Below are 113193 nucleotides of genomic sequence, written 5' to 3'. Positions count from 1 at the left end.
AACTGCACCTGGTCGACCGGCACCGGGTCGGTGCGGTCGAGCGCGTCGTGCCCCAGCACCGTGCCCAACGCGGGCGGCGGCTCGGCCGCCGGCGCCACGGGCGCGCCCGCGGACGGCGAGGGCATGCCGCCGGGCGGGTTGCACTTGATCGCCGCGTCGACGTCACCCGCCTCCGACAGCACGCGGTTCCACACGACTACCGCCGTCACGGCGAGCACCAGGAACAGGACGAGCGCCGGCAGCGGCCGCCGCTTCCGGTACCGCGACGACCCGCTGCTCCCCGAACCGGGTCCCACGTCCGTCGACCTCCCCTGGCCTGGTGCTGACAGTGATCAGGCTATGCCGCGCCCCGCGGGCCCGCGTCCCGGGCCGTGGTGTAGCGCGGCGCAATCACCCGGTAGCGGACGGTCAACGGCCTGGTCGGGCGGTGGAGCACGGGAGCACCGGGTGCGTGGTGCGCGTCCAAGCCTATCTGGCCTGCGTGTGAAGGGCCTGTCACCCGTCTGCTCAATTAGGGGGAACCCGCTGCGCGCCCCCTCGATCAATGAGCTACCCTCTCGGCGCTCCGCGCACCGCCGGACACCGGAAAGCGTCGATGAACAGGGGGTTGGCGCCCGGCCGCGGGAGCGAGACCTCCGTCACTGGGGACGGGGGGCACAAAAAGGGGCGCTGGTGCGTTAACCAGCGACACGAACAGTCTCCGTTGACCGCAGGGGTGAAAGAAGTATGGCGACCGACTACGACGCACCGCGTCGCAGCGAGGCGGACGAACTCGCTGAGGACTCCCTTGAGGAGCTGAAGGCGCGGCGCAACGAAACGCAGTCCGGGGTCGTCGACATCGACGAGGACGCGACCGCCGAGAACTTCGAGCTGCCGGGCGCCGACCTGTCCGGTGAGGAGCTGACGTTCAAGGTCCTGCCGAAGCAGGCGGACGAGTTCACGTGCTCGAAGTGCTTCCTGGTGCACCACCGCAGCAGGTTGGCCGAGGAAGTCAACGGCCAGTACATCTGCCGCGACTGCGCCTGAGGCACGTCCACCGGGCACGAACCCGCACGACCCGCTCCACCGACCAGCACCTACGACCAGACCTGGGCGCTCACCCCCACCGCCGGGGTGGCGCCCAGTCCCCGTTGGCACCGCCACCGGTGACGCCGCACCGCCGCCGGCTCACCGGTCCCGCAGCACCGCCGCCAGCTTCTCCGCCGAACGCACGCTGAACAGCCAGTACGGCGTCGGGTCCGCGGGGTCGCGCAGCTCGACCCGCACCATCGGACCGACCCACCCGCGGTGGGTCACGAACGCCATCGGGTCCAGGTTGGGCCCCATCGCCTGGCGCTTGTGCTTCGCGTCGAACACCTCGACCTCGCCGAGCAGCTCCAGCGGCACGTGCGCCGACCCGACCCGCAGCTCGCCGCCGGACACCTCGACCTTCGCCGAGCCCATCCGCACGATCAGCAGCGCCACCAGCGGCACCGTGATCAGGTAGGGCAGCCACGACCGCACCCCGGGGAAGCCCATGTGGATCTCGGCGGCCAGCAGCACGGCCGCGCCCAGCGGCAGCGGCCAACCCCACCAGGGCACGTACAACCGCTCGCGGAACGCGATCGGGGCGGTCACAGCAGTCTCGCTCACGCCACCAGGGTAGTCTCGCGCGCCGTGCCCAGCGTCGAGGTCCTGCTGTCCCGGCTCGATCCTGCCGTCCCACCCCCGGCCTACGCCCGACCGGGTGATGCCGGCGCCGACCTGGTGACGACCACCGACGTGGTGATCGAACCGGGGGAGCGCGCGGTGGTAGGCACGGGTATCGCGATCGCGTTGCCGGAGGGGTATGCCGGGTTCGTGCACCCGCGGTCCGGTCTGGCCGCGCGCGTCGGCCTGAGCGTGGTCAACACCCCGGGCACGATCGACGCGGGCTACCGGGGCGAGATCAAGGTGTGCCTGGTGAACCACGACCTGCGCGAGCCCGTAGTGCTCACGCGCGGTGACCGGATCGCCCAGCTGGTGGTGCAGAAGGTGGAGCACGCGGTGTTCCGCGAAGTCGACGAGCTGCCCGGGTCCGTGCGGGGCGCGGGCGGCTACGGCTCTACAGGCGGGCACGACGTGCTCGCCCGGACGGAGGGGTGAAGGCGATGTTCGGAAAGCGCCGCAAGCGCGGTAGGCACTCCGCGAACCGGGGGACGGCGCAACCCGAGGTCGAGTTCGACGGCGCCGAGGGCGCCGATGAGGTCGAGGACGGGCCGTTCGACTCCACGTGGGCCCCGAACGACGGCCTGAACCGGCTGGACCTGGGCTCGATCCGGCTGCCCGTGCCCGAGGGCGCGCAGTTGCAGGTGGAGATGGACCCGGCGGGCGCGGTCCGGGCGGTGCACCTGCTCACCACGGTCGGCCAGCTCACCGTCAGCGCGTTCGCCGCGCCGAAGTCCGACCGGCTGTGGCCGGAGGTCAGCGGCGAGATGATCGCCCAGTTCAAGTCCGAGGGCTTCCGCATCCTGCGGGAGAACGGCGAGTGGGGCGAAGAGATCACCGCCCGCAACAATGAAGTACACCTTCGTGTGGTGGGCGTGGACGGGCCCCGCTGGATGCTGCGCGGCATCGCGGCGGCGCCGACGGAGGAGCAGAGCGTCAAGGCGACCGATGCCCTCTACGTGCTGATGAGGGACACGATCGTGGTGCGGGGCGAGCAGGCCATGCCGGTCCGCACGCCGCTGCCGATCGAGCTGCCCGAGGCCATCGCCCGGCACATCCAGGCACAGGCCCAGCAGCAGGGCTAGGTCCGCAGCGACAGGTAGGCGGCCAGCGCGGCGCGGCCCAGGGACTCCCGGTCCGCGCCCAGCGCCGCCAACGTCGTCGTGCGCAGGGCGGCACGGGGCAGCGCGTCGACCCACGTCCGGGCGACGTCCACCGGGTGAACGGGGTCGTCGGTGCAGGCCGCGACCCCCACCGGCACGGTGAGCCCGCGCAGTTCCGCCACCGTCGGGGCCGACGACCCGGCGGCCTCCCGCAGCACGTCCGCGAGCCGCGCGCCGTACCGGGGCCACGCCCGCCGCAGCTCGTCGCCCAGCCACCCGTCCACGCCGGTCAGCGCCGCCCCGACGCCCGCCGACTCCACCACCGACGCGCTGGCCAGCGCCGCCAGCGCCGCGGGCGCGCCGTCCGCCCGACCGTGCCACGCCGGCAACGCCACCAGCAGCCCCGCGCACCGCTCGGGGTGCCGCACCGCCCACGTCGCCGCCACGTGCGCCCCCAGCGACACCCCGCCCACGAGCAGCGGCGCGCCGGTCCAGGCCGCGTCCAGCGCCGCGAAGTGCTCCGCGACGCCCCGTGAGGCGGGCGCGACCAGCGAGATCCCGGCGTCGGCCAGCGGGCGGGCGAACACCGAGGAGATGAACACCTCGTCCGACGCGGTGCCCGGCAGCAGAACGGCGCGTGACGACCCCATGACGCCAGATCCTCCCCCAGTCGGATACCCGGTCGGGTGTACCCGGTTACGCTGGCTGTTGGACGGGCTTCGTCGACGAGGCCCCGCGCAATCCAGGAGTCGGGGATGACTGGTACTGGGGGTGGCTACTGGCGCCGCCTCGTGCGTCGGCTGACCACCGACGTGAGCGAGTTGGACGCCGACGACCTGTCCCGAAAAGCCGAGGCCGTCGGTGCCATCCGCGCGTGTGACTGCAAGTCCGGTCAGGAGGTCACGGTGCTGGGCCGGCTGCGCAGCGTCGAGCTGTGCCCCCGCGACGCCGCGGCCACGCTGGAGGCGGAGCTGTACGACGGCACCGAGGGCGTGACGCTGGTCTGGCTGGGTCGCCGCCGGATCGCGGGCATCGAGCCGGGCCGCACCATCAAGGCCAGAGGCCGGATCGCCGTGCGCGACGGGCGCAAGGTGCTCTACAACCCCTACTACGAGTTGCAGAACGCTTCATGACATCAGTGAACGAGTCCGAGAAGCAGCCCACCCTCCTCGAGCAGATGGGCGGCGTGAGCGGCCTGCTGTTCTCCTCGTTGCCGGTCGTGGTGTTCGTGCTGGTCAACGCGTTCGCCGGGCTCATGCCCGCGATCTGGAGCGCGCTGGGCTTCTCGGTGGTGATCGGCATCGTCCTGGCCATGCGCAAGGGCTCCGTGCAGCCCGCCGTCTCCGCCGTCTTCGGCGTCGGCATCGCCGCCTTCATCGCCTACCGGACCGGTGACGCCAAGGGCTTCTTCCTGTTCGGCATCTGGCAGAGCCTGGTCTACGGCGGCGTGTTCGTCGCGTCGATCCTGGTCAGGTGGCCGCTGGCCGGCGTGATCTGGTCGTTCCTCAACGGTCAGGGCACGGCGTGGCGCAAGGACAAGGCCAACGTCCGCGACTACGACATCGCCACCCTCGTGTGGGCGCTGGTGTTCATCTCGCGGTTCGTGGTGCAGCGGTGGCTGTACGACGAGGCGTCGGTGGGCTGGCTGGCCGCCGCGCGCCTGGCCATGGGCTACCCGCTGATGGCGGTGGCCCTGGTCGCCACGGTGTGGGCGGTGCGCCGCTCCGACAAGCGCCTGAAGGCCGCCCTGGCCCGCGAGGAGGAGGAGAACCGGGAAGCGGAGGAACGCCTCCGCGCCCAAGGCGAGCCGAACATCTACGACAGGATGCTCGACGCGTCCACGGACCAGGACCGGGCCGGGGACGCCACCACCTCCCGCCCCTCGCCCGCCCGCGCCGACGAGCGCTAGCAACCCGCGTCCCACGCCGCCGGTCCCGCCGCGGGGGTGCCACTCCCGCCGGACCGGCGGTTCGACGGCGGGTCCCCGCGTGCCCGCCGGCCGTCAGTACCCCAGCGCCGAGCGGATCTCCCGCTCCACGTCCGCCGCCGCCACGAACAGCAGCTCGTCCCCGCCCTCCAGCGTGTCGTCGGGCGTCGGCACGATCACCCGCCCCCCGCGCAGGATGGTCACCAGGGCCGCGTCCCGGGGCAGGGCCAGACCGTTCACCGGCGACCCCGCCAGCGGAGTGTCACCCGGCAGTGTGATCTCCACGAGGTTGGCCTGGCCCTGGCGCAACGTCATCAGCCGCACCACGTCGCCGACCGTCACGGCCTCCTCGACCAGCGCGGACAGGATGCGCGGCGTCGAGACCGCCACGTCGACGCCCCACGACTCGGTGAACAGCCACTCGTTGGCCGGGTCGTTCACCCGCGCCACGACGCGCCGCACCGCGAACTCGGTCTTGGCCAGCAACGACACCACCAGGTTGACCTTGTCGTCACCGGTCGCGGCGATGACGACGTCGCACAGCTGCATCCCGGCGTCTTCCAACGACGACAGCTCGCACGCGTCGGCCTGCACCCACTCCGCCTGCTCCACGGTGTGCGGCTCGAAGTGCGCCCGGTCACGCTCGATCAGCATCACCTGGTGCCCGTCGGACACCAGCTCGGCCGCGATGGAACGACCCACCGCGCCGGCACCCGCAATCGCGATACGCACGGTCAGCTCTCCTCGGGCGCGTGAGCCGCCGCGGCGGCCACGTCGGTCACGGTGCCGGACAGGGCGGCCACGTACACCTGGTCGTCGGCTTGCAGCACGGTCTTCGAGTCGGGCAGCACGCCCGTCCCGAACCGCATCACGAACGCCACCCGGCAGCCGGTCGCCTCCTGCAGGTCGCGCACGGTGCGCCCGACCCAGTCCTCGTGCAGCTCCAGGGGCAGCACGGCGACCGTGCCGGACGGGTCGCGCCACGCCGTGGCGGTGCCCTCGGGCAGCAGCATCCGCAGGAAGCGGTCGGTGGACCACGGCACGGTGGCGACGGTCGGGATGCCCAGCCGCTCGTACACCGCGGCGCGCTTCTCGTCGTAGATCCGCGCGACCACCGCCTCCACCCCGAACGTCTCCCGCGCCACCCGCGCCGAGATGATGTTGGAGTTGTCGCCGCTGCTCACGGCCGCGAACGCGCCCGCGCGCTCGATGCCCGCCTCGATCAGCACCCGCTGGTCGAAGCCGTTGCCGACGACCTGCTGGCCGTGGAAGTCGTGGCCGAGCCGGCGGAACGCCTGCCCGTCCTTGTCGATCACCGAGACCTGGTGGTCCAGGCGCTCCAGCGCCTTGGCCAGGGACGAGCCCACCCGGCCGCAGCCCATGATCACCACGTGCACGAAAGCCTCCTGAACGACGCCTACGGAGAACCTACCCACGATTACTCCGACCAGGGGAGGAGACCCCTTACGCTTTCGACCCGTGTCCAAGCTCGCAACCGCGGCCAAGCGCCTCCTCGTCGGCAGGCCCTTCCGCAGCGATCGCCTAGCCCACACGCTGCTGCCCAAGCGCATCGCGCTGCCGGTGTTCGCCTCCGACGCGATGTCGAGCGTGGCCTACGCGCCCGAGGAGATCTTCCTCGTGCTGTCGGTGGCGGGGCTGTCGGCCTACGCGCTGGCGCCGTGGGTGGGAGCGGCCGTCGTCGTCGTGATGCTCACGGTCGTGGCGAGCTACCGGCAGAACGTGCACGCCTACCCCTCCGGGGGCGGTGACTACGAGGTCGCCACGGTCAACCTGGGGCGCAGAGCGGGCCTGACGGTGGCGAGCGCCCTGCTCGTCGACTACATCCTCACGGTCGCCGTCTCCATCTCGTCGGCGGCGGCGAACATCGGCTCGGCCATCCCGTTCGTCGCCACCCACAAGGCCGAGTTCGCGGTCGCCGCGATCGTCGTCCTCACCGCCATCAACCTGCGGGGCATCCGCGAGTCGGGCAGCGCGTTCGCCGTGCCGACCTACGCGTTCATGGTCGGCGTGCTGTTCATGATCGGCTACGGCCTGTTCCGCGGGTTCTTCCTGGGCGACGAGATGCGCGCCGAGAGCGCCGGGCTGGAGCTGCGCGCCGAGGACGACCACCTGATGGGCCTGGCGTTCGTGTTCCTCGTGCTGCGCGCCTTCTCGTCGGGCAGCGCGGCCCTCACGGGCGTGGAGGCCATCAGCAACGGCGTGCCGGCGTTCCGCAAGCCGAAGTCGCGCAACGCGGCGACCACGCTGCTCCTGATGGGCCTGATCGCGGTCACGATGCTGATGGGCCTGATCGTGCTCGCCCAGCTCACCGGCGTGAAGATGGCCGAGGACCCGGCGCACCAGCTGGTCGACGCGCCGCCGGGCTACGAGCAGAAGACGATGGTCGCCCAGATCGCCCACGCGGTGTTCGACGGCTTCCCGGCCGGGTTCTTCTTCATCACCACCGTCACCGCGCTGATCCTGGTCCTGGCCGCGAACACCGCGTTCAACGGCTTCCCGGTGCTCGGCTCGATCCTCGCCCAGGACCGCTACCTGCCGCGCCAGCTGCACACCCGCGGCGACCGGCTCGCGTTCAGCAACGGCATCGTGTTCCTCGCCGGTGCGGCGATCGTGCTGGTCATCGCGTTCGACGCGGAGGTGACCAAGCTCATCCAGCTCTACATCGTGGGCGTGTTCGTGTCGTTCACGATGAGCCAGACCGGCATGGTCCGGCACTGGAACAAGCTGCTCGCCACCGAGACCGACCCGATCGCGCGCCGCCGCATGCGCCGGTCGCAGGCGATCAACGCGTTCGGCCTGGCGCTCACCGCGTCGGTGCTGGTCGTGGTGCTGATCACGAAGTTCACCAAGGGCGCGTGGATCGCGATCGCCGCGATGGCCGCCCTCTACGCCCTGATGACGGCGATCCGCCGGCACTACGACCGGGTCGCCGAAGAGCTGCGGCAGCAGGAGCGGCAGAAGCTGCTGCCCGCCCGCAACCACGCCATGGTGCTCGTCTCCAAGCTGCACATGCCGACCCTGCGCGCCCTGGCGTACGCCAAGGCGACCCGGCCCGACATCCTGGAGGCGGTCACCGTCAACGTGGACGACGGCGACACCCGCCGCCTCGTGCGGGAGTGGGAGAAGGAGAACTTCAAGGTGCCGCTGAAGGTGATCGAGTCGCCCTACCGCGAGATCACCAAACCCGTCCTGGACTACGTCAAGCGCGTCCGCACGGACAACCCCCGCGACGTGGTCACGGTGTTCATCCCGGAGTACGTCGTCGGCCACTGGTGGGAGCAGTTCCTGCACAACCAGAGCGCGCTGCGGCTCAAGGGCAGGCTGCTGTTCCAGCCGGGCGTGATGGTGACCAGCGTGCCCTGGCAGCTGGCCTCATCCTCGAAGGTGACCTACAAGGACGACGTGGTCGCGCCCGGCGCGATCCGCCGCGGTCTCGACAACCGCGGCCAGGAGGACGGCAAGTGACGGCGACCTGGAAGCAGCGGCTGATCGAGGTCGAGGTCGGCGCGGTCGCCCACGGCGGGCACTGCGTGGCCCGGCACGAGGGCCGCGTCGTGTTCGTCCGGCACGCGCTGCCCGGCGAACGGGTGGTCGTGCGGATCACCGAGGACACCGGCGGCTCGTTCTGCCGCGGCGACGCCGTCGAGGTGCTGGAGGCGTCACCGGACCGCGTGCAGGCGCCGTGCCGGTTCGCCGGTCCCGGCCTGTGCGGCGGCTGCGACTGGCAGCACGCCTCCTGGCAGGCCCAGCGCGAGCTGAAGGCCGCCGTGGTCAGCGAGCAGCTGCACCGCCTGGCCAAGCTCGACTGGGAGGTCATCGTCGAGGACCTGCCCGGCGGCCCGGAGGACTGGCGCACCCGGATGCGCATGGCCGTCGGCCCGGACGGCCGCCCCGGCTTCCGCGCCCACCGCAGCCACGAGGTCATCCCCGTGGACCACTGCGTGATCGCCGTCCCCGACGCCCTCGACGACGTGGTCGACCGCACCTGGCCGCCCAAGTCCGAGCTGGTCGTCACCCGTGACGCGGGCGGCCGGACCCACCTCACCGAGATCGGGCCGCCGGTCGTGCGCCGGGGCCGCCCCGTCCCCGGCCCGTCCCGCCTGCGGCAAGGCAGCGGCACGGCCACCGAACTGGCCGCGGGCCGCACCTGGAACCTGCGCTCGGACGGCTTCTGGCAGGTCCACCCGGCCGCCGCGGACACGTTCGCCAAGGTCGTCGGCGACTGGGCCGACTGCCGCCCCGGCGACCGCGCCTGGGACCTCTACGGCGGCGTCGGCCTGTTCGCCTCCGTGCTCGCCGACCAGGTCGGCCCGGACGGCTCGGTCGCCGTGGTCGAGTCGTCGCACGGCGCCGTCGCCGACGGCAGGCTCAACCTCTCCGACCACCCGCAGATCAGCTGGCACGCGGGCCGCACCGAAGCCGTCCTCGACACCCCCGACTTCACCGACCTGCCGCCCGACGTCGTCGTCCTCGACCCGCCCCGCAAGGGCGCGGGCCGCCAAGTCGTGACCGCGATCGCCCGCAGCCGCCCCGCTCGTGTGGTCTACGTCGCGTGCGACCCGGCCGCCCTGGCCCGCGACATCGCCTCGTTCGCCCAGCACGGCTACGAGTTGGCGCAGCTCAGGGCATTCGACGCGTTCCCGATGACCCACCACGTCGAGTGCATCGCCCTCCTGGAGCCCGCTCGCTGACAGGCGTCTCAGCCCGTGGTCCGTAGACTGACCGGACGAATCGGGGAGCCGAACCACAGGGCGAGGTGGAGCGAGTGACGCTGCTGGAATCCGTGCACGGACCGGCGGATCTGAAACGGTTGGGGCCCGACGAGCTGGTCGTGCTCGCCGAGGAGATCAGGCGTTTCCTGGTCGACAAGGTCGCCCGGACCGGCGGGCACCTCGGGCCCAACCTCGGTGTCGTCGAGCTGACCATGGCGGTGCACCGGGTCTTCGACTCGCCGCACGACTCGGTCGTGTTCGACACCGGGCACCAGAGCTACGTGCACAAGATCCTCACGGGCCGCCGCGAGAACTTCGACACGCTGCGCCAGAAGGGCGGCCTGTCCGGCTACCCCTCCCGCTCGGAGAGCGAGCACGACGTCGAGGAGAACAGCCACGCCTCGACCGCCCTGTCCTACGCCGACGGCCTGGCCAAGGCCTACCAGCTCACCGGCCAGCGCCGGCACGTCGTCGCGGTCGTCGGCGACGGCGCCCTCACCGGCGGCATGTGCTGGGAAGCGCTCAACAACATCGCCTCCGGCACCGACCGCCCCGTCGTCATCGTCGTCAACGACAACGGCCGCTCCTACTCGCCGACCATCGGCGGCCTGGCCGACCACCTCTCCTCGCTGCGCCTGCAGCCCGGCTACGAGCGCGCCCTCGAACGCGGCAAGAACGCCCTCCAGGGCACCCCGTTCGTCGGCAAGCCCCTCTACGCGGCCCTGCACGCGGCCAAGCGCGGCATCAAGGACGCCCTCAGCCCGCAGGCCATGTTCGAGGACCTCGGCCTGAAGTACATCGGCCCCGTCGACGGCCACGACCACCTCGCCCTCGAATCCGCCCTGCGCCGCGCCAAGTCGTTCGGCGGCCCGGTGATCGTGCACACCGTCACCCGCAAGGGCAACGGCTTCGCGCCCGCCGAGAACCATGAAGCCGACCAGATGCACGCCACCGGCGTCATCGACCCGATCACCGGCGAGAACATCGGCCCGTCCAAGCGCACCTGGACCCACGTCTTCGCCGACGAGCTGGCCACCCTCGGCGGTGAGCGCCCCGACCTGGTCGCCATCACCGCCGCCATGCGCGGCCCGACCGGCCTGGACAAGTTCGCCGGCCTCTACCCGGACCGCTGCTTCGACGTCGGCATCGCCGAACAGCACGCCATGACCTCCGCCGCCGGCCTCGCCATGGGCGGCCTGCACCCGGTCGTCGCGATCTACGCCACCTTCCTCAACCGCGCGTTCGACCAGCTCCTGCTGGACGTCGCCATGCACAAGCAGGGCGTCACCGTCGTCCTGGACCGCGCGGGCATCACCGGCCCGGACGGCGCCTCCCACCACGGCATGTGGGACCTGTCCATCTGCGGCGTCATCCCCGGCATCCACGTGGCCGCCCCCCGCGACGCCGCCTCGCTGCGCGAAGAGCTCCGCGAGGCCGTCCGCATCCCCGACGCCCCCTCCGTCATCCGCTACCCGAAGGCCTCGGTCGGTCCCGACCTGCCCGCCCTCGAACGCAACGGCACGGTCGACGTCCTGCACCGCTCGGGCTCCGACGTCCTCCTCGTCACCGTCGGCGCCTTCGCGGAACTGGGCCTCGCCGCCGCCCAACGCCTCGCCGACCAGGGCATCGGCGTCACCGTCGTCGACCCCCGCTGGGTCTTCCCGGTGTCCTCGGACCTGGTCACCATGGCCGCCGACCACCGCCTCGTCGTCACCGTCGAGGACAACGGCCGGCACGGCGGCTTCGGCTGGACCTTGGCCGCCGCCCTCCGCGACGCCTCCGTCGACACCCCGCTCCGCGACCTGGGCATCCCCCAGACCTTCCACGAGCACGGCGAACGCCCCGAGGTCCTCGCCGACATCGGCCTGACCGCCCAGGACGTCTCCCGCCGCATCACCGAGTGGATCGCGGCCGCCGAACCCGCGGAGATGGGCGCGACGGTCGAGAAGTAACCCCAAGGGCCGGCACTGACCCCCCTCCCGCATCACCGCCGGACCACCAGTCACGTGCGACACCCCTCCCGCGACCCCGGTCGACCACCGGGCGCAGGCTCCCCCTGCGCCCCCGCGACCGGGGTCGCGTGGCAGGACAAGGGAGACGGGTGAAGCACACCCGGCAGAACACCCCCACGCCCGTCGGAGCAGGCGGGGGTGATCTTCGGCAAGACGGGCAGCGCGGGCCTCGGAGCGGTCGAGGAGCTCGCGCGGTCCGGGCGGCATGACGCAAAACCCGACCCACGCTGGTTCGGGACTTACCGCATCACCAGGGGTCATCCTGATCTGCCCGTCCGGCGAGGACGCTTCTGATCTTTTGGCCCCACCGGCGGCGTCACGCTAAGCGCCTTCTCAGGGAGTTGTGGCACCTTGTTGGTGTGCGGATCCTGGTAGTCGAGGACGAGGTGCCGCTGGCCGACGCGATCGCGCGCGGCCTGCGGCGCGCAGGTATGGCTGTAGATGTCGCCTACGACGGCGAGACCGGCCACGAGAAGTCGACCGTGACGAGGTACGACGTGGTCGTGCTCGACCGCGACCTGCCCGGCATGTCCGGCGACGAGCTGTGCAAGGAGATCCTCAGCTCGGGTGCCCTGACCAGGGTCATGATGCTCACCGCGAGCGCCGGCGTGGACGACCGCGTCGCGGGTCTGTCCCTCGGTGCCGACGACTACCTGGCCAAGCCGTTCGCGTTCCCCGAGCTGGTCGCCCGCGTCCGCGCCCTGGCCCGCCGCGCCACCCCGGCGACCCCGCCGCTGCTCACCGCCCGTGACGTCGAGCTCGACCCGGCCCGGCGCACGGTGCGCCGCGCCGGCCAGCCGATCGAGCTGACCCGCAAGGAGTTCGGCGTCCTGGAGGTGCTGCTGGCGGCCAAGGGCTCGGTCGTCTCCAGCGAGGAGCTGCTGGAACGCGTGTGGGACGAGAACGCCGACCCGTTCACCACGACCGTTCGCGTCACCGTGATGACGCTGCGCAAGAAGCTCGGCGAACCCGGCATCATCGACACGGTGGTCGGCTCCGGCTACCGCGTGCCCACGGCAGGTTCCGCTGAACTCTGAGCTGGCCCGCAGGCGCGGACCCGGGCTGCGGACGCGGCTCACCCTCCTCGCGACCGGCCTGGTCGCGTTCGTGAGCGGTCTGCTGCTCCTGCTCGGCTGGCTGCTCGTCGGTCGGGTCATCGCCTCCTCGCCCCGCTTCGCCGACGGCAGCACCGTCATCGTGGACGGCCGCGAGGTGGACGCCGGCGCGTTGATGGACCTGCTCGGCGAACAGGCACGGGACGACGTGCTCCGCTCCGGCTCCATCGCGTTCCTCTGCGTGGTGGCCGCGGCGGCGCTGCTCGCGTGGACCATCACCGGCCGGGTCCTCCAGCCCGTGCACGACGTGACCGACGCGGCCCGCCGGCTCTCCGCCGAGTCCCTCGGCGAACGGCTGCGCCTGGACGGTCCTCGGGACGAGGTCGCCGAGCTGGCCGACACGTTCGACGAGATGCTCGACCGACTCCAGGCCGCGTTCGAGTCGCAGCGGCGGTTCGTCGCGAACGCATCCCACGAACTGCGCACCCCCCTGGCCGTGATCCGGACCGAGCTGGACGTCACGCTGGCCGACCCCGATGCCGACGTGGCCGAGCTGCGTCGCATGGCCGGCGTCGTGCGGGCCGCGACGGAACGGGCCGAGCAGCTGGTCAGCGCTCTGCTCCTGCTCGCCCGCACCGATGGGCTCGGGTTGGCCGTGCGGGAGCCGGTCGACCTGAACGCCGTGGTGGAGTCGGCCTGGCGGGCGGCCCGGCCCGAAGCGGAGGAGCGCCAGCTCCGGGTCTCGTTCCTGACCGCGCCCGCGCCCGCCGTGGGCGACCCCGCCTTGTTGGAGCGGATCGCGGGGAACCTGCTGGAGAACGCCGTGCGGCACAACGTGCCCGGTGGGTGGATCGAGGTGCGCACCGAGGGCGGCCCGGAGTGGACGTCGCTGCGGGTGTCGTCGTCCGGGCAGCTCATCGCTCCCGACCGGGTGGAGGAGCTGTTCGAGCCGTTCCGCCGGGGTGGCACCGACCGGACCGCGCGCACGGGGACGGGGCTCGGGTTGTCCATCGTCCGGGCCGCCGTCGCAGCTCACGAGGGTCAGGTGCACGCCACGGCCGTGCCCGGCGGCGGGCTCTCGGTGGCCGTGCACCTGCCGTCCGCGCCGCACGGAAAACTCGTCTGAGTGGTCCCAGTCACACATGATCCGGTTTGAGGGTGCTCGCAGGGGGTACTACCTGCGGAGATGTGCCTCCGGACCCCCGATTTGTCTCCGCGTTGGGCGGGGTGTAACTTTCTCTCTGCCAGCGCGGAACGGGCCGGAGAGAGACCGGAACGGAGCGCGGCGGACATCAGCCCCGGATCGAATCACTCACAGTGATCAGTGACGGTGAGCGCGTGTTCTTTGAGAACTCAACAGCGTGCCGAATAGCCAGTAAATTTATGAACCTCGTCAAGAGGTTTCCTTTGAGATTGTTACTGGACAACTGACATTACTTGTCAGTGTTGTTCGGAGCGATCGAACTCATTCCTTATTGGAGAGTTTGATCCTGGCTCAGGACGAACGCTGGCGGCGTGCTTAACACATGCAAGTCGAGCGGTAAGGCCCTTCGGGGTACACGAGCGGCGAACGGGTGAGTAACACGTGGGTAACCTGCCCTGTACTCTGGGATAAGCCTGGGAAACTAGGTCTAATACCGGATATGACCTGCCTCCGCATGGTGGTGGGTGGAAAGTTCCGGCGGTACAGGATGGACCCGCGGCCTATCAGCTTGTTGGTGGGGTAATGGCCTACCAAGGCGACGACGGGTAGCCGGCCTGAGAGGGTGACCGGCCACACTGGGACTGAGACACGGCCCAGACTCCTACGGGAGGCAGCAGTGGGGAATATTGCACAATGGGCGAAAGCCTGATGCAGCGACGCCGCGTGAGGGATGACGGCCTTCGGGTTGTAAACCTCTTTCAGCAGGGACGAAGCGCAAGTGACGGTACCTGCAGAAGAAGCACCGGCTAACTACGTGCCAGCAGCCGCGGTAATACGTAGGGTGCGAGCGTTGTCCGGAATTATTGGGCGTAAAGAGCTCGTAGGCGGTTTGTTGCGTCGGCTGTGAAAACTTCACGCTTAACGTGGAGCCTGCAGTCGATACGGGCAGACTTGAGTTCGGCAGGGGAGACTGGAATTCCTGGTGTAGCGGTGAAATGCGCAGATATCAGGAGGAACACCGGTGGCGAAGGCGGGTCTCTGGGCCGATACTGACGCTGAGGAGCGAAAGCGTGGGGAGCGAACAGGATTAGATACCCTGGTAGTCCACGCCGTAAACGGTGGGTGCTAGGTGTGGGGGACTTCCACGTCCTCCGTGCCGCAGCTAACGCATTAAGCACCCCGCCTGGGGAGTACGGCCGCAAGGCTAAAACTCAAAGGAATTGACGGGGGCCCGCACAAGCGGCGGAGCATGTGGATTAATTCGATGCAACGCGAAGAACCTTACCTGGGCTTGACATGCACCGGAAACCTGCAGAGATGTAGGCCTCTTCGGACTGGTGTACAGGTGGTGCATGGCTGTCGTCAGCTCGTGTCGTGAGATGTTGGGTTAAGTCCCGCAACGAGCGCAACCCTCGTTCCATGTTGCCAGCGCGTAATGGCGGGGACTCATGGGAGACTGCCGGGGTCAACTCGGAGGAAGGTGGGGATGACGTCAAGTCATCATGCCCCTTATGTCCAGGGCTTCACACATGCTACAATGGCCGGTACAGAGGGCTGCTAAGCCGTGAGGTGGAGCGAATCCCACAAAGCCGGTCTCAGTTCGGATCGGGGTCTGCAACTCGACCCCGTGAAGTCGGAGTCGCTAGTAATCGCAGATCAGCAACGCTGCGGTGAATACGTTCCCGGGCCTTGTACACACCGCCCGTCACGTCACGAAAGTCGGTAACACCCGAAGCCCGTGGCCCAACCAGCTTGCTGGGGGGAGCGGTCGAAGGTGGGACTGGCGATTGGGACGAAGTCGTAACAAGGTAGCCGTACCGGAAGGTGCGGCTGGATCACCTCCTTTCTAAGGAGCATCTCTCATCCTGGCTTGCCAGGGTGGAGGGCCATGCCGACGGCGAACGATCGTCGGGTGGAGCTCAATATTGTGGATGCTGGCTAATGCAGAACCTCGGGTTGTTCGCGGAGTTAGTACTGTTCCTTCGGGAGCGTGGAAGGGTCCGTGGAGGGTTCAGGGTTTCTGTTCGGTACGCTGTTGGGTCCTGAGGGAACACGTGAGTGTCTCTTTCAGCGAGAAACGACAGGGCGACCTCCGCCTTCGAACCGCTCAGGTGACTGGGTAGGCGTTGGCAGTAGCGGGGTGGTGTCTGGTTGTTCTTTGAGAACTGCACAGTGGATGCGAGCATCTTTGTGGCAAGTTATTAAGGGCACACGGTGGATGCCTTGGCACCAGGAGCCGATGAAGGACGTAGGAGACTGCGATAAGTCTTGGGGAGCTGTCAACCGAGCTGAGATCCAAGAATTTCCGAATGGGGAAACCCGGCCCCAGTCATGTGGGGTCACCCATACCTGAACACATAGGGTATGTGGAGGGAACGCGGGGAAGTGAAACATCTCAGTACCCGCAGGAAGAGAAAACAACCGTGATTCCGTGAGTAGTGGCGAGCGAAAGCGGAAGAGGCTAAACCGTATTCGTGTGATACCCGGCAGGGGTTGCGTGTACGGGGTCGTGGGACTTACTGGCTAGTTCTGCCGGACTGGCAAGGAGTCATAAAATGTCGTGGTTAGCGGAACGCGTCTGGAAAGCGTGGCCGTAGAGGGTGAAAGTCCCGTACGTGAAAACCCGACATCTCCTAGTGATGTTCCCAAGTAGCAGCGAGCTCGTGGAATTTGCTGTGAATCTGGCGGGACCACCCGCTAAGCCTGAATACTCCCTGGTGACCGATAGCGGACTAGTACCGTGAGGGAAAGGTGAAAAGTACCCCGGGAGGGGAGTGAAATAGTACCTGAAACCGTGTGCCTACAATCCGTCGGAGCCTTTAGGGGTGACGGCGTGCCTTTTGAAGAATGAGCCTGCGAGTTAGTGCTGCGTGGCGAGGTTAACCCGTGTGGGGTAGCCGTAGCGAAAGCGAGTCCGAATAGGGCGACAGAGTCGCGTGGTCTAGACCCGAAGCGGAGTGATCTAGCCATGGCCAGGGTGAAGCGTGGGTAAGACCGCGTGGAGGCCCGAACCCACCAGGGTTGAAAACCTGGGGGATGAGCTGTGGTTAGGGGTGAAAGGCCAATCAAACTCCGTGATAGCTGGTTCTCCCCGAAATGCATTTAGGTGCAGCGTCGTGTGTTTCGTGCCGGAGGTAGAGCACTGGATGGTCTAGGGGGCCCACAAGCTTACCGAAATCAACCAAACTCCGAATGCCGGTACGTGAGAGCGCGGCAGTGAGACTGCGGGGGATAAGCTTCGTAGTCGAGAGGGAAACAGCCCAGAACGCCGGCTAAGGCCCCTAAGTGTGTGCTAAGTGGGAAAGGATGTGGGGTCGCCCAGACAACCAGGAGGTTGGCTTAGAAGCAGCCACCCTTTAAAGAGTGCGTAATAGCTCACTGGTCAAGTGGTCCTGCGCCGACAATGTAGCGGGGCTTAAGCACACCGCCGAAGCCGTGTCATTCAGAGTTTGTCTCTGGATGGGTAGGGGAGCGTCGTTCAGCCACTGAAGCTGCAGGGGAACCTAGTGGTGGAGGCTGGACGAGTGAGAATGCAGGCATGAGTAGCGAAAGCAGAGTGAGAAACTCTGCCGCCGGATGACCAAGGGTTCCTGGGCCAGGCTAATCCGCCCAGGGTAAGTCGGGACCTAAGGCGAGGCCGACAGGCGTAGTCGATGGACAACGGGTTGATATTCCCGTACCCGTGTGAACGCGCCCATGGCGAACCTTGTGATACTAACCGCCCGAAGCCCGCTTCGTTCCTTCGGGAACGTGGTGACGTGGAGCGCGGGACCTGAACTTGTAGTAGTCAAGCGATGGGGTGACGCAGGAGGGTAGCTCCGCCAGTGAGTGGTAGTACTGGTGTAAGCGTGTAGGCCGTAGCATAGGCAAATCCGTGCTGCATATAGGCTGAGACGTGATGCATAGCCGATTGAGGCGAAGTAGGGTGATCCCATGCTGCCGAGAAAAGCCTCTAGTGAGTGTTCATGCGGCCCGTACCCCAAACCGACACAGGTGGTCAGGTAGAGAATACCGAGGCGATCGGGCGAACTGTGGTTAAGGAACTCGGCAAAATGCCCCCGTAACTTCGGGAGAAGGGGGGCCGAGGGATTTGAAGCCCCTTGCGGGCTAGGATTTTTCGGCCGCAGAGACCAGCGAGAAGCGACTGTTTACTAAAAACACAGGTCCGTGCGAAGTCGCAAGACGATGTATACGGACTGACGCCTGCCCGGTGCTGGAACGTTAAGGGGACCGGTTAGCTCTTCGGGGCGAAGCTGAGAACTTAAGCGCCAGTAAACGGCGGTGGTAACTATAACCATCCTAAGGTAGCGAAATTCCTTGTCGGGTAAGTTCCGACCTGCACGAATGGCGTAACGACTTCTCGACTGTCTCAACCACAGGCCCGGCGAAATTGCATTACGAGTAAAGATGCTCGTTACGCGCGGCAGGACGGAAAGACCCCGGGACCTTTACTATAGCTTGGTATTGGTGTTCGGTTCGGCTTGTGTAGGATAGGTGGGAGACTGTGAAGCTGTGACGCCAGTCATGGTGGAGTCGTCGTTGAAATACCACTCTGGTCGTACTGGATGTCTAACCTCGGTCCGTGATCCGGATCAGGGACAGTGCCTGGTGGGTAGTTTAACTGGGGCGGTTGCCTCCCAAAGGGTAACGGAGGCGCTCAAAGGTTCCCTCAGCCTGGTTGGCAATCAGGTGTCGAGTGCAAGTGCACAAGGGGGCTTGACTGTGAGACCGACGGGTCGAGCAGGGACGAAAGTCGGAACTAGTGATCCGGCCATGGCTTGTGGAAGCGTGGTCGCTCAACGGATAAAAGGTACCCCGGGGATAACAGGCTGATCTTGCCCAAGAGTCCATATCGACGGCATGGTTTGGCACCTCGATGTCGGCTCGTCGCATCCTGGGGCTGGAGTAGGTCCCAAGGGTTGGGCTGTTCGCCCATTAAAGCGGTACGCGAGCTGGGTTTAGAACGTCGTGAGACAGTTCGGTCCCTATCCGCCGCGCGCGTAGGATACTTGCGGAAGGCTGTCCCTAGTACGAGAGGACCGGGACGGACGGACCTCTGGTGTGCCAGTTGTCCTGCCAAGGGCATTGCTGGTTGGCTACGTTCGGAAGGGATAACCGCTGAAAGCATCTAAGCGGGAAGCCTGTTCCTAGATGAGGTATCCCACCCTTTGTGGGTTAAGGCCCCCAAGAGACTATTGGGTTGATAGGCCGGAGATGGAAGGTCGGTAACGGCTGGAGTTGACCGGTACTAATAGGCCGAGGACTTGTCACGAAGACGCTACGCATCCACTGTGCGGTTCTGAAAGAACCGAACCGGACCATCTGGTCGGGCACGAGAGTGTCTGGTCGGGTGCCTACGGGTTGGTAATTTCATAGTGTTTCGGTGGTCATAGCGGTTGGGGAACACCCGGTCCCATTCCGAACCCGGTAGTTAAGCCTTCCAGCGCCGATGGTACTGCACTCGTGAGGGTGTGGGAGAGTAGGACGCCGCCGAACATAACTTCGCCTTCAGGGGCACTCGTTCACCCGAGTGCCCCTGAAGGCTTTTTCGCGTTCCGTCGGAATCTTCCACGTCACTGCGAACCGTCACTATCCGGCGGCTTCCACCGCTATTCGGGCGACGTGTCACTCGCGAGCGGGTGACGCACCGTTGACCACTCTTGATCGTCCATACGGTAGCCGGCATGAGCACCACTGGATGGACGAGGGAGGCGCCAGTGCCGTGGCGCATGCGCAGACGGTCCGGCAGACGGTCCGGCAGACGATCCGGCGGACGGTTCAAGCGGACGGGCAGGCATTCGCGTACCCACCCGTCCGCTCAGGACACACCGATGTGGGCCTCTGTGGTACTGGGCCTGGTGGTCCTGATCTCCTTGATCCTGCTCTTGCTGACCTACGTGTAGCGCCCAGCCCGGATCACTCGACCGGCTTCAGATCACCGGTCGGAAACCGCCGCTCGTTGCGCTCGATCTTCGCGAACGCCGCCTCGATCAGGTCCACGTCCAGCTTGTCGGCCAACCGCACGAGGTAGTGCACCACATCGGCCAGCTCGTCACGCACGTTCCACGCGAGTTCCGGGTCTTCCATCGCGTGCGCGGCCTGCTCGGGCGTGAGCCACTGGAACAGGTCGGTCAGCTCCCCGACCTCCCCGGACAACGCCATCACGAGGTTCTTCGGGGTGTGGTACTCGTCCCAGTTCCGCGCCGCGGCGAAGCGGCGCAGCGCGTCCCGCAGGTCCACCAGGCCCCTGCGGCTCTCATCGGGTGCGTTCATGCCCGCACAGCTACCACACGGTGGTCACTGGGACGCACCCCGCGCACCCGTTTGAACGCCGTGCTGAACGTGAACCCGTCCGCATACCCCACCGCCCGGGCCACGGACCCGACCGTGGCGTCCGGCTGCCGCAGCATGTCCGCGGCGACGTCCATGCGCCACTGGGTCAGGTAGGTCAGCGGCGGCACGCCGACCAACGCGGTGAACCGCCGTGCCATCGCCGCCCGTGACACCCCAGCGCGCGCTGCGAGGTCCGCGACCGTCCACGCGCGCTCCGGCTCGTCGTGGATCGCCCGCAGAGCCGGTCCCACGACGTCGTCACCCAACGCCCGGTACCACGCGGGAGTGTTCGCCTCGGGCCGGTCGAACCACTCGCGCAACGCGTACACCAGCAGCAGCTCCAGGAGCCGTTCCAGCACGATGTCCTGACCGGCCTGGTCCTTCGCCACCTCCGCGGCCAGGACGTCCAACGTCGGGCAGTGCTCGTCGTCGCACGGCACCACCACCGCCGCGGGCAACGAGTTGAGCAACCGCGTCGCCGCGCCGCCGTCGACGGAGTAGCCGGCGGTGACCACCAGCGTCTCCCCCTCGGCGTCGAGCCCGTACGTCCGGGTCCCCACCCGCCACCGCTCGCAGTCCGGCGCGCCCACCTCGACCTGCGGTTGCGTGGCCGGGTCGTCCGCCAGCACGAACCGCAACGATCCGCGGATCAGCCCGACCGAACCCGGTCTGAGCAGGACCCGGGAACCGTCCTCGGCCAGCAGCCACGTCTCGCCCCGCACCGCCATCACGAGCGTGAAGGGCGTCGTCATCGTGTACGCCAACGACCACGGCGGCGACGCGAACGAGCGGCAGATGTCGGCACGTTGCGCGCGCACGCCGCGCAGCAGGTCGGTGAGAGCTTCCGCGGTGGCCACGTAGACGATTGAACATGCATCCGGGACGGTGAGCCATGTTCCGTCCAGCACGATCTTGATTGTCTGGTGGCATGACAATCCTGGTTCTCGGAGCCACCGGCAAGACCGGTCGCCGCGTCACTTCCGCTCTCGACGCCCTCGGCGTCGACCACCGTGCCGTGTCCCGCCGCACGGACGTCCGCTTCGACTGGGCCGACCAGTCCACTTGGGCCGCCGCGCTCGAAGGCGCCACCGCGGTGTACCTCGTGCCGCTCGCGATGAACCTGGACGACGCCGAGGTGGCGGCGTTCGTGCCGCGGGCCGTCGAGGCGGGCGTGCGGCGCATCGTCCTGCTGTCGGCGCGTGGCATCCCGGAGGACGACGGCCGGGAGCGCGCCGTGCGGGAGTCCGGTGTGGACTGGACGATCCTGCGGCCGACGTGGTTCTCGCAGAACTTCAGCGAGGACTACTTCCTCCCGGAGGTCCTGTCCGGCGAGGTCACCCTCCCCGGCAGCGGTGACGGCGCGCACCCGTTCATCGACGCACAGGACATCGCCGACGTGGCGGTGGCGGCGTTGACCCAGGAGGGGCACGCGGGCGTCGCTTACGAGCTCTCGGGCCCGGAGGCGTTGCCGTTCGGCGAGGCGCTGGCTCGGATCGGCGACGTGTCGGGCCGCAAGATCCGCATCAACGACGTTCCCGCGGCCGACTACACCGCGATGATGGTGCAGGGCGGCATCGAGCCCGCCTACGCCGAGATCCTGACGATGGCCCTGACCGCGATCCGCGCCGGCCACGACGCGGCGCTGTCCGATGGCGTGCCGTCCGTGCTCGGGCACGAGGGGCGGCTCTTCGACGACTACGTCAAGGCAGCGTCCGCCGCCTGGTCCTAGGCCACGCGGTCCGGTCCTAGGCCTGGGCGAGCACGAACAGGTGCTCTTCGTCGGGTTGGCCCTCCCGGTCGGGGGAGAAGACGGTGCTGCGGGTGTCCAGCACCGTCAGGCCGGCCCGTTCGACTCGGCTGATCAGATCGGGTGCGGCGAAGCTGGTCAGCCGCACGGTGTGGCCGAGGAACGGCACCACCAGTCCCTCGACGTCCATCGGCACGGTGATCAGAGCCAGCACGCCGCCCGGCTTCAGCCAGCGGGCGATCCCGGCCAGCACGGCGACGACCTCGTCCCGGGTCATCTGGAGGAACGGGAAGAACGCGCACACCGCGTCCCAGCTCGCGTCCTCCGAGTCCCACTCGCGGATGTCGGCGTGCACGAACCGGGCGTCCGGCACCTGCTGCCGGGCGATCTCGACCATGGTGGCCGACACGTCGATCCCGACCACGTCGTGCCCTGCCGCCGCGAGGTCTTCCGCCACCGGACGGCCGGTGCCGCTGCCGATGTCGAGCACCTTGGCGTGCGGCGGGAGGCGGTCGAGCAGCAACCGCACCGCCTCGTCCACGGCCGGCGTCCGACCGAACGCCTCCTCGTAGCCGTGGCCGACGGCGTCGAACAACTCGGCGGCGGTAGCGGGCTGGTCGGGGTTGGGCTGGTGGTCCACGGTTACCTCCGGACGAGGGTGAGGTTCGGTCGGCCGGACCGGCCGGGCTCGCCCCGACCGGGCAGAGCGGTGAGCACCAGCCCGAACACCAGCCCGTTGAGCTCCTCCACGTCCAGCAGGAGCTCCCGGGCGATGCCGTGCGGTGTGGTGCCCTGGGCGCGCAGGGCCCGGAAGACCTTGGTGAGCAGCTGGGACGTCTCCCGCTGGACCATCCCCGCGGTCCGGCGGGCCAGGTGCGCGCACACGGTCGCGTGCTGGGTGCGGCTGAGCAGCCCCAGGTCGAGCAAGCGGTGGGCCAGCAACGACGGCGACACGTGCCACGTGCCGCTGTGCGCGACGACCTGCTCGGTGACCGGCCCGCGCGCGACACCCGCCAACAGCCCCGCCCGGGGCAGCAGGAACGCGGTCGCGAACGTTTGCGGGTCGGTCACGCCGGTCAGCCGCCCCAGCTCGCGGGCCGCGTCGAACCTTGCCTGGTCGGGTGACGCGGTCGGGTCCAGGAAGACGTACGGGGTGCCCGCGTGACGGCACGAGAACGGGCCCGCGCCCGCGCAGTCGGGCGGCAACGAGAAGACCCGGACGCCGTGCGCCTCCAGCAGGTGGACCAGGTTCGGCGCCGGCCGGTGCGGGATGCCCCACCGGGCGCGCACCACCTCCGCCGCCGTCTCCGGGTCGTCGTGCTCCCACGCCGGCAGGTCCGGTTCCGGGAAGGTGAACGCCCTGGTCAGCCACCCGTCGAAGCCGATGGCCAGCCGGGCCGCGCCGATCGCCGCGTCCTGCTGCCGCTTCGCCGCGGGTGTGGCGAACTCCACCTCGACCTCGGGCACGTCGTCGGCTTCCAGGAACCCGGGCGGGAAGCCGAGGGCTTCGGTCAGCCTCGCCGTCGTGGCCGGTCGTGGCCGGCGGCGGCCGTGCTCGTAGTCGCCGATGCTGGCCGGGCTGGTGCCCGCCTTGCGCGCCAGCTCCACCGCGGTGAGGCCGCGACGGGTCCGGGCGAGCACGAGGCGGGAGGGCGTGAGCATGATCGCGCCATTCTCGCACTCGCCTACCGGCGCGGCGTGACGGTGACGTCGACGTTCTCGGGGCCGTGCTCGCCGCGCGGCGCGGGCAGCGGGCCGAACACCAAGGGTGGCAACGTGATCCGGTGCGCCCACCGGTCCACGACCTGGCCCTGCGGCGTGGGCTCCGGCTGCGCCACCTCGCGCAGCACGACCAGCCGCTCGCCTTCCTGCCGCGGGTAGGTGACCAGGAACCACAGCTTCCACTCGTGGGCGTGCAGCGAGTCGAAGAGGGTGAACTGGTCGCGGTCGTTGCCGCGCATCAGGGCGGCGATGGCCGGGCCCTTGGCGTAGTCGCTGCGCAGGGGCGCGCCGGGCGTGCCGGTGTGGCGGTTGCCCTGGAGGGTGCCCAGCACCACCGGTCTGGAGGGGTGCTGGACGAGGCCCGCGTTCCACTTGTCGACCCGCGTCCACCCCTCGGCGACGAGGACCTCGCGGAGCCTGCCGACCCGGTGGATCCAGTCGAGCAGACCGGCTCCGTTGGTCGGCCCGAGCGGCGGCGCGGACGCCCGCGCGTCGACCCCCGCCCAGATCGCCTCGTCCAGGTGGTCGACGCGCAGGCCCAACTCGGCGAGCTGCGCGTGGTGCTCGGCGGTCAGCTCGGTGGCGTTCGACATCCTCATGCCCGGCACGGTAGCCGCGACCACCGACAGTTCCGCCGACTCGTGCGCCGGCGCAAAGGTGACACGATGGGGGCGTGGACGTGCGGATCAGGAACAACGTGGTCGTGACCGGCAACCCGGACGGCCCGGTCGTCGTGCTCGCGCACGGGTTCGGGTGCGACCAGGCGATGTGGCGGCTGGTCGTGCCCACGCTCGCCGAGACCTGCCGCGTGGTGCTGTTCGACCACGTGGGCGCGGGCCGGTCCGACCTGTCCGCGTGGAGCGAGCGGCGTTATTCGACGCTCGACGGGTACACGCGGGACGTGCTGGACATCTGTCACGAGCTGGACCTGCGGGACGTGGTGTTCGTGGGCCACTCCGTGTCGGCGATGGTGGGTGTGCTGGCCGCGGTCGCGGAGCCGGCCACGTTCGCCAAGTTGGTGCTGGTCACGCCGTCACCCCGGTACGTCGACGACGTCGATGCCGACGGCGGCGGGTACCGCGGTGGGTTCAGCGCCGCCGACATCGACGAGCTGCTGGACTCGCTGGAGAGCAACTACCTGGGCTGGTCGGCCGCGATGGCCCCGGTGATCATGGGCAACCCGGACCGGCCGGAGCTGGGGGAGGAGCTGACCAACAGCTTCTGCCGCACGGACCCGGAGATGGCCCGCGTGTTCGCCCGCACGACGTTCCTGTCCGACAACCGGGCGGACCTGGCGGAGGTGACCGTGCCGACGCTCGTGCTGCAGTGCCGGCACGACGCGATCGCGCCGCCCGAGGTGGGCGCGTACGTCCACGCCCACATCCCCGGCAGCACCCTCGTCACGCTGGAGGCCACCGGCCACTGCCCGCAGCTCAGCGCCCCGGAGGCCACCGCCGCCGCGATAGCCGGGTTCGTGGCGGGGTCGCCGTGACGGGTGACCGCGAGGCGTTCTCGGCGTTGTTGGAGGACAGCGCGGACGACCTGTACGAGAACGCGCCGTGCGGCTACCTGTCGACCATGCTGGACGGGCACATCGCGAAGGTGAACGGGACCCTGCTGCGGTGGCTGGGGTACGCGCGCGAGCAGCTGGTGGGGCGCAAGCGGTTCGCCGACCTGCTCAGCGTCGGCGGGAGGCTGTACCACGAGACGCACTTCGCGCCGTTGCTGCGGATGCAGGGCGAGGTCGGCGGGGTGGCGCTGGAGCTGGTCGCCGCCGACGGCACGCGGCTGCCGGTGCTGGTCAACTCGACCGTGAAGACCGGCGGTGACGGCGAGCCGCTGCTGATCCGCACCACGGTGTTCGACGCGAGCGACCGGCGTGCGTACGAGCGGGAGCTGCTGCGCGCCCGGCAGCAGGCCGAGCGGGAGCGCGACGAGATCGGGCGGCTGGCCACCACGTTGCAGCGCACCCTGCTGCCGCCGGTGCTGCCCGTCGTGCCGGGCGTGCAGACCGCGACCCACTACCACCACGCGTCGCCGTTCGAGGTGGGCGGTGACTTCTACGACCTGTTCCCGCTGGCGGACGGCCGGTGGGGGTTGTTCCTCGGTGACGTGTGCGGGAAGGGCGCCAACGCCGCGGCGGTGACGTCGCTGACCCGGTACACGCTGCGTTCGGCGGCCGTGTACGACCCCGACCCGGCCACCGTGCTGACCAACCTGAACAGCGTGCTCATCCAGGAGCGGGACGGCGAGTACTCGCGGTTCTGCACCGTGACGTTCGGCGTGCTGGCCGTCCACCCGGACCGCTGCACCCTCACCCTGGCCGCCGGCGGCCACCCACCGGGCCTGCTGCTGCGCGCGGACGGCACCGCGTCGTACGTGACGATCCCGGGCGGCCAGCTGATCGGCCTCCTGCCGGACGCCCACGTGGCCACCACCACCGTCCACCTCGGGCCCGGCGACACGTTCGTGCTCTACACCGACGGCCTGATCGAAGCCCGGACCGGCCCGGACACCCGGTACAGCGAGGAGGACCTGCTGGACTTCGCCTCCACCCTGCCGCCGACCACCCCCACCTCCGCCGTCACCGCCCTCGTGGACCTGCTGGACCGCCTCGGCAACGGCGTCGAAGACGACACCGCCATCCTGGCGATCGGCGTTCCGGCCCGTTAGGGCTGCCCGCGGTGCTCCGGTGGTGCGAGCAGCGCCCGGCCCATGACCAGGGCGACGCTGGTGAGCGCGAACGGCGTGGCCATCAGCAGCATGAGCGTCCACGTGGCGGGCCAGGAGATGGTGCGGGCGTGCGCGGCGAGCGGTGCCGACGACACCCCGAGCGACAGGCCGCCGAAGGCGAACACGGTCATGAACAGCGACGACGTCCACGCGACGACGATCCCCGAGCGCAGCTTCCCGACTTCGTGGAGGTCGAGGTGTTCGACGGACACGTGACGTCGGACGGCGAGGAGGAAGGCGCCCGCCAGGACCACCATGACCACGCTCGTGCCGACCAGCGTCCAGCTGAGGAAGCCGAGCGCCGGGTACACGGGCGGCAGGTGACCGCCGAACAGCACGAGGAGCGGGACCAGCACCGGGCAGGTGGCGAGCAGCAGCAGGGCCACGTGTCGGCACCTCGTGCGGATCCGGCGCGCGTGCGGTGCCGGGACCCACAGGTACCGCGGCGGTAGGGGTGGTGGCGGGTAGTTCACGGTTCCCAGACCTGGATGGCACGCACGACGAACGGGGCGTCCGGCACGTACGTGCCCTTGCCCGGGTAGGTGGTGAACTCCGCCTCGGTCGAGCACGTCTCCCGCTGGTAGACCGACGTGTCCCTGGTCAGGTTGTTCACGAAGGACCGCGCCACGAAGCCGTCCGGCAGCGGGATGCACTCGCGGGGGTTCGCGGATTCCAGGTCCAGGCGGTGGGCCTCGCCGGCGTACCTCGTGCCCGACCACACGCAGAACTCGCCGCGGTCGCACGGGGGATCGGGCTCGGCCGTCGCCGTGCCGCTCGACGCCAGGGCGCCAGCGGTGAGTGCCAGCGCGGTCACGAGGCTGCGGGTCGTCATTCGGGACACCTCCACCGCTCCAGAGTGCTGTGGACGGCGGCGGTGCGCGGGCGGGGCGGCCGCCGTTCACCTGATTGTGTGGGCGGTTCCGGGTTTCGGCGCGGTGAGCCGGGCGGCGAGGCGGAGGGCGTCGTGCGGTGCGACGGCGTCCGTGTCGTTGTCGAAGTACACGTACACGTCGCGGTCGGTGGCCCAGTCGCGGATCTTGGCCGACCAGGCGTCCAGCTCGTCGTCGGTGTAGCTGCCGACGTACAGCGCCTGGTTGCCGTGCAGCCGCACGTACGCGAAGTCCGCCGTGACGTCTTCGAGGTAGGGGAACCGGCCGGCGGAGTGGGAGACGACCAACGCGATCCCGTGCGCGCGGAGCAGGTCGTGGAACTCGGGGACGAGGAACGTCGGGTGCCGGACCTCCAGCGCGTGCCGCAGCGGCCGGTCGGCGTCGGTCGTGGTCCAGGCGCGGTCCGGGGACAGGCGTTCGTCGTGCCGTTCGGCGAGCTCGGCCGCGGCGGTCGTGGTGCGGGGGAGGAGGTCGAAGAACGTGGTCAGGCGCTCGGGGTCGTAGGCCGTCGTCGGGGGCAACTGCCACAGCACCGGCCCGAGCTTCGGGCCGAGGGCGAGCACGCCGGAGGCGAAGAAGTTGGCCAACGGGACCTCCACGTCCCGCAACTGCTTGAGGTGCGTGATGAACCGACCGCCCTTGACCGCGAACCGGAAGTCGTCCGGTGTCTGCCGCGCCCACGCGCGGTAGCTGGACGGCCGCTGCAACGAGTAGAACGAACCGTTCAGCTCGACCGACGTGAGCAACCCGGAGATGTGCTCCAACTCCCGCCGCTGCACGAGGCCCTTCGGGTAGAACGCACCCCGCCACGTCGGGTACACCCAACCCGACGTCCCGATCCGCACATCACCCGTCACCTCCTCGAGGTACCCGGATGATCCCCGGCGTACCCCGTGCTTGACCTCCACCGCACTCGAAGGTGCAAGTTGGGCGCATGGACGACCGCACACTTGACGCCTACCTGGCCAGGATCGGCGCGACGCGCGCCGACACCCTCGTCGAGCTGCACGAACGGCACGTCGCCGCGGTGCCGTTCGAGAACCTCGACATCCACCTCGGCGAGGAGATCGTGCTCGACGAGGACCTGCTGGTGGACAAGATCGTCAACCGGGGGCGCGGCGGGTTCTGCTACGAGCTCAACGGCGCGTTCGCCGCGTTGTTGAGGGCGCTGGGGCATGACGTGCAGTTGTTGTCGGCCAAGGTGTTCAACGACGGCGCGTACGGGCCGCCGTTCGACCACCTGGCGCTGCGGGTCGGCGACGCCCTGGTCGACGTCGGGTTCGGGCGGTTCAGCTTGCGACCGTTGGACCTGGTCAGCCGGGCGGAACAGCACGACCCCGCCGGTGTGTTCCGGGTGGTCGACACACCGGACAAGGACGTGGACGTGCTGTTCGACGGCGAGCCGCAGTACCGCCTCGAACTGCGCCCGCGCACGCTCGACGAGTTCCGCGCCACCTGCTGGTACCAGCAGACGTGGCCGCGGTCGCCGTTCCGGCGGGGCGCGACGTGCTCGTTGCCCACGCCGACCGGGCGGATCACCATCGCCGGGAACAGGCTGATCACCACGAACGGCGACGAGAAGGTGGTCGAGGAGTTGGACGACGACGCGTTGCTGGACGCCTACGCCAAGCACTTCGGCGTCGTGCTGGACCGCGTGCCGCGGCTCAGCTGAGCCGTTCCGCGAGGGCCAGGGCGTCGAACGGCGCGGCCCCGCGCATGGTGTTGTCGAAGTAGACGACCACGTCGCGCTCGGCCGACCACGCCCGCACCCGGGACGCCCAGCGGTCCAGGGCCGGGTCGGAGTACGCGCTGACGTACAGCTCCTCGTCGCCGTGCAGCCGGACGTAGACGAAGTCCGCGGTCAGCTCCCGCGGCTCCGGGAAACGACCCGCCGACTCGGCGACGACGAGCGCGACGTTGTGCCGTGCCAACAACTCCAGCAGCTCCGGGGTCTCCCAGCTCGGGTGCCGGACCTCCAGCGCGTGCCGGACGGGCGGGCCGGGCAGCAGGTCCAGGAACGCTGCCAGCCGCTCGGGCCGCCACGGCAGCATCGGGGGCAGTTGCCACAGGACCGGCCCGAGCTTCGGCCCCAGGTCGAGCACCCCGGAGTCGAAGAACTCCGCCACGTCGGCGCCGACGTCGCGTAAACGCTTGTGGTGGGTGATCTCGCGATGTCCCTTCACGGCGAACACGAAGTCCTCCGGGGTGCGCTCGAACCACGACTTGTAGTCGGTCGGCTTGCGCAGCCCGTAGAACGAGCCGTTGATCTCCACCGTGTTCAGCCGTCGTGACAGGAACTGGAGTTCCAGCCGCTGCTGCAACCCGCGCGGGTAGAAGTCGCCACGCCACTCGGGATAACGCCAGCCGGACGTCCCGATTCGGATTTCACCCACGGTGACGATGTTGCCCATTGGAGTGACCACCCAAACGTGCCGATCTAGAAACCCGCGCCGTCCAGCGCCCCGCTCACCACTCGGTCGACCCTGGCCTGCTGCGGATCACGGGCCAACGCCTCCGTGCACGGGCACCCGGCGAGGTCGCTGCCGCACAGGTACACGCCGAGCACGCGCAGGCTGCGCGCCGTCTGCCGCAACCGCGCCGCACCCCGCAACCGCACCTGCCCGTACACCGCCTTGGCCAACTGGTACGGCACGCCGGGCCCGAGGTCGACGCACGCCTGGCTGTCCAACTCCTCCGCCACGTGCGCGATGGGCCGACACCCGTACGCCCGCGCCGACCGCACGAGCCTCTGGTCCAACCTCGCCACCAACCGCTTGGCCACCTCGTCCCGCCACCCCCGGTCGGCGCGCAGGTAGGCGACCAACTCCTCCACCCGGACCGGGTCGGGCCGAGGGCGGCGGGCGCGCGCTCTTCGTCTCTGCGACGTCATGACACTCAAGATCGTGTGTCCTCAACCGTCGTGAGCACCCCTCACCCGGCTGCGCGGCCAGAGCACTCGCGCGCACTAGTACCTCGGACACCGAGAGGTACCGCGGCCCGCCGTCAGCGCGCCATCTTCTCCAGGTACTCCTGCGTCTCCGGGTCGGTCGAACAGACGCACACCCCGCGCATCCCCCTGGTGAGCAGCACGCGGTACGTGTTCCTGATCAGCTCGTGGAAGTTCGCGCCCTCGGCCTTCCTGACCGCCGGGTCACGGGACTGCTCGGGGCGCGCCACCCACCGCCCGTCCCGCCGGACGAAGTCCGGACCGAAGACCACGCCCGCCCAGTCGTACTCGAAACCCTGGGCCGTGTACACGCAGCCGACCTGGCCGAAGCCGCGTTCATCGCTCGCCCAGTAGTGCGATTCGGGCGCGTCGGCGACCCTCTTGCCAGGCTTGGCGTTCCACGGGCGCTGCCAGTCGCCGATCCGCACGTCCGGCACCAGCACCTTCGTGCCGTTCACCGTCACCGGGTCGCTCCACCGCCAGCAGTAGCCGGCCGCGAGGCGCGCCGTGCCGCCGAACCGCTCCCGCTGGGCGAGCAGCCACTCCTCGACCTCACCCGGTGCGCGGGCGGCACGCACCACGAAATCCTCGTCGTCGCGGGTCACGAGGTCCGACCACGCGGTCGCGCGACGACGGCCGATGTCCAGCAGCCCGGCGCTCCAGGCGTCGAAGAACTCCGACCCGCCGCACCGGTACTGCCCCGCCAGGTGCACGACCTCCACCTCGCAGCCGAGTGATCGAGCGGCGGCCTCGATCTGCTGACGGGAGCCCATCTCACCCGGCCGCACTATCTGGTGCTCGTCGAGCAGGAAGACCGGCACCCACGCCGCGTCGATCAACTCGGTGACCTGTCGACGGGCCCGCTGCCGCGCCTCCGCCCTCGTGTAGCGGTTGACGCTGGTCTCGCGCACGCGGTGCGCTTCGTCGCAGATCAGCACGTCCAGGCCGCGCGGCTCGGCGTCCATGAAGCTGTTGAAGTACTTGAACATGCTCTGCACCCGTGGCGCACGCCGCCCCGCCAGCTTGCGCAGCGTGCTCGTGAAGGCGCTCGAGCCGGTCGCGTGGTAGACGCGACGACCCAGCCGGGCCAGCTCGCCGAGCAGGCTCAACGCGATGACGCTCTTGCCGGACCCCGGCCCGCCGAGCACGATCACCACCGTCTGGGTGCGACTGGTCCGCGCGCGTTCGACGGCCTGCATGACCGAGCTGTAGGCCACCTGCTGCTCGTCGAGCAGCACGAACTGCTCGCGTTCCTGGATCTCGCGCGCCGCCAGGTTCAGCAAGGGCTTCGACGGCGCGTGCCTCGCGTTCAGCAGGTCTTCCGCGGCCCGCCCGGCCGCTTCCCTGGTGGCCGGATCGGGGTCGAGCAGCGACTTCAAGTGGTCGGCCATCCGCGACCGGGTGTCCATCGTGTAGAGGCGGCCGTAGTCGTCCATGCCGTACTGGGAGAGCTTCCAGACCCCGGACCGCACCGCGTTGTGCAGGTACGCGAGGCCGTGCACCGCTCCGGGCTGCTCCGCCAGCGCGGGTGTGGAGTCGACGAGGTACTCGCAGTACCGGCGCACCTGCTCCACCGGGTGCAGGACGGGTTCCGGGTACTGGGGCACTTGCACGAGGTCGTCGCCGACGGGTTCGGCACTCGACCACTGCTTCAGCTCGACCAGCACGTACGAGGCCGTGCCGCGTCGGGGGTGCGTGCCGCACAGGATCACGTCCACCCGCTTGGGGTTGTGCGGGAGCTTGTGCTCCAGCAGCACCTCGACGTGCCCGAGACCCGCCTCCACCACATCGGTCAGGAACGCGGGCAGGCTGTTCTGCCACGACCGCACCTCGGCCCGGCCGACGCCCGACTCGAACTGGATCCGGGCCTGCTCCTCCAGCACGGTGTGCAGCCGATCGGACATGTCGAGCAGGTTCTGAGCGCTGCGGCGCACGAGAGCCACCGGTTGATCCCCCACCTGGGCACGCGGAATACACGTGCGGGTGGGGGCAGCGACGAGCGTGCGCTCGGTGCCCGGCGGGCCGCGTGCCGAGGTTAGCGCGACAAGGGATCAGACGGCCCACCGGCGCTCGGCACAGGTGCACCGAAGCGCTACGCCACGGACATCGGTGCCAGGCGCAGCACGGTGTGCCGGTCGCCGGTCAGGTTCCGGTCGGCCCAGCCGAGCACCGAGGACTCCTGGGCGAACAGCACGATCTGCTGCCGTTCGGCCAGGGCCAGCAGCAGGTCGAGTATCGCCGAGGTGCGGGTGTCGTCCGCCTGCACGGTCACGTCGTCCAACAGCAGGGGGGACACCTCGCCCGCCGCCGTCAGGTGTCGGACGAGTGCGAGGCGGAGCAGGAGGTAGACCTGTTCGGCGGTGCCGACGGACAGGACGTTCGCGTTCCGCCATTCCCGTGAAGGCCCGCAGACCTGCACCGACAGCGTCGCCGGATCGAGTGCCGCGTCCACGTAGCGGCCGTCGGTGATCACCGGCAGCCATTCTCGCAGTGTGCCGACCAGCACGGGGGCGATGTCGCGGTGGACGGCCTCCTGCGCACGGGCGAGGTGCGCCCTGGTCACGTCGAGGATCCGGGCGAGCTGCTCGACGTCGTCGAGCGCGGAACGCGCCGCTTCCACCGCCTCCTCGGCCTCGGACACGCCGGGAAGCGTCCGCGCCCGCTCGACGAGCGCGCCCTCCGCCAAGTCCGCCTCGGTCGCGAGTTCGGCCGCTTCCGCACGTGCGGTGGCGGCGAGTTCCTTCGCCGCCACCAGCGCGGCGTCGACGTCGGACACCTCCCTCCACCCGCACCGAACAGGCGCGGGCGGACTCCTCGCACCGCAGTCGTGCCCGGTCGGCCACGTCACGCGCTTCCCCGGCCGATCGCCGCAGTGCCGCGTCCTGCTCCCGCAGGGAGAGGAGGTCGTTCTCCAACGCGGCGAGGTCGGCTCCATCGAGCAGCCTGGTCAGCAGCAGCCAGTCGGCGTGGTCCCGGTGTGCCTCGGCCGACTGCCGGTCCCTCGCCTCCCGCCAGCGCGTGATGACCGCCGACAACTCCTCGGCAGCGATGTCCCCCGTCACGGTGTGGCCGATGGCCTGCGCGGCCTCTCGCAGCAAACCGACCGCACGGGCTCGGGTCGCGATCGCGTCCCGCACGGCCGCCTCAGCCGCCACCCGGTCCGCCAACGACCGTTCGAGCGGTCCGCGGCGTGCGGCGACGCCGGCCTGGCGCGCGTTGGCGGCACACCGCGCCTCGTACTCCTCGAACGACCACCGCACGTCGTCCGCCACGTCCGCACCTCGTTGCCGCAGGGCATCGGCGAGCGCGACCCCCGCGCGGTCGACCCGGTCACGCAGCCGTCCGTCCTCGACGCGCCAGGCGTCCGCCGCCGCACGCGCCTCGATCAGCCGCTCCGCGCGTCCGGCCAACGCCGACAACTCAAGGGGGTCCGGCAGGAGGCCCAGTTCGCGGCACCGCGCCACCAGATCGGTCCGTGCCCGGTCGGCCCGTTCCCGCTGCTCCACCGCGGCCGCGTGGCGGGCCTCCGCGGCGGCGAGCGCGTGCTCGGCCTCGTACAGCGATCGACGGGCGTTCTCGGCGTCGATCCGGGCCCGTTCGGCTTCCGCCGCCACCTCGCCGTCGACTCGCGCCGCGCCTCGACGCCGCACGAATCCGACTCCGCCGCACACGACGGAGAGGACGAGCGCCACCACGGCCACGACGAGGGGACCGACCACCACCAGGACGAGCCCGCTCACCAGCAGCACGGCGGCCAGCCCGAACACCACGGGCCGCAGCGCGGTCGCACCGCCGGACGCGGCTCGGACGGCGGCGTCGTGGCGGTGCCGGGCATCCTCTTCGCGGCGTCGGGTGTCCTCGGCTGTCGTGGTCGCTTCGCGCTGACGGTGACGCGCTCGTGCCACGGAGTCGGCCAAGGTCCCCGAATCGACCTCCGGCACACCGTCGGTGGAAGCGAGGTCGGCCGCCAGGCGGCGCAGCACCGCCGGTCCCGCCGCCACCGCCGCCTCGGTCGAGCCGTCCTGGCCGGTCGGAGTCGTCGGCTCCTTCGACCGGTGCGCCTCGGCGATGGCGAGCGCCTCCCGGTGGGCGTCGGCGGCGGCGCGCACGTGCTCCTCGACAGCGGTGTCACCGGTGAGGGCTGGCGGGAGCTCGTCCAGTTCCGCGCGCAGGTCGTCGGCAGTCGGGCCGTCGAGGGTGCGGGGTGACGGCGCGACCTGCCAGGCGGCTTGCGCCCGTTCGACCAGGGCGGCCAGGTCGTCCTGCGCTGCCGGCGCCGCCGGCGCAACCCCGCCGAAGCGCGCGTCGAGCACGCGGATCCGATCGAGCCGGGTGGTCTGCTCCTCGAGTCGGACACCGTGATCGACCACCGCTCGTTCCGCGCGGTCGGCCTCGGCGAGCGCGGCGTTCCAGGAACGCCACGCCTCTCGCAAGCGCGCCAAGCCCTCGACGGCTTCCCCGTCCAGGGCGGCCCGGTGCGCACCGAATCCGGCCTCCAGCCGCAACTTCTCCGACCGCTCGACGAGGTCGAGGTACTCCACGTGCGCGCGCTGGGCCAGGACGAGCTGCTCCTCCGCCTCCGCCAGACGCCTCCGTGCCGTCCTCAGCGGTTTGACCGCGTTGGCGCGTTCGGTTCCGACGTGCTCGCGGCGGAACTCGTCGATGTGCTGCAGCGCCACGGCGGCGGTGGCGTCCGTGCCGGCTGTGGCCGCGGCCCGCTGCAAATGCTCCTGCAGTGCACCGGAATCACCGAGCACGCTGAGCACGTCCGCCTGCCGCACGCACGCGGTCGCGGCGAACGAGCGGCGGTCCAGCCCCAGCCACCGACTGGCGTCCGGTGCACCGGCGAACATGATCTCGGCACTGACGTCCCGGTTCAGCGCGAGGTCCAAGGCCCGGCAGTCCACCTTGCCGAGCAGGTCCTGGCTGAGCTCGACACGTCGTCCGTCGGCCAGTTCGATGATCGCGGACACCGCCCACGCGCCGCCGCGCCACGGTCGGTGCCGTTCGGCGAACCGCTGTTCGGCGGGTCCCGGCCTGCCTCGTCCCCGTTGCCGCCCGCACAGCGCCGCGTAGATCGCGGCGTGCCATGAGGACTTCGCCGACTCGTTGGGGCCCGCCACCACCGTCAGACCGGGGGCGAACTCCAGCGTGGCATCGACGAGCGGGCCGAAGGCGCGTGCGGTGACCGACTCGATTCTCATGTGTTCCCCGTGTTCGACAGGTCAGCGGACGGCGAGTTCGGAGGCCCGGCCGTCGAGCGCGCGCAGGCCGGTGACCAGAACACGTCTGCGGGTCTCCTCGTCCAAGACCGTGTCCTCCCGGACATTCCGGACGAACTGCCCCCGCACGGTCGGTTCCCCGGCGAGCGCGTCGAAGTCGTAGGCGACGTGCACCGGCCCGAGCCGCGGGACCAGGGCGTCCAAGTGCGGTGCGAGCGCGGCGAGGTCGGCCGGCCGGAGGTCCACCTCGGGCGCGACCTCGCCGGTGATCGTGACCCGCGCGACCCCGGTCAACCCGGCGACCGCCGCGATGACCTGTTCCCGCACCTGTCCGGAGTGGGTGACGCCCTCCAGGCGCACCGTCACGTCGTGCACTTCGCTGACGGACACGTCGTGGCGTTCGCGTTCCACGGTTCCGTCGTCGTGCACGGTGAACAGGACGACTCCGCGGCCCGCTGATTCGCCGAAGGTGAGCGGGTCGGGATTGCCGGGGTAGGTGTGCCGTTCGGCGTCCCTCGCGGTGTGGAAGTGGCCGACGAAGGCGTGGTCGATCCCGGCGGCTTCGATCTCCGACGCGGTGAACGGCGCGTGCGGGAGCTTGCCCGATTCCTGGAATCCGATGGCCGCGGTCTCCGAACCGTGGAACAGCGCCAGGTTGACCCCGCCGCGGTCGACGCGGAAGTGCTCGACGAACCCGTCGGTGTTGGCGGGCGCGCGATGCGCGGCACCCCACAGCGTGAGGCCGTCCGCCAATTCATGCGCGACGAATCGGTCCTCCGTGAACAGGTGCACGTTCGGGGTCCACTCGACCTGGTGGTAGAGGCTCTGCGGCCCGTACCAGTCGTGGTTCCCCGGTGCGAGGAAGACGGGCATGTCGACGCTCTCGAACGCGTCGCGCAGGAAGTGCGCGGTATCGGGTGAGAACCGCTCGTGTTCGTACAGGTCACCGGCGCAGAGCAGGGCATCCGACTGCTCGGCTCGCGCCAAGGCCGTGATGCGCTGCAACGTTTCACGCAGAGCGAGTCGGCGGGCCCGGGCCAGTGCGGGGCCGGCCCATCGGAAATGCGTGTCGAGGTGGAGGTCGGAAAAGAGTAGAAGTCTCACATTCACCTCGTGGTCGCGCGCCGCGAGCACACCCGAGCCCGACACCCGCTCGAACCGGGTGTTCGTGGTCCTCGTGTGCTGTTCTGGTGACCGGCATATAGGGAAGTCGCCCGTTGTCGTTACACGAGATGCGAGAAAGGGACTTCAGCGTGATTTTCCGGGAGTGACCACGAAACGACTCGGCTCCGTCAGCACCGAGGCCGCGCCGTCGAGGTCGGCCAGGCGTGCCGCCAGGGTCGCCGTCGCCAAGGCGTGCGGCAGCGCCTCGCTGAATTTCAAGCCCTCCAGCGCCCGCTCGTCGACCTCCGGCAGGCACAGCCGCTCGGCCGCGTCGGTCAGCGCCGCCCGCCACATCTCCACGGTCACATCCGTGCGGAGGCGGATCGACGCGTCGTCCACGCGCTGCTTGGCATCGGTCAGCTCGGACAGCGTCGAGGCGAGCGTGGCGTTGGCCCGGTAGCCCGCCCAAGTCCACCAGCGCACGTCCGTGCCGTCACCGGTCACGACCGTACCGCCGGGGTGGACGGTGCTGCTCGCGTCCTAACGCTCCTCGGCCAACGCGCGGAGGGCACGCTGCGTCATCTTCACCGGCGGGTCGCTGCCCAGCAGGACGTCCCGGACGGCGCGGCTCAGCTGCATCGAGGCACCGCTCAGTCCTGGAGTGTGCCAGCGGGCCTTGCCGCCGCCGGTTGCCTCTTCCACGAAGCAGCGACGGCGTTTCCAGTCGATCCAGCCGACCTTCCAGCTCCGGCCACCCAGGAGCAGCAGACGAGGCCCCTCCACCTTCTCGGTGAGCAGCGCGGGATCGGTGCGCCCGATCTCGCGGCGGCCGTTCAGGACGGTGAACTGAGGCGGCGCGGTGAACACGACCGCACCACCTTGGTCCAGCCGAAGCGCAAGTGTCGGCTGCGCGTTTGGATCTCCGGGTGCTCGCTCAGCGGCCTTGCCAGATTGGATGCATGTACTGACGGCGATCGTGCGGCGCCTCCTCAGTGGTGAAAACCTTACTAGCGGAGCGGTATACGCAGTCGATCCCCAAGCGGTGCATGAACTGGATACCCTCTGTGTCGGGGCGTTCCGGGAAAAGAGCCATCAGTCGGGTGACCGGTTCAGGGCTGCTTGCTGCGTAGTCGAGCAGTTGGGCGACCGATTCACGAACCTTGCCGTGAGTGTTCAGGCTCTTCGCTTCTGCCACAACAACATCGGAGTCGATCCTGTAGTAGAGATCAGCCCGCTTGCCGCTTGCTGTGACGAAACTCGTCATGGCGACGTGCGGCTGGGATTCACAGAATTCGGCTACGAGTTGGGCTTCCACCCGTTCCTGTGCGTACTTCCGTGCGGCGATTTCGTGCCAGACAATGTCCACGTGGGTCCGCTCGACGGGGATGACGCGGGATGAAGTGCCGATCAGTTCGGCTGTCGCGATCAGCTTCGCGTCCAGTTCGGCTTCCGCCGTACTGGGGTTGAGTCGGAATGCGCGTATGAGACGGGCAGCCTTCTCGTGGTCGACCACACGTTGACCATAGACGTAGTCGCCGTGAGTGAAGCCGTCGATGCTCCACAGGTCAGTGATCGGGTAGTCGGTGATCTGCACGTTCAGAACACTGTAGACGTTAACGAAGCTGTCGCTATTGGCGTGCTGTCGCCACATGAGGTCGGCGAGTCCCTTGTTGCGGAACAGGTGTCCGATCTCGCCGGTGGCTTTGACCTTCTTCTCTCCAACGAAGATCACAACACCGCCGTCGCGAAGGCGTTCCATCGGCTTGTCATGACGCGAGATGGCCCCCCAGAAGTGGGCCTTGCCGGACGGGTGGAGCGACAAGAGCCGGTCGAAATCGGCTGGCGGCAGGAGATCCCGGTACCTGCTTTCGGTGAAGTCGACAGAACCTTCGATCGTGTTGTGAAAACGCTCACGCGTCTCACGGTTTCCGTAGCAGGGCGCAAGCAGTGCAAGCGTCATTGGCCACCCACCGGTCTTCACTCGATCGTGTCGGTGTTGACCATATGTCCTTGGGAGGTGCTGCGTCATCCCTTCGGTAGACATGCGCGAACGAACCAGGTGTCCAAGGATGCTTCTTCAGGCATCTCCCCAGGTAGGGGTCCATACGACGCGGAATGATGGGTGTTCGACCTGGAGATGCCGGGGCGACGTCATCGACGAGGTCGGCCAGAGGCCAGTAGCGGCGGACTGGCGGGTGGTGCCAGCCGTCGAAACCAGCGTCCAGCAGCGCCGCTGATGTCGCACTCCACGTAACCAGCGGCCGTGCCCGCGAGAACAGGCCTCCCTTGGCCCCGGTATCCCCGGCTGCGCGACTGAGCCGGGGATACCGGGCGAACGGCAGTTGTAACGGCTCGACTCAAGCCGGGTACGGGCCTTGGTGATCGACCGAACTTACCTCGTCCGACCAGTCCGCTCGCAACTCAGGTGTTCTTCAGCGCGCGCACAAGCGCCCGAAACGAGTCCGCGCTCACGCTGAACTGACCCGCTTCCGGAGCCTTCGAGTCGCGCAAGCCCACTGCGTCCGTTCCGAGTGCCACTTCGACGCAGTTCACGTCACCCGCACTGTGGCTGCTCTTGTGCCACGGAGCCGTGCCGTCGAGCTGGATCATCCGCTGCTCCCTTCGGCGATGGATCGCATGAGATCCACCGAGCTTGGCGCATCATGCGACACGGCCAGCAACATGTCTGCGGTCTGCTGGTGGAAGTGCACCGCTGCCGGGTCGTCCAGGAACATGCCGGAGGTCCGCGACTCGACATAGGCCATGGTCGGAGAGTTCTCGAATGTCATGATCACGAACGAGCCGCTGAGGCCAGGGTGGGTCACGACATCGCTCGGGATGATGTGCACGGCGATGCCAGGGCGCTCGGCAAGCTCGATGAGGTGCCGGATCTGCCGAGTCATCACGCCAGGGCCGCCGATCGGTTGGCGCAACGCCGCTTCGTTCATGATCAGGCAGAGTCCGGGCGGTTGCCGGCGGGTCAGCAGAGCTTGCCGGGCGAGGCGGTTCGCCACGCGGGACTCGATCTCGCTCTCCGATTCGTGAAACTGGAGGGCGGAGATCACTGCGCGGGAGTAGTCGGCCGTCTGGGCCAGCCCTGGAATCAGGATCGGTTCGAAATTGATGATCTTCGATGCCCGCTGCTCGAACTCCCAGTAGGTCCGGCTCTGGGCGGACAGGGGCGCGACGAGCAGACCGTGGCCGTTGCCGCCTCGTGCTTGGGACAGCAGGCGTTGGCGGACATCGCCCGTCACGCCGATGATCGCCAGTATCGATGCCACCTCTTCGCTCGTCGCTGCACGCTTGCCGTTCTCCAGGCGGCTGATGGTGCTGATGGAGACTCCGAGCCGGTCGGCCACTTGTTGCAGCGTCATCCGTGCTGCCTTGCGGTGTCGCTCCAGTTCGAACCCGATTCCCCTGGTAGCGATGCCAGACCGCTTTGGTGCCATCTTCAATCCCTTGCGCAGGTAGCAAAAACATCTCGGTCAGTTCATAGCAAAGCAGCTTTGAACTGCGGAAACATCACTCGAATGGGCGGTCTTAGGTCCTTGTCGGAACCGTGCGAGACTGAAATTCTCGCCGCATGAACACCGTTGAGGAAGATCGAGTGCTGCGGCGGCACCTGGCGGCCGTGCTGGTCGGCGTGCTCTACAACTCCGACCGGAAGTCGTTGCAGATGGCGCGGGCGGAGACGCACCGGCTGGTCGGCGCGGTGACCACGTGCCTGGGCACGCACCCGCTCGACAAGGCGGGCCAGTGTGGCGTGTGCAAGTCGTCAGAGTGCGCGCTGCGCAGCGATCTCCGGCTGGCCCTGATGCCGTTCGACGGCGTCGGCGAGGAGCACATCCTCGACGTCGTCGGTATCGAGCGGAAGAAGTGATGACACCGGAGAAGCCCGTCGAGGACATGACGATGGCGGAACTCCTGACCAACCAGGTCGATCAGGAGTCCGTCGAGCCCGATCAGCCGGTGAGACTCAACAACTCCGACACCGCGTGAACGAGCCGTTGCGGGTCGGCCGGGCTCAGGGTGGACCACTCGCGTCCGTCACCGGACGGGCGGCGGGTGAACTGCCACCGTCCCTCCGGTGTGTCGTAGAACGACACCGCGTACGGTCCGCGCATCCTCGGTCCTGGTCGGCCTTGCAGGGTTGGGCGGACCGCCGCGCCGAACTGGCCCATCCGCTGCACGGTGCCGAGCACCGAGCCGATCTTCTGCGCGTCAGGCCGGGGCAGGCCCGTGTCCCGCAGCGCGTTCTCCAGACGGGTGGAGGACTCACCGGCGGCAGCCGCCGCACGCTCCAGGCCCGACGCGAGGAGGCTGATGGACCGTGACCGGGGTGTCGGGTGCGGAGGCAGTAGCGACACCATCGACGCGGCGAGCGCGGTTTCGTCGATCCGGCTCAACACCAGCGCGTCCGCGGTCAGGACGGCCGACACCGCGTGCCCGCGCCGGGCCGCCGCGACCCCGCGGACCCGTGGGCCGGAGTCCAGTCGCAGGCGGGCGTCGACCTCGCGCTCCGGGCGTGCCAGCAACTCCAGCGAACCGGCCAGGCGGGCGTCCACCTCGCCGCGCTCGGCCAGCCCGCGTGCCTCCAGTGAACGCCACGCGTCGTTGAACAACGCGCGGCGCTCGTCCAACGTCGCGCCGTGGGAGGGGATCGACAGGATCGTGGGGTACTCGCCCAGCTTCAGGTGATCCCAGCACAGCTCGAACTCCAGCCGGGACAGGGTGAACCTCACGGGCCGTCGTCCCCGATCACCGGCGGCGCGACCCGTGGCATGGAGTCCTGACCCCACACGTCGTCCAGCTCTTCCAGGTAGGGCGCGGCCTTGTGCTCGATGTCGTCCTCGCCCCGACCGCCTTGCGGCGCGCCGGCCATGCCGCCCACCATCGGGCTGCCCGCCGCGCCCCTCGCGCCTGCCGCAGCACCACCAGTACCGGCCCGGTTGGCGTGCTGGTCTCCGGCGATGCCGGAGGACGAGCCGTGGCCGAAGGGCTGGCCGCCGTGACCGGGCTGGCCCGGAACGCCGGGCAGACCGCCGCCGAACCTGGGCGCGTTGCCAGGCGGGTTACCGCCGAATCCCTTGGGAACGCCCGGACCGGTGCCCTTGCCGGGAGGGTTGCCGCCGGACGGGTTCCGCCGGTCGTGGAAGCCCGGGGTTGGGTTCGGCCTGATCATGCCGGGTGGTGGCACCGTGACCGGCGGTTGCGGCGGTCCGGGCGTGTAGGGCGGGGAAGTGATCGGCGTGGGTCCCGGTCGGGGCGTGACGTCCGGTGTCGTCCCGACTGCCGAGGTGTTGGTGTCGCCGCCGATGGGCGCGACGACCGGGGGAGTGCTCACCGGCTGCTGCGGCAGGGTCGTGGTGGTCCGGCTGGGGTCGGTGGAAGTGGGCGTGCTCCACCGGCCGTCCGAGAACTGCTGGGAGTACCGGCTCTGCGCCTCGGACTGCTCGAACGTGGGCTCGGTGACCTGAGTCGTCACCTGGGGCGGCGGCGTGAACGTGCCCAGGAGGCTCACCGCCGCCGACGCGCCGTCGCGGTAGCCGTTCATGACCCGGACCGCCTCGCGCTTGGCTTCGTTGGCCTGCTGCTCCTGGATGTCCTGGTCGGTCTGACCGCCGACCAGGTGCGTGAAACCGGCCGGGATGCCGAGGAAGTCGTCGTTCGCCGTGGAGGTGACCTCGACCGGTTCCGGCATCCGCGTCTTCGCGCCGCCGTAGTGGGAGGTCTGGGCGGAGAACGCGTTGTGCGTCTCGACGCCGGCGACGCGGGCGTCCTCGGCCCACTGCACCAGCGGAGCCGCGCTGCCGGTGAACCGCTCGCCAGCCGCGCCGACCCAGACCGCCCCCGCGTCCCGGATCGCCGACTCCAGCTCGCTCTTGGCGTTGCCCATCACCGCGCGGAAGCTGTTCCAGGCGTCGTTCACGGCATCAGCCGCCGCGTGGCCCGGCCCGCTGTGGATCTTTTCGTAGAGCTGCTTGTGCGACTGCGCGTCGAAGTTGTGGTTGCCTATCCCACCCATCGAGTGCTCCCCCTCACTTCACCAAGTTCTGCATAGCCGCTTTCGCGAGTTGCCTCGCCCCGTCACACGGCTCGGGGAAGCGATCTTCGAAGCCTTGATCGACCGAGAAGGCGGCGACGAGGTACTGCCCATCCGCTGTGTCGACCATGACGTCGCAGGCGGCTGGATCGGACGGCACGGTCACGGTGATCGCGGGGAAGCCGAAGATCGGCTCGATATCGGTCGGCCGCCCGGTTCGTTCGCCACCGGTCCACGCCTCGATGCCCTCCTTCGTCACGGGGACCAGACGGTTGCCTGCTCCGGTGACAGACCACGAGCATGCTGTGGTCTTGTAGAAATCGCTGGTCACCGGCCTGCCCTGGCGATCGATCTTGAGCGCGGGCAGTTGCTCGGCCGTCAGGAGCGTGCAGGGCTGCACACCGTCGAGCCTGACCTCGCGCGGTCGTGCCGACGATGGCTCGGCTGATGGCGAGGACGTCTCCGCTGCGGCTGTGGTGGTCGTTTCGGGAGTCGGCGTCCCCACGGATGGACTGCATGCCGACACGAGCGCCAGCATGGCGAGCACACCGACAAGAGATCGACGCATGACGCTCAGATGCCCCTGTCCTGCTGCATGGTCACGGTGTTGACGTCCTCGACCAGGTTGTAGGTCTTCGCTGCCTGGTCGAGTTGATCGATGCTCAAGTTCAGTTGGGAGATGAACTTCGCGGTCACGTCAATTGCCATCGCGGCGTTGTCCGCGAAGGTGCTCGCTGCATCGCGTGACACGTCATCGTCGGCCACTGGTCGTCCACGGAGGTTCTCGCGCTGGTTCTCCAAGAAGTCCCGGACCGTGTCGCGGACGGCTTCATAGCGGGACTTGAGGGCCAGGATCTGGCCCGGCTCGACCTGCATGGTGACCGGTCCGGCGGCTGCCGGAGCGCCGGCTCCGCCACCGCTCGCCATGAACGGCATGAGTCTCCCCTCCTCCTGCCTTGACCACTGTGCGCATGTGAGACGTTGCTGTGCGTACTCGGGTTACCGCGCGGCAAGGCCGCCGAGTGGTTGTTCCGGACGACTCGACCCACGAGCGAGTGAAGTATCCCGACAGGTGGCCTCGGGTACCGGGTGATAATTCATTTTCCCGGCGTGTTCACCCTGATGAAGTAATCTTTATGCGAGGAACCGTCGTCTCGGCACCGGTTGAGCACCGCCGGAACACCCGGTCGTGTCAGTCGGCGCTGATCACGGGGAAGATCAGTTGCTCACCTTCCCACCGTTCGGCCTCCGGCTGCGTGAGAGCCGCGATCGGACGGCTGTCGCCGCGCTCCCGCTCGAGCACCTTGCGCCACTCCGGCAGGGTGCCGGTGACCACGAACGGCCCGATCGGCACTTCGAGCAGCTCGTCCTGGACCCGGACGGGGGTGCTCTCGCCGGCGATGACCAGGTCGCCGTCCACCCCTGCCTCGGCGGCGGCGACCACGTCCTCAAGGTCGGCGGCGGACATCGTCCCCAACCACGTGCCGCTGTTCGTGCGTGCCCGTGCGAGCAGGACGTCGTCACCTGTCGTGTTGTCGTACCACTCGAACTCGAGGACGGCGCCGGACAGCGGGTCGGTGGACTCGGACGCCGGGGACAGCCACGACGGCCGGAACCTCTCCAGCAGGTCCGTCATCGCGTCGGCCAGCAGGCGCCGCCGCGCGCTCAGGAACGAGCGGTAGTGGTCCGCGTCCCGCAGGTCCTCGTCCACGGGGATGAGGTGGGCGGTCAGCTCCTGGTCGCCCAGTGTCGGGAAGTAGTCCCGCGGCGACCTGTGGCTGATCTTCCGGTTGGCCTTGCCGGAGATGAAGGCGAGGTTGGCCAGGTCGTTGATCTCGCCCTTGCTGTACTTCTCGGGGTGGCTCTTCAGCGTGGCCTGCGGGTGGATGTGGTGGTACTCCAGCGCCTGGCTGCCCTCGGCCGCCGCCGAGATGCCGATGCTGCCCCACCAGTCCTTGGCGCCCGCTTCCTTGGCGACCAGGAAGCTCAGGAAGAAGTACGGGCTGCCGACGGTCCGGCCCGCGAGGTCGTCCGGTCCGATCGACACGCCGCCGGTTACGCCCAGGTTGTCCAGCAGTCGACGCACCGGGTCCTCCGTGCGGGCCGCCGGGATGTCCTGCCCGAGCCGGGTGTCGGTCGACCCGCTGTACCGGTTGCGGATCGTGGCCGCCAGGAACCAGAAGAGGATGGCGTCGGCCGTGCCGCCGTCCAGCTGTTCAGCCTCTCGCTCACCGAGCAGGACGATCAGTGGCAGCAGGACGACCATCGACGGCAACAGCTTGCTGTGCGAAGCGCCGAGGTTGTTCTGCAGCAGGGGCACGAGGTGCCGGAGCCCGCGCCGCACCGTGGCCCAGCCGCGGTCGAGTTCGTCGTCGGTCGCCGCCACCAGACGTGCGTGCGACCAGGCGGAGAGGCCCCGTCCCAGCACCGCGCCGGTGAGGGCCCTGGTGAGGAACGTGACGTCGATGTCGCCGTAACCGCGGTCTGCCCAGTGCTTCGCCTCTTCCTCCAACTTCTGCAGCACCCCCGGCCACCGCGCCGAGAGGGTCGCGAGTGCCAGGTCCGAGGTCTTCAGCGAGCGGCCCCCGCTGTTCACGCGCACGAAGATCTGCGTGACCTCGTCGTAGGGGAAGTCCCGCAGCACCTCCATGTGGAACTTGTGACCGGGGATGGCGGCGAGCTTCTGCAGCCGCTTGCTGATCTCGTTCGGGGCAATTCCCGGATTGCGCTCGTGCAGTTCACCGACGAGCTGCCACTGATCCGCTTCGGGCTTGAGGACGTCGTAGACCTTGATCCACCGGGGATCCTTGGCCGTGGCCGCGCTCTGGTTCTGGAACTTCTCGGTCTCGATGTTGAAGACGATGGCGGCCTGCGGGTGATCGGTGAAGACCCGGTGCAGCGACGTGACGCGCTGTTGGCCATCCAGGAGGTAAAGCGGTACGACAGCGGGCTTTTCGGCCGAACCGCTGATCGCCGCTTCCCTGGTCTGAGGTGCCTCGTCGGTTTGCCAGAAGAGCAGCGAGCCCGACGGGTAGCCGCGGTAGAGCGACTCGACCAGCTTGGCGACCTGGGTCGGCTTCCAGACGTAGCCGCGTTGGATCTCCGGCAGCCTGATCTCGCTGCGTTGGATCCGGTGCACGAGTTCGCTGACCTCGAGTTCGGTCTTGGCAACAGGCATTCAGGCGGCTCCCGACGTGGGCGTTCGACGATGCACGTGTCATCGCTGGATGGTGTTTCACCGTTATCCGGTTGATCAGACCTTCCGTGAGTTGCCGGTATCGCGAGCCGATCCTGGTATCAGCGGGGTGCTGGGAAAAGGGCACGTCCGAGGAAGAGGAGAACACCCGCCGCCGCCGAAGGCGCGGCCAAGAGGAACAAATAAGCCCACACACCACCGGTGAAGCCGACCTGTCGATTACCGCTCGTCACGGTCATGACCAGCAGGAACCAAGCGATGACGGCGACGACCACCGCGCCCGTCCAACCGCCGGCCAGCGCGCGCCTCGCCGCTCTCGCCCCGTTCACGTCGAGGTGCTCGGCCCGGACGTAGGACCGCGCCGCGAGCAGGCTCACGGAGGACAGGAGCGCCGCGAACACCGAACCGCACCCCGCGATCCAGACCAAGGCGTTGATCGGGTGGTAGGCCGTCGGCAACGCCCGACCGAACCCCACGATCGCCCACCCGAGCGCCAGGCAGGCGACGAGGCCCGCCGCGCCGAGCACGCCGCACAGACCTCGGATCCTCCGGGCCTGGGCAGGGGGTATCCAAACGTACCGCGGCGGCGGCCCCGGATGCGTCACGAGCCGGGTCGCCAGTCCGAGCCGTCGCCGTCGGTGACGCTCGCGTCCGCCATGTCCGCGGTGTTCGGCATGGCCCACGTCGAGCCGAGGTCGTGGATCTTCTGCCGGAGCGCGGACTGCTCGGTCTCGATCGTGTTGACGTGCGACTCCAACGCCATGACCGTCGCGGCGATGACGCCGATGGTCGCGGCCACCCCGCCGACGATGAACGTGATCGCCGCGGGGATGCCCACGAGCGTGCACGCGGCGACCACCGCGCTGACGATGGTGACGATCAAGCCAGCCAGCGCGAAACCCATCGCCATCCAGAACATGTCGATCGAGTTGGCCAGGCTGTTCAGGGACGAGCGCAGCTGCCCGGCGACGTCCTTGACCGAGTTCAGCCCGGCCGCCTGTGGCGGCACCGTCGCCTGGTAGGCGCGGGCGGCGCGGCCTTCCCACTCGATCGTGGTGCGGAGCTTGTCCAGCCCGATCGTTTCCGCGATGTCGCCGAGCGCGTTGCCGACCTGCGACACCCACTGCTCGCCGACCTGCTTGAGGCGGTCCGAGTCTCCGGGCTGCTCCCACAGCAGCTTGATCCGGTCCCACAACTCCCGCAGCTTCTCGTTGAGCAGCTGCATGCCGCGGATGATGGGGTCGACGAGGTACTCCAGCGGCGAGGGGACCCAGCTCAACACGCTGTTGACCTGCTCGAAGAACTTCTTGGCGTTCTCCTCGATCTCCTGCGACTTCTTGTTCGCCTCCAGCACGAGCGGGTTCATCGGCCGCCGCCCTCGGGGTGGATGCTGTTCATGGCGTGCACGTTCGCTTCCTCTTCGGCTTCGTAGGTGTTCGCCGCCGCGTGGAGGGCCTCGCTGAGGCTGCGGAACGCCTGGGTCGCCTGGGTGAGCATGTCTTCGAGGGCAAGGCGGGCATCGTTGTACGTGCGGTCCAAGCCGCGGTCGACCGCCCACAGCGACACGTCGGCGCCGGTCAGGACCAGGTCGCCGATCGTGGCGCATGGGCCGTCGAGGTTGTCGGCGGCGGTCGCCCACGCGGTGGCGTCGGACCGCATCGCTTCGAGGGCTACGCGAACATCGGTCATGGCAGCAACCCCACTCGGCGCAGCAGTGTGTTCGGATCACTCACCAGGGCGGTGAGCTCGGTGATGGCGGCGCTCTCCGGTCCCTGCGCAAGATCGGCGGGAACGCTCCGGGCGCGCAGGTTCCGCAGCACTTCCAGGAACTCCTGCTGCATCTCCGTCACACGAGCCGAATGCGTCCAGGCGGAATCGACTTCCAGGTTGAGGACTTGTCCACGGTGGATCGTGCCGCGGACGTGCCCGCCCCTGCTCTCCAGCGTCAGCGGACGGTCCACGACCTCGGTCATCCGCTGTGTGAACCGGGCCAGGTCGGCGCTGACGGCGTCCATCAACCGCAACGCCTGCTCGGGCGTGATCCGTTCGAGCGAAGGAGTCGGTGGCGGCTGTGCGGGCGTGGGTTCCGCCGGTCGCTCGACCTGCTTGGCCAGGGCTTGCACGCTGGCCGCGTTCGCCGCCTGGGTCACCGCCGAGCCGAGGGCGCGCGGGTCGACCGACTGGCGCCACTGCCCGGCGATGGTGACCGACTGAACCTCCGCCAGGTCGTTCACCGCCACGGTGACCACACCGTCCGGATCGCGTCCGATCAGGACGTCTTGCTGTGGTTCCGGCTCGGGTGAGGGTCGAGCGCGTTGATCCTCCTCGCCGCCCTCTTCGAAGCCGAATCTGAATTCGCCGCCCACGTCTCCCCCTGCGGTCGGTAATCAACTGAGTTCGCACCGTATCCGATGGCAGGAGCCGCTCGCAGGCAATCGACATCCTTGGTGAGCGTCGGCTCAGGTGGACCAGTGGCCTCGTCCCGGGATTCACCCTTCAGCGCAGGCGGTGGGCTCGGGAGAACGGGTGACGACGGGCGCGCTCGTGCGTGACCGCGGCTGCGTGATCTCGTGCCACCCGCTCGACTGCTCGTCCACCCCGCAGCCTTCGACTCGATGCTCCATCCGTGCCCGGTCGTGTGACCGGCGAGCGCGCGTTACCCGCCGGATCGGCACGACGGAGCGTCCGTCACGGCTTGACGGGCACCTTCGCCTGGCGCGAGAGGTAGTCGTTCACCTCGTCGGTGTCGAAGGCGGCCGGGTCGAAGTCGGCGGCGGAGTTTAGTTCGAGCCACTCCAGCCGTTCGGCGTGCTCCGGGTGCTCGGGGTCGGCCAGCACGTCGCAGAGGAGCGCGTAGCCCCAGATGCCGCCGCTGTCCTCCGGCGGTGCGGCACGGCGGCCGGTGAGGCAGCGGGGGTAGGAGACCCCCGGTTCGGCTCGGACGACGCCCTCCACCAGGATGTCGTGGTCCCAGGCGTCGCCGAAGTCGTACAGGTAGCCGACGCGGTCCTTGGGGTCGCGCGCCACGTCGGCCAGGGTCACGGTGGCGGCGTCGCCGTGGCCGAGTTCCGGGTCTGGCATCCCGTACTTGCCCTCCGGCGTGTCGAAGACCCAGAGGTGGTAGTCCTCCCAGGCGAACAAGTCCTGGATGACCTGGTGCAGGCGCACCAGCGGCGTGGACGACAGCACTTCCACCCGGCGCCAGATCGGCGGCTTGGACCCGCGCAGGGTGACCTTCAGCCGGTGCACGCTGGTGTCGAGGGCGGTCGGCGCGGCCTCCGGGAGCAGTTCCAGCCGCTGTTCGAGCAGCGCCAGGGTCGTCGTCACGTCCTCCACCTGGTCCGGCTCGACCGGGCACGGCTCGCGTTCGAGCGCGTCCGCCACGATCCCGCGCGCCTGTTCGGGCGTGTACTCCCGGAACGGGAAGCCCAGCTCCGCGGCCGCGTGGACGTACCCGGCCCGGATCTGCTTCGGCTGGTCGCTGACGAAGCAGTCCTTGAGGCCGCCGAGGTCGTGGTCGATCAACAGGACGAGGACGTGCGACTTGCGTCCGTACGAGAAGGTCAGCGCCACCCCCTCTTGAGCGCCGCGCGGGTCCGCGTAGCCGAAGCAGGCGCCGACGGTCGGCTTGCCCACCGTCTTGGCCCACTTCGGGTCGCGCAGCCCGCTCGCGACGAGGCGGTCGGCGGCATCGGCCGCGATCGGCCGCACCTCCGGCGGCGCGAGCACCGCGAACGCCCTGGCCAGTGCGAGGGCTTCCGGCCTGCCCGTGGCCTCGGCGTCGGAGATCATGGCGGCCACCATCTCCGGGAAGTCCGCGGGATCGGTGCTCTCGGCCATCGCGCCCAGGAACTCGGAAGCGGACAGCTCGGCGTCCAGTGGTCCACAACCCGGCTCCAGCAGCGGTGAGAAGCCGTCGAGGAACGCCATCGCGAGCTCGTCCACCGGCTGGACGAAGCCTGCCGCGGTCAGGCGCTCCACCGCGTCGGGCACGTCCCGGGCGGCGTCGACCAGCCGCAACGCCTCTTCGGGAGCTCCTTGATCAGCCAGCGTCGCGCGGAGGTCGGACAGAGTGGGCTGGACGTCGTTCGACACCCGCCCAATCGTGCCACCCACGTCAGCCGGACTTGAAGGGACCGCCCGCACGTCCGCCGGCCGTGTCCGTCAAGCGGCGGAGCTGGGCGGCCAGGTAGGGGCGGGCACGGCGCTGACCTCCCCGGTCCGCGATGGCCCGGGACAGGGATTCCAGAGCCCTGGTCACCCGGGCCCGGTCGGGGTGCCAGCCGCGGCGTTCGCACTCGGTCAGCCAGTCGACGGGGGAGAGGTGGCCGCGTTCGCGGTTGCAGCGGCGGCAGGCGGCGACCTCGTTCTCCAGCCACGACGGGCCGCCCTTGACCTTCGGCACCAGGTGGTCCGTGGTCGGCGTGACGTGACGGGCGAACCGGCGGCGGCACCACGTGCAGTCGTCGCCGTCGCGGAGGACGGCCTCGGCGAGTCGGGTCGCGCGGTCGGGTGCGGTGTCGGGCATCGGACCACCAGGAAAGCACTGCGCCCCGACCGTCGCACGACAGCCGGGGCGCAGGGGTCTGGCAGGTCAGGCAGGTACGGAAGCGACGCCGGGCGCCAGGAAGCGCTTGCCCGTCACCTTCTCGGAGATGCCCGAACGGTCCAGGTAGGGGGTGATGCCGCCCAGCCAGAACGGCCAGCCGGCGCCCAGGATCATGCACAGGTCGATGTCCTGCGCCTCCGCCACCACGCCCTCGTCGAGCATGATCCGGATCTCCTCGGCCAGCGCCTCCAGCGCCCGCGCGAAGACCTCGTCACCGGTCAGCGGCTGGTCGCCGAACGACCACAGCGCCTGCACCTCGGGGTCGACGGTCTGCTTGCCCGTCGAGTCCCACTGGTACACGGCGGTCTTCCCGGCGGCGACGAACGCCTTCATGTTCTCCGACACGCCGAAGCGGTCGGGGAAGGCGGCGTGCATCGTCTCGGCCACGTGCAGCGCCACGGCGGGACCGACGAGTTGCAGCAGGATCAGCGGCGACATCGGCAGGCCCAACGGCTCGGTGGCCTTGTCCGCCACCTCGAACGGCGTGCCCTCGTCGATCGACTTCACGACCTCGCCCATGAAGCGGGTCAGCAGCCGGTTCACCACGAACGCCGGCGCGTCCTTCACCAGCACGGACGACTTCTTCAGCTGCTTGCCCACCGCGAACGCGGTCGCCAGCGTCGCGTCGTCGGTCTGCCCGGCGCGCACGATCTCCAGCAGCGGCATGATCGCGACCGGGTTGAAGAAGTGGAAGCCCACGACCCGCTCGGGGTGCTTGAGCCCCGACGCCATCTCGGTGATCGACAGCGACGACGTGTTGGTCGCCAGCACCGCCTCGGGCGAGACGTGCTCCTCGACCTCGGCGAAGACCTTCTGCTTCACGCCCAGGTCCTCGAACACGGCCTCGATGACGAAGTCCGCGTCCGCGAACGCCGCCTTGTCGAGCGATCCGGTCACCAGCGCCTTGAGCCGGTTCGCCTTGTCCGGCGACACCCGCTTCTTGCCCAGCAGCTTGTCGATCTCGCCGTGCACGTACCCGACGCCCTTGTCCACGCGCGCCTGGTCGATGTCGGTGAGCACCACCGGCACCTCGAGGCGCCGCGCGAACAGCAGCGCCATCTGCGACGCCATGAGCCCCGCGCCGACGATGCCGACCTTGGTGACCTTGCGCGCCAACGACTTGTCCGGCGCGCCCGCCGGCCGCTTGGCCCGCTTCTGCACCAGGTTGAACGAGTACAGCCCGGCCCGCAGCTCGTCGCTCATCACGACGTCCGCCAGCGCCTCGGTCTCCGCCGCGTACCCGGCGTCCAGGTCGTTGGCGCGCGCCAGCTCCAGCAGCTCCAACGCCTTCAGCGCACCCGGCGCCGCGCCCTTCGTCTTGCCGTCGACGATCGCGCGGGCCCGCGCGACGGCGGCGTCCCAGCCCGCACCGCGGTCGATCTCGCGCCGAGCGGGCACGACGTCGCCGCGCACCACGGAAGCCAGCCACAGCAGCGACTGCTCCAGGTAGTCGGCCGAGTCGAACAGCACGTCCGCGATGCCCAGGTCCAGCGCCTGCTTGGGGTTGAGCATCTTGTTCTGGTTCAACGCGTTCTCGAAGATCACGGTGACCGCGTCGTTCGCGCCGATCAGGTTGGGCAGCAGTTGCGTGCCGCCCCAGCCCGGGAACAGGCCGAGGAACACCTCGGGCAGCGCGATGGCCGCCGCGTTGGACGCGAGCGTCCGGTAGTGGCACGACAGCGCCAGCTCCAGGCCGCCGCCCATCACCGCGCCGTTGACGAACGCGAAGGTCGGCACCTTCGACTCGGTGAACTTGCGGAACACGTCGTGGCCGAGCTGACCGATCGTCACGGCCTGCGAGCGCTCGGAAGCACCCTCGACGGCGGTGAGGTCCGCGCCGACGGCGAACACGAACGGCTTGCCGGTGACCGCGATCGCCACCGGGGACGCCGCCGCGGCCTCGTCGAACGCCGCGCTCAGGCTCACCAGCGACTGCGGGCCGAACGTGGACGGCCGGGTGTGGTCGTGGCCGTTGTCGATGGTGATCAGGGCGACCTGGCCGTCCAGGCCGGGCACCGGGATCAGCTTGGTGCGGGCGTGGGTCACGACCTCGTCGGGGAACAGGGCCTTGGCCTCGTCAGCGGTCAACGCGGTCACTTCGACTCTCCGTTCCAGTGCGGGTTCTCCCAGATGACGGTCCCGCCCATGCCGATGCCGATGCACATGGTGGTGATGCCGTAGCGCACGTCGGGGCGCTCGGCGAACTGCCGCGACAGCTGGGTCATCAGGCGCACGCCCGAGGACGCCAGCGGGTGGCCGGTGGCGATCGCGCCGCCCCACTGGTTGACCCGCGGGTCGTCGTCGGCGATGCCGAAGTGGTCGAGGAAGGCGAGCACCTGCACGGCGAACGCCTCGTTGATCTCGAACAGGCCGATGTCGTCGATGGTCAGGCCGGCGCGCTTGAGCGCCTTCTCCGTCGCCGGGACGGGGCCGATGCCCATGACCTCGGGCTCGACGCCCAGGAACGAGTAGCCGACCAGCCGCATGCCGACCGGCAGGCCGAGCTCGCGGGCGGTCTCCTCCTCGGCCAGGATGCAGCCGGTCGCGCCGTCGTTCAAGCCGGCCGCGTTGCCCGCGGTGACCCGGCCGTGCGGGCGGAACGGCGTCTTCAGCTTCGCCAGGTCCTCGACCGTGGTGCCGGGGCGCGGCGGCTCGTCGGCGGTGGCCAGGCCCCAGCCGTTCTCGGCGGACCGGGTCGCGACCGGCACGAACTCCGGGCCGATCTTGCCGTTCTTCACCGCGTCGGCGTACTTGGCCTGCGAGGCCGCCGCGTACGCGTCCGTGCGCTCCTTGGTGATGTGCGGGAACCGGTCGTGCAGGTTCTCCGCCGTCGAGCCCATGACGAGCGCGGACGGGTCCACGATCTTGTCGGACAGGAACCGCGGGTTGGGGTCGACGCCCTCGCCCATCGGGTGGCGGCCCATGTGCTCGACACCGCCCGCGATCACCACGTCGTACGCGCCGAACGCGATGCCGCTGGCCGACGTCGTCACGGCCGTCATCGCACCCGCGCACATGCGGTCGACGGCGTAGCCGGGCACCGACTTCGGCAGGCCCGCGAGCAGCGCCGCGGTGCGGCCGATGGTCAGGCCCTGGTCACCGATCTGCGTGGTGGCGGCGATGGCCACCTCGTCGACGCGCTCCGGCGGCAGTTCGGGGTGGCGGCGCAGCAGCTCGCGGATCACCTTGACGACCAGGTCGTCGGCACGGGTCTCCGCGAAGATTCCCTTGGGGCCGGCCTTGCCGAACGGCGTGCGCACGCCGTCCACGAAGACCACGTTTCGAACGCGTGCCGGCGCTTCTGGTGCGGCCACGGCGTCTCCTCCGCTTGTGGTGACGATTCGCCCGAGCGGTCGGGCGCGACTCCTACCGATCGGTAACACAACTCTAGCCCCTGTTACTGGCCGGTAACCACCGAGGTCGCCCTGTTCGCTCGGTCACAGCGCGCCCGGACGGCCAGGAACAGCCCGAACCCGAACGGGGACAGGACGATCGTCAGCACCAGCAGCGGGCCCATGAGCACCGGGTGCAGCCCCAGGCGGCGGCCCTCCCGGTACATCCACGCGCCGATCAGCAGGTCCCACGCGATCACCTGCGCCCAGATCGCCGAGGCGCCCGAGGCCGTGGCCAGGAACTCCCGGAGCGCGTCCAGGTTCGGACTGCTCATCGTCGCCCACAACTCGGGCAGGTGCCCGGCGACCAGCACCGCGTAGACGGCCAGCGGCGGCACCGCGATCAGCGGCGACGACACGGTCCTGGCCGTGAGTCGGGACTTCGGCGCGAAGATCATCAGGCCCCAGAACGGGACGGTGAGCCAGAACGTGATCTCGAACAGCACTCCGGTCACGCGGACACGGCCTCCTTCGCGGTGAGGGTCCGCGCGACGACCGCGGCGGTCCAGGTGACGACGGCCAGGGCGCCCAGCGCGGTGAGCAGGTCCGGGCGCAGCAGCGGCTGGCCGCGCAACGCCTGCCACGTCACCAGGGCCATCAGGCCGGCGTAACCGATCGTGAGGCCCCAGGTGAGGCCCGGGGTCGCGCGACGGCCGAACAGCGCGACGAGCAGGGGGATGACCTGGAGGGCGTGGATGCCGACGAAGTGCGGCACGCGCAGGTCGCCGACCTCGGTGTTCCAGCCGGTCAACGCCATCTCCGGGCCGCCGTCGGGCGCGCCGACGCTGTGCGCGCCCACGATCCCGCCGTCGTCGTCCTGGCCGGGCGCGGGGGACGTCATCAGGGTGCCGAGGGCGAGGCCCACCAGGGACAGGGCCAGGCCGAGCCTGATCGCGAGACCCGTGGCGCGGTTCTCGAACCGGGTGTGGGCCAGCGCCACGGCGATCACCGCGTGCATGATCCAGAGGATGAGGATGCTGTAGGTCATGACGCCCCACAGCAGGTCGTCCAACGGGGTGGCGACGTTGAAGTGGCTGCGCCTGCCGCGCAGGACCTGGCCCACGACGACGACCATCTCGGCGGTGCCGGCGAGCGCGATGACCGCGCCCGCCCACCAGCCGGTCCGGCGCAGGCGGGTGGTGAGGGTGAGCATCCAGGCGAGCGTGACGCCGTACAGGCAGAGTGAGACGGCGAACTTGAACGGCTTGAACCAGATCGGCGACCCGACCAGAATCCGGTCGTCGACGATCAGGCCGCCGAGTGAGACCACCGTCAAGGCGGCCATGAGCAGGGAGAACAGCATCAGCGGCGGATGCAGGCGCAGGAAGCGGGTCATGGACGACTCCTAGTATGGATAGCGGCACTTTCTACTATCGGATAGTTACAGTATCCATGCTGAGGGTCGTCTCAGGAAGGGGCGTTGGTCCGTGCGCATCGCCGAGTTGAGCCGTCGCAGCGGCGTGCCCGTGGCGACGATCAAGTACTACCTGCGGGAAGGGCTGCTGCCCGCCGGTGAGCTGACCAGCCCCAACCAGGCCAGGTACTCCGACGACCACCTGCACCGGCTGCGGCTCGTGCGGGCCATGGTCGAGCTGGGCGGGTTGTCGATCGCGGCCGTGCGGGAGGTGCTCGGCGCGTTGGACGACCCGGAGAAGTCGTTGCACAAGGCGATGGGCACGATCTCCGCCGCGGTCGCGCCGCCGGACCTCGGTGCGGACGACGAGGTGGCGCACGCGCAGGTGGCCGCGTTCCTGGAGCGGCAGGGCTGGGTGTGCCGGCCCACGTCGTACGCGTACAAGGCGCTGGTGGGCGTGCTGGCGACGGCGCGGGAGGTCGGGCACGAGCGGTTCGCGGACCTGCTCGACGGGTTCGCCGACGCGGCCCGGCCGCTGGCCGAGGCCGACCTGGGTTACGCGCTGAGCGCGGGGACCAAGGACGAGGCGCTGGAGGGCGTCGTAGTGGGGACCGTGCTGGGTGACGCGGCGATGGCGGCCGTCCGCGCGCTGGCCCGCCGCGAGCTGTCCGGCACGCACCAGGCCGCCACCAACCACCCCTGCCCGTGAGTCGAACACTCAGGTCCCGAGTGTCGAACACTCAGGCCTCGTGAGTCGAACACTCAGGTCCCGTGTGTCGAACACTCAGGACCCCTGAGTGCAACGTTCAGGACCGGGGTCGACGGACCTGAGCGTTGATCTCAGGGGTCCTGAACGTAGGACTCTCGGGACCTGGGGGTTCGACACTCGGGACCCGAGGGTTCGACACTCGGGTTAGGTGGGGGTGGTCAGGGCGGTGGAGAGGGGGACGGCGGTCAGGGCGACCTGCCAGTTGCGCGCGCCGCCCTCGCGCAGTGCGGCGGACACGCCCTCGGGGGAGACGTCGGCCGGCGGCTGCCAGCACGTGCGGCGCACGAGGTCGGGCAGCAGCAGGTTCTCCACCGGCAGGTTGTTCGCCTCGGCGACGGCTGCCAGCGCGGTCCTGGCCGCGGCCAGGCGGGCCGCGGCGGCCGGGTCCTTGTCGGCCCAGCGGTTCGCGGGCGGCGGGCCGTCGTGCTGCTGTGACGGCTCCGGCAGCTCGGCCCGGGGCAGTGCGGCGGCGCGCTGCAACGCACCCAGCCACACGCCGACCATGCGCCGTTGCGCCCGACCGCGGAACACCGGCAGCGCCAGCAGCGCGGCCTCGTCGGCGGGGTTCTTCACGGCGGCGTCGACCAGCGCGGCGTCCGGCAGCACCCGGCCCGGCGCGATGTCGCGCTCACGGGCCAGCGCGTCGCGCGCCTCCCACAGCGACCGCACCGCGGCCAACTGCCGGGGGCTGCGGATGCGGTGGATGCCCGACGTGCGGCGCCACGGTTCCGCGCGCGGACGCGGCAAGGGAGCCGTGCGGGCCGCCTCGAACTCCTCGAGCGCCCACTCCAGCTTCCCCTGCCGCTTGAGCTCCTGCTCGAGCACGTCACGCAGCTCGACCAGCAGTTCGACGTCGAGGGCGGCGTAGTTCAGCCAGTCGGCGGGAAGGGGGCGGCGCGACCAGTCGGCCGCACCGTGCCCCTTCTCCAACCGGTAGCCCAACAGCCGCTCGACGAGCGTGCCCAGCGCCACCCGCTCGAACCCGGCCAGCCTGCCCGCCAGCTCGGTGTCGAACAACGCGCTCGGACGCAGGCCGAGTTCGGCGAGGCACGGCAGGTCTTGCGACGCCGCGTGCAACACCCACTCGGTCCCGTCCAGCGCCTCGACCAGCGGATCGAGCCGACCGCCCAGGGCGATCGGGTCGACCAGCACGGTCCCGGCACCTTCCCGGCGCAGTTGCACCAGGTAAGCGCGCTGCGAGTAGCGGTATCCCGAGGCTCGCTCGGTGTCCACCGCAACCGGACCCGTCGCTCCGGCGAGCGCATCAGCGGCACGCCGGAGCGACGGTGCGTCGGCGACGACAGGCGGAACGCCGTCAGCGGGTTCCACCAGCGGCACCGGATCAGCACCGGTTGGTTCGGTTGGCTCGTCGGAGGGTACGTCCACGGCGGAAGACCCTACGACGAACGCACCACTCGCGGGTGTGTTCGGCCGGTTCAGTGTGCCGACCTGCTCAGCGGATCACGCCGGCACGCATGGCCAGCGCCACCATCTGAGCCCGATCCCCGGTGCCCAGCTTGCGCCCGATCCGCGACAGGTGGGACTTCACCGTGAGCGCGGAAAGGCTGAGCGCTTCGCCGATCTCCTTGTTGCTCTGGCCATCGGCGACCAGCTGGAGGACCTCGACCTCACGCGCGGAGAGCTCCCGCGGCGTGTTGTCGGTGCCCGGCACCCTCGTGCCCGCGGCGAGCACGGGCGCAACGCTCGGATCTGCGTAGACGCCGCCGTCGAGGACCCTGCGCACCCCGTCGGTGACCACCATCGGCGAGGCGGACTTCAGCAGGTACGCCTGAGCGCCTGCCTGGAAGGCCGACCTGACCGCGTAGGGGTCGTCGGAGGACGCGAGGACCACGATGCGGGGCCAGCCCTGGGCACGGAGTTCCGTGACCAGGTCGATGCCGGTGCCATCCGGCAGACCCAGATCGAGGATCGCGAGGTCGCACGGTCCGGTGGCGAGTGCCCGCGCCCGAGCCTCCGCGACCGAAGCCGCCTCATGCACTGTCCCGGCTCCCATCTGGGTGAGCCGAGCCGATATCGCCTCCCTCAGCAGTGGGTGGTCGTCGACCACCAGCACTGAAAAAAGCTCCTCCCGCGGGTGCGGGACCATGTTCGCCGGCAACGTGCCGGCTGGCGTGGTACGAACGGCCTGACCTAAGCCGACGGCAGCCACGTCACTACCTCCCTGGAGTCGGTCGTGCCCCCCGACCGGCACCGGGACTTTCGTCCAATCAGCCGCGCCACTGATCGACCGAAAGTGGTGTCGTCTGGGGCAGCGTAGCCGCCCAAGCGGGTCTACGGGACGATCAATCGGGTATCTATCCCGAATGAGTTGTCACTGATGGCCCCTGTTGTCACACGATCGGCTGACAACTCGATCGGGGGCGTAACGCGAGCGGTTCTCACGACGACATCAAGGAGTTGCGGGTGGCGAGCACCACAGGTCGAGGCCGGGCCGAGGAACTGCTGGCCCGCGCGCCCCTCGTCGACGGGCACAACGACCTCCCGTGGGCGCTGCGCGACCTCGTCTCCGGGAAGCAATTCGGTGAAAAGTCAACGGCCGGTGACCCCGTTTCGTCCGTCTCGACCGTGGACCTGACCGTCCGGCAGCCCGCGCTCCAGACCGACCTGGCCCGGGCCCGCGAGGGCCGGTTGGGGATGCAGTTCTGGTCCGTCTGGGTCCCCTGCCGGTTGGCGGGCGACGCAGCCGTCACCGCCGTGCTGGAGCAGGTCGACCTGGTGCACGACCTCGCCGCGCGCTACCCGGGGCACCTGCGCATCGCGACCACCGCCGACGAGGCCGAACGGGCCTTCCGGGACGGGCGGATAGCCTCCCTGATCGGCGCGGAGGGCGGACACGGCATCAACGGCTCGCTGGGCGTCCTGCGGGCGTTGAGGCGGCTCGGCGTGCGCTACATGACGCTCACCCACAACGAGAACACCCCGTGGGCCGACTCGGCGACCGACGAGCCGGTGCACGGCGGGCTGACCGACTTCGGCCGGGACGTGGTCCGCGAGATGAACCGCATCGGCATGCTGGTCGACCTGTCGCACGTGGCGCCGTCGACCATGCGCGACGCGCTGGAGGTCTCCACCCGGCCGGTCGTGTTCAGCCACTCGTCGTGCCGCGCGGTCGCCGACCACCCGCGCAACGTGCCCGACGACGTGCTGGCCCGGCTCCGGGACAACGACGGCGTGTGCATGGTGACCTTCGTGCCGCAGTTCGTGTCGCAGGCGCACGTCGAGTGGGACGCCCGGCTGAAGGACGCGATGCGGGCCGCGGGGGAGAACCACAACGACCTGGACGCCCGCCACCGGTTCGCCGACTCCTGGACCGAGGGCGGCCCGACGCCCCGCGTGACGATGGACGACGTCATCGCCCACCTGGAGCACGCCCGCGAGGTGGCCGGCATCGACCACATCGGCCTCGGTGGCGACTACGACGGCACCCGCGCCCTGCCCGAGGGGCTGGAGGACGTCTCCTGCTACCCGGACCTGATCGGCACCCTGCTGGACCGGGGGTGGAGCGAGGACGACTGCGCCAAGCTGGCCGGCCTCAACGCCCTGCGCGTGCTGCGCGCCAACGACTGAGCGCCGCCCCGGTGCGGTCCCGGGGAACGCGCCGGTCAGCGCAAGGTCGACACGCCCACCGGGGGCAGGCCCACGGCGGTGGCCATGACGTCGAAGAACGCGGTGCCGTGCGCGGCCAGGTCGGCGGTCCGCGCGGTCCACGAGGCGCGCAGTTCCAGGTCGTCCGTGCGGGCCGGGCCGGCTATGTCGCCGAACCTCGCCGACGACGTCTGGGTGACCGTGCCGCCCAGCGCCACGAACCCCGCCCCCGCCACCTCCAGCGCCTCCACCAGCCACGACCAGCCCACCTCGGGCAGCAGCGGGTCCGCGGCCAGTTCCGCGTCCAGCTCCACCCGCACGTAGGCGACCAGCCGGAACACCCCCGACCACGCCTCGACCCCGTCCGGGTCGTGCAGCAGCACGAGCCGTCCCGTGGACAGCTCGTCGGCGGGCCCGGTCACCTCCGCGGTCAGCGCGAAGGACCACGGCGCCAGCCGCTGCGGCGGGCGCACCTCGGTCAACTCCAGCTCGGGTCGGGTGCGCACCGACCGGAGCGTCGCCACCGCCCGCTGGAACAGTTCGGGCTCCGTCACACCACGGACTGTAGGCCCCGGAACCCCGGAACGTGAGCGCGGCACGCCGGGCCCGGCGGACGCCGGCCGAAGACGCCCGCCGCCCAGCCCGTGGGACGATGGACGGCGAGATGAACGACATCACCGAAGCCCCGCTGCTCGTCGCCGCACGCGGCGGCACGCCGTCACGCACGCCGGTCTGGTTCATGCGCCAGGCGGGCCGCTCCCTGCCGGAGTACCGCAAGCTGCGCGAGGGCACCGCCATGCTGGACGCCTGCATGGACCCGGACATGGTCTGCGAGATCACCCTGCAGCCGGTGCGCCGCCACGACGTGGACGGCGCGATCCTGTTCTCCGACATCGTCGTGCCGCTCAAGGCCGCCGGTGTGGACCTGGACATCGTGCCCGGCACCGGGCCGGTGGTGGCCAAGCCGGTCCAGACGGCCGCCGACGTGCGGGCCATCCCCGAGCTGCACGAGGAGCAGGTGCGGCCGGTGGCCGACGCCATCGCGCTGCTCAACGCCGAGCTCGGCGACGTGCCGCTGATCGGGTTCGCGGGCGCGCCGTTCACCCTGGCCTCCTACCTGGTCGAGGGCGGCCCGAGCAAGCACCACGAGCGCACCAAGGCGCTCATGCACGGCGACCCGGACCTGTGGCACGCGCTGCTGGACCGGCTGGCGGGCATCACCGCCGAGTTCCTGCGCGTGCAGGTGCGCGCGGGCGTGAAGGCGGTCCAGCTCTTCGACTCGTGGGCGGGCGCGCTGTCCGAGCGCGACTACCGCGAGTTCGTGCTGCCGCACTCGACGAGGGTGCTGCAGGGCGTCAGCGGCGTGCCGCGCATCCACTTCGGCGTGGGCACGTCCGAGCTGCTGCCCGCGATGCGCGAAGCCGGCGCGGACGTGGTCGGCGTCGACTGGCGCACCCCGCTGGACGTCGCGGTCCGGCGGCTGGAGCAGGCCGCGCCGCACCTGCCCAAGCCGGTCGTCCAGGGCAACCTCGACCCGGCGCTGCTGTTCGCGGGCCTGCCCGCGCTGGAACGGGAGGTCGAGCGGATCAAGCTCGAGGGCCGCGCCGCCGCCGGGCACATCTTCAACCTGGGCCACGGCGTGCTGCCCGACACCGACCCGGACGCGATCACCCGGGCCGTCGAGCTGGTGCACCGGTCCGCATGAGGGCGCCGCGAGTGGCGGTGGTCGGGGGCGGCATCTCCGGCCTCGCCGCCGCGCACCGGCTGCGGGGCCTGCTCGGGCCGGCCGCCGCGATCACCGTGGTCGAGCAGTCCGACCGGCTGGGCGGGAAGCTGCGCACGGCCGAGGTCGGCGGGCGCGCCTACGACGTGGGCGCGGAGGCGTTCCTGCACCGCCGCCCCGAGGCCGTGGACCTGGTCGCCGAGCTCGGCCTGGCCGACCGGGTGGTCCACCCGACGAAGGCCGCGGCGAGCATCCACGCCGCCGGCGACACCCGGTCGATCCCCGGGCGCACCCTGATGGGCGTCCCCGCGTCGGTTGACGCGGTGCGCGACGTGCTGTCGCACGACGGCCTGCGCCGGGTCGCCGCCGAACCCGACCTGCCGCCGATCCGGCTGGACGGCGCGGACGTGGCCGTGGGCGCGCTGCTGCGCGAGCGGTTCGGGCCCGAGGTGGGCGACCGCCTGGTCGGGCCGCTGCTGGGCGGTGTCTACGCGGGCCGCACCGACGTGCTCGGGCTGCGCGCGACCATGCCCCAACTGGCCACCGCCCTGGACTCCGGCGCCGGGTCGCTGCTGGCCGCCGCCGCGAGCGCCGTCCCCGCGCCACCCCGACCGGGCGTCGCCCGACCGCCGGTGTTCGGCACGCTGCGCGACGGCCTGTCGACCGTGGTGGCCCGGCTGGCGCGGGCCGCCGAGATCAGGCTCGGCCTGCCGGTGCGCGCCCTGCTGCGCCGCGAGCACGGCTGGCGGCTGGAGATCGGCTCCGCCGCCGCGCCCCGACACCTGGACGTGGACGGCGTGGTGCTCGCCGTGCCCGCGCCCGCCGCGCGCAAGCTGCTCGCCGACGTCGCGCCCGCCGCGTCCCGCCGCTACGCCGAGGTCGAGGTGGCGTCCATGGCGGTGGTGGCGCTGGCCCTGCCGCCCGGCACGGAGCTGCCCGAGCGGTCCGGCGTGCTGCTGGCCGAGGGCGAACGCGCCTCGGACGGCGTGCCGTTCACCGCGAAGGCGTTCACCTTCTCCAGCCGCAAGTGGGCGCACCTCGCCGGTGAGCCGGTGCTGGTGCGCGGCAGCGTCGGCCGGCACGGCGAGGCGCACCTGCTCCAGCGCGACGACGACGACCTGGTCGCCGCCGTCCGGCGCGACCTGCGCGAGTTGACCGGCGTCACGGCCGAGCCGATCGACACCCTGGTCACCCGCTGGGGCGGCGGCCTGCCGCAGTACGGCGTGGGCCACCTGGACCTCGTGCGGGGCATCGAGGACGCCGTCGAGGCCGTGCCGGGCCTGGCCGTGGCGGGCGCGACGCTGCACGGCGTCGGCATCCCCGCCTGCATCGCCACCGGTGGCGCCGCGGCCGCCCGTGTCGCCGCTCACGTCCTCGCCCACGTCCACTGAGTGAGAGGATGGGGTCCATGTCCCGCCTGAACTACACCGAACTCAACGACACCATCCGCTACACCATGTGGTCGGTCTTCCGCGTGGAGCCCGGTCGCCTGCCCGACGACCGCGGCCCGGCCGCGTCCGAGGCGCAGGAGTACCTGGACGGCTTGGAGTCCAAGGGTGTCGTGGTGCGCGGCGTGTACGACGTGGCGGGCCTGCGGGCGGACGCCGACTACATGATCTGGTGGCACGCCGAGGAGATCGAGCAGGTCCAGCAGGCCTACACCGGGTTCCGCCGCACCGCCGTGGGCCGCGTGTCGACCCCGGTGTGGAGCCAGGTGGCGCTGCACCGGCCGGCCGAGTTCAACCGCAGCCACATCCCGGCGTTCCTGGCGGGCGAGGAAGCGCGCAAGTACGTGTGCGTGTACCCGTTCGTGCGGTCCTACGAGTGGTACCTGCTGCCCGACGAGGACCGCCGCCGCATGCTCGCCGACCACGGCAAGGAGGCGCGGGACTACCCGGACGTGCGGGCGAACACGGTCGCGTCGTTCGCGCTGGGCGACTACGAGTGGATGCTGGCGTTCGAGGCGGACGAGCTGCACCGGATCGTGGACCTCATGCGGCACCTGCGCGGCACGGAGGCTCGTCGCCACGTGCGCGAGGAGGTCCCGTTCTACACCGGCACCCGCGTCCCGGCCGCCGAGCTGGTCACGAACCTGCCGTAAGGGCGGCGACGACGCGCTGGGCGTGCGCGCCGCCGACGTGCGCGCCGAACGTGCCGAGCACGATCCACGAGCCGTCGGCGAAGACCAGGCCGAACCGTCCCCGCGCGACCAGCCGGGGACGGCGCCTGGCCGCCACCACGACGTGGCGCGGCGCCGACCAGGCGACGGTCATCCGGTCGTCGGCGTTGACCAGGGCGACGACCCGCTGCGCCGTCACGGCGAAGAAGCTGTGCCCGGTCACGGCCGCTTCCAGCTGCCGGGCGAGCGACCCGGCCGGGCCGTAGCACGTGCGGCCGCCGATCCAGCTCTCCGGGAACTCGGCCGGCAGGTCCAGTGACGGCGACGCGAACGCCACCCCGCCGACACCGGCCAGCGCCTTGCCGACCCAGCCCTTCGGTTCCGGCACCGCCCGGCCGACCCGGTCGACGGCACGACCCGCGGGCGTGGTCCAGAAGTCCGGCTCCGCGCCGCCGCGCGCGCCGTAGGCGACGCCGACCGACGTGATCGCGAGCAGGGCTTCACCGGGGGCGAGCGCGCGCCGCGCGTCGTCCCCCCACACCTTCAGGTCGTCGACCAACGGCATCAGTCGTCGTCGGTGGCGTAGTTGTAGACGTCCTTGCCCATGTTGAACAGGCCGCCCGCCGGTCCACCCGGCACCGACTCGCCCAGCACCTGGCCGAGCGGGATGCGCACCGGCGCGGTGTAGATCGACTTGGCCACGCCGAGCGCGATGCCTTCCTTGCTGAACGTGCCCGCGGCCTTCTTCAGCGCCTTGATCGCCTTCAGGCCCGCCTTGTACGCCTTGGCGGCCTCGGCCAGCTTGCGCAGCAGGTTCGACAGCTTCATCAGCAGGTCGGCGAGCTTCTTCACGATCTTGAAGACCTTGCCGAGGGTGGCCGCGGCCTTGGCGGCGGCCGCGGCGGCGCCGGCGGCGAGCGACGCGCCGAAGCTGACCACCGACAGCGCGAGGCTGACCAGCAGGTCGGTCACCAGCATCATGATCAGGTCGATGACGAGGTCGATGATCAGGTTCGCCGAGTCGACGCAGCCCTTGGCGGCCTCGACCAGCATCCCGGACGTGTCCTGGACGTTCTGGGCGAGCTGCTCGATCTGCTCCTCGATCTCGGCCAGCCTGCCGTTGAACTTGTCCGCGGCCGGGCCCTGCCACACGCCGGTGACGGCCTGCCGCGCGCTCGCCTCGTCGGACACGATCGCGCGGATGTCGGTGGCCGCCTTCTCCCACGCGTCGGCCGCGCGGATCAGGTCGTCCGGGTCGCCCGCGACCCAGTCGATGGCCTCCAGGAACGGCGTGAGCAACGGCCGGATGATGCCCTGGACCGGTCCGGGGCAGCCGTTGAGGAAGGTCTCGATCTTGTTGTTGACCTCGACGGTCGTGCTGGGACTCATCCGCCCACCTTCGGAATCGTCAGGCCTTCGAGGCCTTGGACGATGTCTGTGAGGACTTCTCCGATTCCGCCGTCGACGCCCTTGTAGTCGTCCATGGTGTCGCGCAGCGATTCGGCGATGTCGCGCATGGCTTCCGCGCATTCCTTCAGATCGTTCATCGTCGAGGTGACGCGTTCCTCGTAGGACGCGTGGACGTCACCGCTGGACGGCATCTTGCCGAACGACTCGCGGCCGACCTTCGCGGCCTCCAGCGCGGCCATGACCTGGTCGAACCGGTCGCCGCGGCGGACCGACGAGCCCGCGAACTCCCCGATGCCGTCGAGCCTGACGTCGAACTTCGCCGTCATCGCGCCACCTCCCCGATTTGTCGATCAGTCCGACGGTCGCGATCCCGCTCCGGTTCCACCGGATCGCGATTTGCGCCGCCGTTCGGTGCACTAGCCTGCGCCGGACAGTAGTACAGCGGATCGAGGGCGCGATGCGAGAAGATCTCGAAGAGAAGCTGGCGCGGATCACCGAGCTCGCCGAGCAGAAGCAGCGGCAGGCCGATGAGCTGCAAGGGCAGCTGGCCGGGTTGCGGGTGACCCGGAAGTCCGGCGACGGGTTGCTGACCGCGACCGTGACGGCCAACGGCCAGCTCGTCGACCTGCGCATCGACGACCGGGCCCTGCGCAACGGCCGGGAACTCGCGGCGACCCTGCTGAACCTCGTGTTCCAGGCGTCGGCGGAAGCCTCGCAGCAGGTGCGGGCACTGGCCGCGCCGCTGCTGGAGGACAGCTCGATCGACCCGACCGAGCTCGACCTCGGCCCCACGCCGCCGGTCGTGCCGGGGCCGCCCGGCGCGCCGCAGCAGTACCCGCCGCAGCCTCCTCCCCAGTACCAGCAGCAACCGCGGTACCAGCAGCCGCAGGACGGGCCGCCGCAGACGTTCGCGCAGCCGGTGCGGGACTACCCGCAGCCGCCACCACCGCAGCCGTACCAGCAGCAACCGCCGCCGCCTCCCGTGCGCCGTCCGCCGGTGGACGACGACCCGGACGAGGGTGGCTCGATCTTCCGCAAGGACACCTGGTGACCGAGCGGAGGGGGGTCCGACGTCGGACACCCCTCCGCGGCGGTCCTACTCGGTGAGCCGGTAGGCGCGGATCACCGAGTGCTCGAACGTGTTGCCCTTGCTGTCGGAGCCCTTGGCGCGCAGCGAGGCGTAGCCGCCTGCCTCGCCGGCGTTGCGCACGAGCGCCGCGCCGCCGACGACCGGCACCGCGCGCCACGTCTTGCCGTCGTCGAACGACACGTCGACCCCCACCTGGCGCACCCGGCCGTTGTCGGCCCCCTGGTGCTGCTCGACGGTGAGCGGGATGCGCAGCAGGCGGCCGGCGGGCGTGCCGCCGCTCGCGTCGAGCCGGGGCGCGAACCGCACCACCGACATCGGCAGCCTGCGCACCGCGCCGTCGGGCGCGGCGGCCGAGCGGAACGTCCACGCGCCGCTGACCCGCGTGCTCAGGTCGGTGATGCCCGGGCGGCGCACGAAGTCCACCTCCGCCCGGTAGCGGGCCAGGCCTGCGGGCACGGCGAACCGGCCACCCGGCTCGGGGACCTCGCCGATCTTCGTCCCGTCGCGGTAGAGCGCGGTGCGCCCGGACTCGTACGCCGAGCCGCCGAGGTTGTTCGCGGCGTCGTTGAGCAGCGGCACCTCCACCTGGATCCGGTCGTCGAACCGGACGAGGTACTCGAACCGGGACGCGGGCAGGCCGGGCCCGAACACGGGGAAGTTGAGGCTCTCCCGGCCGCGCTCGCCGGGCCGGTAGGAGCGGTCGGGCGAGGTGTAGTTCGCGACGATGTCGAACTCGCCCTGCACGTGGATCAACTGCCAGCTCCACCGGACGTCGGCGGTGGTGACGTAGTCGACCGCCGCACCGCCCGGTTCGACCGGGAACAGCACCGCCCAGCCGCCGGAGTCGCCGGGGCCGATCCCGCTGCCACCGTGCGCGAACTCGTCGGCGGCCTGGCCGGGGCCGAACCTCGTCCGCACCTCGGCCAGCTCGCGCTTGGCGGGCGCCCGGACGAACCCGGTGGGCACCCGGCCCTGCTCCGCCCACGCGAACCGGTAGCTGACGCGCGCGCCGTCGACCGGTGCGGCCTCGTACTGCGAGCCGATGAAGACGCTGAGCTCGTCGTCGGGCAGTGCCGGACCGGTCTGGGCGAGCGTCAGGTGCTCGGGCAGGCCTTCGAAGAAGGCGACGCTGAACCCGACGCGGTGGTCACCGGAGGAGCGGTTGAGGTTGACGTCGGCGATCATCGGCACCGCGGTGCCGTCCGGTGGCGTGATCCGCACCGGCTCGGCGGTCCGCGCGTCGAACGTGACCGAGGTGGTCCCGGTGACCGTCAGCGAGGGGCGGGGGAGCATGGCGACCCGGCCGTCCGCTTCGTCACCCGTGATCACGGTGGCGTGCACCATGTACTCGCCCTTGGGCAGGCGCCTGGTCACGGTGTTGCCGTCGTCCTCCAGGAACAGGAACGTGTCGTTGTCGACGCCCATCAGGACGCCCCCGTAGGTGGTCGGCACCTTGCCCTCGGCGTCGAGGAACGTCGCGGTGACGTCGTAGCTCTCGACCTCGCGGTCCACGCTCACCGGCGTGCGCAGCACGTCGCCCGCGACGACCGCGCCGGAGAACGCGCCGTCGACCGCGCCGACCCTGGTGTCCGCGGTGACGGCCACCTTCGCCTCACCGCCGGCGGGCACGGTGACGGTCGTGGGGCTGACGGTGAACATGCCGGTGGGCGCGGGCTCGCCGTCGGGGCCCGTGGCCTCCACCGACACGTCGAACGTGACCGCTCGCGTGCCGCTGTTGCGGTAGGTGAGGTCCTTGGTGACCGGGGTGTCGTCGGTGTGCGGCCACTGCTGGCGGCCCATCGACAGGCTGACCGGGTCGGAGGTGATCGCGGCGGCGACGGCCTTGGCCAGGTCGACGCGGCCGGCGCCCTGGTCGAACGGCGTGAGCGCCGGGTTGTTCCTGGCCGACGCCATGAGCGCGGCCTTGATCTGCGCCCCCGTCCAGTCCGGGTGTTGCTGGGCGATCAACGCGGCCGCGCCCGCGACGTGCGGGGTGGCCATGGACGTCCCCGACAGCGCCACGTGGTGGTCGTCCACGGGCGTGCCGATGCTGCCGGTGGCGGCCTTCGCCGCGACGATGTCCACGCCCGGCGCGGTGATGTCGGGCTTGACCGCGCCGTCGCCCACGCGCGGGCCCCGGCTGGAGAAGGAGGCGATGCTGTCGTCCCGCTCGACCGCGCCCACGGTCAGGGCGGCGTCGGCGCTGCCCGGCGAGCCGACCGTGCCGGGACGGCCCGAGTTGCCCGCGGCGATCACGAACAGCGTGCCGGTCCGCGCGGACAGCGTGTTCACCGCTTCTTCCAGCGGGTCGATCGCGGGCGAGTCGTCGCCGCCCAGGCTCAGGTTGACCACGTCGGCCCCCTGGTCGACGGCCCACCGCATGCCGTCGAGGATCCACGACTCGGCGCAGCCGTAGCGGACGCACACCTTGCCGTCGAGGATGCGCGCGTCGGGCGCGACGCCCCTGTAGTCGGCGCCGCCGCTGGCGATGGTCGACGCGACGTGCGTGCCGTGGCCGTCGACGTCGGTGGCGTCGGGGTCCTCGGTGAAGTTCCGCTCGGCGACCTCCTTGCCGGCCAGGTCGGGGTGCGCGCCGTCCACGCCGCCGTCGAGCACGGCCACCTTGACGCCCTGGCCGGTGTACCCGGCCTGCCACGCCGTGGGCGCGCCGATCTGGGCGGTGGAGCGGTCGAGGCTGGGCTTGCGCAGGCCGTCCAGCCAGACCTTCTCCACGCCGGGGTCGGCCACCAGGGCGTGGAACGCCGTGGCGGCCTCGGACTTGGGTGTCCGCGCGGCGAACGCGCCCACGGTGGGCAGCGCGCGGGTGACGTGGACGCCGGTCCGCGGCTGGTCGCCGGTGATGATGAGCGGCAGCGTGTCGCGCCTGGCGTCGTCGTAGCCGGCCTCGACCAGCCCGGTCACGTCGAACAGGCGCAGGTCGAGCTTGCCGCTCGCGACCGCGTCGTAGGCGTCGCCGGGCACGACGTGCAGGTGGCCGTCCCGGTGGAACGAGTGGACCGTGACGCGCTCACGGCCGGGACCGGCCCGGAACGAGCCGGACGTGGGGCCGTTCAGCACGACCCGGTCGCCGGTGATGAGGGTGACCGCGGCCCCGGCGTGCCGGCCCGTCCGGTCGTGGTCTTCCGGTGTCGCGGTGGCAACCCCCGTCGCCGTGCCTGCCGCGAGCCCGGCGGCGAGCACGGCGGCTCCCCACCCGATCCCGCGCCTTCGTGATGTCGACGTCAACGCAGATACCTCCCGAATCCGGTTGTCGCGCGGCGGAAACGCGCAGTCGGAAGGCGCCGCTGACGCCCTGGCGGCGGCGGTGCGGCGGAACAGTCGAAGCCCCCCAACGACCTCGACGCTATCCACCCGTCAGGGTGAGGTCAGCGTCTCTTGGTGGGGATTTCGTCACCCTGTTGGGCGGGCTGGTAGTCACTCGTTGTCGTAAGAGCGGGGAGGGGGCATCCGTCCGAGCGAATGCCCCCTCCCGTCACGCGACCGCGCTCAGCCGACCCGGTAAGCCCGGATCACGGTCTGCTGGAACGTGTTGCCCCTGCTGTCGGATCCCTTGGCGCGCAGCGATGCGTAGCCCGCGCGGTCGGCGTTGCGGACGAGCGCCGCACCGCCGACGACCGGGACCCCGCGCCACGTCTTGCCGTCGTCGAACGACACCTCGACCTCGACCCCGCGGACCCGGCCGTTGGCCGCGCCGTCCTGCTGCTCCACCACGAGCGGCACGCGCAGCACCCGGCCCGCGGGCGCGGTGCCGCGCGCGTCGAGCGCCGGGGTGAACCGGACCGTCGTCAGCGGCAGCGGCGCGAACTCCTGGCCCGGCACGGTGTCCGAGCGGAACGTCCACGCGCCGCCGACGGCCGTGGTGAACTCCGAGACGCCCGGCGACCGCACGGCCTCGGTCTCGACGCGGAAGTCCGCCGCGCCCGGCGGCACGGTGAACCGGCCGTTGCCCGCCGAGGTGGTCTCGCCGACCACGGTCCCGTTGCGCCGCAACGTCGTCCGCGCCGACGACGTCAGCGACCGGCCGGCGTTGCCGTTCCCGTCGCCGAACAGCGGCAGCGAGATCCCGATGACGTCACCGGCCCTGGCCAGGTACGGGAACGGGGACGCGGGCACGCCCGGCCCGAACACCGGGTGGTTGAACTCCTCCCGGTGGGTGCGCCCGGGTCGGAGCACGCGCTGCGGCGAGTCGAGCTGGGCTTCGATCCGGCCGTCCTGGAACTGCGCGAGCGACCACAGCCACTGCACGCCCGGCGAGGCGGTGGCGTAGTCGATCGACCGGCCCGGTGAGGTCACCGGGGTGTCGATGCCGAAGCCGCCGAGCCCGTTGGGCAGCACGGGGAAGCCCCCGAAGCCGTAGGTCTTGGCCGTCGACCCCGGGCCGAAGCCCGACCGCACCTCGGCGAGCTCCCGCTTGGCGGGCGCGCGGACGAAGCCGGTCGGCACCTTCCCGTGCTCCACCCACGAGAACCGGTAGGTGACCGGTGTCGTGCCGACCGGTGTGCCCGCGGCCTGCGTGTTCACCATCAGGGTGAAGTCCTCGGCGGGCAGTTCGGGGCCGAGGTGCCCGAGCGACACGGTGTCGAAGCCGCCCGCGTAGATGCCCCCGATGGCCACCAGCGGTCGACCGTTGCGGTTGCGGTTGAGCAGCAGGTCGCCCGTCGGCGGCTGCGCGTTCGGGTCCGGGAAGGTGATGGAGACCGGTTTCGCCGCACGGGCGTCCGCGACGACCCTGGTGCTGTCACGGCCGACGCGCAGGCTCGGCTGGGGCAGCACGGCGCTCTTCACCCCGTCGGTCAGCACCTCGTTCACGACCAGGTACTCGCCCGCGGGCAGCCGCGCGGTGGCCGTGCCGCCGTCACCGCTCGGCAGCAGGAACTTGTCGTTGTCCAGGCCGATGACGAGCGAGAAGTAGTCGGTCGCGGGCCGGCCCGCCGCGTCCACGAACTCGAACGTGACGTCGTAGCTCTCCACCTCGCGGTTCACGCCCACCGGCACGCGCAGCTCGACGCCGCCGCCGCCGGAGGCGACGACCGTGCCGCTGTACCCGCCGTCGGCGGTCGCCGCCCTGGTGTCGGCGGTGACGGTCGCCTTCGCTTCGCCGCCGGCGGGCACGGTGACGGTCGTGGGGCTGACGGTGAACACCCCGGCCGGCACGGGCGCGCCGCCGGGACCGTCGGCGTCGATCGTCAGGTCGAGCGTGACCGGCGTGGTCCCGCTGTTGCGGACGGTGAACTCCTCGCTGGTCGGCTCGTCGTCGTCGTGCGGCCACCGCTGGAGGCCGAGCGCGAGCGACGGCGGGTCGGCGGTGACGGTGGTGGTGATGGCCCTGGCCAGGTCGACGCGGCCGGTGCCCTGGTCGAACGCGGTCAGCGCCGGGTTGTTCTTCGCCGACGCCATGAGCGCGGCCTTGATCTGCGCGCCGGTCCAGTCGGGGTGCTGCTGGGCGAGCAACGCCGCCGCTCCCGCGACGTGCGGGGTGGCCATCGAGGTGCCGGACACCGCCACGTGGTTCTCGCCGACGGGCGTGCCGATCTCGGCGGTGGAGGCCTTCGCCGCGACGATGTCCACGCCGGGCGCGGTGACGTCCGGCCGGGGCGCGCCGTCGCCGACGCGCGGACCGCGGCTGGAGAACGCCGCGATGCTGTCGTCCCGGTTCACCGCGCCGACGGCGAGCGCCGCGTCCGCGCTGGCCGGCGAGCTGAGCGTCTCGGGACCGCCCGAGTTGCCCGCCGCGACCACGAACAGCGTCCCGGTCCGCGCCGACAACGTCTCGATGGCCTGCTCCAGCGGGTCGACGTCCGGGGTGTCCGTGCCGCCCAGGCTCATGTTGATCACGTCCGCGCCCTGGTCGGCGGCCCACTGCATGCCGTCGACGATCCACGACTCGGCGCAGCTCAACGAGCACACCTTGCCGTCGAGGATCTGCGCGTCCGGCGCGACGCCCCGGTACCGCGCGCCCGAGCTGGCGACGGTGGCGGCGACGTGCGTGCCGTGGCCAACCAGGTCGCTGTTGTCGGGGTCCTCGGTGAAGTTGCGCTCGAGGACCTCGCGGCCCGCGAGGTCGGGGTGGGTCTGGTCGACGCCGCTGTCCAGCACGGCGACCTTGACGCCCTTGCCGGTGTACCCGGCCTGCCACGCGGTGGGCGCACCGATCTGCGCCACGGACTTGTCCAGGCTGGGCTTGCGCAGGCCGTCCAGCCAGATCTTCCTGACGCCCGGGTCGCGCACCAGGGCCTGGTACGTGCCCGCCGTCTCGGACTTCGCGGTCTTCGCGGCCACCGAGCCGATCGTGGGCAGCGCGCGGGTGACCTCGAGACCCGCCGACCGCGGCTGGTCGCCGGTGACGATCAGCGGCACGGTGTCGCGCTTCGCGTCGTCGTAGCCCGCGTCCACGAGCCCGGTGACGTCGAACAGGCGCAGGTCCAGCTTGCCGTCGGCGAGCGGCCGGGCCGCGTCGCGCGGGATGACGTGCAGCCGGCCGTCGCGCACGACCCGGTGGAACGAGATGCCGTCCCGGTCCGGGCCCGGCGTGACGGAGAGCAGCCGCTGCCCGGCGACGACGACCCGGTCACCGGTGATCAGGGTGACGGTGTGCCGTTCTCCGTCGGAGCCGCTCAGCGGTGGTGCGGGCGCTGCGGTCGCCGTCGCCGTGCCCGCGGTCAGCCCCACCGCCAGCAGTGCGGCCCCCCACGCGGCCCCGCGCTTTCGTGATCTCGTTTTCAACGCAGATACCTCCCGAATCTGGTTGAGCGCGTCACCGGGAGGCGGACGAAAGCGTGCACCGATCAATGAAGTCGCCCCCCGACACCTCGACGCTATCCAGTCGGATGAACGGATTCAGGGGCTCAACGGGGTCGCTCGGGACGGCCGGGCAGCCCAACGGGCGTTGCTCGGAGGGGGCGCCCGCCGATCGCGGACGCTCCCTCCCGAGGACGATCAAACGATCTTGTAGGCCCGGATCACGGTGTGCTCCAGAGCGTTTCCGCCGCTGTCGGTCGCCCGCACGCGCACCGAGCCGTACCCGGTGGTGTTCGGGTTGGCGATGGTGGCGATGTTCGCCGACACCGGCACCGCGGTCCAGGTCGTGCCGTCGTCGAACGACACCTCGACGTCGATCCGGTCGACCCGGCCGTTGGTCGCGCCCTCCTGCTGCTGCACGGTCAGCGGCACGCGCAGCGCCTGGCCCCCGGGCGCGGCGCCGCCCGCGTCCAGCTCGGGCGTGAACCGCACCACCGACAACGGCAGCGGCACGTACTCGTCGGTGGTCGTGGTGTCCGAGCGGAACGTCCACGCGGCGCTCACCTGGGTGGCGAACTCCGACGTGCCGGCGGCCCGCACCGCGTCGGTCTCCACCCGGTAGGCCGCCGCGCCCGCGGGCACCGGGAACAGCCCGTTGGCCGCGTACGGCGTCTCGCCGACCCTGGTCCCGTTGCGCAGCAACGTGGTCCGGGCCGAGGACACCGCCGCGTTGCCGCCGTTGCCAGCGCGGTCGGTGAACAGCGGCACGGCGAAGCTGATCTCGTCGCCGCTGCGGGCCAGGTACGGCGAGCGCGACTCGGGCAGCGCGGGGGAGAACACCGGGTCGTTGAACCGCTCCCGGTGCGTCGCGCCCCGCTCGTACCGGCGTTCCGGCGAGGTCAGCGTCGCCTCGACCGCGCCGTCCGCGCCGAACTGCAGGAAGCCCCACGACCACGCCGGGTCCGGGGTGACCCGGTCGACCGACTCACCCGGCGAGGCCACGTCCGGCAGCCACGCCCAGCCGCTGACGCCGTCGGCGGCGATCGGGTTGCCGCCGTGGCCGTACTCGCGGCCCGCCGGTCCCGGGCCGAACGTCGTGCGCACCTCGGCCAGGTCGGTCGCGGCCACGTCCTGGACGAACCCGACCGGCACCTTCCCCCGCTGCGACCAGGCGAACCGGTAGGTCACCGGCTTGTCACCGTCCGGCGTGCCGCGGAACTGCGCGCCCAGCAACGCGGTCAGGTCACCGGCCGCGAGTTCCGGACCGACGTGCGCGATGGACACGTTCGGCCCGAACCCGCCGAGGAACGCGGTGCTCACGCTGGCCTGCCGGTCGCCGAACGCGCGCGCCATCGTGACGTCGCCCAACGCCTCCTCCGCGCCGGGGTCCGGCGCGGTGATCCGCAACGGCCGGGCGGTGCGCGCGTCCAGCGTCACGGTGGTGTCGGCGGTGACGGTCAGGCCGGGCCGGGGCAGCAGCGCCAGCCGGGTGTCGTCGGTCTGCACGTCGGTGTTGGTGAAGTAGTCGCCCTTCGGCAGCCGCAGCGTGAACGAGCCGTCGGCGTCGTAGGGGAAGGCGAACGTGCCGTTGCTCAGCCCGATGATCGACGTGTAGTAGTCGGCCGCGGGCGCGCCCGAGTCGTCCACGAAGTCGAACCGGACGTCGTAGCTCTCCACCTCCCGGTGCACGCTGAACGCGGTGCGCAGCGGCGTCGCACCGCCGGTCGCCGCCACCGTCCCCACGTACAGGCCGTCGGCCGTGCCCAGCCGCGTGTCGGCGGTGACCGTCGCGGTCGCCTCGCCGCCCGCCGGGACGGTCAGCTTCGCGGGCGACACGCCGACCATGCCGGTCGGGGCGGACCCGCCGTCCGGGCCCTTCGCCTCGGCGGCCAGGGTCAACGTGACCGGAGCGGTGCCCTCGTTGCGGTAGGTGACGCTCTTCGAGACCGGGGTGTCGTCGTTGTGGGGCCACTTCTGCAGGCCCAGCGCCAGGCTCGCCGGTTCGGCGGTGAGCGAGGTGGTGATGGCCTTGGCCAGGTCCACCCGGCCCGCGCCCTGGTCGAACGCGGTGAGCGCCGGGTTGTTCTTCGCCGACCCCACCAGCGCCGCCTTGATCTGCGCGCCCGTCCAGTCCGGGTGCTGCTGCGCGAGCACGGCCGCCGCGCCCGCCACGTGCGGTGTCGCCATCGACGTGCCGGACATGGCCACGTACCCGTCGGCGACCGGTGTGCCGACCGTGCCGCTGCTGGACTTCGCGGCCACGACGTCCACGCCCGGCGCGGTGACGTCGGGCTTGACCGCGCCGTCGCCGACGCGGGGGCCCCGGCTGGAGAACGGCGCGATGCCGTCCTGCCGGTCCACCGCGCCCACGGTCAGGGCGGCGTCGGCGCTGCCGGGTGAGCTGACCGTCTCCGGCCGGGAGTTGTTGCCGGCCGCGACCACGAACAGCACGCCGGTCCGCGCGGACAGCGTGTTCACCGCTTCCTCCAGCGGGTCCAGCTCGGGGGTGTCACCGCCGCCCAGGCTGAGGTTGACGACGTCCGCGCCCTGCTCGGCGGCCCACTGCATGCCCGCCACGATCGCCGACTCCTGGCAGCCGGTCAGCACGCACACCTTGCCGTCCAACAGGTCCGCGTCCGGCGCGACGCCCCGGTACTTCGGGCCGGAACTCGCGATCGTCGCGGCGACGTGCGTGCCGTGGCCGACGCCGTCGGTGTTGTCCGGGTCGTCGGTGAAGTTGCGCTCCGCGACCTCGTGGCCCGCCAGGTCCGGGTGGTCCTGGTCGATCCCGGTGTCCAGCACGGCCACTTTGACGCCCTTGCCGGTGTGCCCGGCCTGCCACGCGGTCGGCGCGCCGATCTGCGCGGTGGAGCGGTCCAGGCTCGGTTGGCGCAACCCGTCCAACCACACCTTGCGCACGCTCGCCCTCGACACGAGCGTGCGCCAGGTGTCCGACGCCTCGGACTTGACCACCTGCGCGGCGTACGAGCCGACCGCGGGCAGCGGGTGACCGACGCGCAGACCGGCGGTCGCCGGCTCCTGCTCGCCGGTCACGATCAGGGGCAGGGTGTCGCGGGCGCGGTCGTCGTAGCCCGCCTCGACCAGACCCGTGACGTCGAACAGCCTCGGGTCCAGCTTGCCCTGCGAGACGGCTTTCGCCGCGTCGCGCGGCACGACGTGCAGGTGGCCGTCACGCCGGTAGCTGTGGAACACCGTGCGCTCCCGGCCGGGCGCGGCGACCAGGGCGCTCACCTCGTCGCCGAGGAGCACGACCTTGTCGCCGGTGATCAGGGTGACCTCGTGGTGCTCACCGGTCCCGGGCAGGGCGTCCTGCGCCCGCGAGACGCCCGGACCGCTCGCCGTGAGGCCGGCCGCGACGAGCACGGCCCCCCACGTCGCGCCACGCCAACGTTTGCTCTTCAACTCTCTCGAACCTCCCGGTGTGGTGCCGCGCATGGCGGAACGCGGCCGGAAGGGCTGGCTACCCGCGGTGGCGGCGGAGGTACCGGGAGTGACGTCGCCCCTGACGTCACCGACGCTAGAGGGTTCCGAAATGGGGAACAGCCGCTGATTGGTCGGTAGGTTCTTGACCAATTCAGCCGAGTAAGCGGTTACCTACCGCTCGGTGACTGACCCGTCGGCACCAACTGAGATACCTGCCTGCGGTCCACCCGCTGGGCAGTTCGGACCGTTGGGGTAGACCATCTCGGGGGTCAGCGTGATATTCCGGTCCACCAGGGAAGAACCGGATTGGTCCAGCACTCGCAGGGTCACCGCGACCGGTTTCGCGGGTAGCCGGGGGAGGCCGGCGAACCCGTGCTTCCCTCCCGTCGGCTCGGACCGCGCGCCGCACGAGTCCTCCGGCGCGGTGCCGGTGCAGGTCGTCTCCACGGCCCTGCTCGACGGGTACAGCTCCAGCAAGGGGGTTGCACAGGTACCGTCCCAGCAAACCTCGATCGTCGCGGACGCCGCGTCCGGGTGCTCGACGTCCACGCTCACGCCGACGGCCGCGCCGATCAACGTGCAGCCCGCGCTCCCCGCCTCGACCAGGCCGCAGCCGGTGGCCAGCAGCAACGCGCCCAAGGGCCAGATCCGTCTCCACATGCTCCGGGGACGTAACGCGTCGGTGATCAGGTTGCGCGCCGCCACCAACGCTCCTTCTTCGGCGGCCGGAGCTCGCCCCGCGCGGTCGCCCACTCGGCGAAGCGGGCGGCGTCCTCGCGGAACCGCGTGCCGACCTCCTTCGGGTGGGCCGCGGCGTAGGCGTCGAACAGCGGTCGGAACCGCTCGTCCAGCTCGGCGGCGACGTCGGGCCGCAGCGCCGCCACGATCCCGCGCCGCTTGGCGAGCAGGGCGCGCTTCTCGACGCGCACCCGGTCCGGGTCGAACCCCTCGGGCACGTCGCCGTCGGCCAGCAGCGCGCGCAGCAGCTCGGCCTGTGCGGCGGCCAACCGCTCGCGCTGCGGCCGCGTCACCCCAGCACCGCCCGGATCGCGGCCAGCTCGGCGGCCAGTTCCGCGTCGGCCGGGTAGTCGTCGTCGCGTTCCAGCAGGACGCCGGGCGGGTCGACGCGGGCGCGCAGCTCGGCCAGCACGTCCAGCACTTCGGGGAGCACGGCGTGGGCGTGCGTGTCGTGGTAGACGCCCTGGTGCTCCTCGCCGCCGGCGACGTGCACGTACGCCAGGCGTTCCAACGGGACCTCGTCCAGGAACCGGGCCACGTCGGTGCCGAGGTTGCGGGCGTTGGCGTAGAGGTTGGCCACGTCGACCAGCAGCCGGCAGTCGGTGCGGTCGACCAGCTCGGCCAGGAACTGGCCCTCGGTGAGCTCGCCGTCCGGCCAGTCGAGGAGCGCGGCGACGTTCTCCAGGGCCAGCGGCACGGGCAGGTCCTGCTGGGCGGCCTTGACGTTGGCGACGAGGACGTCCAGCGCGTCGCGCGTGCGGGGGAGCGGCATGAGGTGGCCCGAGTCCAGCCCGCCCGCGCGCACGAAGCAGACGTGGTCGCTGACCAGCGGCGCGTCCAGGGCCTCGGCCAGCGCACCCAGGTGCGCGACCCGCTGCGCGTCCAAGGGTTCCGCGCCGCCGAGCGAGAGCGACACGGCGTGCGGCAGCACGGGCACGCCCCGCTCCCGCAGCAGGAGGACCGACTCGGGCAGGTGCCCGACGTGCAGGTTCTCCGCGACGACCTCCACGAAGTCGACGCCGGGCAGGCGTTCGACGGTCAGGTCGATCTCCGGCCGCCACCCGATGCCGACACCCAGCTTCTCCACGTGCCACGCCCTTCCCACGCTCTCGACCGACCGATCGCCGCTGCCCGATCAGTCGCCGCCACCACCACCGCCGCACCCGCCACCACCGCACGACGAGCCGCCGCCGTCGGAACCGCCGCCGCTGCCGCAACTGCTGCTGGAGCAACTGCCGCACCCACCGCCGCACGACGCGCCGCCGTCCGACCCGCTCCCGCGCGACCGCCGCCGCAACGTCGCCGCCGCGGTGGGCGCGATGCCCAGCACCTGCCAGACGTGGTGCCGCTCGACCTTGCCCAGCAACCCGTAGCAGGCGACCAGGGCGAGCCGGTTCGGCGACACGGCGACCAACCGCAACCGCTTCACCACGTCCCTCCCGGCACGGGTGAGCGGGCGCGACCACGGCGTGAGCACGAGTGCCGCCGGCACCCCGGCCAAGATCGAGACGACGGCGAACTCCACCGGGAGTTCCCACGCGATCGCCGCGACCACCGCCGCCACCGTCGCGGCGATCAGCAGCCGGCGGACCAGCCGAGCCGCCTTGCGCCGCCCCCGCGGCACGACGTAGCCCCGCTCGACCAGGTGCTGCCGCAGTGACCGCGCCTCCGCGCTCCACGCCGTCGCGGCGATCACGTCACCCAGCGACATCGGCAGCCGACCCAGCGCGTTCGCCTGGAGCGGGGTGCGGCCCCGTGGCCGTCCCACCGCGCTGACCAGGCCTTCGCGTGAGATGCGGGCCGCGCCCGCCTCGACCAGCGACACCACCGCGACCTCGGCCGCCCGGCCGGGACCGCCCACGAGGAATGCCTGCTCCTCCGGTCCGAGCTCAGGCGTCGAACCCGCCGAACCCGCCGAAGTCGGCGTCCACTGAGTCGCCACCGTCATCGCCCTCCAACCACTGCGCGGCCAACCACCCACCCGCGAACCACCCGCCTGCCACCAGCCAGCCGTTGCGCCGCTGCCAGCGCTGCGGTTCGACCACCACGGCGCGCCTGCGCCGGGGGAGCGGTGCCTGTGACGTTTCCGCAGGTGCGATCGGTTCCGCCCGTTCGCCGTCGAACACCGCCGTCGCCGACCGCGCCGACCCCTCACGCGGCACGGGCGGCGTGACGGCGGTGCGCGACGCCGGGCGGACCAAGCCGTAGCGGGCGGTCACCTCGGCCGGGTCGACCGGGGCGAGGCCCGCCGTGGCCTCCTCGTACGCCCGCGCGCCCCTCCTGGTCAGAACGGGCGGCGGACCCAGCAGCAGCAGGACACCGAGCAGTGCCGCGACCGCCACCGACGTGACCGTCACCCACCCACCGGGACCTGCGAGAACCGGTACCACCGCGAGCGCCGCCACCGGCAGGACCGCCAGCACCGCCCGCGCCAACCGCCGTCGCGGCGACACCAGCAGCCCGCCCGCGACCAGGCGTTGCCCGATCTGCCGAGCCGGTCCGCTGGTGGCCGCGCCGACCACCAGCTCGTCCAGGTCGCGCGGTCGGGTGAGCCCGGCCAGCACGACCGCCTGCAACGCGGTGGCCGGCTGCTCCTCGCCGGGCACCGCCGCGGCCACCGGACCGGACAGCCTGGCCCGGTTCTCGGCCACCAACCCCGCCACCGCGACCTCGACCGCCCGGACCGGGCCGCCGCCGAGGTAGCCGATCTCCTCGAACGTCAGCGGCCGGTCGGGCACGGCGCCGGCGACCCGCTTCACCCGCAGACCGACCACCACCGCGGCGACGAGCGCCGGGCCGTACCACCACAGGAACGTCATGGCCGCCACCCTAGGAGCCGTGCGGCCTACTGCGGCCCGCGTCACGGAAGCGTAAGAACCCGTCAGCTGCCCCCGCCACCGCCGCAGCCGCCCCCGCCGCCGCCACCGCAGCTGCTGCCGCTGCTGGAGCAGCTGCTCGCGCTGCCGCACCCGCCGCTCGTCGCGACGTACGTGCCGGGTGCGTACCCGGCCGACGCGGTCCGGGTTCGGGCACGGGGACGTGGGCGCACCGCGGCGCGCAACGCGGTGTCCGGGTGTTCGGCGAAGCCGTTGAGAGCGACCAGCTCGGCGGCGTTCGCCGAGCCGGTCACCCCCCACCCCCCGGTGATCCCGCCCGCGCGAGCCCTCGCCACCGCGTCACGACCCTTCGCGGTGCGCGTCGACGGTGCCGCCTTCAGCAGCACCCGGACCAGCACGCCGGTCAGCACGAGCTGCAACGTCAGCCACCCGACGGGCGCGCTGACCAGCAGCCCGTTGACCCAGCGCACGACACCGACGGCGAGCACCACGACCATCGGCACGATGCCACCGCGCAACCGCCGCCGCACCTCGGCCGGCTCGACCAGGTAGTCCTGTTCGGACAGTCGACGGCCGATCGCGCGCGGCGCGTCCTGCTCCGAGACCGACGTGATGAGCAGCGTCAACGTCCGGTGGCGGTACCGCTTGGCGTCGGTGAGCACGGCCTGGTCGACCGGGTGGTCGGCCGCGGGCGTGCCGACGAGCCGGACGCTGCCGTTGCGGGCGGGCACGAGGGCGCCCGAGTCGATGAGACCGGCCACGGACGCCTCGACCACCCGTCGGGGACCGCCGGTCAGGTAGGCGATGTCCAGCACACCGAGCACGCCCGCGGGGGCACCTCCCCGCGTCCACCGCGGGCGCACCCGGACGAAGATCGCCCAGGCCAGCGACACCGCCAGCGCGATCCAGTACAGCTCGAGGAACTCCGGGCCCGAAAGCCCCCACGGTCGCTCCACGGTCCACCCCCTGTGGGCCTCGGTGGAACCAGGTCCACCAGCTTGGGGGCAATGGTGTGCGCCAGGACACACCCCAGCAAGGGTGCTTGAGCAAGCCTTAGGGTTCGAGCCGCCGGTCTGCTCGACCGTCCGGGCCCTCGACCAGGCGCAAGCTCACCGAGTTGATGCAGTAGCGCTGATCGGTGGGCGTGTCGTAGCCCTCGCCCTCGAACACGTGCCCCAGGTGGCTGTGGCACGTGGCGCACAGCACCTCCGTGCGCACCATGCCGTGGGTGCGGTCCTCGCGCAGGATCACCGAGTCACCGGCCAGCGGGGAGAAGAACGACGGCCAGCCGCAGTGCGAGTCGAACTTCGTGTCGCTGCGGAACAACTCGGCCCCGCACGCGCGGCACTCGTAGACGCCCTCGGTCTTGGTGTCGGTGTACTCGCCGACCCACGCGGGCTCGGTGCCGGCGTCGCGCAGCACCGCGTACTCCTTGGGGGTCAGGATCTCCCGCCACTCGGACTCGGGGCGGACCACCTTCGGGGTGGCGCCGACGACAGGTTCCATGCCTCCACGGTAGACGAACCGCGGTGGCCGGGACGTCGGCGCGGGTCGTCTAGAAGAACACCCAGACGAGGGTGCCCAGGTAGTACCAGACGCTGACCAGCACACCCAGCAGGATCAGGCCCACCACGACGACCGCGGTGAGCCGGCGCAGGCCGCCCGCGCGGTTCGCCGAGTCCGCGAACTGCCCGACGCCCGCGACCGTGCCCTCGATGGTGAAGCTCGGCGGCTGCTGCTTCATCCGGCCGAGGTGCTCGGCGAACGCCCTGGTCTCGGGGTCGTCGGGGTCGAGGCCGATGAGTTCGTCGTCGATGCTGGGCTGCGGGCGGTCGTCCGGTGCGTCGGCGGCTCTGGCGCTGGCCATGCAGCCAGCGTATCGGGCGTTTCAAGCCGCTGGGCGGCTCAACTCACCAGGGTGGGTGACGGTCGGACCGCGCCGACCGGCCGACCGTGGCCGAGCACCGGGAACGTGGCCAGCTCGTCCGGCGCGGCCACGCCCAGCCTGCGCAGCGCGGCCACCAGGACCACCGCCCTGGCCCGGCTGGAGCCGTCCGCGATCTTGCACGCGACGGCTTCGCCGGTCGGCAGGCCGATCGCGTAGACGCCCTCCGCGCCGTCCTTGGCGACCGCGCCCGGGATCGCCCGCATCAGCTTCGTGACGTCGCGGTTCGTACCGCCGACCCACTCCGGGTACTGGTTCATCGCCCGCGCGATCCGCTGCTCCGGGCCGTCCTGCGCGCGGGCCAGCGCGCTGAACGCCCTGGCCAGGCCGGTGAGGCTGATGCCGAGCAACGGCGCGCCGCAGCCGTCGACGCCCTCCGCGCCGATCGGTTCGCCCGCCAGCTCCTCCAGGGTTTCGCGGACGGCCCGCTGGAGCGGGTGCGCCGGCTCCAGGTAGTCGTGGGTCGACCAGCCGTTGACCACGCAGGTCGCGAGCATGGCGGCGTGCTTGCCCGAGCAGTTCATGTACTGCGGCGCCTTGCCCCGGCCTGCGGCGAGGTGGGCCTTGAGGGCGTCCTCGCCGATCGGCAGGTCGGGCGTGCACCGCAGGGCGGCTTCGGTCAGGCCGTGCGCGTGGAGGACGCGCCGCACGCCGTCGACGTGGAAGTCCTCGCCGGAGTGGCTGGCGCAGGCCAGGGCCAGCAGCTCGCCGTCGAGGTCGAGGCCGTGGCGCAGCATGGCCAGCGCCTGGATCGGCTTGTTCGACGAGCGCGGGTACGTGGTGTCGTGCGGGCGACCGACCGCGAGCGCTTCCCGGCCGGAGCGGTCGAGGGCGATGACCGAGCCGTGGTGCACGGACTCCAGGAACTCGCCCCGCCAGACCTCGGCGACCAGTTCGTGTGCCATTCGTCCCTCCACCGCTGTGCTGTCGACTGTCGACAGTTAACATCGACGGTGTCCTCGCGCGCTAGGAGACGTCGGTGACACCTCCCCTGCACCTGAGCTTGGCCGGCCAGGCCGTGGACGTGCTCCGCGAACTGGTGCTGACCGGCGAGATCCCGCCCGGCACGCGGGTCAACGAGGTCGAGCTGGCCCAGCGGCTGGGCATCTCGCGCGGACCGCTGCGCGAGGCGATCCGGCACCTGGCGTCCGAGGGTTTGCTGGTGCTCGCGCCGCACCGGGGCGCGTCCGTGCCCACGGCCGACGCGGCGGACGTGCAGGCGTTGTTCGAGCTGCGCACCGCGCTGGAGTGCGCGGCGGCCGAGCTGGCGGCGTCCCGGCGCACGGAGGGCGACGTGGTGCGGCTGCGCGCGGTGTGCGAGGAGTCGCGCCGGGCGTACTCGGCGGGCGAGCGGTTCCCGCACCGGTTGGACCTGGCGTTCCACCAGGCGTTGCTGGACGCGGCGCGCAGCCCCCGCATCGCCGAGCAGGTGCGGCTGGTGCAGCAGCGGGTGGTGCTGCTGCGCAGCGGTCTGCGTGACGACCCGCCGCACCAGAACGCCTCGTTGGACGACCACGACGCCCTGGTCACCGCCATCGCCGCCGCCGACCCGACCCGCGCGTCCGACGTGATGCGCAGGCACCTGGCCCGGGTGTGCGCCCAGATGCTCACCAGCCTCGCCTGATCAGTGCGCGGCCAGGTGGTCGAGCAGGTGCAGCGTCGTCTGCTCCGCCGCCTCCTCCGGCACGAAGTGGCCCACCCCGGGCATCACCTCGAACCAGTACGGCCCGGTCGTCCACCGCCCGGCGTCCTGCGCGGTGTCCGGCGAGATCACCTCGTCGTCCTCGCCCCACAGGTACCGGGTCGGCACGGACACCGGGCGGAGGGCGTCGGTACCGATGTCGGTGAGGTCGTTGGCCCGGTACCAGTTCAGCGCGGCGGTGAGCGCGCCCGGCTCGGTCAGCTTCCGCACGTACTGCGCCACCCGCTCCGGCGGGATCGCGGCCGGCCAGCCGTCGCGCAGGCGCGCGCCGTGATCGGCGAGCAGGGTGCGCTCGGCCACGCCCGGCTCCCGCAGGTGGTCCAGGTGCGCCCACCGGCGCCGCTGGTCCGGATCCGTCCGCAACGCCCGCGCCAGCGCGCCGGGGTGCGGCGCGGACACAGCGGTCAACGTGCGCATCCGCAGCGGGAACCGCGCCGCGGCCACCCACGCCGCGATCGCGCCCCAGTCGTGCCCGACCAGGTCGAACCTCGTCCACCCCAGGGCGTCCGCGATCTCGACCACGTCCCGCACCACGTGCTCCAGCCCGTACGCGCTCACCCGGCGCGGGCGCACGCCCGGCGAGTAGCCGCGCAGGTCCGGCGCGACCGCCCGGTACCCGTGCGCCGCCAGCGCCCGGAGCTGGTGGCGCCACTCGATCCCGCACTCCGGCACGCCGTGCAGGAGCAGCACCTTGCGCCCGGCCGCGGGACCGGTCACGACGGCGTCGAACGTGCCCGCCGGGGTCGTGATGCGCTGACGCGTCAGGTCGGATTCGAAGAGCACCGGTCGTGATCGCATGCACTCATCGTGCTGGCGTGATCGCGGTCGGTCCCTGGGGCGCGCTGCCGAAGGGCAGGTGGGGCCAGCCCTACCTCCGTCGGGGGGCCAGGCGGAGCCGGTCGCCCGACCCCGCCGAAAGCCCTGGTCAGCCGAGCGTGCCGGTCACCTTGGCGTGGCCCTTGAGCAGGTTGCGGGCGATCGTGCGGCGCTGGATCTCGTCCGTGCCTTCGTAGATGCGCAGCAGCCGCAGCTCTCGGTACCAGCGCTCGATCGGCAGCTCGCGCGTGTAGCCCATGCCGCCGTGGATCTGGAGCACCCGGTCCACGATCTCGTTGGCCTTGATGCCGCCGTACAGCTTCGCCATCGACTGCGCCTGCCGCGAGTCCGCGCCCTGGTCGACCAGCCACGCCGCGTGCAGCACGAGCCAGCGCAACGCCTCGATCTCCACCGCCGAGTCCGCGAGCATCCACTGGATGGCCTGGTACTCGGCGATCGGCTGACCGAACGTGACGCGGGTCTTGGCCTGCTCGATGGCCATCTCCACCAGCCGCTCGCACGAGCCGAGCGCCCGCGCGGGCAGCAGGTAGCGGCCCTGGCCGATCCACTGCATGGCCAGGTGGAAGCCCTTGCCCACCTCGCCCAGGACGTTCTCCTCGGGCACGCGGACGTTGTCGAACACCAGCGCGGCCGGGCCCCACTGGCCCATGGTCGGGATCGGCTCGGACTTCCAGCCCATGTCCCGGTCGACCAGGAAGCACGTGACGCCGCCGTCCGCGCCCTTCTCCCGGTCGGTCACCGCGAACACCATCACGAAGTCCGCTTCGTTGCCCTGGGTGATGAACGTCTTCTCGCCGTTGATCACCCACTCGCCGCCCTCCTTGCGGGCGGACGTGCGGATGGCCTTGGCGTCCGAACCCGCGCCCGGCTCGGTGATCGCGAAGCACGACACGCGCTCGCCGGAGATCGTGGGCAGCAGGTAGCGCTGCTTCTGCTCCTCGTTGCCGTGGAACAGGATGTTGTCCGCGTACCCGCCGAACCGGAACGGCACGAACGTGCGCCCCAGCTCGGCCTCCAGCAGCGCCGTCATGAGCGCGCCCAGCCCCATGCCGCCGTACTCCTGGGGCGTGAGCACGCCGAAGAACCCGGCTGCCTTCGCCTTGTCCTGCAACTCCTTCAGCTCGTCCCGGGTCAACCCCGGCTGACCCAGGCGCTCCCGGCGCAGCACCTCCGGCTCCAGCGGCGCCACCTCCTTGCGCACGAAGGTCCGCACCCAGTCGCGGATCTCCTTCTGCTCCTCGTCGAGCGTGAAGTCCATGCCGTCCTCCCTCTACCCTCTACGCGAACGCGTTGATGCCGGTCAGCGCCCGGCCGATGAGCAACTTCTGGATCTGGCTGGTGCCCTCGTAGAGGGTCGTGACGCGGGTGTCGCGCAAGTACTTGCCGACCGGGTACTCGTCGACGTAGCCGTAGCCGCCGAACACCTGGATGGCGTTGTTCGCGACCCGCACGGCGGCTTCGCTGGCGTACAGCTTCGCCATGGACGCCTCCGTGCCGAACGGCTCGCCCCGGTCGGCGAGGTCCGCGCAGCGCCACGTGAGCAGGCGGGCCGCGTCGGTCTCCACCGCCATGTCGGCCAGGAGTTCCTGCACGAGCTGGAAACCGGCGATGGGCTTGCCGAACTGCTCGCGCTGCCCGGCGTACCGCACGCTGACCTCCAGCGCACCCCGCGCGGCGCCCACGCACCCGGCGGCGACGGACATCCGGCCCCGGTCCAGGGCGGCCATGGCCAGCTTGAAGCCCGCGCCCTCGTCGCCGAGGCGGTCCCCGTCGGGGACCCGGACCCGGTCCAGGGTCAGCTCGGCGGTGGCCTGGCCGCGCATGCCGAGCTTGCCGCGGATCTCGGTGGCGGCGAAGCCGGGTGAGTCGGTCGGCACGAGGAACGCGGTGATCCCCTTCGGTCCGGGACCACCCGTTCGAGCGAAGATCAGGGCGACGTCGGCCCACGTGCCGTTGGTGATGAACACCTTGCGCCCGGTGATCAGCCAGTCGTCGCCGTCGCGGACGGCCCTCGTGGCCAGCGACGCGGCGTCGGAGCCGGTACCGGGCTCGGTCAGGCCGAAGCAGCCCAGCTCGCGGCCCGCGCACAGGCCGGGCAGCCACCGCTGCTTCTGCGCCGGCGTGCCGTGCTTGGCGATGGTCTTGCCGACCAGGCCCAGGGAGACGGAGATGATGCCGCGCACGGCCGAGTCGCCGCGGGCGATCTCCTCCAGCACCAGGCAGTACGCCAGGTGGTCGCCACCCGAGCCGCCGTGCTCCTCGTCGATGCCCAGGCCGAGGAAGCCCACCTCGCCCAGGGCGGGCACCAGGTCGCGGTCGATGGCCTCGTCCCGGTCCCAGCGCGTGGCGTGGGGGACGATCCGCTCCTCGGTGAACCGGTGTGCCAGCTCCTTGAGCTGCCGGTGTTCGTCGGAGATGCGCAGATCCACCGGGGTGACCTCCTAACCGAACGGTGTTAGGTTATCTAACCTAGGCGCGGAGTCGACCACAGGCAAGGGGAGCGGACATGCCGAGGAGCCCGATCCTGAGTGCCTCGCGCATCCGGACCGCCGCGCTGCACATCATCGACCGGGACGGCCTGGACGGCCTGTCGATGCGCAAACTGGCGTCTGAGCTGGGCGTTCAGGCCGCGTCGCTGTACGGGCACGTGAGCACCAAGGACGACCTGCTGCACGAGGTGGCCGCGGGCATCCTGGAGCAGGTCGACGTGTCCGGGTTCGACGGCGGCGACTGGCGGCACGGCCTGCGCAGCTGCGCCCGCTCCTACCGGGCGGCGCTGGCCGCGCACCCCAACATCGTGCCGTTCCTGGCCTACGGCCCGGCGCACCGCGAGGCGTCACTGCGCCGGCTCGACGTCGTGCACGGCGGCCTGGTCGCGTCCGGCTGGTCGCGGCGCGAGGCCACGATGATCGCGGCGGCGCTGATGTACCTGGTCTTCGGCGCGGCGCTGAGCTCGTTCTCCAGCGGCTTCTCCGAGGACCAGACCTTCTACCGCGACCGCTACCCGAACCTGGACAAGGCCCACCTGCTGCCGGCCGTGGCGCGGGAACTGGACCACGACAGCTTCGAACTGGCGCTGGACGCCCTCGTCACCGGTCTGGGCGCGCGAGCCCACGACTGAGCCGCGCCGCCCGGCCCTTCCCGATCTCCGCTTCCAGGTCGTCGAACGCCCGTGATCCCCGACCACGGTTCGTGACCGTCGAGCCGGGTGCGGTGGCCGGATCGTTGTTAGGCTCACCCGTGTGGCCCAGGCAGTGGAACTGACCGTCGGTGACCGTGTGGTTCGGGTGTCGAACCCGGGCAAGGTCTACTTCCCCGAGCGTGGGATCACCAAGATCCAGGTGGTCGAGTACTACCTGGCCGTCGCCGAGCCGCTGCTGCGCGTGCTGCGCGACCGCCCGACGACGTTGAAGCGTTACGTCGACGGCGTCACCGGGGAGGCGTTCTACCAGAAGCGGCTGCCCAAGGGGGCGCCCGAGTGGGTCGAGACGGCGCGGGTCGCGTTCCCGTCCGGGCGGCCCGCGGACGAGGTGTGCCCGACCGAGCCGGCGGTGCTGGCGTGGGCGGCGAACCTGGGCACGTTCGACTTCCACCCGTGGCCCGTGCGGCGGGCGGACACCGATCGGCCCGACGAGTTGCGCGTCGACCTGGACCCGCAGCCGGGCACGGACTTCCGGGACGCGGTCGAGGTCGCGATGGTGTTGCGGGAGGTGCTGGACGAGCTGGGGTTCACGGGTTACCCGAAGACGTCCGGCGGTCGCGGCATCCACGTCGCGGTGCGCATCCGGGCCGAGTGGGACTTCGTGGACGTGCGCCACGCGGTGATCGCGTTGGCCCGCGAGGTGGAACGGCGCGTGCCCGACAAGGCGACCACCTCGTGGTGGAAGGAGGAACGCGGCGAGAAGGTCTTCCTGGACTTCAACCAAGCCGCCCGCGACCGCACCATCGCCTCCGCCTGGTCCGTCCGCGGCACCCCGCGCGCCACCGTCTCGACCCCGGTCACCTGGGACCGCTTGTCCACTGTGGACCCCGACGACTTCGACGTGCTGTCGGTGCCGGGGTACCTGGCGGACAACGGCGACCCGCACGCGTCCCTGGACGACGAGGCGTTCGGCATCGAGCGCCTGCTGGAGTGGTACGAAGCCGACGACCGCGGCGAGCTGCCCTACCCGCCGGACTACCCCAAGATGCCCGGCGAGCCGCCGCGCGTCCAGCCGTCGCGCAAGCGCAACTAGAGCTCCCGCGACGGATTCATCCGACGGGGGTATCGCGTGGCCGGTGGTCCAGGGGGAGTGTTGGTGGGGTGAACGCACGACGCCTTGAAGTGCAGTTGCCCGCCGACGTGTCGGCCCGTGATTCCGCGGCCGTCGCCCATGCCATCGGGGCGGTGCTGGACGAGGCCGGGGTGGACGCGGAGGTCGTGCTCCGGACCGAGGAGCCGGACGAGGACGGTCGATAATCGGTCGCCCCCGCCGGGTGGGCGCTCTAGCCTGCCGGCCGTGACGTTCCCCCCGGCGGTGACCCAGGAGCAGTTCGAGGCGCTCGACGACGACGCGGTGCGGCCGGGTGTGGAGGCGTTGTGCCGGTACCTCGGGGTGTCCGGGGACGTGACGCGGTTCGCGGACGGGTCGTTGCCGGTGTACGCGGTCGGGGTGCGGCACGTGCTGAAGCTGTTCCCCGCGGTGCACCTCGACGAGGTGGCGACCGAACGGGACGTGCTGGAGGCCGTGCAGGGCCGGTTGCCGGTGCCCACGCCCCGCCTGCACGCGGCGGGCGAGTTCGGCGGGTGGGGTTACGTCCTCATGGAACGGCTGCGCGGCGCGAGCCTCGAGGACGTGTGGCCGAGCCTGGACGCGGACGCCCGCCGCGACGTGTCACGCCAGGTCGGCGAGGCGCTGGCCGCCCTGCACGCCATCACGCCGCCGTCGCTGGGCCCGGACGACTGGGCGGAGTTCGTGCGCACCCAGCGGCACGGGTGCGTGGCCCGGCAGCACGCCCGCGGGCTCGCGCCCGGCTGGCTGGAGCAGATCCCGGACTTCCTCGACTCCGTCGACCTCACGCGGCCGGACCTGGTGCTCGCGCACACCGAGGTGATGAGCGCCCACCTGCTGGTCGAGAACGGCCGCCTGACCGGCCTGTTCGACTTCGAACCGGCCATGCGCGCCGCCCGCGAGTACGAGTTCGTCGCCACCGGCATCTTCCTCACCCGCGGCGAGCGCCCGGCCAACGCGGCCCTCCACGACGGCTACGGCCGCGCGGTCGACCCGCGCAAGGTGCTCGCCTGCACGCTGCTGCACGTCTACTCGAACCTGCCCTGGTACCTGCGCGTGGTGCCGACGACCGCCACCGCGCTGGACGAGCTGGCCGACCACTGGTTCGGCGCCTGACCCGCGCGCGACCTTCGGCCAACCGGCTGTTTCCGACAGCGGTTCAGCCGCGATCGCACTGGTCCTCTCGTACCATGGACCCCAACGCCGAAGAGAGGGAGGCAGGCCGATGACCCAGGCGTACGTGGTGCGGTTCGTCGGCGGACCCCTGGACGGGCGGGTCGACTCGCACGCCAAGGCGCCGGACGCGCCGAAGCAGACCGTCACCCACGTCCACCTGCACGGCGGCCCCAAGATCGTGCACCACTACGACCTCCAGTACGCGGTCGAGTACGGCTGCGAGTACCGCCTCCGGGTGGAGGACGAGTCCGGGCTCTGAACAGAGTCAGAAGCGGCCGACCGTAGACACGCGCCTTACCAGCGGTTTACCGTTTGCAGTGCGTGAGAGCGCTCTCACAAAGCTGTGAGTCCCTGCTGGAGGTCCCTGTGCGTTCAATCCGCCCCCACCTGGCGGCCTTCGCGGTCGCCGTGGCCGCGGCTGCCGCGATCCCGCTCGCCCTGCCCGGAACGGCCAGTGCCGTCACGGTCGGCGCGGGCAGCTACGCCACCACCCGCCCGACGGGCGCGGTCGGCCCGTCCAACTCCAACGGCGCAGCCGTGACGCCGAAGGTCACCGCGCGCATGGCCGGCCGCCCGGTCCCCACCAACGACTGGTGGTCGTCCCTGGTCTTCCAGCGCTACCCCGGCAACCCCTACTCCGAGAACATGTACGCCCACCCGCTGACGTTCCACGCGGCGGCGCAGGGCCTGGGCGTCGGCTACCCGACCAGCCCGAACATCACCCCGGACGGCCGGTTCTACGAGTTCATGCACACCGACGACCTGTTCGTCGGCGTGAGCGGCCTCAACGCGCCGCGCACCCAGGTCGACGGCTGGTCCGACTGGACCGTGAGTCCCCTGTGGACCGACGGCACGCGCACCCTGCGCACCACCATCGGCCACGGTTCGCCGTACGTGTACGCCGAGGCCGCCGGTGGTGCGGCGCGCGTCGGCTTCAACGGCTCCACGACGATCTGGAGCAACACCGGCACCACGCTCGGCGTCTCGATCAACGGCCGCGACTACGCCCTGTTCTCGCCGAGCACGTGGAACGTCGTCGGCACCGCCGAGGCCACCTCCAACGCCGCGTTCTTCTCCGTGGCCGTGCTGCCGAGCCGCGACGCGCTGTCCCTGTTCCAGCGCTACGCGTTCTCGTTCATCACCGACACCAAGGTCAACTGGACCTACAACTCGGCGAACGCCCAGCTCACGGCCACCTACACGGCCACGACCACGGCACGTCAGGGCACCCAGACCGGCACCTTGCAGGCCCTGTACCGGCACCAGTGGCTCAACTCCTCCGACACCGTCACCGGCTACCGCTACACCTCGCCGCGCGGTGAGATGCGGCTGCGCGAGGGCTCGTCGTTCACCACCCGCAGCACGTTCAACGGCGTCCTGCCCGCGCTCCCCCTGTCCTCGGCAGCCGACCAGAACCGCCTGCGCAACGAGATCGACCAGGAGCTCAACGCCGCCGACCCGTGGAAGGGCGCGGGCGACACGTACTGGACCGGCAAGGCGTTGTGGCGACTGGCGGCACTGGCCCGCGTCGCCAACCAGATCGGCTACACGACGGGTCGCGACCGGCTGCTGGGCATGGTCCGCGACCGGCTCACCGACTGGCTCACCGCGACGTCCGGCGAGGCGGGCAACCACTTCGCCTACGACGCCACCTGGGGCACGCTGATCGGCTACAAGGCGTCCTACGGCACCGACGCCGAGCTGAACGACCACCACTTCCACTACGGCTACTACGTGCTGGCCGCCGCGATCCTCGCGCAGCACGACCCGGCGTGGGCGTCCGACTCCCGCTACGGCGGCATGGTCAAGCTGCTGGTCAAGGACGCCAACAACTACGACCGCGCGGAAACCCGCTTCCCGTTCCTGCGCAACTTCGACGCCTACGCGGGCCACGGCTGGGCGTCCGGCCACGCCGGGTTCGCGCACGGCAACAACGAGGAGTCCTCCTCCGAGGCGATGATGTTCGCCACCGCCGCGGTGCTGTTCGGCCAGGCCACCGGCGACACGGCGCTGCGCGACGCGGGCATCTACCTGCACACCACGCAGGAGAGCACGATCGCGCAGTACTGGTTCGACAAGGACGACACGGTGTTCCCGGCGGCCTACCAGCACGGCACGGTCGGCATGGTGTGGGGCGCGGGCGCCAGCTACAGCACGTGGTGGACGGCGAACCCGGAGGAGATCCACGGCATCAACATGCTGCCGATCACCGGCGGCTCGCTCTACCACGCCGACTACAAGGCCGACATCCTGCAGAACGTCAACGAGCTGCGGACCAACAACGGCGGCACCGAGGTCGAGTGGAAGGACGTCATCACCCAGTTCCTGGCGATCGCCGACCCGGCGCAGGCGCTGGCCAACTACGGCTCGGGCCTGACGCCCGAGGACGGCGACTCGCGGGCGCACGCCTACCACTGGATCACGTCGCTGAACACCTACGGCACGCCCGACACGTCCGTGACCGCGAACGTGCCGACGCACGCCGTGCTGAGCAAGAACGGCGCCCGCACGTACGTGGCCTACAACCCGGGCACGACCACGGCCACGGTGACGTTCTCCGACGGGCAGACCCTGTCCGTGCCGGCGTCGTCCACCGCGTGGCGCGGACCGGCGGGCAGCGGCACCGACTCCGGCAGCGGTGGCGTGAACCCGACGACGACCACCACCACGACCACCACTACGACGACGACCACGACCACGACCACGACCGTCCCGCCGGTCAGCCGTGACGCGTTCGCCACGATCCAGGCCGAGTCCTACGACCAGCAGCAGGGCGTGTTCAAGGAGACCACCACCGACACCGGCGGCGGCCAGAACATCGCCGGCATCGCCAACGGCGAGTGGGTGCTGTTCCGGGGCGTCGACTTCGGCACCCGCACCGGCAGGCAGTTCTCCGCCCGGGTCGCCAGCGGCGCGGCGGGCGGCGTCAGCGGCCTGGTCGAGGTCCGCGTCGGCAGCCCCACGGCCACGCCCCTGGGCAGCTTCGCCATCGCCAACACCGGCGGCTGGCAGAGCTGGCGCACCGTGCCGGCCAACATCACCGGCCTCACCGGCAAGCAGGACGTCTACGTCACCTTCACCAGCGGCCAGCCGGCCGACTTCGTCAACGTCAACTGGATCACGTTCGGCTCCTAGACCTGCCGCCGCATCCCGCTCCAACGACAGGAGATCGGATGAACGCGAGATTGAGAGGTGTCATCGGCGCCGCGTCCGTCGCGCTGGCACTGGCCCTGATCGGGTCGGTGGTCGCTTACCAGCCGGCGGGCGCGGGCCCCCTGGTGAACCACGACGGGGTGAACCACGACAACCACCCGGCCGCACCGGACGCGCACCAGGCCGCGGCCATCGAGGGTCAGGCCGGCATCCAGGCCGCGTCGGAGTTCCGCGCCAACTGCCGCGCGAGCCACCGCTCCGGCAACGACCCGATCATCTACCCCAACCAGACCGGCGTGTCGCACGTGCACGAGTTCTTCGGCAACCGGTCGACCAACGCGTCGTCCACGTACACGTCGCTCAAGGCGGCGGGCACCACGTGCGACCCGGTGGTCGACCTGTCCGCCTACTGGGTGCCCACCCTCTACAAGAACGGGCAGCCGGTCGCGCCGGAGAGCGTCACCGTGTACTACCAGGGCATCCACGACATGCAACGCGCCGTCGCACACCCGCCGAACCTGCGGTACGTGGTCGGCAACTCCCGGGCGACCAGCCCGGACCAGAACCCGTCCGCGCGGTGGTCGTGCACCACGCAGTCGCCGTCGAGCCGGGACTTCATGAACTGCCCGGCCGGCACCAAGCTGGAGACGTACCTGGACTTCCCGACCTGCTGGAACGGCCGGGACCTGGACAGCGCCAACCACAAGGACCACATCGTGTTCTGGGCGGGCTCGTGCCCGTCCACGCACCCCGTGGTCCTGCCCAGGCTGGAGTTCCTGATCACCTACCCGGTCAACGGCGGCGGGCTGTCGCTGGGCGGCACGGTGAACGGGGTGAACGTGACCAACGCGCCGGGGTACACCTACCACGGTGACTTCATCAACGCGTGGGACCAGCCGGAACTGGAACGGCGGGTGCGGGACTGCGTGAACGCGGGTCGCATCTGCGGCACCAACGGCAACCCGATCTAGCGGGTGGCGGCGAGGGCCTCCGGGCTCTCGCCGCCTCGTCCTATGTGGACTGGTGCGCGCAGTGGCCGGCGGGTGGCAGGATCTGCGGGATGGAGTCCCGGGACCGCCTGCCGGTCACCCTCGCGGTACTGGTCGTGGTGGAGGTCGCGGTGTCGGCCATCCGGCCCAAGAGCTACGGCACCTGGCTGCTGGAGATGGCACCGATCCTGATCGCGCTGCCGCTGCTGGCGTGGACGCGACGCCGGTTCCCGCTGACCCGGCTGGCGTACTGGCTGATCTTCGGGCACGCGCTGGTGCTCGCGCTCGGCGGCCACTACACCTACGCCGAGGTGCCGTTCGGCGACCTGTGGACGGACCGCAACCACTACGACCGGTTCGCGCACTTCGTGCAGGGTTTCGTGCCGGCGGTGCTGGTCCGGGAGGTCTTGCTGCGGCGGACGCCGTTGCGGCCGGGGCGGTGGACGTTCTTCCTCGTTTCGGCGACGTGCCTGGCGGTCAGCGCCGGGTACGAGTTCCTGGAGTGGGCCGGTGCGGTGATCGGCGGTGAGTCGGCGACCGACTTCCTTGGCACGCAAGGGGATGTGTGGGACACGCACTGGGACATGCTCCTTGCGCTGGTGGGGTCCGTGGTCGCACAGTGGTCGCTCGGGCGTGCGCACGACCGGCAGCTCGCGGAATTGTCGGTGGGGTAGGGCAAGCTGCACACGACGGATCTTGTGCGAGCCGTGCGTGTCGTGTCGTGGTTGTCGTGTGTCGTGTCGTGGAGGTTGGTAGGCGATGGCGAAGGTGAAGCAGAACTCGTTGTCCCCGGAGGACATCGACCACCTGCGTGCGGAGTTGGCCGCGGGCCGCCCGGCCGCGGTCTGGTTCACCTCCGCGGCGGTGGGGGTGGAGGCCGGTCGGTCGGGGAAGGTGGTGGCGTTCACCGAGCCCGCGGAGGGTGACTTCATCCAGGTGCGGCCGACGGGGGAGAAGGACGACCTGTCGTTCTCGCCGGGCGAGCTGACGGTGGAGAAGCCCGCACCGCGCAAGCGCACCCCGCCGGCCGCCGCGAAGCCCGACCCCACGCCCGTTCCCGCGCCGGTCGAGCACATCTACACACCCGCACCCGCTCCGGCTCCCGCGCCGCCGAAACCGAAGCCCGCCCCGGCCCCGGCCGCCCCTGCCCCCGAGCGCCGCCCGGCCGCGCGCAAGCAGGCCAAGCCGGCGGAGGTGACGGTGACCCTCACGTCGACCGCCGAGGGCGAGTGGACGGTCGACGTGCAGTGGGGTTCGAAGCGCACGCTGAAGGCCGCGCCGGTGGCCGCTTCGGCGGTGTCGCAGGCGGCGAAACTCCTGCCGGCCGAGGTGGACGAAGCGGTCGAGAGCGTGCTGAGCGCGGCTCGCGAACGGCACCTGGCGCGGGTCGAGCAGTTGCGAGCGGAGCTGGAGGAGGCGCAGCGGGCGCTGGCCGAGCTGAGCGGCTGACCTGGCAAGAACACGTATTGCAACGTCTTGATGATTGCCGTTCCGCGATCGGGTGAGGGTACTTCCCCTGGCCGGCGGTAGGGGCGGACCGTGGGGTCGAAATACCTTCGGTCGCACGAAGTCCCTCGACGCCGCGGAGGCACAAGATGGTTGTTGAGATCACGACAGCTGCCCAAGCCGACCTGGGCAGCTGCGGCTGCTGCACCGGCTGCACCGGCCCAGGTTGCGGGTGTTGCTCCAGCTGCTAACCCACCCATCCGCCAATCCGGAACCACCCCGGCCCCGGCCGCCCCAGCGAGCCGGGGCTCGGGACCACCGCCCCCACCCACCGCGCCACGCCTTCGCCGGACGCTTCCCGCCCCGCCCTCGGCCGCGGTCGGCGGCCCGCAGTCGGGGTGCGATCAGGGGGCGCGCGATCAGCCGCACACCCGTCAGTCGCACGCCGGCGACCGCATGCCGGCAGCGGCACGTCGTCGCCCGTGCCCCGGCTCCCACCTGGCCATCGCGATGGCACCACGGCGCCGGCAGCTCGCGCCGGCGGCGGCAGCCCGCCCGGTAGCGGCCACCCTTCCTTCCGCCAACCGGCCCGCGAGCCGTCCGCTGCCGGTGGTGCCGGCGATGCCCTTCCGATTCGCTCGCCTCCGGGAGTCCGCTGACCCGCCGGGGCGAGGCCTCGCACCCGCGCGGCTGTGGATCAGGCGGACGGGGGTGGTTTCGGCGGGGCCGCTCGTTTTCAACCGAGGTCTGGTAACAGTGTTTCCGTACATTGTCGGGTCAGGTTCACCCGATCGGGTTTGGCGAAGGCGGCGGGTGGGACGCCGGAGCTTCGCGTCGTCAGCCTAGTGGATCAGTCGGATCCGCGCTGGTCAGCGTCACGGCGGGCAGACAGTGCCGCTGGCCGGCACCTTGGCGTCCACCAGGAACTCCTCCGCCGCCCGAGTCGCGCACGCCGACTGGCCGAGCGCCCCGTGCCCACCGCCCTGCCACCCCACCACGACCCCGGCCGGCAAGGCCTGGGCGGCACGTTCACCGCCCTCCCGCGGCGTCACGGGGTCGCTCGCCGTGGTCAGCACGAGGACCGGTGGGGCGCCCACCAGCCGGGGCACCTTCACCTGCTGCGGCACGGGGAACGGACCGCACGCCAGCAGCTTGCGGGCGAAGTGGGCGCCGAACAGCGGTTGCTTGGTCCGCCAGTCGGCGGTCAGCCCGGCCACCCGCTCCGGCGGCACGCGGTTCGTCGTGTCGTTGCACCCGGTGATGATCCCGGCGTCGATGCGCGGCGGGTCGTCGGCCTGCTCCAGCACCAACGGCTCGACGAACGCACCCAGCTCGGCACCGTCACCACCCTCCGCGGCCACGATGGCGTCCGCCAGAGCACCCCACCGCGCGCGGTCCGCCAGGCCGGCCAGGACGGCTTCCGTGGCGGTCCCCGGCGTGAGGTCGAAGTCGTCCCCGCGCAGCGGCCTGTCCCGCAGCGACTCCAGCAACGCCTTGAACCGGTCCGTCGCACCGGCGCCCAACGGGCACCCGCGGATCACGCAGTCCTTCTGGAACGCCGAGAACGTCTCCTCCGCCGCCACCGCCCGCGTCTGCGCCACGGCCGTCGCGTCCAGCGTCGGGTCCGGCGCGCCGTCGAACACCATCCGCCCGATCCGGTCCGGGAACCGCGCCGCGTACAGCGTCAGCACCCGCGAACCCTCACCGAAGCCGATCGCGTTCAGGTGCGGCACGTGCAACGCCTCGCGCAGCTGCTCCAGGTCGGCCGACGCGCGCCACGAGTCCACGCCGGGCAGACGGTTCTCCATGTCGAGCACGCACTCACGGCTCGCCAGGGTGTACGCGTCGACCAGCTCCTCGTGCGACTCGGCCCCCGGGTCGGCCTCCACGATCCCGATCCGCGCCGCGTCCGGCACGCACTGCACCGGGTCCGACTCGCCGGTGCCCCGCCGGTCCACGCCGATCAGCGTGAACGTGCTCAGCACCGTCGCGGGCAGGCTCGCGGCCAGCCGCGCGGCCTTCACCGTCCCCGGCTCGCCACCGGCCTCGCCGACCACCACGAGCGGGCTGCCGCCGGTGCCGACGCGCAGCAGCGACATGCCCAAACTGCCCCGCCCGGGACGGCTCGGCACGTCCAGCCGCACGGTGACCTGCGCGCACTCGTACTCCCACGTGCCCGCCGGCGCCGACGACCCCATCCGGGCCCGCGTCGAGTCCGTGCACGACGACCAGGACAAACCGGGCGCCTCGAAGCTCTCCAGTGGGGGGACCTCGCGCGGACCGGACGGCACACCCGCAGTGGACGGCTCCTCGCCGTCACCGTGCACGGCGATCACCGGCCGGGTCGACGGACCCGCGCTGCACGCGGCCAGCGCGCTCAGAGCCACCAGCATCAGAGTGGCGTGACGCCGACGCGGCACAGCGGTCCCCTCGCTCTCTCCCACGGCGTTGGTCTCCCGATGGGTTCGGTGCAGAGCCTCACACAGTCCAGGTGAGACTTCGGTGAGCGGGCTGGGAGAGGATGTCGGCATGGTCACGGTGCACGTCGAAGGCTTCCGCGAGCCCGAGCTACCCCGCTCGGGCCCGTTCGCGCTCGCCGCCAAGGCGTTCGGTGCGATCCCGCCACCCGCCCTGGTGCTCTTGGGCGTGGTCAGCGTGCAGATCGGCGCGGCCGTGGCGAAGCAGCTCTTCACCCTGGCGGGCGCGGCGGGCACGGTCACGCTGCGGCTCGTGCTGGCCGCCCTGATCCTGCTGGTGGTGTGGCGTCCGTCGCTGCGGCTGGACCGGCGGACGTACGCGGTGATCATCGGTTACGGCCTGGTGCTGGGCGCGATGAACCTGCTCTTCTACCAGGCGATCAAGCACATCCCGCTGGGCGCGGCGGTGACGATCGAGTTCCTCGGGCCGCTGGCCGTGGCCGTGATCGGGTCGCGGCGCTGGCTCGACGGGGTGTGGGCGCTGCTCGCGGCGGCCGGCGTGCTGCTGCTGACCAGGGTCGACGGCGGCCTGTCGGTCGCCGGCGTGCTGTTCGCGGCGGGCGCGGGCGCGTGCTGGGCCGGGTACATCCTGCTCACCGCGGCGCTGGGCACCCGCACGTCCGACGGCAAGGGACTGGCCCTGGCGATGGTGGTCGGCGCGTCGCTGGCGCTGCCGTTCGGGGTGGCCGAGGCGGGCACGATGCTGCTCGACCCGGTGGTGCTCATCGCGGGCGCGGCGGTGGCGCTGCTGTCGTCGGTGATCCCGTACTCGCTGGAGCTGGAGGCGCTGCGCAAGATCCCACCGCGCGTGTTCGGCATCCTGATGAGCCTGGAGCCCGCGGTCGCGGCGCTGGCCGGGCTGGTCGTGCTGCACGAGGCGCTGCACCCGGCGCAGTGGGTCGCGGTGTTCTGCGTGGTGCTGGCGTCGGTCGGGGCGACCCGGACCGCGAAACCGGAGGTGTGAGCGGTGGCCCGGAGCAACGCCGAGACGGTCGAGGAGTACCTCGCCGAGCTGCCCGAGGACCGGCGGGCGACGGTGGCGGCCGTGCGGCGGGTGGTCCTCGACCACCTGCCGGAGGGCTACGTCGAGGGCATGCGGTGGGGGATGATCACCTACTCCGTGCCGCTGGAGGTGTCCGGCAAGACCTACAACGGGCAGCCGCTCGGGTACGTGTCGCTCGCGTCGCAGAAGAACTACGTCTCGCTGTACCTGATGGGCGTCCACGGCGAGCGCGAGCAGGAGTTCCGGGCCGAGTTCGAGGCCACCGGCCGCAAGCTCGACATGGGCAAGAGCTGCGTGCGGTTCAAGCGGCTCGACGACCTGCCGCTCGACGTCATCGGACGTGAAGTCGCACGTCAGGGCGTGGTCGAGTTCGTGGCCCAGGTCCGCGCCGCTCAGGGGTGAGCGGTGGTGGCCGGCTCGGGCTTCGGTTCCTCGACGCCGAGCCGACCGTCGACGAGCTCGCCGCCCCGCTGCTCGAAGACCGTCGCGTAGGTCGCCGCGTACTTGCGGTAGACGTCCAGCGCCTCGCCGTCCGCCGCGGCTGCCACGTCGGCGCGGAACTCGTCGCGCAGCCGCCGCATGGTGTTCACGTCGCCGCGCCGCTTCATGCTGTGCAGGTAGGGCTTGAACGTCACGTTCAGCCCGCCCACCACGGCCGCGGTGAGCAGCAGCACCTTGCCCAGCGCCGTCTCCGACGAGGTGAAACCGACCGCGAGCACGGCGGGCACCAGGATCAGCACGACGGTGTAGCACAGCCCCGTCGTGCGGTGCACGACCCGCCACAGCGACAACCGCCGGCAGTCGTGTTGCATCCGGTCGTCCAGTTCCCGGATGAGCGCGTCCACATCAGCCACAGGCCATGACGGTACTCACCCGAGCGGTCACGCGGGGCGAACTTCGCCGCGCAGCACCGATTCCACGTCGTAGCGCGCGGGTTGGTCGAGCTGGTCGTAGCGGCACGACGCCGGGTCGCGGTCGGGCCGCCACCGGCGGAACTGGCCGTTGTGCCGCAGCCGGGCGGGCGCCGCGCCCTCGGTCTGCGAGTAGGCGATCTCCAGCACGCGCTCGGGCCGCAACGGCACCCAGTCGGCGTGCTTGCCGCGCCACCGGTTGATCTCGCCGGGCAGCCGGCGGCCGTCCGGCTCCACCAGCCACGGGTGGTCGTCGTCGGTGATCAGCGCCTGGAACTCCGCGGCCAGCGCCCGCCGCTCGGCCGCCTTGAACGAACCCACCACGCCGACGTGGTGCAGGACGCCCGCGTCGTCGTGCAGGCCGAGCAGCAGCGAGCCGACCGCCGTGCCCGGTTCGGTGTCCTTGTGCCAGCGCAGCCCGGCCACCACGCACTCGGCGGTGCGGGTGTGCTTGACCTTGACCATGGACCGCTTGCCGGGGGTGTACGCGCCCCCGGCGGGCTTGCCGATCACGCCGTCCAGGCCCGCGCCCTCGAACAGCTCGAACCACTGCGCGGCCAGATCGCCGTCGGTGGTCGCGGGCGTGAGGTAGAGGCCGTCGCCGGGCGTGATCAGGCCCTCCAACGTCGACCGGCGCTCGCTGCACGGCCGTTCCAGCAGCACCTCGTCGCCCACCGCCAGCACGTCGAACGCCACGAAGCTCGCGGGCGTCTGCTCCGCCAGCAGCCGCACGCGGCTCTCCGCAGGGTGGATGCGCTCGGACAGCGCGTCGAAGTCCAGCTTGTCGTCCTTGGCCACCACCAGCTCGCCGTCCACCACGACCCGGGGCGGCAGGGTGCGCTTGAGCGCGGCCTCCGCCTCGGGGAAGTACCGGTTGAGCGGCTTGCCGCTGCGGGACTGGAGGAACAGCTCGTCGCCGTCGCGGAACACCAGGCAGCGGTAGCCGTCCCACTTGGGTTCGAACACGAGGTCCGCGCCGGTCGGGATCTTGTCCACCGCGGTGGCCAGCATCGGCTGCACGGGAGGGGTCAACGGGAGCGCCACCCGGCCATCCTGCCTGGTGAACCGGCCTAGCGCACGCGTTGGCGCGGCCTCTTGGCCAGATCGAGCCGCACCGCGGTCGGCAGCACCTCGACGTCCAGCGCGGCGCGTGCCCGCGACAGCACCCGGTCGTCCAGCTCCCGCCACACGCGGGTGACGTCCGTGCCGTGCCGCAGGGTCAGCCGCAGCCGCAGCGCGGGCGTGCCCACCACCGACACCTTCGCCCCGGCCACGCCGTCGACCTGCTCGGCGTCGGCCCGCACCGCCGCCGCGAGCGCCTTGGCGGTGACGACGACGTCGTCCAGCAGCACGTCGGGCCGCCGTTCGGGGCGGATCGCGCACCACGCCCACCGCAGCCCGAGGACCACGGCCAGCACGCCGAGCACGCCCAGCCCGACCCGGACCGCCACCACGTGCCCGCGGGCCCAGTCGAGCACGACCGGGTCCAGCACGGGCCGGTCCACGGCGAAGCGGTGCAGCCCGACGGCGGCGCAGCCGACCAGGAGCGCGAGCGCGCCGACCACGAACGCCATCACCCGTTCGGTGCGGTTCGAGCGGTTCACCGGCGGTCCTTCGGCGACATCACGACGACCGACACCTTCGGCCGCACGGGCATCGGCAGCTCCGCCACGGCCGCCCGCGCCACCTCCAGCAGCCGGGGCCGCAACGACGCCTCGTCGTGCAGCCGGCTGGTCGCCCGCACCCGCACCTTGCGCCGCGACGCGGTCACCGACGCGTCCACCACACCGTCCTCCGCCCGCACCCGGTGCCCGACCACGCGGGCCAGCGACGCCGGCGTGGTCGCCACGCGGACACCGTCGGCCGGGTCGTCCAACGCCACCTGCCGCGCACCCGCCCGTGACGCCACCACCAGCAGGACCAGCCCGCCGACGGCCAGGCACGCGCCGAGGACGAGCACCGGCCGGTCCACCCAGGACCAGTCCACGCGCAGCGGCAGGTCCTGCCCGGCCCAGTGCCGGGCCACCAGGACCAGGAGCACCGCGCCCGCGGCGGCCAACGCCACCCCGAGCACCGGCGACAACACCCGCAGCACAACCCTCATCTACACCACCCGCGGCCGGGTCTCGGCGCGCAGCGCGGACACCGTGACGGCGACCGACCGGACCCGGTAGCCGGTGATCCGCTCGACCTCCTCGGTGACGCGCCGCCGGACGTCCGCGGCGGTGGCGCGCACGGGCGCGGGGTAGCGCAGCGCCAGCTTCAGCGCGAGCTCCAGGTCGGCGCCGTCCTCGCCGACCTTCACCGTCGCGCTCGGCTCCGCGCCGGGCACGAGCCGGACGGCGTGCGCGACCACCTTCCGCACCACGGTCCGGTGAATCTCGAGCGAACCTCGGCGGTCGTCCGGGCCGGTCACTTGTCGCGGCCCCGGCCCAGCAGGTCGCCCAGGTCGAGCTGCCCGTCCAGGACCCGGCCCACGACCAGCCCGATCACGCCGACGGCCAGCGTCACGAGGAACGCGGTGAACCCGCCGGTCGCGGCCAGGCCCAGCACCAGCCCGGCGAGCAGCCCGGTCTGCGTCGCGGTCATGCGCCCTCCTCCTCCAGGTCGGCCACCAGGACGTCGACCGGCGCCCGACCCGCCACCCGCGTCACCGCGGCCCGCAACTCCGCCGCCACCTCGCCGACGGGGCGGCCCGGGCGAAGCACCACCGCCACCTCGACCCGGTCGCCGACCCGGACGCCGTCCACCCGCCGCCCCGGCAGGTAGGAGGCGACCGCGCCGTCCAGGCGGGCCACGTCCGGGTGGGCGAGCAGCGCCGCCTCGACGTCCTCCGACACGTCCGTCGCCACGGCCGTCACTCGACCCGCGACCCCGTGCCCGACTCGGACTCGTCGTCGTCCTCGGGCAGGTGGATGTCGTTGACCGCGATGTTGACCTCGATGACCTCCAGCCCGGTCATCCGCTCGACCTGGCCGATCACGTTGCGCCGCACGGCCTTCGCCAGGTCGACGATGCTCGCGCCGTACTCGACGATGATGTCCAGGTCGACCGCGGCCTGCTTCTCGCCCACCTCGACGGCCACGCCCGCGGTGCTCGCGGTGCCCGCGCCGGGGATCCGCTCGCGCAGGGCGCCGAACGCGCGCGACACACCGCCGCCGACGGCGTGCACGCCGGAGATCTCCCGGGCCGCGATGCCCGCGACCTTCTGCACGACCGACGACGCGATCGTGGTCCTGCCCTGCTCGGTGTCGTCGGCCGAACGCGGGGTGCCGGTGTCCGGCTTGACGGCGGTGCTCTGAGCCACGGCGGATCCCTTCCGAATCGGAGCGTGCCCGTTCGGATGCGGACGGTATCGCCGATCAGGGCCCGGTCGCGTCCGACGTCACCGGATCAGGCGTCACCTTCCGGTACCGCAGGAGGAGGGCGCTGTCGTGGTGCAGCACCGAGTCCAGGGCCAGCGACCTGGGCGCCGGCGGCAGCGGACCGACCGCGATGCGACCGGCGTCACCGCCCGCCAGCAGCGGGGAGAACGTCACGCACAGCACGTCCACCAGGTCCGCGTCGATCAACGCGCCGAACACGTGCGGCCCGCCCTCGCAGTCGACCCGGCGCAGCCCGCGCTCGTCCAACGCGGCCAGCACCAGGTCCATGGCCACGGCCTCCTCGCCGGCCACGACCACGTCGGCGCCCGCCGCCGCCAGCGCGTCCCTCCGCTCCCGGGGCGCGGCCCGGGTGGTCAGGATGATCGGCGGCACGGACGTGCTGGTCAGCAGCGTGGACGTGGGCGGGATCGAGCACCGCCCGGTCACCACGGCGATCGGCGGCACGGGCGCGAGACCGAGCCTGGCCCGCCGCGACGCGCGCACCTCGCCCGCCTTGACCCCGTGGTAGCCCTCGACCAGGGCCGTGCCCGCGCCGACCAGCACCACGTCGCACAGGTCGCGGCCGAGCGCGAACACCTTGCGGTCGGCGTCGTTGCCCAGCGCCTGCGACCGCCCCGCCACCGACACCGCACCGTCCACGCTGGACACGAAGTTGACCTGAACCCACGGCCGGTCGAGCCCGTCGGGGTAGTCGTAGAGCCGTTCCAGCTCGTCGTCGGTGATCTCGCCGTCACGTGGTGGCCACAACATCCGCACCGCCACATCCCAGCACGCCGTTACGATCCGGGCATGTCCGCCCCGCCGCGCCTGTCCGACCGAACCCCGCACGTCGACGCGGACGAGCTGGTGGGCGCGATGGTGCCGCCGCCGCGCTTCGACGCGGTCCGCTTCGACACCTACCTGCCCAACCCGGACGAGCCGAGCCAGGCCGCGGCCGTCCGGGCGTGCCGGGAGTTCGCCGAACGCGTGTCCGAGGGCGGCGGCCGGGGCGTGCTCGGCCGGCTGTTCAAGCGGTCGGGCGGTGACGACGGGAAGCCCGGCCTCTACCTCGACGGCGGGTTCGGCGTCGGCAAGACCCACCTGCTGGCGTCGGTGTGGCACGCGGTGCCCGGTCCCAAGTCCTACGGCACGTTCGTGGAGCTGACCAACCTGGTCGGCGCCCTGGGGTTCGGCGAGACCGTGCGCCGCCTGTCGACCCACAAGCTGCTCGCGATCGACGAGTTCGAGCTGGACGACCCGGGTGACACGATGCTGGTCACCCGCCTGATCAAGGAGCTGACCGCGGCGGGGGTGTCGGTCGCGGCCACCTCCAACACGCTGCCGGACAAGCTGGGGGAGGGCCGGTTCGCCGCCGCGGACTTCCTGCGCGAGATCCAGTCGATGTCGGCGAGGTTCACCGTGGTCCGGGTCGACGGCCCCGACTACCGCCACCGCGGCCTGCCCGACGCCCCGCCGCCGATGGCCGACGAGGACCTGGTGGCCAAGGCGCACAGCACGCCCGGGTGCACGTTGGACGACTTCGCCGACCTGTGCGACGCGCTGGCCCGCATCCACCCGTCGAGCTACGGCAGGCTGGTCGACGGGGTCGCCGCGGTGCACCTGCGCCACGTGCGGCCCGCGCCCGACCAGGCGGTCGCGCTGCGGCTGGTCGCGCTGGGCGACCGGCTCTACGACCGGGACATCCCGGTGGCGGTGTCCGGCGAGCCGCTCTCGGAGCTCTTCACCGCGGAAATGCTGCGCGGCGGCTACCGCAAGAAGTACCTGCGGGCGGTATCCCGACTGGTCGCCCTCTCCCGCTGATCTTGCCTGCTCAGACCCCCGATCGGAGGGGTTTTGCGGGTGGGGCGCCGGGTATCCACCGGCCGTGATGAGCGAAGCGGAACGCCGCACCCTCAGTGAGATCGAGAGCATGCTCGCGGACGAGGAGCCGGGCCTGGCCTCGGCGCTCGTCGCCGGGAGAGCCCGGCACCCGGTGCTCAGCTACGCCCTCGTGGCCACGTTCGCCGGCCTGGGCGTGCTGCTGCTGTTCCTCGGCGCGTTCGGCCCGGCGCTGGCTTCGCTGGGTTTCGGCGCGTTGCTGCTGCTGATGCGCGGCTACACGTGGCGGTGAGCGCGGACCGCTACGGCACCAGGTTCACCCTGGCCGTGCAGCTGCCCACGCACGCCATCGCGTCGTAGTTCTCCCACCGTGCCGCCCCTTCCGCGGGGTCCTGCACGAGCAGCCCGGCGAAACCCGCGCCCATCAGCCGCAGCGAGCTCATCCGCGTGTACCCGGTGACCAGCCTCGCGTGACCGGGTACGAAGCTGATGGACGGCCGTTCCTCCCGCACCTCGGTCAGGTACTCGGTGAACGTCGGCGCCGTCGACACCGCCACCGACAGCGCCGCACCGGTCAGCCCCCGCACCGCGGGCGCCACGTCGCGCCACGTGCCGCGCACCGGCGCCTCCTCGGTGCCCAGCCCCAGCTCCGACGCCAGCCGCTCCTGGTCGTAGCGGTAGCGGTAGAAGTCCAGCAGCACCTGCACGCACGCGGCCAGCGCCCACTCGTCGGTCTCCTGGAGCGGCGGCCGCACGCACGGCGGCAGCGTCCGCGTGTCCACCTTGGGCCGCAGCACCTCCTCGACCAGCGCCCGGTCGAACCGCCGCACCACCGGCTCGTCCAGCCCCACCACCTGAGCCAGGTGGGTGAGGTCGTGCACCCGCTGCCGGTACCGCTCGGCCGCGTCCTCGCGCGGGTCGCCGACCGGCCACGGCCGCCGCACCACCGCCGGCGTCACGCGCCCCTCCGGCACGAACGCCACCAGCGGCGCGCCCCAGCACGGCCGGGCCGCCACGTCCACGTACCCGCGGCCCACCTGGTGGCGCCACAGCACCACCTCGCCGTTCTCGCACCGCACCGGCTCCGGCTCGCCGACCGGCACGCCGTCCCCGGCGCACGGCAACGCGCCCAGCGTGGCCAGCACCCCCAGCTGCGCCGCGACCAGCCGCACCGTGTCGACCGCACCCATCCCGACGTCCTCCCCGGTCCACCGCTCGTGTTGAAGGGAGTCGCGTCACACTTCGCAGATACCGCCAAATCCGCTGGCCATAGGCAGCGGCTATGGCCGACCATGCGCGGGTGGGATTCCTGGACGCGAACGGCCTCGCCTTCCGCCTGCCCGACGGCCGCGAGCTGTTCCGCGACGTGTCGTTCAAGGTCGGCACGAACAGCGTGGTCGCCCTGGTCGGCGCGAACGGCGTGGGCAAGACGACGCTGCTGCGGATCCTGTCCGACGAGCTGACGCCCACGGCGGGCAGCGTCCGCGTGCAGGGCGGCCTGGGCGTGATGCCGCAGTTCGTCGGCTCGGTGCGGGACTCCAGCACCGTGCGCGACCTGCTGCTGGCCGCGTCACCGGCGCCGCTGCGGGCCGCCGCCCGGGCGCTGGACGAGGTCGAGCTCCAGCTCATGGAGACCGACGACGAGCCGACCCAGATGCGCTACGCCGACGCCATCACCGCGTGGGGCGAGGTCGGTGGCTACGACGCCGAGGTGCTGTGGGACACCGTCACGGTCGCGGCGCTGGGCGTGCCGTTCGACCGGGCCCGGTTCCGCGAGGTCCGCACGCTGTCCGGCGGCGAGCAGAAGCGGCTGGTGCTCGAAGCGCTGCTGCGCGGGCCGGAGCAGGTGCTGCTGCTCGACGAGCCGGACAACTACCTCGACGTGCCGGGCAAGCGCTGGCTGGAGGAGCGGCTGCGCGAGACCGGCAAGGCCGTGCTGCTGGTCAGCCACGACCGGGAGCTGCTCGACGTGGCCGCGACGCACGTGGTCACCGTGGAGGCGCACTCGGCGTGGACGCACGCCGGGTCGTTCGGCACCTGGCACGCCGCCCGCGCGTCCCGGATCGAACGCCTGGCCGAGCAGCACCGCCGCTGGAACGAGGAGCACGACCACCTCAAGGAGCTGGTGCGCACGCTCCAGATCCAGGCCCGGATCAGCGAGGTGATGGCGGCGAAGTACCGGGTCATGCGGGCGAAGCTGGAGCGGTTCGAGGAGGCGGGCCCGCCGCCGGAGCTGCCGACGGACGAGAAGGTGGTGCCGCGGCTGCGCGGCGGCCGCACCGGCGTGCGGGCCATCACGTGCGAGGACCTGGAGCTGACCGGGCTGATGAAGCCGTTCAGCGTGGAGGTCTTCTTCTCCGACCGGGTGGCGGTGCTGGGCTCGAACGGCTCGGGCAAGAGCCACTTCCTGCGGCTGCTCGGCGGCGGCGACGTCGCGCACACGGGGGTGTGCCGGCTGGGCGCGCGCGTGGTGCCGGGCCTGTTCGCGCAGACCCACCAGCACCCGGAGTGGATCGGCCGCACGCTGGTCGACGTGCTGTGGCACGGCGAGGACGGCCGCAAGGGGCTGGACCGGGGCGCGGCGATGGCCGTGCTGAGCCGCTACGGCCTGGGCAAGCAGGGCGACCAGCGGTTCGAGACGCTGTCCGGCGGCCAGCAGGCGCGGTTCCAGGTGCTGCTGCTGGAGCTGTCCGGCGCGACGTTGCTGCTGCTGGACGAGCCGACCGACAACCTCGACCTGAACTCGGCCGAGGCGTTGCAGGACGCGCTGGAGGGCTTCACCGGCACCGTCGTCGCCGTCACCCACGACCGCTGGTTCGCCCGCGGCTTCGACCGGTTCCTGCTGTTCCGGTCCGACGGCGAGGTGGTGGAGGTCGACGAGCCGGTGTGGGACGAGACGCGGGTGAAGCGGGCGAGGTGATCCGCTCTAGTGTGCTGGACGTGAACGCTCTGCGGGTCCCCGTCCGGCGGTCCGCGCACGCGGCGGCCGTGGCGGCGCTGGTGGCCAACGTGCTGATCGTGCTCACCGGCGCCCTCGTGCGGCTGACCGGCTCGGGCCTGGGGTGCCCGACCTGGCCGAAGTGCACCGACGACTCGTTCGTCACCACGCCGGAGATGGGCGTGCACGGGGTGGTCGAGTTCGGCAACCGGGTGCTCGGCATCGTCGTCGGCCTGATCACGGTCGTCCTGGTGGTCGCGGTGGCCCGGCACCGGGCACGCCCGCCGAAGGCGCTGCCGCTGGCGGTCGGCATCCTGGTCGGGGTGGGGCTCCAAGGCCTGATCGGCGGGCTCAGCGTGCGCTACGCGCTCGCCCCGGAGATCGTCGCGGTCCACTTCCTGGCCAGCATGGTGCTGGTGGCGGCGCTCGTGGTGCTGGTCGACCTGCTCGGCCGGCCGGACGCCGCGGTGCGCGCGCCGGCGGACCCCCGGCTCCGGGCCGGGATGGCGGCGATGCCGGTGGCGCTCACCGCGGTGCTGGTGCTGGGCGCGCTGGTCACCGGCAGCGGTCCGCACGCCGGTGACGAGAACGCGCACCGGTTCGGCCTCGACCCCGCCGAGGTGACGTCGTTCCACGTGCTGGCCGTGGTGGTGCTGGTCGGGCTCCAGCTCGGCGCGGCGGTCGTGCTGCGCACCCCCGCGGCCGTGGGCGCGTTGGCGGTGTCGTCGGCGCAGGGCGTGATCGGGTCGGTGCAGGAGGCGTTGGCGCTGCCGGTGCCGCTGGTGGCGGCGCACGTGGTCACGGGCGCGCTCGTGGTCGCGGCCACCACGCACCTGGTCGTGCGGACGTTCCGCGCCTAGCGCGACCGCAGTTCCACCAGCACGCGCGGCACCTCGTCCAGCAGCTCGCGGGCCAGCATCCCGGTCAGCCCGGTGCGCGGCACCAGCCGCTGTCCGGCCATCGCGTGCACGTGCCCGGCCCAGCAGGTGGCGAGCGCCGGGTCGGACTCGCGGGCCAGCATCCCGCCGACCAGCCCGGCCAGCACGTCGCCGCTGCCCGAGGTGGACAGCCCGACGTGCCCGGTGCCGTCCTGCCAGACCCGGCCGTCCGGCGCGGCGACCACGCCCATCAGGTTCACCACCGCGTCGTACTTCCCGGCTATCGCCACGGCGGCCTCCACGTGGTCCTCGACCTCCGACCCCAGCAGGTACCCGCCCTCCACCACGTTCGGCGTGAGCACCACCCGACCGCGCACCGGGTCGCCCAGCGACGGGTGCAGGCCCAGCGCGCCCAGCGCGAACGCGTCGAGCACCACGGGCCCCCGCGTCGCGGGCAGCAACCGCTCCAGCAGGGCGGCCGTCTCGTCCGGGTCGACCAGGCCGGGCCCGATGACCACCGCCGAGGCGTCCGCCACGAGGTCACCCAGCTCGTCCGCCGCCGCGCGCGACACCGCGCCCGACTCCGTCTCCGGCAGGCCCACCACCAGTGCCTCGGGCACCGCCAAGCCGAGGCCGGAGGCATGCCGGTCCGCCACGGCCAGCTGCAACGTCACCGCGCCGGTGCGCAACGCCGCGATCCCGCTGAGCAGCACCGCGCCCGGCACGCGCCGCGAGCCGCCCACGACCAGCACGGTGCCGCCGTCCTCGCGTCCTCGCGGCCACTCCCGCAACAGGGCCGACGTGATGGGCTCAGGCTGAGCGCGTGGTGGCATCTTCGGTCTCCGTGGGTTCGGCGCCGTGCTCGATCAGGTGGTCGCTCTCGAACTCCCGCTCCAAGGACCACGCGCCGTCCTCGCGCCGCCACGACGTCAGCGAGCCGTTGGGCACGGTCGAGTGGTGCGCGTAGGCCAGCATGTCGCGCTCGGGCAGGCCCTCCAGCAGGTAGCGCAGCAGGAACGGTGTGATCTCGTGGGCGAACAGCAGCACCCGCTGCCCGTCGAGGTCGCGCAGCAGCGACCGCAGCCGCAGCAGGACGTCGGCCCACGACTCGCCGCCCGGCGGCCGGTAGTAGAACTTGCCGAGCCGGCGCTTGCGCACCACCTCGTCCGGGTACCGGTTCGCCACGCCGTGCGTGGTCAGCAGGTCGAGCACGCCCAGTTCGCGGTCGCGCAGCCGTTCGTCGACCAGCATCCGGGGGTGCCCCCGCAGCGCCAGGGCGGCGGTGTCGAGGGCCCGCCGGTACGGCGACGCCACGACCAGGTCCGGCCACTGCTCGTGCGGCATCGAGGCGAACCACCTCCCCAGCGCCCGGCCCTGCTGCTCACCGGCGGGGGACAGCCGCACGTCCGCGTCCCGCTCGGCGATGTCGATGACGTCGTCCCCGGCCGACTCGGCGGCTTCGCGCGCCACGTTGCCGTTGCTCTCGCCGTGCCTGATGACCCCGATCCACTCCACCCCAGCGAACTTAGTGGCACGGGACTGCGGGGGCACTCCAGGGAGACGTCCGCGGAGGGGAAACCTCCGGTGGACGAGGTGGACGAGGTGGACGCGTGCCGCGGACGCCCGGCACCCGTGGTCGTGCCGTTCCCGGTGGCCCGCCGGGTCATTCGCGGTCGGCGGGCAACCGGCCGGACCTGACCGCCGCGACCAGCACCTCGTGGTCGGCGCACGTCCGGTCGGCGTAGTCCAGCGCGTAGCGGGCGATCGCGGAGTCCAGCTCCTCGCCGTCCGCGCAGTACCCGGCCAGCAACCGCGGGTCGACCGACCGGCTGTGCGCGCGGGCCAGCAGCGCGCCCGCGAGCCGGCCGTAGTCGTCCAGGCCGTCCCGCTTCAGCGTGGTCGCGTCGATCTCGCCCTTGCGGTTGCGGAACTGCCGCACGATGTAGTCGCGGCCGTCGATCGTGGTCCAGCCCAGCAGGATGTCGGTCTCGGCCTGCACGAGCCGCGCGCCGTGCACGATCCGCTTGCCCTCGTGCTTGACCGGCGACGCGCCGAGGAACGGCGCCAGCGCCGACGGTCGCGCCTCCTTCACCTGGAGCACCAGTGCCTCGTCACCGTTGCCGTGCAACAGGACCAGGTAGTTGCGCCAGCCCACGCTGCCGGTGCCGACCACGCGGAACGCCACGTCCGACACGCTGTAGCGCATGATCAGGTTGTACCGCGACTCGCGCAACGTGTCCACATAGGACGGAAGGGCGTCCACGACGGACCGCGCGGCTCCGGGCGTGATGCGGGACAGCACGGGCGGGTCCTCGACGAACCGGATGTGCTCGCCCTCGCGCCGCGTCCACTTCGCCGCCACCCGGGCACTGGTGTTCTTGCGCGCCTTGGACGCGGCCTTGGTGAACGCGCCCATCAGGTCGTCGGCCTTGGTCCGGGACAACGCCGACTCGTCGCCCAAGGCGTTCCACGACTCCATGAACGGGATCTCGGCCAGGTGCCGCGCCGCACCGCGGTAGGCGCGCACCGCGTCGGACGCCGCGTCACGGCAGCCCTTCTCCGAGACGCCGCCCTCCCGGCCCGCGAGCACCAGCGACGTCGCCAGCCGCTTCAGGTCCCACTCCCACGGTCCGGGCAGCGTCTCGTCGAAGTCGTTGATGTCCATCACGATCCGGCCCTCGGGCGTGCCGTACAGGCCGAAGTTGGCCGCGTGCGCGTCACCGCACAGCTGCGCGTCCAGCCCGCTGCGCGCGCCCACGGCCAGGTCGCCCGCCATCAGACCGGCGCTGCCCCGGAAGAACGCGAACGGCGAGGCGAGCATCCGGCCGACCCGCAGCGGCACGAGGTGCGGCAGGCGGCCCTCGTTGGACGCGTCGACGTACTCGACCACGTCCGGCCGGTCGGGCGAGAGCAGCACCTCGCGGTGCGCCTCGTGCCTCACCGCCGCCCGCAGCTCGCGGCCGCGCGCCAGGACCTCCTCCGGTTCCACCCACTGTCCCAGCGCGACGGCCGCCCGGGCCCGCTTGCCTTCACCCATGCGGGTAAGGATGCGTCACGGACCGGCCGGATACGTGCGCCGCCACACGTCTGTGACCTGCGATGACGCTCTGTGCTCGGTCCGTCCGGTGTGGAATCGGACTCAACGGGACGGAATGGTCAAAACCTCGCCGATCGCGTCGACACCGCGGTCCAGCTCCTCCCGCGTGATCACGAGCGGGGGAGCGACCCGCAGGGTGGTGTCCTGGGTCTCCTTGCACAGCACGCCGAGCCCGGCCAGCGCCTCCGACGCCGCCCGGCCGCGCGGCCCGCCGGGTGCGATCTCCACCCCGGCCCACAGCCCGCGCCCGCGCACCTCGGCCACGCCGCGCCCGACCAGCTCGCCCAGCCGCGCGTGCAGGTGCGCGCCCAGCTCGCGGGACCGCTGCTGGAACTCGCCGGTCGCCAGCAACCGCACCACGGCCCGGCCGACCGCGCACGCCAGCGGGTTGCCGCCGAACGTCGACCCGTGCTCGCCGGGCCGCAGCACGCCCAGCACGGCGCGGCTGCCGACCACCGCCGAGACCGGCATGATGCCGCCGCCCAGCGCCTTGCCCAACGTGTAGAGGTCGGCGCGCACGCCCTCGTGGTCCAGCGCCAGCAGGTCGCCCGTGCGGCCCAGGCCGGACTGGATCTCGTCGGCGATCAGCAGCACGCCGTGCTCGTCGCACAGCGCCCGCACAGCCGCCAGGTAGCCCGCGGGCGGCACGACCACGCCCGCCTCGCCCTGGATCGGCTCCAGCAGCACCGCGGCCGTCCGCTCGGTGATCGCCTCGCGCACCGCGTCCGGCGACCCGTACTCGACGACCTTGAACCCCGGCGTGAACGGCCCGAAGTCGCTGCGCGCGGTCTCGTCGGTGGAGAACGAGACGATCGTGGTGGTGCGGCCGTGGAAGTTGGACCCGGCGACCACGATCTCGGCGGCGCCGTCCGGCACGCCCTTCACCCGGTAGGCCCACTTGCGGGCGATCTTGATGGCCGACTCGACGGCCTCGGCGCCGGAGTTCATCGCGAGCACCATCTCGGTGCCGGTCAGCTCGGCCAGCTCGCGGCAGAACAGGCCGAACTGGTCGTGGTGGAACGCGCGGCTGGTGAGCGTGACGCGGCCGAGCTGCTCGACCGCGGCGGCGACGAGGTCCGGGTGGCGGTGGCCGAAGTTCAGCGACGAGTAGCCGGACAGGAAGTCCAGGTAGCGGCGTCCTTCGACGTCGGTGACCCACGCGCCCTCGCCGTGCGAGATCACGACCGGCAGCGGGTGGTAGTTGTGCGCGCTCCATTCCTCGTCGAGCGCGATGAAGTGCGGGGAGCTCAGGGCTGCGGCCATGGCGGTCATGTCACCACAGTAAGGGGCCCGCGCCAGCGATTTCATCCGTCAGGCGTTGCGTGTCCATCATGTTCGTTGCGCAATCGAACCGTTTCGCGGCGATCTGTTGCGCAGTCGGCACGGCCAAGATCGGCGGGTTACCCTCCGACGATGGCCACCAAGTCCCCGCAGGTCCAGTCGATTTCCGACGCCTTCCGGGTGGAACCGGAGGGCTTCGACCTCGCCGAGGTCGACCCGGCCTCGACGCCGGTCGGGCCGAAGTCCAAGACCGCGGCCGCCGCCGACATGGCGGTGATGGGCCGGGAGCTGGACGCCCTCCAGGAAGCGCTGTACGCCGAGGGCACCGCCGGCGGGCACCGGCGGGTGCTGCTGGTGCTGCAGGGCCTGGACACCTCCGGCAAGGGCGGCACGATCCGGCACGTCGCCGGCCTGGTCAACCCGCAGGGCCTGCACATC

The 113193-nt window shown here is 71.3% G+C and carries 114 protein-coding genes, 3 rRNA genes and 1 pseudogene (2 of these 118 only partly in view); 43 read left to right on the top strand and 75 right to left on the bottom strand.

Features of this window, described 5'->3' with window-relative positions:
* Positions 1 to 296 carry the 5' portion of an envelope integrity protein Cei gene (cei, locus tag FHX81_RS12360; RefSeq protein ID WP_141977989.1) on the bottom strand. Its footprint begins 424 nt before the window's first position, so the window shows 296 of its 720 coding nt (coding positions 1-296); its start codon is at positions 294 to 296; its stop codon lies beyond the left edge, outside the window.
* Between the two features lie 430 nt (positions 297 to 726).
* Here cei and FHX81_RS12355 point away from each other — a divergent pair, with 430 nt between their 5' ends.
* Positions 727 to 1026: a DUF4193 domain-containing protein gene (locus FHX81_RS12355; RefSeq protein WP_053717171.1), complete on the top strand. Its 300-nt coding sequence runs from the start codon at positions 727 to 729 to the stop codon at positions 1024 to 1026.
* 141 nt (positions 1027 to 1167) lie between these two features.
* Here FHX81_RS12355 and FHX81_RS12350 read toward each other — a convergent pair whose 3' ends face one another.
* Positions 1168 to 1632, bottom strand: a complete 465-nt coding sequence (locus tag FHX81_RS12350; protein ID WP_246107789.1) for a DUF3093 domain-containing protein — start codon at positions 1630 to 1632, stop codon at positions 1168 to 1170.
* A gap of 24 nt (positions 1633 to 1656) precedes the next feature.
* Here FHX81_RS12350 and dut point away from each other — a divergent pair, with 24 nt between their 5' ends.
* Together dut and FHX81_RS12340 are read left to right on the top strand one after the other, a co-directional pair.
* Entirely contained in the window at positions 1657 to 2124 is a 468-nt protein-coding gene (gene dut, locus FHX81_RS12345; RefSeq protein ID WP_073895309.1) for a dUTP diphosphatase, read from the top strand.
* Between the two features lie 5 nt (positions 2125 to 2129).
* The gene (locus tag FHX81_RS12340) at positions 2130 to 2771 is read left to right on the top strand and encodes a DUF3710 domain-containing protein (protein ID WP_141977988.1); all 642 of its coding nucleotides are present in this window, start codon (positions 2130 to 2132) and stop codon (positions 2769 to 2771) included.
* On the opposite strand, the gene FHX81_RS12335 is transcribed toward FHX81_RS12340, so the two are convergent.
* Complete coding sequence (locus FHX81_RS12335) at positions 2768 to 3439, bottom strand: alpha/beta fold hydrolase (RefSeq protein ID WP_141977987.1); 672 nt, start codon at positions 3437 to 3439, stop codon at positions 2768 to 2770. The two genes, FHX81_RS12340 and FHX81_RS12335, sit on opposite strands and share 4 nt — an antisense overlap.
* A gap of 105 nt (positions 3440 to 3544) precedes the next feature.
* Between FHX81_RS12335 and FHX81_RS12330 the strand changes: the two genes are divergently transcribed.
* Together FHX81_RS12330 and FHX81_RS12325 are read left to right on the top strand one after the other, a co-directional pair.
* Positions 3545 to 3922 carry an OB-fold nucleic acid binding domain-containing protein gene (locus FHX81_RS12330; RefSeq protein WP_033437072.1) on the top strand — a complete coding sequence of 126 codons (378 nt, stop codon included), beginning with the start codon at positions 3545 to 3547 and terminating at the stop codon, positions 3920 to 3922.
* Complete coding sequence (locus tag FHX81_RS12325) at positions 3919 to 4698, top strand: DUF3159 domain-containing protein (protein WP_246107788.1); 780 nt, start codon at positions 3919 to 3921, stop codon at positions 4696 to 4698. Before FHX81_RS12330 ends, FHX81_RS12325 begins: the two co-directional genes overlap by 4 nt.
* A gap of 93 nt (positions 4699 to 4791) precedes the next feature.
* Here the strand turns inward: FHX81_RS12325 and FHX81_RS12320 are convergent, their stop codons facing one another.
* Both FHX81_RS12320 and FHX81_RS12315 read right to left on the bottom strand, forming a co-directional pair.
* Complete coding sequence (locus FHX81_RS12320) at positions 4792 to 5448, bottom strand: potassium channel family protein (protein ID WP_141977986.1); 657 nt, start codon at positions 5446 to 5448, stop codon at positions 4792 to 4794.
* Between the two features lie 2 nt (positions 5449 to 5450).
* Positions 5451 to 6287, bottom strand: coding sequence for a potassium channel family protein (locus FHX81_RS12315; RefSeq protein ID WP_425473813.1), 837 nt, complete (start codon positions 6285 to 6287; stop codon positions 5451 to 5453).
* Between FHX81_RS12315 and FHX81_RS12310 the strand changes: the two genes are divergently transcribed.
* The 8 genes from FHX81_RS12310 (at position 6196) to rrf (ending at position 19156) form a co-directional block, all read left to right on the top strand.
* Positions 6196 to 8202 carry an APC family permease gene (locus tag FHX81_RS12310; RefSeq protein ID WP_141977984.1) on the top strand — a complete coding sequence of 669 codons (2007 nt, stop codon included), beginning with the start codon at positions 6196 to 6198 and terminating at the stop codon, positions 8200 to 8202. The two genes, FHX81_RS12315 and FHX81_RS12310, sit on opposite strands and share 92 nt — an antisense overlap.
* A complete protein-coding gene (locus tag FHX81_RS12305) occupies positions 8199 to 9428 on the top strand; it encodes a class I SAM-dependent RNA methyltransferase (protein WP_141977983.1) in 1230 nt (409 codons plus the stop codon). Before FHX81_RS12310 ends, FHX81_RS12305 begins: the two co-directional genes overlap by 4 nt.
* Before the next feature lie 74 nt (positions 9429 to 9502).
* The gene (dxs, locus tag FHX81_RS12300; RefSeq protein ID WP_141977982.1) at positions 9503 to 11401 is read left to right on the top strand and encodes a 1-deoxy-D-xylulose-5-phosphate synthase; all 1899 of its coding nucleotides are present in this window, start codon (positions 9503 to 9505) and stop codon (positions 11399 to 11401) included.
* Positions 11402 to 11820: 419 nt separating this feature from the next.
* Positions 11821 to 12498 carry a response regulator transcription factor gene (locus FHX81_RS12295; protein ID WP_141977981.1) on the top strand — a complete coding sequence of 226 codons (678 nt, stop codon included), beginning with the start codon at positions 11821 to 11823 and terminating at the stop codon, positions 12496 to 12498.
* A complete protein-coding gene (locus FHX81_RS12290; protein WP_425473884.1) occupies positions 12488 to 13642 on the top strand; it encodes a sensor histidine kinase in 1155 nt (384 codons plus the stop codon). Before FHX81_RS12295 ends, FHX81_RS12290 begins: the two co-directional genes overlap by 11 nt.
* 346 nt (positions 13643 to 13988) lie before the next feature.
* Positions 13989 to 15506 (top strand): 16S ribosomal RNA (locus FHX81_RS12285).
* 345 nt (positions 15507 to 15851) lie between these two features.
* A 23S ribosomal RNA gene (locus FHX81_RS12280) occupies positions 15852 to 18932 on the top strand.
* Between the two features lie 107 nt (positions 18933 to 19039).
* Positions 19040 to 19156: ribosomal RNA gene (gene rrf / locus FHX81_RS12275) — 5S ribosomal RNA — on the top strand.
* Together the 16S, 23S and 5S rRNA genes form the textbook arrangement of a ribosomal RNA operon.
* A 420-nt stretch (positions 19157 to 19576) precedes the next feature.
* Here rrf and FHX81_RS12270 read toward each other — a convergent pair.
* Together FHX81_RS12270 and FHX81_RS12265 are read right to left on the bottom strand one after the other, a co-directional pair.
* Complete coding sequence (locus FHX81_RS12270; protein WP_141977979.1) at positions 19577 to 19933, bottom strand: nucleotide pyrophosphohydrolase; 357 nt, start codon at positions 19931 to 19933, stop codon at positions 19577 to 19579.
* Entirely contained in the window at positions 19930 to 20850 is a 921-nt protein-coding gene (locus FHX81_RS12265; protein ID WP_141983907.1) for an AraC family transcriptional regulator, read from the bottom strand. Before FHX81_RS12265 ends, FHX81_RS12270 begins: the two co-directional genes overlap by 4 nt.
* Positions 20851 to 20921: 71 nt before the next feature.
* On the opposite strand from FHX81_RS12265, the gene FHX81_RS12260 reads away from it, so the two are divergent.
* Positions 20922 to 21722 carry an NAD(P)H-binding protein gene (locus FHX81_RS12260; protein WP_211363473.1) on the top strand — a complete coding sequence of 267 codons (801 nt, stop codon included), beginning with the start codon at positions 20922 to 20924 and terminating at the stop codon, positions 21720 to 21722.
* Positions 21723 to 21738: 16 nt separating this feature from the next.
* On the opposite strand, the gene FHX81_RS12255 is transcribed toward FHX81_RS12260, so the two are convergent.
* The 3 genes from FHX81_RS12255 to FHX81_RS12245 are packed head-to-tail and all read right to left on the bottom strand — an operon-like array spanning position 21739 to position 24061.
* Positions 21739 to 22380: a class I SAM-dependent methyltransferase gene (locus FHX81_RS12255; RefSeq protein ID WP_141977978.1), complete on the bottom strand. Its 642-nt coding sequence runs from the start codon at positions 22378 to 22380 to the stop codon at positions 21739 to 21741.
* A gap of 2 nt (positions 22381 to 22382) precedes the next feature.
* Positions 22383 to 23402 carry a helix-turn-helix domain-containing protein gene (locus FHX81_RS12250; protein ID WP_141977977.1) on the bottom strand — a complete coding sequence of 340 codons (1020 nt, stop codon included), beginning with the start codon at positions 23400 to 23402 and terminating at the stop codon, positions 22383 to 22385.
* Between the two features lie 23 nt (positions 23403 to 23425).
* Positions 23426 to 24061 carry a hypothetical protein gene (locus FHX81_RS12245; protein ID WP_141977976.1) on the bottom strand — a complete coding sequence of 212 codons (636 nt, stop codon included), beginning with the start codon at positions 24059 to 24061 and terminating at the stop codon, positions 23426 to 23428.
* A gap of 74 nt (positions 24062 to 24135) precedes the next feature.
* On the opposite strand from FHX81_RS12245, the gene FHX81_RS12240 reads away from it, so the two are divergent.
* A complete protein-coding gene (locus FHX81_RS12240) occupies positions 24136 to 24954 on the top strand; it encodes an alpha/beta fold hydrolase (protein WP_141977974.1) in 819 nt (272 codons plus the stop codon).
* Positions 24951 to 26135 (top strand): PP2C family protein-serine/threonine phosphatase, encoded by a 1185-nt coding sequence (locus FHX81_RS12235; protein WP_246107786.1) that lies wholly within the window; start codon positions 24951 to 24953, stop codon positions 26133 to 26135. Before FHX81_RS12240 ends, FHX81_RS12235 begins: the two co-directional genes overlap by 4 nt.
* Here FHX81_RS12235 and FHX81_RS12230 read toward each other — a convergent pair.
* The 3 genes from FHX81_RS12230 to FHX81_RS12220 all read right to left on the bottom strand — a co-directional run bounded on the left by FHX81_RS12230 (position 26132) and on the right by FHX81_RS12220 (position 27942).
* Complete coding sequence (locus FHX81_RS12230; RefSeq protein WP_141977972.1) at positions 26132 to 26581, bottom strand: hypothetical protein; 450 nt, start codon at positions 26579 to 26581, stop codon at positions 26132 to 26134. The two genes, FHX81_RS12235 and FHX81_RS12230, sit on opposite strands and share 4 nt — an antisense overlap.
* A gap of 83 nt (positions 26582 to 26664) precedes the next feature.
* Positions 26665 to 27027 carry a peptidase inhibitor family I36 protein gene (locus FHX81_RS12225; RefSeq protein WP_141977970.1) on the bottom strand — a complete coding sequence of 121 codons (363 nt, stop codon included), beginning with the start codon at positions 27025 to 27027 and terminating at the stop codon, positions 26665 to 26667.
* A gap of 66 nt (positions 27028 to 27093) precedes the next feature.
* Positions 27094 to 27942, bottom strand: coding sequence for a DUF72 domain-containing protein (locus FHX81_RS12220; RefSeq protein ID WP_141977968.1), 849 nt, complete (start codon positions 27940 to 27942; stop codon positions 27094 to 27096).
* A 77-nt stretch (positions 27943 to 28019) separates the two neighbouring features.
* Here FHX81_RS12220 and FHX81_RS12215 point away from each other — a divergent pair, with 77 nt between their 5' ends.
* On the top strand, positions 28020 to 28757 hold the full coding sequence (locus FHX81_RS12215; protein WP_141977965.1) for an arylamine N-acetyltransferase family protein: 738 nt from the start codon (positions 28020 to 28022) through the stop codon (positions 28755 to 28757).
* Here the strand turns inward: FHX81_RS12215 and FHX81_RS12210 are convergent.
* From FHX81_RS12210 to FHX81_RS42010, 4 genes are all read right to left on the bottom strand, one after another.
* Entirely contained in the window at positions 28750 to 29487 is a 738-nt protein-coding gene (locus tag FHX81_RS12210) for a DUF72 domain-containing protein (RefSeq protein WP_141983904.1), read from the bottom strand. The genes FHX81_RS12215 and FHX81_RS12210 overlap by 8 nt on opposite strands.
* A 35-nt stretch (positions 29488 to 29522) precedes the next feature.
* On the bottom strand, positions 29523 to 29975 hold the full coding sequence (locus FHX81_RS12205) for a hypothetical protein (RefSeq protein ID WP_141977963.1): 453 nt from the start codon (positions 29973 to 29975) through the stop codon (positions 29523 to 29525).
* A gap of 113 nt (positions 29976 to 30088) precedes the next feature.
* The gene (locus FHX81_RS12200) at positions 30089 to 31975 is read right to left on the bottom strand and encodes a DUF2075 domain-containing protein (protein WP_342787193.1); all 1887 of its coding nucleotides are present in this window, start codon (positions 31973 to 31975) and stop codon (positions 30089 to 30091) included.
* A 149-nt stretch (positions 31976 to 32124) separates the two neighbouring features.
* Positions 32125 to 32808 (bottom strand): ATP-binding protein, encoded by a 684-nt coding sequence (locus tag FHX81_RS42010; RefSeq protein WP_246107785.1) that lies wholly within the window; start codon positions 32806 to 32808, stop codon positions 32125 to 32127.
* A 289-nt stretch (positions 32809 to 33097) separates the two neighbouring features.
* Here FHX81_RS42010 and FHX81_RS42005 point away from each other — a divergent pair, with 289 nt between their 5' ends.
* Positions 33098 to 34240: a hypothetical protein gene (locus FHX81_RS42005; RefSeq protein ID WP_246107784.1), complete on the top strand. Its 1143-nt coding sequence runs from the start codon at positions 33098 to 33100 to the stop codon at positions 34238 to 34240.
* Between the two features lie 21 nt (positions 34241 to 34261).
* Positions 34262 to 35125, top strand: coding sequence for a hypothetical protein (locus tag FHX81_RS42000; protein ID WP_246107783.1), 864 nt, complete (start codon positions 34262 to 34264; stop codon positions 35123 to 35125).
* Between the two features lie 24 nt (positions 35126 to 35149).
* On the opposite strand, the pseudogene FHX81_RS42980 reads toward FHX81_RS42000, so the two are convergent.
* The 7 genes and pseudogenes from FHX81_RS42980 to FHX81_RS12170 form a co-directional block, all read right to left on the bottom strand.
* Positions 35150 to 35236: pseudogene (locus tag FHX81_RS42980) on the bottom strand (hypothetical protein); the annotation flags it as partial.
* A 21-nt stretch (positions 35237 to 35257) separates the two neighbouring features.
* Entirely contained in the window at positions 35258 to 36358 is a 1101-nt protein-coding gene (locus FHX81_RS12190) for a metallophosphoesterase family protein (RefSeq protein WP_141977960.1), read from the bottom strand.
* 144 nt (positions 36359 to 36502) lie between these two features.
* Positions 36503 to 36862, bottom strand: a complete 360-nt coding sequence (locus FHX81_RS42840) for a hypothetical protein (protein WP_211363472.1) — start codon at positions 36860 to 36862, stop codon at positions 36503 to 36505.
* 36 nt (positions 36863 to 36898) lie between these two features.
* The gene (locus FHX81_RS42835; RefSeq protein ID WP_211363471.1) at positions 36899 to 37225 is read right to left on the bottom strand and encodes a hypothetical protein; all 327 of its coding nucleotides are present in this window, start codon (positions 37223 to 37225) and stop codon (positions 36899 to 36901) included.
* Positions 37226 to 37292: 67 nt separating this feature from the next.
* A complete protein-coding gene (locus tag FHX81_RS12180) occupies positions 37293 to 38318 on the bottom strand; it encodes a hypothetical protein (protein WP_141977958.1) in 1026 nt (341 codons plus the stop codon).
* Positions 38319 to 38779: 461 nt separating this feature from the next.
* Positions 38780 to 38968, bottom strand: a complete 189-nt coding sequence (locus tag FHX81_RS12175) for a DUF397 domain-containing protein (RefSeq protein WP_141977956.1) — start codon at positions 38966 to 38968, stop codon at positions 38780 to 38782.
* Positions 38965 to 39807: a helix-turn-helix domain-containing protein gene (locus FHX81_RS12170; RefSeq protein WP_141977954.1), complete on the bottom strand. Its 843-nt coding sequence runs from the start codon at positions 39805 to 39807 to the stop codon at positions 38965 to 38967. The genes FHX81_RS12175 and FHX81_RS12170 overlap by 4 nt, the downstream gene beginning before the upstream one ends.
* 134 nt (positions 39808 to 39941) lie before the next feature.
* On the opposite strand from FHX81_RS12170, the gene FHX81_RS12165 reads away from it, so the two are divergent.
* Positions 39942 to 40238 carry a hypothetical protein gene (locus tag FHX81_RS12165; protein ID WP_141977952.1) on the top strand — a complete coding sequence of 99 codons (297 nt, stop codon included), beginning with the start codon at positions 39942 to 39944 and terminating at the stop codon, positions 40236 to 40238.
* Between the two features lie 82 nt (positions 40239 to 40320).
* Here FHX81_RS12165 and FHX81_RS12160 read toward each other — a convergent pair whose 3' ends face one another.
* The 15 genes from FHX81_RS12160 to FHX81_RS12090 form a co-directional block, all read right to left on the bottom strand.
* Positions 40321 to 41100 (bottom strand): ESX secretion-associated protein EspG, encoded by a 780-nt coding sequence (locus tag FHX81_RS12160; protein WP_141977950.1) that lies wholly within the window; start codon positions 41098 to 41100, stop codon positions 40321 to 40323.
* The gene (locus tag FHX81_RS12155) at positions 41097 to 42383 is read right to left on the bottom strand and encodes a PPE family protein (protein WP_141977948.1); all 1287 of its coding nucleotides are present in this window, start codon (positions 42381 to 42383) and stop codon (positions 41097 to 41099) included. The genes FHX81_RS12160 and FHX81_RS12155 overlap by 4 nt, the downstream gene beginning before the upstream one ends.
* Positions 42384 to 42396: 13 nt before the next feature.
* Complete coding sequence (locus tag FHX81_RS12150; protein ID WP_246108248.1) at positions 42397 to 42939, bottom strand: DUF3558 domain-containing protein; 543 nt, start codon at positions 42937 to 42939, stop codon at positions 42397 to 42399.
* Positions 42940 to 42974: 35 nt separating this feature from the next.
* Positions 42975 to 43337 carry a PE domain-containing protein gene (locus tag FHX81_RS12145; RefSeq protein WP_141977944.1) on the bottom strand — a complete coding sequence of 121 codons (363 nt, stop codon included), beginning with the start codon at positions 43335 to 43337 and terminating at the stop codon, positions 42975 to 42977.
* Positions 43338 to 43593: 256 nt separating this feature from the next.
* Positions 43594 to 45579: a GmrSD restriction endonuclease domain-containing protein gene (locus tag FHX81_RS12140; protein ID WP_141977942.1), complete on the bottom strand. Its 1986-nt coding sequence runs from the start codon at positions 45577 to 45579 to the stop codon at positions 43594 to 43596.
* A 119-nt stretch (positions 45580 to 45698) separates the two neighbouring features.
* Positions 45699 to 46124, bottom strand: coding sequence for a hypothetical protein (locus tag FHX81_RS12135; RefSeq protein WP_141977940.1), 426 nt, complete (start codon positions 46122 to 46124; stop codon positions 45699 to 45701).
* A 74-nt stretch (positions 46125 to 46198) separates the two neighbouring features.
* The gene (locus tag FHX81_RS12130) at positions 46199 to 46963 is read right to left on the bottom strand and encodes a hypothetical protein (RefSeq protein ID WP_141977938.1); all 765 of its coding nucleotides are present in this window, start codon (positions 46961 to 46963) and stop codon (positions 46199 to 46201) included.
* Positions 46960 to 47286, bottom strand: coding sequence for a hypothetical protein (locus tag FHX81_RS12125; RefSeq protein WP_141977936.1), 327 nt, complete (start codon positions 47284 to 47286; stop codon positions 46960 to 46962). The genes FHX81_RS12130 and FHX81_RS12125 overlap by 4 nt, the downstream gene beginning before the upstream one ends.
* A complete protein-coding gene (locus FHX81_RS12120; protein ID WP_141977934.1) occupies positions 47283 to 47963 on the bottom strand; it encodes a hypothetical protein in 681 nt (226 codons plus the stop codon). The genes FHX81_RS12125 and FHX81_RS12120 overlap by 4 nt, the downstream gene beginning before the upstream one ends.
* Positions 47964 to 48285: 322 nt before the next feature.
* Positions 48286 to 49692, bottom strand: a complete 1407-nt coding sequence (locus FHX81_RS12115; protein ID WP_211363470.1) for a plasmid pRiA4b ORF-3 family protein — start codon at positions 49690 to 49692, stop codon at positions 48286 to 48288.
* A gap of 22 nt (positions 49693 to 49714) precedes the next feature.
* Positions 49715 to 50125, bottom strand: a complete 411-nt coding sequence (locus FHX81_RS12110; RefSeq protein WP_141977932.1) for an HNH endonuclease — start codon at positions 50123 to 50125, stop codon at positions 49715 to 49717.
* A 66-nt stretch (positions 50126 to 50191) separates the two neighbouring features.
* Entirely contained in the window at positions 50192 to 52303 is a 2112-nt protein-coding gene (locus FHX81_RS12105; RefSeq protein WP_170232029.1) for a 3-hydroxyacyl-CoA dehydrogenase NAD-binding domain-containing protein, read from the bottom strand.
* Positions 52300 to 53520: a thiolase family protein gene (locus FHX81_RS12100; RefSeq protein ID WP_141977930.1), complete on the bottom strand. Its 1221-nt coding sequence runs from the start codon at positions 53518 to 53520 to the stop codon at positions 52300 to 52302. The genes FHX81_RS12105 and FHX81_RS12100 overlap by 4 nt, the downstream gene beginning before the upstream one ends.
* Positions 53521 to 53603: 83 nt before the next feature.
* Positions 53604 to 54053: an ABA4-like family protein gene (locus tag FHX81_RS12095; RefSeq protein ID WP_141977928.1), complete on the bottom strand. Its 450-nt coding sequence runs from the start codon at positions 54051 to 54053 to the stop codon at positions 53604 to 53606.
* Positions 54050 to 54934, bottom strand: coding sequence for a hypothetical protein (locus FHX81_RS12090; protein ID WP_141977926.1), 885 nt, complete (start codon positions 54932 to 54934; stop codon positions 54050 to 54052). Before FHX81_RS12090 ends, FHX81_RS12095 begins: the two co-directional genes overlap by 4 nt.
* Positions 54935 to 55025: 91 nt before the next feature.
* Here FHX81_RS12090 and FHX81_RS12085 point away from each other — a divergent pair, with 91 nt between their 5' ends.
* A complete protein-coding gene (locus tag FHX81_RS12085; protein WP_141977924.1) occupies positions 55026 to 55661 on the top strand; it encodes a MerR family transcriptional regulator in 636 nt (211 codons plus the stop codon).
* Between the two features lie 204 nt (positions 55662 to 55865).
* Here the strand turns inward: FHX81_RS12085 and FHX81_RS12080 are convergent, their stop codons facing one another.
* Together FHX81_RS12080 and FHX81_RS12075 are read right to left on the bottom strand one after the other, a co-directional pair.
* Complete coding sequence (locus FHX81_RS12080; protein WP_141977922.1) at positions 55866 to 57107, bottom strand: ribonuclease D; 1242 nt, start codon at positions 57105 to 57107, stop codon at positions 55866 to 55868.
* 67 nt (positions 57108 to 57174) lie between these two features.
* On the bottom strand, positions 57175 to 57891 hold the full coding sequence (locus FHX81_RS12075; protein WP_053718177.1) for a response regulator: 717 nt from the start codon (positions 57889 to 57891) through the stop codon (positions 57175 to 57177).
* Positions 57892 to 58145: 254 nt separating this feature from the next.
* On the opposite strand from FHX81_RS12075, the gene FHX81_RS12070 reads away from it, so the two are divergent.
* Complete coding sequence (locus FHX81_RS12070; RefSeq protein WP_141977920.1) at positions 58146 to 59309, top strand: dipeptidase; 1164 nt, start codon at positions 58146 to 58148, stop codon at positions 59307 to 59309.
* Positions 59310 to 59344: 35 nt separating this feature from the next.
* Here FHX81_RS12070 and FHX81_RS12065 read toward each other — a convergent pair whose 3' ends face one another.
* Positions 59345 to 59881, bottom strand: coding sequence for a DUF3000 domain-containing protein (locus FHX81_RS12065; protein ID WP_141977918.1), 537 nt, complete (start codon positions 59879 to 59881; stop codon positions 59345 to 59347).
* Between the two features lie 98 nt (positions 59882 to 59979).
* Between FHX81_RS12065 and hemE the strand changes: the two genes are divergently transcribed.
* The 3 genes from hemE to hemQ are packed head-to-tail and all read left to right on the top strand — an operon-like array spanning position 59980 to position 63151.
* Positions 59980 to 61032 (top strand): uroporphyrinogen decarboxylase, encoded by a 1053-nt coding sequence (hemE, locus tag FHX81_RS12060; protein WP_141977916.1) that lies wholly within the window; start codon positions 59980 to 59982, stop codon positions 61030 to 61032.
* Positions 61029 to 62441 carry a protoporphyrinogen oxidase gene (hemG, locus tag FHX81_RS12055; RefSeq protein ID WP_141977914.1) on the top strand — a complete coding sequence of 471 codons (1413 nt, stop codon included), beginning with the start codon at positions 61029 to 61031 and terminating at the stop codon, positions 62439 to 62441. Before hemE ends, hemG begins: the two co-directional genes overlap by 4 nt.
* A 17-nt stretch (positions 62442 to 62458) precedes the next feature.
* A complete protein-coding gene (gene hemQ / locus FHX81_RS12050) occupies positions 62459 to 63151 on the top strand; it encodes a hydrogen peroxide-dependent heme synthase (protein ID WP_141977912.1) in 693 nt (230 codons plus the stop codon).
* Here hemQ and FHX81_RS12045 read toward each other — a convergent pair.
* Genes FHX81_RS12045 through FHX81_RS40485 form a run of 3 tightly spaced genes read right to left on the bottom strand, consistent with a single transcriptional unit; the run spans position 63135 to position 64905 of the window.
* Entirely contained in the window at positions 63135 to 63734 is a 600-nt protein-coding gene (locus tag FHX81_RS12045; RefSeq protein ID WP_141977910.1) for a hypothetical protein, read from the bottom strand. The two genes, hemQ and FHX81_RS12045, sit on opposite strands and share 17 nt — an antisense overlap.
* The gene (locus FHX81_RS12040) at positions 63734 to 64558 is read right to left on the bottom strand and encodes a WXG100 family type VII secretion target (RefSeq protein ID WP_170232027.1); all 825 of its coding nucleotides are present in this window, start codon (positions 64556 to 64558) and stop codon (positions 63734 to 63736) included. Before FHX81_RS12040 ends, FHX81_RS12045 begins: the two co-directional genes overlap by 1 nt.
* Positions 64555 to 64905, bottom strand: a complete 351-nt coding sequence (locus tag FHX81_RS40485; protein ID WP_170232026.1) for a hypothetical protein — start codon at positions 64903 to 64905, stop codon at positions 64555 to 64557. Before FHX81_RS40485 ends, FHX81_RS12040 begins: the two co-directional genes overlap by 4 nt.
* Before the next feature lie 131 nt (positions 64906 to 65036).
* On the opposite strand from FHX81_RS40485, the gene FHX81_RS12035 reads away from it, so the two are divergent.
* The gene (locus tag FHX81_RS12035) at positions 65037 to 65630 is read left to right on the top strand and encodes a YbaB/EbfC family nucleoid-associated protein (RefSeq protein ID WP_141977906.1); all 594 of its coding nucleotides are present in this window, start codon (positions 65037 to 65039) and stop codon (positions 65628 to 65630) included.
* A gap of 45 nt (positions 65631 to 65675) precedes the next feature.
* On the opposite strand, the gene FHX81_RS12030 is transcribed toward FHX81_RS12035, so the two are convergent.
* From FHX81_RS12030 to FHX81_RS11975, 12 genes are all read right to left on the bottom strand, one after another.
* Entirely contained in the window at positions 65676 to 68870 is a 3195-nt protein-coding gene (locus tag FHX81_RS12030) for a S8 family serine peptidase (protein ID WP_246107782.1), read from the bottom strand.
* A gap of 306 nt (positions 68871 to 69176) precedes the next feature.
* Positions 69177 to 72359, bottom strand: coding sequence for a S8 family serine peptidase (locus tag FHX81_RS12025; protein WP_246107781.1), 3183 nt, complete (start codon positions 72357 to 72359; stop codon positions 69177 to 69179).
* A gap of 267 nt (positions 72360 to 72626) precedes the next feature.
* Complete coding sequence (locus FHX81_RS12020) at positions 72627 to 75851, bottom strand: S8 family serine peptidase (RefSeq protein WP_246107780.1); 3225 nt, start codon at positions 75849 to 75851, stop codon at positions 72627 to 72629.
* A gap of 192 nt (positions 75852 to 76043) precedes the next feature.
* A complete protein-coding gene (locus FHX81_RS12015; protein WP_211363469.1) occupies positions 76044 to 76532 on the bottom strand; it encodes a hypothetical protein in 489 nt (162 codons plus the stop codon).
* A 26-nt stretch (positions 76533 to 76558) separates the two neighbouring features.
* Entirely contained in the window at positions 76559 to 76903 is a 345-nt protein-coding gene (locus tag FHX81_RS12010) for an SCO6045 C-terminal-like domain-containing protein (protein ID WP_141977898.1), read from the bottom strand.
* Positions 76900 to 77697: an MbnB/TglH/ChrH family RiPP precursor modification enzyme gene (locus FHX81_RS12005; protein WP_141983899.1), complete on the bottom strand. Its 798-nt coding sequence runs from the start codon at positions 77695 to 77697 to the stop codon at positions 76900 to 76902. The genes FHX81_RS12010 and FHX81_RS12005 overlap by 4 nt, the downstream gene beginning before the upstream one ends.
* Before the next feature lie 48 nt (positions 77698 to 77745).
* Complete coding sequence (locus FHX81_RS12000) at positions 77746 to 78471, bottom strand: TIGR04222 domain-containing membrane protein (protein WP_246107779.1); 726 nt, start codon at positions 78469 to 78471, stop codon at positions 77746 to 77748.
* Between the two features lie 28 nt (positions 78472 to 78499).
* Positions 78500 to 79429 carry a TIGR04222 domain-containing membrane protein gene (locus FHX81_RS11995; RefSeq protein ID WP_141977894.1) on the bottom strand — a complete coding sequence of 310 codons (930 nt, stop codon included), beginning with the start codon at positions 79427 to 79429 and terminating at the stop codon, positions 78500 to 78502.
* A 62-nt stretch (positions 79430 to 79491) separates the two neighbouring features.
* Positions 79492 to 80403 carry a TIGR04222 domain-containing membrane protein gene (locus FHX81_RS11990; RefSeq protein ID WP_170232025.1) on the bottom strand — a complete coding sequence of 304 codons (912 nt, stop codon included), beginning with the start codon at positions 80401 to 80403 and terminating at the stop codon, positions 79492 to 79494.
* Positions 80404 to 80500: 97 nt separating this feature from the next.
* Entirely contained in the window at positions 80501 to 80953 is a 453-nt protein-coding gene (gene msrB, locus FHX81_RS11985; RefSeq protein WP_141977889.1) for a peptide-methionine (R)-S-oxide reductase MsrB, read from the bottom strand.
* 49 nt (positions 80954 to 81002) lie between these two features.
* On the bottom strand, positions 81003 to 81314 hold the full coding sequence (locus FHX81_RS11980) for a hypothetical protein (RefSeq protein ID WP_141977887.1): 312 nt from the start codon (positions 81312 to 81314) through the stop codon (positions 81003 to 81005).
* Positions 81315 to 81352: 38 nt separating this feature from the next.
* Positions 81353 to 82297: an asparaginase gene (locus FHX81_RS11975; RefSeq protein ID WP_141977885.1), complete on the bottom strand. Its 945-nt coding sequence runs from the start codon at positions 82295 to 82297 to the stop codon at positions 81353 to 81355.
* 74 nt (positions 82298 to 82371) lie between these two features.
* Here FHX81_RS11975 and FHX81_RS11970 point away from each other — a divergent pair, with 74 nt between their 5' ends.
* A complete protein-coding gene (locus FHX81_RS11970; protein ID WP_141977883.1) occupies positions 82372 to 83016 on the top strand; it encodes a GntR family transcriptional regulator in 645 nt (214 codons plus the stop codon).
* Here FHX81_RS11970 and FHX81_RS11965 read toward each other — a convergent pair whose 3' ends face one another.
* The 3 genes from FHX81_RS11965 to FHX81_RS11955 all read right to left on the bottom strand — a co-directional run bounded on the left by FHX81_RS11965 (position 83017) and on the right by FHX81_RS11955 (position 86360).
* On the bottom strand, positions 83017 to 83892 hold the full coding sequence (locus FHX81_RS11965; RefSeq protein WP_141977881.1) for an alpha/beta fold hydrolase: 876 nt from the start codon (positions 83890 to 83892) through the stop codon (positions 83017 to 83019).
* Between the two features lie 127 nt (positions 83893 to 84019).
* Positions 84020 to 85189, bottom strand: coding sequence for an acyl-CoA dehydrogenase family protein (locus tag FHX81_RS11960; RefSeq protein WP_141977879.1), 1170 nt, complete (start codon positions 85187 to 85189; stop codon positions 84020 to 84022).
* Positions 85190 to 85208: 19 nt separating this feature from the next.
* A complete protein-coding gene (locus FHX81_RS11955; protein ID WP_141977877.1) occupies positions 85209 to 86360 on the bottom strand; it encodes an acyl-CoA dehydrogenase family protein in 1152 nt (383 codons plus the stop codon).
* 77 nt (positions 86361 to 86437) lie between these two features.
* On the opposite strand from FHX81_RS11955, the gene FHX81_RS11950 reads away from it, so the two are divergent.
* The 9 genes from FHX81_RS11950 to FHX81_RS11915 all read left to right on the top strand — a co-directional run bounded on the left by FHX81_RS11950 (position 86438) and on the right by FHX81_RS11915 (position 94969).
* Positions 86438 to 87052 (top strand): TetR/AcrR family transcriptional regulator, encoded by a 615-nt coding sequence (locus FHX81_RS11950; RefSeq protein WP_141977875.1) that lies wholly within the window; start codon positions 86438 to 86440, stop codon positions 87050 to 87052.
* A gap of 121 nt (positions 87053 to 87173) precedes the next feature.
* Positions 87174 to 88166, top strand: coding sequence for a non-homologous end-joining DNA ligase (gene ligD, locus FHX81_RS11945; RefSeq protein ID WP_141977873.1), 993 nt, complete (start codon positions 87174 to 87176; stop codon positions 88164 to 88166).
* Between the two features lie 68 nt (positions 88167 to 88234).
* Positions 88235 to 88390 (top strand): hypothetical protein, encoded by a 156-nt coding sequence (locus tag FHX81_RS41990; RefSeq protein WP_246107778.1) that lies wholly within the window; start codon positions 88235 to 88237, stop codon positions 88388 to 88390.
* A gap of 40 nt (positions 88391 to 88430) precedes the next feature.
* Positions 88431 to 89318, top strand: a complete 888-nt coding sequence (locus FHX81_RS11940; protein WP_246107777.1) for a phosphotransferase family protein — start codon at positions 88431 to 88433, stop codon at positions 89316 to 89318.
* A gap of 109 nt (positions 89319 to 89427) precedes the next feature.
* On the top strand, positions 89428 to 89637 hold the full coding sequence (locus FHX81_RS11935; protein ID WP_141977871.1) for a hypothetical protein: 210 nt from the start codon (positions 89428 to 89430) through the stop codon (positions 89635 to 89637).
* Positions 89638 to 89744: 107 nt separating this feature from the next.
* Positions 89745 to 92513: a glycosyl hydrolase gene (locus FHX81_RS41985; RefSeq protein ID WP_141977869.1), complete on the top strand. Its 2769-nt coding sequence runs from the start codon at positions 89745 to 89747 to the stop codon at positions 92511 to 92513.
* A 38-nt stretch (positions 92514 to 92551) separates the two neighbouring features.
* Positions 92552 to 93502: a DUF1996 domain-containing protein gene (locus FHX81_RS11925; protein WP_141977867.1), complete on the top strand. Its 951-nt coding sequence runs from the start codon at positions 92552 to 92554 to the stop codon at positions 93500 to 93502.
* A gap of 89 nt (positions 93503 to 93591) precedes the next feature.
* Positions 93592 to 94194, top strand: a complete 603-nt coding sequence (locus tag FHX81_RS11920; protein WP_141977865.1) for a DUF2238 domain-containing protein — start codon at positions 93592 to 93594, stop codon at positions 94192 to 94194.
* Between the two features lie 85 nt (positions 94195 to 94279).
* Positions 94280 to 94969 carry a DUF6319 family protein gene (locus tag FHX81_RS11915; RefSeq protein WP_141977863.1) on the top strand — a complete coding sequence of 230 codons (690 nt, stop codon included), beginning with the start codon at positions 94280 to 94282 and terminating at the stop codon, positions 94967 to 94969.
* 872 nt (positions 94970 to 95841) lie between these two features.
* Here the strand turns inward: FHX81_RS11915 and FHX81_RS11910 are convergent.
* Positions 95842 to 97359, bottom strand: coding sequence for an alpha/beta fold hydrolase (locus FHX81_RS11910; RefSeq protein ID WP_246107776.1), 1518 nt, complete (start codon positions 97357 to 97359; stop codon positions 95842 to 95844).
* Positions 97360 to 97495: 136 nt separating this feature from the next.
* Here FHX81_RS11910 and FHX81_RS11905 point away from each other — a divergent pair, with 136 nt between their 5' ends.
* Both FHX81_RS11905 and FHX81_RS11900 read left to right on the top strand, forming a co-directional pair.
* Positions 97496 to 98407 (top strand): EamA family transporter, encoded by a 912-nt coding sequence (locus FHX81_RS11905; protein WP_141977859.1) that lies wholly within the window; start codon positions 97496 to 97498, stop codon positions 98405 to 98407.
* Positions 98408 to 98410: 3 nt separating this feature from the next.
* On the top strand, positions 98411 to 98848 hold the full coding sequence (locus FHX81_RS11900) for a DUF1801 domain-containing protein (RefSeq protein ID WP_141977857.1): 438 nt from the start codon (positions 98411 to 98413) through the stop codon (positions 98846 to 98848).
* Here the strand turns inward: FHX81_RS11900 and FHX81_RS11895 are convergent.
* Genes FHX81_RS11895 through FHX81_RS11855 form a run of 9 tightly spaced genes read right to left on the bottom strand, consistent with a single transcriptional unit; the run spans position 98839 to position 103493 of the window.
* Positions 98839 to 99300 carry a hypothetical protein gene (locus tag FHX81_RS11895; protein WP_141977855.1) on the bottom strand — a complete coding sequence of 154 codons (462 nt, stop codon included), beginning with the start codon at positions 99298 to 99300 and terminating at the stop codon, positions 98839 to 98841. The two genes, FHX81_RS11900 and FHX81_RS11895, sit on opposite strands and share 10 nt — an antisense overlap.
* 27 nt (positions 99301 to 99327) lie before the next feature.
* Positions 99328 to 100401: an ATP-dependent DNA ligase gene (locus FHX81_RS11890; protein WP_141977853.1), complete on the bottom strand. Its 1074-nt coding sequence runs from the start codon at positions 100399 to 100401 to the stop codon at positions 99328 to 99330.
* 26 nt (positions 100402 to 100427) lie between these two features.
* On the bottom strand, positions 100428 to 100961 hold the full coding sequence (locus FHX81_RS11885) for an alkaline shock response membrane anchor protein AmaP (protein ID WP_141977851.1): 534 nt from the start codon (positions 100959 to 100961) through the stop codon (positions 100428 to 100430).
* Positions 100958 to 101461 (bottom strand): DUF6286 domain-containing protein, encoded by a 504-nt coding sequence (locus FHX81_RS11880; RefSeq protein ID WP_141977849.1) that lies wholly within the window; start codon positions 101459 to 101461, stop codon positions 100958 to 100960. The genes FHX81_RS11885 and FHX81_RS11880 overlap by 4 nt, the downstream gene beginning before the upstream one ends.
* Positions 101462 to 101713, bottom strand: a complete 252-nt coding sequence (locus FHX81_RS11875) for an Asp23/Gls24 family envelope stress response protein (protein ID WP_342787192.1) — start codon at positions 101711 to 101713, stop codon at positions 101462 to 101464.
* A 56-nt stretch (positions 101714 to 101769) separates the two neighbouring features.
* Positions 101770 to 101946: a hypothetical protein gene (locus tag FHX81_RS11870; RefSeq protein WP_141977844.1), complete on the bottom strand. Its 177-nt coding sequence runs from the start codon at positions 101944 to 101946 to the stop codon at positions 101770 to 101772.
* Positions 101943 to 102209 carry a hypothetical protein gene (locus FHX81_RS11865; protein ID WP_246107775.1) on the bottom strand — a complete coding sequence of 89 codons (267 nt, stop codon included), beginning with the start codon at positions 102207 to 102209 and terminating at the stop codon, positions 101943 to 101945. Before FHX81_RS11865 ends, FHX81_RS11870 begins: the two co-directional genes overlap by 4 nt.
* A gap of 5 nt (positions 102210 to 102214) precedes the next feature.
* Positions 102215 to 102664 carry an Asp23/Gls24 family envelope stress response protein gene (locus FHX81_RS11860; RefSeq protein ID WP_141977840.1) on the bottom strand — a complete coding sequence of 150 codons (450 nt, stop codon included), beginning with the start codon at positions 102662 to 102664 and terminating at the stop codon, positions 102215 to 102217.
* A gap of 55 nt (positions 102665 to 102719) precedes the next feature.
* Positions 102720 to 103493, bottom strand: coding sequence for a pyrimidine reductase family protein (locus FHX81_RS11855; protein WP_141983897.1), 774 nt, complete (start codon positions 103491 to 103493; stop codon positions 102720 to 102722).
* A 39-nt stretch (positions 103494 to 103532) separates the two neighbouring features.
* Between FHX81_RS11855 and zapE the strand changes: the two genes are divergently transcribed.
* Together zapE and FHX81_RS11845 are read left to right on the top strand one after the other, a co-directional pair.
* A complete protein-coding gene (zapE, locus tag FHX81_RS11850) occupies positions 103533 to 104543 on the top strand; it encodes a cell division protein ZapE (protein WP_141977838.1) in 1011 nt (336 codons plus the stop codon).
* A gap of 67 nt (positions 104544 to 104610) precedes the next feature.
* Positions 104611 to 104853: a DUF3040 domain-containing protein gene (locus tag FHX81_RS11845; RefSeq protein WP_141977836.1), complete on the top strand. Its 243-nt coding sequence runs from the start codon at positions 104611 to 104613 to the stop codon at positions 104851 to 104853.
* 10 nt (positions 104854 to 104863) lie between these two features.
* Here FHX81_RS11845 and FHX81_RS11840 read toward each other — a convergent pair whose 3' ends face one another.
* Positions 104864 to 105751 carry a hypothetical protein gene (locus FHX81_RS11840; RefSeq protein WP_141977834.1) on the bottom strand — a complete coding sequence of 296 codons (888 nt, stop codon included), beginning with the start codon at positions 105749 to 105751 and terminating at the stop codon, positions 104864 to 104866.
* A gap of 110 nt (positions 105752 to 105861) precedes the next feature.
* On the opposite strand from FHX81_RS11840, the gene FHX81_RS11835 reads away from it, so the two are divergent.
* Together FHX81_RS11835 and FHX81_RS11830 are read left to right on the top strand one after the other, a co-directional pair.
* Complete coding sequence (locus FHX81_RS11835; RefSeq protein WP_141977833.1) at positions 105862 to 107481, top strand: ABC-F family ATP-binding cassette domain-containing protein; 1620 nt, start codon at positions 105862 to 105864, stop codon at positions 107479 to 107481.
* A gap of 20 nt (positions 107482 to 107501) precedes the next feature.
* Positions 107502 to 108359 (top strand): COX15/CtaA family protein, encoded by an 858-nt coding sequence (locus FHX81_RS11830; protein WP_170232024.1) that lies wholly within the window; start codon positions 107502 to 107504, stop codon positions 108357 to 108359.
* On the opposite strand, the gene FHX81_RS11825 is transcribed toward FHX81_RS11830, so the two are convergent.
* From FHX81_RS11825 to rocD, 4 genes are all read right to left on the bottom strand, one after another.
* Entirely contained in the window at positions 108356 to 109210 is an 855-nt protein-coding gene (locus FHX81_RS11825) for an NAD(P)H-hydrate dehydratase (RefSeq protein ID WP_141977823.1), read from the bottom strand. The genes FHX81_RS11830 and FHX81_RS11825 overlap by 4 nt on opposite strands.
* A complete protein-coding gene (locus FHX81_RS11820) occupies positions 109188 to 109892 on the bottom strand; it encodes a histidine phosphatase family protein (protein WP_141977821.1) in 705 nt (234 codons plus the stop codon). The genes FHX81_RS11825 and FHX81_RS11820 overlap by 23 nt, the downstream gene beginning before the upstream one ends.
* A 148-nt stretch (positions 109893 to 110040) precedes the next feature.
* Positions 110041 to 111414: a DUF2252 domain-containing protein gene (locus FHX81_RS11815; RefSeq protein ID WP_141977818.1), complete on the bottom strand. Its 1374-nt coding sequence runs from the start codon at positions 111412 to 111414 to the stop codon at positions 110041 to 110043.
* Between the two features lie 102 nt (positions 111415 to 111516).
* Positions 111517 to 112746 (bottom strand): ornithine--oxo-acid transaminase, encoded by a 1230-nt coding sequence (gene rocD / locus FHX81_RS11810; protein ID WP_141977816.1) that lies wholly within the window; start codon positions 112744 to 112746, stop codon positions 111517 to 111519.
* 141 nt (positions 112747 to 112887) lie between these two features.
* Between rocD and FHX81_RS11805 the strand changes: the two genes are divergently transcribed.
* A protein-coding gene (locus FHX81_RS11805; RefSeq protein WP_141977814.1) for a PPK2 family polyphosphate kinase crosses the window boundary here: on the top strand, positions 112888 to 113193 show its start. Its footprint extends 564 nt past the window's final position; 306 of the gene's 870 nt are visible here — the first part of the coding sequence; the start codon lies at positions 112888 to 112890; its stop codon lies beyond the right edge, outside the window.

It is taken from the genome of Saccharothrix saharensis (genome assembly GCF_006716745.1).
Taxonomy (GTDB): Bacteria; Actinomycetota; Actinomycetes; order Mycobacteriales; family Pseudonocardiaceae; genus Actinosynnema; species Actinosynnema saharense.
The sequence above is the reverse complement of the archived record's forward strand: the minus strand, read 5'-3'. Positions and strand labels throughout refer to the sequence as shown.

Excerpts from the sequence above, each read along its gene's own strand:
- FHX81_RS12015 (WP_211363469.1), bottom strand. The coding sequence starts at position 76,532 with ATGTGGAGACGGATCTGGCCCTTGGGCGCGTTGCTGCTGGCCACCGGC.
- FHX81_RS11995 (WP_141977894.1), bottom strand. The coding sequence starts at position 79,429 with ATGACGTTCCTGTGGTGGTACGGCCCGGCGCTCGTCGCCGCGGTGGTG.
- FHX81_RS12170 (WP_141977954.1), bottom strand. The coding sequence starts at position 39,807 with ATGGCACCAAAGCGGTCTGGCATCGCTACCAGGGGAATCGGGTTCGAA.
- FHX81_RS12270 (WP_141977979.1), bottom strand. The coding sequence starts at position 19,933 with ATGAACGCACCCGATGAGAGCCGCAGGGGCCTGGTGGACCTGCGGGAC.
- FHX81_RS12150 (WP_246108248.1), bottom strand. The coding sequence starts at position 42,939 with ATGCTGGCGCTCGTGTCGGCATGCAGTCCATCCGTGGGGACGCCGACT.
- FHX81_RS12245 (WP_141977976.1), bottom strand. The coding sequence starts at position 24,061 with ATGAGGATGTCGAACGCCACCGAGCTGACCGCCGAGCACCACGCGCAG.
- FHX81_RS12340 (WP_141977988.1), top strand. The coding sequence starts at position 2,130 with ATGTTCGGAAAGCGCCGCAAGCGCGGTAGGCACTCCGCGAACCGGGGG.
- FHX81_RS12045 (WP_141977910.1), bottom strand. The coding sequence starts at position 63,734 with ATGCCGTTGGTCGACGACCTGAAGGTGTGGGGGGACGACGCGCGGCGC.
- FHX81_RS11870 (WP_141977844.1), bottom strand. The coding sequence starts at position 101,946 with ATGACCGCGACGCAGACCGGGCTGCTCGCCGGGCTGGTGCTGGGCCTG.
- FHX81_RS11845 (WP_141977836.1), top strand. The coding sequence starts at position 104,611 with ATGAGCGAAGCGGAACGCCGCACCCTCAGTGAGATCGAGAGCATGCTC.
- FHX81_RS12260 (WP_211363473.1), top strand. The coding sequence starts at position 20,922 with ATGACAATCCTGGTTCTCGGAGCCACCGGCAAGACCGGTCGCCGCGTC.
- FHX81_RS12145 (WP_141977944.1), bottom strand. The coding sequence starts at position 43,337 with ATGCCGTTCATGGCGAGCGGTGGCGGAGCCGGCGCTCCGGCAGCCGCC.
- FHX81_RS12035 (WP_141977906.1), top strand. The coding sequence starts at position 65,037 with ATGCGAGAAGATCTCGAAGAGAAGCTGGCGCGGATCACCGAGCTCGCC.
- FHX81_RS12335 (WP_141977987.1), bottom strand. The coding sequence starts at position 3,439 with ATGGGGTCGTCACGCGCCGTTCTGCTGCCGGGCACCGCGTCGGACGAG.
- FHX81_RS11975 (WP_141977885.1), bottom strand. The coding sequence starts at position 82,297 with ATGGCACACGAACTGGTCGCCGAGGTCTGGCGGGGCGAGTTCCTGGAG.
- FHX81_RS40485 (WP_170232026.1), bottom strand. The coding sequence starts at position 64,905 with ATGACGGCGAAGTTCGACGTCAGGCTCGACGGCATCGGGGAGTTCGCG.
- FHX81_RS12140 (WP_141977942.1), bottom strand. The coding sequence starts at position 45,579 with ATGCCTGTTGCCAAGACCGAACTCGAGGTCAGCGAACTCGTGCACCGG.
- FHX81_RS12205 (WP_141977963.1), bottom strand. The coding sequence starts at position 29,975 with ATGACGTCGCAGAGACGAAGAGCGCGCGCCCGCCGCCCTCGGCCCGAC.
- FHX81_RS11950 (WP_141977875.1), top strand. The coding sequence starts at position 86,438 with ATGCCGAGGAGCCCGATCCTGAGTGCCTCGCGCATCCGGACCGCCGCG.
- zapE (WP_141977838.1), top strand. The coding sequence starts at position 103,533 with ATGTCCGCCCCGCCGCGCCTGTCCGACCGAACCCCGCACGTCGACGCG.
- msrB (WP_141977889.1), bottom strand. The coding sequence starts at position 80,953 with ATGGAACCTGTCGTCGGCGCCACCCCGAAGGTGGTCCGCCCCGAGTCC.
- FHX81_RS12225 (WP_141977970.1), bottom strand. The coding sequence starts at position 27,027 with ATGACGACCCGCAGCCTCGTGACCGCGCTGGCACTCACCGCTGGCGCC.
- FHX81_RS11825 (WP_141977823.1), bottom strand. The coding sequence starts at position 109,210 with ATGCCACCACGCGCTCAGCCTGAGCCCATCACGTCGGCCCTGTTGCGG.
- FHX81_RS12215 (WP_141977965.1), top strand. The coding sequence starts at position 28,020 with ATGGACGACCGCACACTTGACGCCTACCTGGCCAGGATCGGCGCGACG.
- FHX81_RS11920 (WP_141977865.1), top strand. The coding sequence starts at position 93,592 with ATGGAGTCCCGGGACCGCCTGCCGGTCACCCTCGCGGTACTGGTCGTG.
- FHX81_RS11935 (WP_141977871.1), top strand. The coding sequence starts at position 89,428 with ATGACCCAGGCGTACGTGGTGCGGTTCGTCGGCGGACCCCTGGACGGG.
- FHX81_RS11815 (WP_141977818.1), bottom strand. The coding sequence starts at position 111,414 with ATGGGTGAAGGCAAGCGGGCCCGGGCGGCCGTCGCGCTGGGACAGTGG.
- FHX81_RS12175 (WP_141977956.1), bottom strand. The coding sequence starts at position 38,968 with ATGATCCAGCTCGACGGCACGGCTCCGTGGCACAAGAGCAGCCACAGT.
- FHX81_RS12090 (WP_141977926.1), bottom strand. The coding sequence starts at position 54,934 with ATGACCCGCTTCCTGCGCCTGCATCCGCCGCTGATGCTGTTCTCCCTG.
- FHX81_RS11980 (WP_141977887.1), bottom strand. The coding sequence starts at position 81,314 with ATGGCCAGCGCCAGAGCCGCCGACGCACCGGACGACCGCCCGCAGCCC.
- FHX81_RS11965 (WP_141977881.1), bottom strand. The coding sequence starts at position 83,892 with ATGCGATCACGACCGGTGCTCTTCGAATCCGACCTGACGCGTCAGCGC.
- FHX81_RS12040 (WP_170232027.1), bottom strand. The coding sequence starts at position 64,558 with ATGAGTCCCAGCACGACCGTCGAGGTCAACAACAAGATCGAGACCTTC.
- FHX81_RS11840 (WP_141977834.1), bottom strand. The coding sequence starts at position 105,751 with ATGGGTGCGGTCGACACGGTGCGGCTGGTCGCGGCGCAGCTGGGGGTG.
- FHX81_RS12180 (WP_141977958.1), bottom strand. The coding sequence starts at position 38,318 with ATGACGCTTGCACTGCTTGCGCCCTGCTACGGAAACCGTGAGACGCGT.
- FHX81_RS12250 (WP_141977977.1), bottom strand. The coding sequence starts at position 23,402 with ATGCTCACGCCCTCCCGCCTCGTGCTCGCCCGGACCCGTCGCGGCCTC.
- hemG (WP_141977914.1), top strand. The coding sequence starts at position 61,029 with ATGAGGGCGCCGCGAGTGGCGGTGGTCGGGGGCGGCATCTCCGGCCTC.
- FHX81_RS12125 (WP_141977936.1), bottom strand. The coding sequence starts at position 47,286 with ATGACCGATGTTCGCGTAGCCCTCGAAGCGATGCGGTCCGACGCCACC.
- FHX81_RS12355 (WP_053717171.1), top strand. The coding sequence starts at position 727 with ATGGCGACCGACTACGACGCACCGCGTCGCAGCGAGGCGGACGAACTC.
- FHX81_RS12325 (WP_246107788.1), top strand. The coding sequence starts at position 3,919 with ATGACATCAGTGAACGAGTCCGAGAAGCAGCCCACCCTCCTCGAGCAG.
- FHX81_RS11915 (WP_141977863.1), top strand. The coding sequence starts at position 94,280 with ATGGCGAAGGTGAAGCAGAACTCGTTGTCCCCGGAGGACATCGACCAC.
- FHX81_RS11925 (WP_141977867.1), top strand. The coding sequence starts at position 92,552 with ATGAACGCGAGATTGAGAGGTGTCATCGGCGCCGCGTCCGTCGCGCTG.
- FHX81_RS12165 (WP_141977952.1), top strand. The coding sequence starts at position 39,942 with ATGAACACCGTTGAGGAAGATCGAGTGCTGCGGCGGCACCTGGCGGCC.
- FHX81_RS12155 (WP_141977948.1), bottom strand. The coding sequence starts at position 42,383 with ATGGGTGGGATAGGCAACCACAACTTCGACGCGCAGTCGCACAAGCAG.
- FHX81_RS11855 (WP_141983897.1), bottom strand. The coding sequence starts at position 103,493 with ATGTTGTGGCCACCACGTGACGGCGAGATCACCGACGACGAGCTGGAA.
- hemE (WP_141977916.1), top strand. The coding sequence starts at position 59,980 with ATGGACGGCGAGATGAACGACATCACCGAAGCCCCGCTGCTCGTCGCC.
- FHX81_RS11880 (WP_141977849.1), bottom strand. The coding sequence starts at position 101,461 with ATGAGGGTTGTGCTGCGGGTGTTGTCGCCGGTGCTCGGGGTGGCGTTG.
- FHX81_RS11905 (WP_141977859.1), top strand. The coding sequence starts at position 97,496 with ATGGTCACGGTGCACGTCGAAGGCTTCCGCGAGCCCGAGCTACCCCGC.
- FHX81_RS11910 (WP_246107776.1), bottom strand. The coding sequence starts at position 97,359 with ATGCTGGTGGCTCTGAGCGCGCTGGCCGCGTGCAGCGCGGGTCCGTCG.
- FHX81_RS12110 (WP_141977932.1), bottom strand. The coding sequence starts at position 50,125 with ATGCCCGACACCGCACCCGACCGCGCGACCCGACTCGCCGAGGCCGTC.
- FHX81_RS11960 (WP_141977879.1), bottom strand. The coding sequence starts at position 85,189 with ATGGACTTCACGCTCGACGAGGAGCAGAAGGAGATCCGCGACTGGGTG.
- FHX81_RS12330 (WP_033437072.1), top strand. The coding sequence starts at position 3,545 with ATGACTGGTACTGGGGGTGGCTACTGGCGCCGCCTCGTGCGTCGGCTG.
- FHX81_RS12315 (WP_425473813.1), bottom strand. The coding sequence starts at position 6,287 with ATGCGCTTGGGCAGCAGCGTGTGGGCTAGGCGATCGCTGCGGAAGGGC.
- FHX81_RS12130 (WP_141977938.1), bottom strand. The coding sequence starts at position 46,963 with ATGAACCCGCTCGTGCTGGAGGCGAACAAGAAGTCGCAGGAGATCGAG.
- rocD (WP_141977816.1), bottom strand. The coding sequence starts at position 112,746 with ATGACCGCCATGGCCGCAGCCCTGAGCTCCCCGCACTTCATCGCGCTC.
- hemQ (WP_141977912.1), top strand. The coding sequence starts at position 62,459 with ATGTCCCGCCTGAACTACACCGAACTCAACGACACCATCCGCTACACC.